The 115,343-nt window shown below is 62.4% G+C and carries 60 protein-coding genes and 1 pseudogene (1 of these 61 running past the window's edge); 43 read left to right on the forward strand and 18 right to left on the reverse strand.

The annotated features are described in order from the left end of the window. Positions 1-175: 175 nt before the first annotated feature. Positions 176-766, forward strand: a complete 591-nt coding sequence (locus ACFWAD_RS22470) for a DUF2567 domain-containing protein (RefSeq protein ID WP_378547856.1) — start codon at positions 176-178, stop codon at positions 764-766. An 11-nt stretch (positions 767-777) separates the two neighbouring features. On the opposite strand, the gene ACFWAD_RS22475 is transcribed toward ACFWAD_RS22470, so the two are convergent. After that, positions 778-1,608 carry an SDR family NAD(P)-dependent oxidoreductase gene (locus ACFWAD_RS22475; protein ID WP_378547859.1) on the reverse strand — a complete coding sequence of 277 codons (831 nt, stop codon included), beginning with the start codon at positions 1,606-1,608 and terminating at the stop codon, positions 778-780. Between the two features lie 83 nt (positions 1,609-1,691). Between ACFWAD_RS22475 and ACFWAD_RS22480 the strand changes: the two genes are divergently transcribed. Both ACFWAD_RS22480 and ACFWAD_RS22485 read left to right on the forward strand, forming a co-directional pair. Further along, positions 1,692-2,294 carry a TetR/AcrR family transcriptional regulator gene (locus tag ACFWAD_RS22480; protein WP_378547862.1) on the forward strand — a complete coding sequence of 201 codons (603 nt, stop codon included), beginning with the start codon at positions 1,692-1,694 and terminating at the stop codon, positions 2,292-2,294. A gap of 111 nt (positions 2,295-2,405) precedes the next feature. Further along, the gene (locus ACFWAD_RS22485) at positions 2,406-2,738 is read left to right on the forward strand and encodes a short-chain dehydrogenase (RefSeq protein ID WP_378449614.1); all 333 of its coding nucleotides are present in this window, start codon (positions 2,406-2,408) and stop codon (positions 2,736-2,738) included. Between the two features lie 14 nt (positions 2,739-2,752). Here the strand turns inward: ACFWAD_RS22485 and ACFWAD_RS22490 are convergent, their stop codons facing one another. Continuing rightward, positions 2,753-3,481, reverse strand: a complete 729-nt coding sequence (locus ACFWAD_RS22490; protein WP_378547865.1) for an NUDIX domain-containing protein — start codon at positions 3,479-3,481, stop codon at positions 2,753-2,755. A 102-nt stretch (positions 3,482-3,583) separates the two neighbouring features. Here ACFWAD_RS22490 and nadA point away from each other — a divergent pair, with 102 nt between their 5' ends. Genes nadA through nadC form a run of 3 tightly spaced genes read left to right on the forward strand, consistent with a single transcriptional unit; the run spans position 3,584 to position 7,061 of the window. Further along, positions 3,584-4,621 carry a quinolinate synthase NadA gene (gene nadA / locus ACFWAD_RS22495; protein WP_283304452.1) on the forward strand — a complete coding sequence of 346 codons (1,038 nt, stop codon included), beginning with the start codon at positions 3,584-3,586 and terminating at the stop codon, positions 4,619-4,621. After that, positions 4,618-6,189, forward strand: a complete 1,572-nt coding sequence (locus ACFWAD_RS22500; RefSeq protein ID WP_378547868.1) for an L-aspartate oxidase — start codon at positions 4,618-4,620, stop codon at positions 6,187-6,189. The genes nadA and ACFWAD_RS22500 overlap by 4 nt, the downstream gene beginning before the upstream one ends. Next, entirely contained in the window at positions 6,189-7,061 is an 873-nt protein-coding gene (gene nadC / locus ACFWAD_RS22505; protein ID WP_378538758.1) for a carboxylating nicotinate-nucleotide diphosphorylase, read from the forward strand. Before ACFWAD_RS22500 ends, nadC begins: the two co-directional genes overlap by 1 nt. Before the next feature lie 6 nt (positions 7,062-7,067). Here the strand turns inward: nadC and ACFWAD_RS22510 are convergent, their stop codons facing one another. Next, entirely contained in the window at positions 7,068-7,976 is a 909-nt protein-coding gene (locus tag ACFWAD_RS22510; RefSeq protein ID WP_378547871.1) for a LysR substrate-binding domain-containing protein, read from the reverse strand. 71 nt (positions 7,977-8,047) lie between these two features. On the opposite strand from ACFWAD_RS22510, the gene ACFWAD_RS22515 reads away from it, so the two are divergent. The 6 genes from ACFWAD_RS22515 to ACFWAD_RS22540 all read left to right on the forward strand — a co-directional run bounded on the left by ACFWAD_RS22515 (position 8,048) and on the right by ACFWAD_RS22540 (position 14,874). After that, positions 8,048-8,941, forward strand: coding sequence for a 4-hydroxy-tetrahydrodipicolinate synthase family protein (locus ACFWAD_RS22515; protein ID WP_378547874.1), 894 nt, complete (start codon positions 8,048-8,050; stop codon positions 8,939-8,941). A 48-nt stretch (positions 8,942-8,989) separates the two neighbouring features. After that, positions 8,990-10,288, forward strand: coding sequence for a DUF222 domain-containing protein (locus ACFWAD_RS22520; protein WP_378547877.1), 1,299 nt, complete (start codon positions 8,990-8,992; stop codon positions 10,286-10,288). A gap of 134 nt (positions 10,289-10,422) precedes the next feature. After that, on the forward strand, positions 10,423-10,935 hold the full coding sequence (locus tag ACFWAD_RS22525) for a GNAT family N-acetyltransferase (RefSeq protein ID WP_378547880.1): 513 nt from the start codon (positions 10,423-10,425) through the stop codon (positions 10,933-10,935). 93 nt (positions 10,936-11,028) lie between these two features. Continuing rightward, the gene (locus ACFWAD_RS22530; RefSeq protein ID WP_378547883.1) at positions 11,029-13,020 is read left to right on the forward strand and encodes an ArnT family glycosyltransferase; all 1,992 of its coding nucleotides are present in this window, start codon (positions 11,029-11,031) and stop codon (positions 13,018-13,020) included. 34 nt (positions 13,021-13,054) lie between these two features. Next, positions 13,055-14,293 (forward strand): hypothetical protein, encoded by a 1,239-nt coding sequence (locus ACFWAD_RS22535; RefSeq protein ID WP_378547886.1) that lies wholly within the window; start codon positions 13,055-13,057, stop codon positions 14,291-14,293. A gap of 77 nt (positions 14,294-14,370) precedes the next feature. Further along, on the forward strand, positions 14,371-14,874 hold the full coding sequence (locus ACFWAD_RS22540; RefSeq protein WP_317826419.1) for a MarR family transcriptional regulator: 504 nt from the start codon (positions 14,371-14,373) through the stop codon (positions 14,872-14,874). Between the two features lie 36 nt (positions 14,875-14,910). Here ACFWAD_RS22540 and ACFWAD_RS22545 read toward each other — a convergent pair whose 3' ends face one another. After that, entirely contained in the window at positions 14,911-15,942 is a 1,032-nt protein-coding gene (locus ACFWAD_RS22545) for an iron-siderophore ABC transporter substrate-binding protein (protein WP_378547890.1), read from the reverse strand. Between the two features lie 201 nt (positions 15,943-16,143). Then, the gene (locus ACFWAD_RS22550; protein WP_378547893.1) at positions 16,144-18,003 is read right to left on the reverse strand and encodes a DUF4012 domain-containing protein; all 1,860 of its coding nucleotides are present in this window, start codon (positions 18,001-18,003) and stop codon (positions 16,144-16,146) included. Positions 18,004-18,195: 192 nt separating this feature from the next. Here ACFWAD_RS22550 and ACFWAD_RS22555 point away from each other — a divergent pair, with 192 nt between their 5' ends. After that, positions 18,196-34,416, forward strand: a complete 16,221-nt coding sequence (locus tag ACFWAD_RS22555; protein ID WP_378547896.1) for an amino acid adenylation domain-containing protein — start codon at positions 18,196-18,198, stop codon at positions 34,414-34,416. A gap of 524 nt (positions 34,417-34,940) precedes the next feature. Here ACFWAD_RS22555 and ACFWAD_RS22560 read toward each other — a convergent pair. Then, positions 34,941-35,594 (reverse strand): GNAT family N-acetyltransferase, encoded by a 654-nt coding sequence (locus tag ACFWAD_RS22560; protein WP_378547899.1) that lies wholly within the window; start codon positions 35,592-35,594, stop codon positions 34,941-34,943. A gap of 123 nt (positions 35,595-35,717) precedes the next feature. Here ACFWAD_RS22560 and ACFWAD_RS22565 point away from each other — a divergent pair, with 123 nt between their 5' ends. From ACFWAD_RS22565 to ACFWAD_RS22585, 5 genes are all read left to right on the forward strand, one after another. Further along, positions 35,718-37,115, forward strand: coding sequence for an MFS transporter (locus ACFWAD_RS22565; protein ID WP_378547902.1), 1,398 nt, complete (start codon positions 35,718-35,720; stop codon positions 37,113-37,115). Next, on the forward strand, positions 37,112-38,674 hold the full coding sequence (locus tag ACFWAD_RS22570; protein ID WP_378547905.1) for a pyridoxal phosphate-dependent decarboxylase family protein: 1,563 nt from the start codon (positions 37,112-37,114) through the stop codon (positions 38,672-38,674). The genes ACFWAD_RS22565 and ACFWAD_RS22570 overlap by 4 nt, the downstream gene beginning before the upstream one ends. Positions 38,675-38,801: 127 nt before the next feature. Next, positions 38,802-40,133 (forward strand): class I SAM-dependent methyltransferase, encoded by a 1,332-nt coding sequence (locus tag ACFWAD_RS22575; protein ID WP_378547908.1) that lies wholly within the window; start codon positions 38,802-38,804, stop codon positions 40,131-40,133. Positions 40,134-40,153: 20 nt separating this feature from the next. Then, positions 40,154-41,473 carry a lipase family protein gene (locus ACFWAD_RS22580; protein WP_378547911.1) on the forward strand — a complete coding sequence of 440 codons (1,320 nt, stop codon included), beginning with the start codon at positions 40,154-40,156 and terminating at the stop codon, positions 41,471-41,473. 53 nt (positions 41,474-41,526) lie between these two features. Further along, positions 41,527-42,198 carry a DUF1345 domain-containing protein gene (locus ACFWAD_RS22585; RefSeq protein ID WP_378538706.1) on the forward strand — a complete coding sequence of 224 codons (672 nt, stop codon included), beginning with the start codon at positions 41,527-41,529 and terminating at the stop codon, positions 42,196-42,198. Between the two features lie 21 nt (positions 42,199-42,219). Here the strand turns inward: ACFWAD_RS22585 and ACFWAD_RS22590 are convergent, their stop codons facing one another. After that, on the reverse strand, positions 42,220-42,849 hold the full coding sequence (locus ACFWAD_RS22590) for a LysE family transporter (RefSeq protein ID WP_378449596.1): 630 nt from the start codon (positions 42,847-42,849) through the stop codon (positions 42,220-42,222). A gap of 112 nt (positions 42,850-42,961) precedes the next feature. Here ACFWAD_RS22590 and ACFWAD_RS22595 point away from each other — a divergent pair, with 112 nt between their 5' ends. Together ACFWAD_RS22595 and ACFWAD_RS22600 are read left to right on the forward strand one after the other, a co-directional pair. Further along, complete coding sequence (locus ACFWAD_RS22595; RefSeq protein ID WP_378547914.1) at positions 42,962-43,618, forward strand: nitroreductase family protein; 657 nt, start codon at positions 42,962-42,964, stop codon at positions 43,616-43,618. Further along, positions 43,612-44,217, forward strand: a complete 606-nt coding sequence (locus tag ACFWAD_RS22600) for a dihydrofolate reductase family protein (protein WP_378547917.1) — start codon at positions 43,612-43,614, stop codon at positions 44,215-44,217. Before ACFWAD_RS22595 ends, ACFWAD_RS22600 begins: the two co-directional genes overlap by 7 nt. On the opposite strand, the gene ACFWAD_RS22605 is transcribed toward ACFWAD_RS22600, so the two are convergent. Next, the gene (locus tag ACFWAD_RS22605; protein WP_378547920.1) at positions 44,214-45,017 is read right to left on the reverse strand and encodes a sulfite exporter TauE/SafE family protein; all 804 of its coding nucleotides are present in this window, start codon (positions 45,015-45,017) and stop codon (positions 44,214-44,216) included. The two genes, ACFWAD_RS22600 and ACFWAD_RS22605, sit on opposite strands and share 4 nt — an antisense overlap. Before the next feature lie 93 nt (positions 45,018-45,110). Here ACFWAD_RS22605 and ACFWAD_RS22610 point away from each other — a divergent pair, with 93 nt between their 5' ends. Continuing rightward, complete coding sequence (locus ACFWAD_RS22610; protein ID WP_378547923.1) at positions 45,111-45,914, forward strand: AraC family transcriptional regulator; 804 nt, start codon at positions 45,111-45,113, stop codon at positions 45,912-45,914. Here the strand turns inward: ACFWAD_RS22610 and ACFWAD_RS22615 are convergent. From ACFWAD_RS22615 to ACFWAD_RS22625, 3 genes are all read right to left on the reverse strand, one after another. Further along, positions 45,892-46,341: a hypothetical protein gene (locus ACFWAD_RS22615; RefSeq protein ID WP_378547926.1), complete on the reverse strand. Its 450-nt coding sequence runs from the start codon at positions 46,339-46,341 to the stop codon at positions 45,892-45,894. The genes ACFWAD_RS22610 and ACFWAD_RS22615 overlap by 23 nt on opposite strands. A 46-nt stretch (positions 46,342-46,387) precedes the next feature. Further along, positions 46,388-47,641, reverse strand: coding sequence for a glycoside hydrolase family 1 protein (locus tag ACFWAD_RS22620; protein WP_378548163.1), 1,254 nt, complete (start codon positions 47,639-47,641; stop codon positions 46,388-46,390). 127 nt (positions 47,642-47,768) lie between these two features. Further along, complete coding sequence (locus ACFWAD_RS22625) at positions 47,769-51,023, reverse strand: arabinosyltransferase domain-containing protein (protein WP_378548166.1); 3,255 nt, start codon at positions 51,021-51,023, stop codon at positions 47,769-47,771. A 132-nt stretch (positions 51,024-51,155) separates the two neighbouring features. Between ACFWAD_RS22625 and ACFWAD_RS22630 the strand changes: the two genes are divergently transcribed. From ACFWAD_RS22630 to hisF, 11 genes are all read left to right on the forward strand, one after another. Then, a complete protein-coding gene (locus ACFWAD_RS22630) occupies positions 51,156-51,638 on the forward strand; it encodes a hypothetical protein (RefSeq protein ID WP_378547928.1) in 483 nt (160 codons plus the stop codon). Positions 51,639-51,789: 151 nt separating this feature from the next. Further along, the gene (gene hisD / locus ACFWAD_RS22635; RefSeq protein WP_378547931.1) at positions 51,790-53,112 is read left to right on the forward strand and encodes a histidinol dehydrogenase; all 1,323 of its coding nucleotides are present in this window, start codon (positions 51,790-51,792) and stop codon (positions 53,110-53,112) included. 11 nt (positions 53,113-53,123) lie between these two features. Next, entirely contained in the window at positions 53,124-54,266 is a 1,143-nt protein-coding gene (locus ACFWAD_RS22640) for a histidinol-phosphate transaminase (protein WP_378547934.1), read from the forward strand. Next, the gene (gene hisB / locus ACFWAD_RS22645) at positions 54,263-54,877 is read left to right on the forward strand and encodes an imidazoleglycerol-phosphate dehydratase HisB (protein WP_003942383.1); all 615 of its coding nucleotides are present in this window, start codon (positions 54,263-54,265) and stop codon (positions 54,875-54,877) included. The genes ACFWAD_RS22640 and hisB overlap by 4 nt, the downstream gene beginning before the upstream one ends. After that, positions 54,874-55,023, forward strand: coding sequence for a hypothetical protein (locus ACFWAD_RS22650; protein ID WP_230813421.1), 150 nt, complete (start codon positions 54,874-54,876; stop codon positions 55,021-55,023). The genes hisB and ACFWAD_RS22650 overlap by 4 nt, the downstream gene beginning before the upstream one ends. 89 nt (positions 55,024-55,112) lie before the next feature. Further along, positions 55,113-56,234 (forward strand): MFS transporter, encoded by a 1,122-nt coding sequence (locus ACFWAD_RS22655; RefSeq protein ID WP_378449661.1) that lies wholly within the window; start codon positions 55,113-55,115, stop codon positions 56,232-56,234. Between the two features lie 9 nt (positions 56,235-56,243). Next, positions 56,244-56,879, forward strand: a complete 636-nt coding sequence (hisH, locus tag ACFWAD_RS22660; protein ID WP_003942389.1) for an imidazole glycerol phosphate synthase subunit HisH — start codon at positions 56,244-56,246, stop codon at positions 56,877-56,879. Next, positions 56,876-57,127, forward strand: coding sequence for a hypothetical protein (locus ACFWAD_RS22665; protein ID WP_042449550.1), 252 nt, complete (start codon positions 56,876-56,878; stop codon positions 57,125-57,127). Before hisH ends, ACFWAD_RS22665 begins: the two co-directional genes overlap by 4 nt. A 19-nt stretch (positions 57,128-57,146) precedes the next feature. Next, entirely contained in the window at positions 57,147-57,881 is a 735-nt protein-coding gene (priA, locus tag ACFWAD_RS22670) for a bifunctional 1-(5-phosphoribosyl)-5-((5-phosphoribosylamino)methylideneamino)imidazole-4-carboxamide isomerase/phosphoribosylanthranilate isomerase PriA (protein ID WP_003942371.1), read from the forward strand. Between the two features lie 9 nt (positions 57,882-57,890). Continuing rightward, the gene (locus tag ACFWAD_RS22675) at positions 57,891-58,724 is read left to right on the forward strand and encodes an inositol monophosphatase family protein (RefSeq protein ID WP_378547937.1); all 834 of its coding nucleotides are present in this window, start codon (positions 57,891-57,893) and stop codon (positions 58,722-58,724) included. Further along, a complete protein-coding gene (gene hisF / locus ACFWAD_RS22680; RefSeq protein WP_095969965.1) occupies positions 58,721-59,494 on the forward strand; it encodes an imidazole glycerol phosphate synthase subunit HisF in 774 nt (257 codons plus the stop codon). The genes ACFWAD_RS22675 and hisF overlap by 4 nt, the downstream gene beginning before the upstream one ends. Here hisF and ACFWAD_RS22685 read toward each other — a convergent pair. Then, positions 59,491-60,108: a TetR/AcrR family transcriptional regulator gene (locus ACFWAD_RS22685; RefSeq protein WP_378449660.1), complete on the reverse strand. Its 618-nt coding sequence runs from the start codon at positions 60,106-60,108 to the stop codon at positions 59,491-59,493. The genes hisF and ACFWAD_RS22685 overlap by 4 nt on opposite strands. Before the next feature lie 103 nt (positions 60,109-60,211). Here ACFWAD_RS22685 and ACFWAD_RS22690 point away from each other — a divergent pair, with 103 nt between their 5' ends. After that, a complete protein-coding gene (locus ACFWAD_RS22690; protein WP_378547940.1) occupies positions 60,212-61,693 on the forward strand; it encodes a flavin-containing monooxygenase in 1,482 nt (493 codons plus the stop codon). A 22-nt stretch (positions 61,694-61,715) separates the two neighbouring features. On the opposite strand, the gene ACFWAD_RS22695 is transcribed toward ACFWAD_RS22690, so the two are convergent. Beyond that, positions 61,716-62,237 (reverse strand): universal stress protein, encoded by a 522-nt coding sequence (locus tag ACFWAD_RS22695; protein WP_378547943.1) that lies wholly within the window; start codon positions 62,235-62,237, stop codon positions 61,716-61,718. Positions 62,238-62,337: 100 nt separating this feature from the next. On the opposite strand from ACFWAD_RS22695, the gene hisI reads away from it, so the two are divergent. The 4 genes from hisI to ACFWAD_RS22715 all read left to right on the forward strand — a co-directional run bounded on the left by hisI (position 62,338) and on the right by ACFWAD_RS22715 (position 64,116). Next, entirely contained in the window at positions 62,338-62,685 is a 348-nt protein-coding gene (hisI, locus tag ACFWAD_RS22700) for a phosphoribosyl-AMP cyclohydrolase (RefSeq protein ID WP_050655350.1), read from the forward strand. Between the two features lie 6 nt (positions 62,686-62,691). Then, complete coding sequence (locus ACFWAD_RS22705; protein ID WP_378547946.1) at positions 62,692-62,985, forward strand: DUF1905 domain-containing protein; 294 nt, start codon at positions 62,692-62,694, stop codon at positions 62,983-62,985. A 26-nt stretch (positions 62,986-63,011) separates the two neighbouring features. Continuing rightward, positions 63,012-63,656, forward strand: coding sequence for an SRPBCC family protein (locus ACFWAD_RS22710; RefSeq protein ID WP_378547949.1), 645 nt, complete (start codon positions 63,012-63,014; stop codon positions 63,654-63,656). Between the two features lie 73 nt (positions 63,657-63,729). Further along, positions 63,730-64,116 (forward strand): DUF2784 domain-containing protein, encoded by a 387-nt coding sequence (locus ACFWAD_RS22715; RefSeq protein WP_378538669.1) that lies wholly within the window; start codon positions 63,730-63,732, stop codon positions 64,114-64,116. Positions 64,117-64,178: 62 nt separating this feature from the next. Here ACFWAD_RS22715 and ACFWAD_RS22720 read toward each other — a convergent pair whose 3' ends face one another. Beyond that, a complete protein-coding gene (locus ACFWAD_RS22720) occupies positions 64,179-64,604 on the reverse strand; it encodes a nitroreductase/quinone reductase family protein (RefSeq protein ID WP_378547952.1) in 426 nt (141 codons plus the stop codon). Between the two features lie 111 nt (positions 64,605-64,715). On the opposite strand from ACFWAD_RS22720, the gene ACFWAD_RS22725 reads away from it, so the two are divergent. The 3 genes from ACFWAD_RS22725 (at position 64,716) to ACFWAD_RS22735 (ending at position 90,412) form a co-directional block, all read left to right on the forward strand. Then, complete coding sequence (locus ACFWAD_RS22725; protein WP_378547955.1) at positions 64,716-65,138, forward strand: ArsR/SmtB family transcription factor; 423 nt, start codon at positions 64,716-64,718, stop codon at positions 65,136-65,138. Then, on the forward strand, positions 65,135-66,184 hold the full coding sequence (locus ACFWAD_RS22730) for a cation diffusion facilitator family transporter (protein ID WP_378547958.1): 1,050 nt from the start codon (positions 65,135-65,137) through the stop codon (positions 66,182-66,184). The genes ACFWAD_RS22725 and ACFWAD_RS22730 overlap by 4 nt, the downstream gene beginning before the upstream one ends. Before the next feature lie 210 nt (positions 66,185-66,394). Further along, a complete protein-coding gene (locus ACFWAD_RS22735; protein ID WP_378547961.1) occupies positions 66,395-90,412 on the forward strand; it encodes a non-ribosomal peptide synthase/polyketide synthase in 24,018 nt (8,005 codons plus the stop codon). Between the two features lie 34 nt (positions 90,413-90,446). On the opposite strand, the gene ACFWAD_RS22740 is transcribed toward ACFWAD_RS22735, so the two are convergent. Then, positions 90,447-91,127, reverse strand: coding sequence for a glyoxalase (locus ACFWAD_RS22740; RefSeq protein ID WP_378547964.1), 681 nt, complete (start codon positions 91,125-91,127; stop codon positions 90,447-90,449). Positions 91,128-91,375: 248 nt separating this feature from the next. Here ACFWAD_RS22740 and ACFWAD_RS22745 point away from each other — a divergent pair, with 248 nt between their 5' ends. Both ACFWAD_RS22745 and ACFWAD_RS22750 read left to right on the forward strand, forming a co-directional pair. After that, complete coding sequence (locus tag ACFWAD_RS22745) at positions 91,376-94,480, forward strand: multicopper oxidase family protein (protein WP_378548169.1); 3,105 nt, start codon at positions 91,376-91,378, stop codon at positions 94,478-94,480. Positions 94,481-94,597: 117 nt separating this feature from the next. Beyond that, positions 94,598-95,836: a DUF222 domain-containing protein gene (locus tag ACFWAD_RS22750; RefSeq protein WP_378547967.1), complete on the forward strand. Its 1,239-nt coding sequence runs from the start codon at positions 94,598-94,600 to the stop codon at positions 95,834-95,836. An 86-nt stretch (positions 95,837-95,922) separates the two neighbouring features. On the opposite strand, the gene ACFWAD_RS22755 is transcribed toward ACFWAD_RS22750, so the two are convergent. From ACFWAD_RS22755 to ACFWAD_RS22765, 3 genes are read right to left on the reverse strand one after another with little or no spacing between them, the layout of a single operon-like run. Next, positions 95,923-96,894: an antibiotic biosynthesis monooxygenase gene (locus ACFWAD_RS22755; RefSeq protein ID WP_378547970.1), complete on the reverse strand. Its 972-nt coding sequence runs from the start codon at positions 96,892-96,894 to the stop codon at positions 95,923-95,925. Further along, positions 96,891-99,584, reverse strand: coding sequence for a molybdopterin-dependent oxidoreductase (locus ACFWAD_RS22760; protein WP_378547973.1), 2,694 nt, complete (start codon positions 99,582-99,584; stop codon positions 96,891-96,893). Before ACFWAD_RS22760 ends, ACFWAD_RS22755 begins: the two co-directional genes overlap by 4 nt. Then, a complete protein-coding gene (locus ACFWAD_RS22765) occupies positions 99,581-100,405 on the reverse strand; it encodes an FAD binding domain-containing protein (protein ID WP_378547976.1) in 825 nt (274 codons plus the stop codon). Before ACFWAD_RS22765 ends, ACFWAD_RS22760 begins: the two co-directional genes overlap by 4 nt. A 260-nt stretch (positions 100,406-100,665) precedes the next feature. Between ACFWAD_RS22765 and ACFWAD_RS22770 the strand changes: the two are divergent. Next, positions 100,666-115,343, forward strand: a pseudogene (locus tag ACFWAD_RS22770) (non-ribosomal peptide synthase/polyketide synthase); it runs 12,175 nt beyond the window's last position.

Raw genomic sequence — 115,343 nt, forward strand, 5'->3', positions numbered from 1 at the left:
GTGTCGACGATCCGACGCCGACTGCGGCGTCGATGGGGCTCGAGCCTCCTCGCTTCTGCGAGCAGTGCGGACGTCGCATGATCGTTCAGGTCAGTCCTGACGGATGGTGGGCGAAATGCTCCCGTCACGGTGTCGTCGACTCGATCGACGCCGCCCGCAGGTAGCGTCACTCTGTGTGATCTCTCTTCGGCAGACTCGTCTGCGCACCGCGATCGTGATCGCCGCAACCACTGCGGGCGTGAGCGTGCTCGTTGGTGTGCTGTGGGCGTTCTTGGCTCCGGCAGAGCACCTGTTGGTGGTGTCCGAGGGGCGCGGCGTCGCGTTGACGGGTGAGAGTCTTCACCAGTTCGACGCGAGCGCAGTATTCATCTGGCTGGCACTGATCGTCGGTGTGCTGTCGGCGGTGGCGGCCTGGCTGGCACGCCTGAGTCGAGGCCCGTATGCCCTGGGCGGGTTGATCGTCGGCTCAGCGGTGGGAGCAGGCCTGATGGCACTCGTGGGCTCGGGTGTGGCCAGACTGCGTTTCCCCACGGCCGACAATCCGGCGGTCGGGGAGATCATCGCGCGGGCGCCGAACATCGGCACCTTGCTCGTCCTTCTGTTTCAGCCGCTCGCGGCGTGCGTCGTGACTTTGGTTCTCGCAGTGCTCAATCCGTACGACGACCTCGGTGTGGGTGACCATCCGGAATCTGGGGATCCGGAATCCGGGGATCGGGCCACCGAGACCGAACAGACCGAAGACGAGATCCAGCCGAAGCTCCCGTAGCTGTCACGTCGCTACGCCGGCGACGTCGACGAGCGCTTCGCTTCGGACTTCATTCGCACGTCACCCAGCAGTCGGCCCGAAATCAGCGCCCCCAACCGGCGGGTTGCGAAGCGAGTGCTGATCGAGGACACCCAGTTCGGCAGTCCTGATACGACGGTCGGCGGCGCGTTGCGTCGATCCAGTGCTCGGAAAGCGGTGTCCACCACCTGAGTTGCCGTCTGCATTCGCCCGACCGCTGCGTCCTCGGAGCCGACTACGTCGAAGAACTCGGTGCGCGTCGGACCGGGGCATACTGCCAACACGGTCAATCCGCTACCGCGAGCTTCTGCCCAGAGCGCTTCGGTGAAGTTGAGTACGAATGCCTTTGATGCGCCGTAGACCGCCATGCCCGGTGTCGGCTGGAACGACGCGGTGCTGGCGATGTTGACCAGTGCTCCGCGGCCGGTGAGAAGGTCGGGCAGGAATGTGTGCGTCAGTTCGACGAGTGTGGCGATGTTGAGCTGAATTTCGGACGTGACGCGCTCGAGGTTTTCGTCCACGAATGCTCCGTGTGTTCCGAATCCGGCGTTGTTGATCAGGGACGTGACCGTGATATCGCGACTGGCGAGTTCTTGGTGCAGGGTCGCGCCGACGCCGGGTGCGGCCAGGTCGGCGGGCAGGACTGTCACGGTGATGCCGTGGGCGCCACGGAGTTCGGTGGCGAGTGCCTCGAGGCGGTCTGCCCGCCTGGCGACCAGAACGAGGTGTGCGCCGCGAGCGGCAAAGCGATGAGCGAATTCCACTCCGAGCCCAGCGCTGGCTCCGGTGATGAGGACGGTGCTTCCGGCTACGTCGATGGCCATGGTGGCTCCTTCGGTTCGGGTGATCCCAAATGTAGGCACTGACACCATAGTTGTCAATGACAACATTTTGATATGGTGCCACCATGCCCGCCCACGAACAGCCGTACCATCACGGCAGCCTGCGACAGGAACTCCTGGTGTCGGCCGAAGCAACACTCGAACGAGATGGCGTCGACAAGTTGTCGCTGAGGCAACTCGCGCGCGAGGCGGGCGTGAGCCACGCGGCTCCGGGCAAGCACTTTCGTGATCGCCAGGCTTTGCTCGATGCCTTGGCCGAAAGTGGATTCCATCGGATGACCGGTGCGCTCGAGCGGGCAGTCGCGGATGCTCCACCGACCGCGAGGGCCCGGTTCTCCTCGCTCGCGAATGCCTACGTGGATTTTGCGCTGGACCATCCCGGACTCTTGTCGTTGATGTACAGCAACAAGCATGCACCGGGCGCCGCCGAAACTGTCGTCAACGCGGGGCGCGCGACGATGGACCTGACCGTCCGGCTCGTATCGGAGGCTCAGGCCGCGGGTGATATTGCCGCCGGTGATCCGGAAAGTATTGCGCTGGTTGCCTTTGCGACGTTCCATGGCGTCGCGACGCTTGCTGCGGGCGGAATGTTGGGCGACGTACCGGTCGGCGATGTGGTGAACGCGGCCTCGACGGTCTTCTGGGCTGGGCTGTCTCGATCTGTCTGAGGTGGGGCGCGCGCAATTCCCCAGAGTTCTCACAGAACCAGCACAAGGGAAGCACAAGATTGCGGACTTACATAGGAGTCAAGAAGTTTGATTCCGACTGGAGGTTCCGCAATGAGTGTTTCAGAGATCGCCCCGAACAGGGGAGTTGTACTGGTCACGGACATCGGATTCGAGCACGGTGCGCGCACTGCCGCCGAGTTTCTCGACGCTGGTTGGAGCGTCGCAGTCACGGCTCGGACGGTCACCGAATTGGTGCGCGTCATGGCGGGAAAACCTGCCCATCGCTTCTTTGCGATCGTCGCCGATCCGACGGATCGTTGGCAGGCCGATCGGATTCTCGATCGGGTGACGACACGGTTCGGTGCAATCAACCGGGTCATCGATCCGGGCGGCGCCGTGACCTCGGTGTGGTTGCAACGCGGAAATCTCGAAGCCGTTGCCTGAGAATCTGATCGACGTCAGCTCGGGGGCCGTAGTGCGGCAAATTCGTCGGTGACCCGCAAGGTGGAGTCGGTGAAACGGTACAGCGCCGGTGGACGTCCACCCGACTTGCCGGACGGTGCGGTGTTGCCGGTGGGAGTCAGAACGCCTCGACGCCCCAGTACGCGTTGCAAGTTGGTGGCATCGACCTGGTAACCGAGTGCAGCGCAGTAGATTTCGCGAAGCGTCGACATCGCGAACTCTTCGGGCGCCAGCCCGAATGCGATGTTGGTATAGGAGAGTTTTGCAGCCAGTCGATTGCGCGCGTGCCGCACGACGGTTCCGTGGTCGAACGACATCTCCGGCAATTTCGAAACGGGGTGCCAGGCAGTGTCCGGTGGAAGTTGTGGATCGGCACTGATGGGAACGAGTCCGAGGAAGGTCGACGCGATGCGGCGCGGGCCCGGCACTCGTTGTGGATCACTGAAGACGGAGAGTTGTTCGAGGTGGGCGACCTTTCGTAGGTCGACCTTTTCGGCGAGGAGTCGTCGAGCGGAGGTCGTCAGGTCCTCGTCGTCGCGCAAAGTGCCCCCGGGCAGGGACCACGTGCCCTTCTGCGGGTTGAGTGCACGCTGCCACAGCAGCACGGCCAACTCTTCGCGTCCTTGTGGGCAGTGATCGCCGTCACCTGCGGCGATGCTTGCGGGGAAGGTGCGAACTTGGAACACCGCTGCAAGCACTTCGTGGGTGGTGTTACTATTGGGCACGTTTTCGATCCTAAGTCGAAAACCTCGAATACGGAAATCCGGGCCAGCCCGTCCGGATTTGAACTGGGTGACGAGCCCGGGTTCACGGTGAAGGAGAACGCCATGACGACCACGACGTTATGGGAGGGATCGGCCTCGCAGATTCACGACGGCCCCGGCGGATACAACGGAGTCGAAGCGACCCCCGAGTGGGCCGCTGAGATCAAACGTCTGGCTCGCGAACGCGGCGCGACGATTCTTGCGCACAACTACCAGCTGCCTGCGATTCAGGACGTCGCCGATCACGTCGGAGATTCCCTGGCTCTCTCGCGAATCGCAGCCGAGGCACCCGAGGACACGATTGTCTTTTGTGGTGTGCACTTCATGGCCGAGACCGCGAAGATTCTGTCGCCGTCCAAGACCGTGCTGATCCCGGACGAGCGGGCCGGCTGCTCGCTGGCCGACTCGATCAATGCCGAGCAGCTTCGTGAGTGGAAGGCCGACAACCCGAACGCGCTCGTGGTGTCGTACGTGAACACCACGGCAGAGGTGAAGGGACTCACCGACATCTGCTGCACCTCGTCCAATGCCGTCGACGTGGTCAACTCGATCGATGCCGACCGCGAGGTGCTGTTCCTGCCGGACCAGTTCCTGGGAGCTCACGTCAAGCGCGTGACCGGCCGTACCAACATGCAGATCTGGGCGGGCGAGTGCCACGTGCACGCCGGCATCAACGGTGACGAGCTGACGGCCAAGTCCAAGTCACACCCCGACGCCGAGCTGTTCGTTCACCCTGAATGTGGTTGCGCCACTTCGGCTCTGTACCTCGCCGGCGAAGGCGCGGTCCCCGCGGACAAGGTCAAGATTCTCTCCACCGGCGGAATGCTCGACGCTGCCCGCGTCACCAAGAGCAAGCAGGTTCTGGTCGCGACCGAGATCGGGATGCTGCACCAGTTGCGCAAGGCAGCGCCCGACGTCGATTTCCAGGCCGTCAACGACCGCGCATCGTGCCCGTACATGAAGATGATCACGCCTGCCGCGTTGCTTCGCTGCCTTCTCGAGGGCAAGGACGAGGTCCACGTCGATCTCGAGATGGCCAAGCGTGCGCAGAAATCGGTGCAGCGCATGATCGAGATCGGTAATCCGGGCGGCGGCGAGTGACCAGCCCTGCCGGGCGTTTCGCCTGGGAGGCCCATGCCGACCTGGTCGTCGTGGGAGGCGGTGTTGCCGGCCTCACCGCAGCGCGCACCGCTTCTCTGCGGGGACTGAAAGTACTCACTGTCAGCAAGGGTGGTCCGACGGACACCTCGACTCAGTACGCGCAGGGTGGCATCGCGGTCGTCGACGATCTGAATACGGATTCCGTCGAATCGCACGTTGCGGATACGTGTGAGGCCGGCGTCGGTTTGTGCGACGAGGAAGCCGTCTATTCCATCGTAGAAGCTGGTCACGACGCTGTTGCAGCGCTGGCCGCGTTGGGAGCGGTCTTCGATCGCGGGCGAGACGGCGAGGTGTCGCGCACCCGCGAGGGTGGGCACAGCACACGTCGGATCATCCACGCCGGCGGCGACGCCACGGGCGCGGAAGTGCAGCGGGCTCTCAATACTGCCGGCCTGCCCGTCCTGTTCGGTGCAGCGGCAGTTCAGGTGGTGACCAACCGCCGTGGGGTGTGTGGACTCGTCGTCTCCTCCCCGGAAGGGCTTGGGGTGATCCATGCACCAGCGGTCCTGCTCGCTACCGGCGGACTCGGTCAGCTGTATGCCTGCAGCACAAATCCGCCTGGCGCAACTGCGGACGGAATCGCGTTGGCACTCGAAGCTGGTGCGGCGATTGCGGACCTGGAGTTCGTTCAGTTCCATCCGACGGTGCTCTTCACTCCGGGTGGGGTAGGCCGCCGACCCCTGATCAGTGAGGCGGTCCGCGGCGAGGGTGCGATTCTTGTCGACACCAACGGTGATTCGGTGACTGCAGGTGTTCATCCGCTGGGTGATCTCGCCCCGCGTGATGTGGTTTCGCGGGCAATCGCAGCACGCCTACGAGATCTCGGCACCGATCACGTCTATCTCGACGCACGAAAGCTCGACGGTTTCGATTCGAGATTCCCGACCATCACCGCGTCCTGCCTCGAAGCCGGTATCGATCCACGCACCCAATTGATTCCGGTCGCTCCGGCTGCGCACTATTCGTGCGGGGGAGTCGCCACCGACGTCCATGGACGAACGGGAGTGCCTGGACTCTACGCAGCGGGTGAAGTGGCTCGCACGGGATTGCACGGCGCGAATCGCCTTGCGTCCAACAGCCTTCTCGAGGGTTTGGTAGTCGGGGAGCGTGCAGGAATCGCAGCTGCCGAGCGTCGCGATGTCCATGCCGAAGTGGTCAACGTGGTGCGCAAGCCGATGCCGATCCTGCCGCGAGAGACCGTGCAGTCCGTCATGACGGCACACGCGTCGGTGGTTCGCGACGGAGGCGGTCTCCAGATTGCGCGAGCTGCGCTTGCCGACGCCGAACAGACAGTGGCGGTGGCCGCTCCGGACCTCGAAGACGCGGCGCTCACACTGACCGCGACTGCACTGGTCGACGTGGCCGTGGCGCGAACCGAGAGCCGTGGCTGCCATACCCGCACCGACTATCCTGAGACAGATCCGAATCAGCGTCGCAGCACTCGGATCAAGATGGGCGCCGATGGAGCGCTCGAAATACCCGACATGTTGTTGACAGGAGTTCATTGATGACCGAGCAGAAGATCCTGCCCGCGCCGCTCGACCGTGACGAGCTGCTCACATTGGTCAGGCTCGCTCTCGACGAGGATCTGCGCTATGGCCCCGATATCACCTCTACCGCAACGGTTCCCGCTGATGCGGTCGCGAAGGCTTCGGTCGTGTCACGCTCATCGGGTACCGTCGCCGGCATCGACGTCGGACTGCTTGTTCTCGACGAGGTGATCGGCGCGGGAAACTACGAGGTAGTCGATCGGGTCTCCGACGGAACTCGGGTTGCCCCAGGTCAATCGGTGCTCACCGTTGTCGCGCCCACCCGCGGACTTCTCACGGCAGAGCGGACGATGCTCAACCTCGTCTGCCATCTCTCGGGGATCGCGACGGCGACATCACAGTGGGTCGACGCCATCGCCGGCACTCATGCCAAGGTGCGCGACAGTCGAAAGACGTTGCCAGGCCTGCGCTCTCTGCAGAAATATGCAGTTCACGTGGGCGGGGGAGTCAACCACCGCATGGGGTTGGGTGACGCCGCATTGATCAAGGACAACCACGTTGCTGCTGCCGGTTCGGTGGTTGCTGCACTGCGCGCTGTCCGCGAACTCGCGCCGGACATCGAGTGTGAAGTAGAGGTCGACAATCTCACTCAGCTCGATCAGGTGCTGGCGGAAAAGGTCGAACTTGTTCTGCTGGACAACTTCCCGCTGTGGCAGACGCAGATTGCGGTCCAGCGCCGCGACGCTGTTGCTCCCGAAACCAAGCTCGAGTCATCCGGTGGTCTCACCATCGACGTTGCCGCAGAGTACGCCCGAACCGGCGTCGACTACCTGGCCGTAGGTGCACTGACACACTCGGTGACGGTGCTCGACCTCGGGCTCGACATGTAAGTGCCGCTAGTGCTCGGCGTCCAGCAGTAGCGGGACTGCCGAGCGAAGCGCGCTTGTCACGGTTGTGACTGCCGGGTGTGCGTCGGAGCCGGCTCGGTGGGCGATCTTGGTCCGTCGCCGAATAGGCATCGGCGTGAGCTGCACTCCCGGTGGTGGATGACTTGCTCCGAGTTCCGGGACCAGTGAAACTCCCTGTCCCGCAGCAACGAGGGCGAGAACAGTGGCGAACTCGTCGATGTGATGACGCACTTTCGGTGTGAACCCGGCAGCTTGGCACGCGCGAATGGTCATTGCGTGGCAAGCGGTTCCGGGGATCGCGGTAATCCAGGGACGTTCTACGCAGTCGGTCAACGATGCGACAGCGTTACCGGGATCTGACTCGATGTCACTCGAAGCGAGGTACACGGCTTCGCTGCACAGCGGCAATGTCGTCAGGCCCGGTTCGGTGGGGCGAGGGACGAAGTCGTAGTCGTGAATCAAAGCCAAGTCCAAATTCCCGGCTCGTAGCGCGTCGGCGACGTCGGCTGGGTCGATTTCCGAGACCATCGGTTCCAATCCCGGGTGCTCGTGCGACAGTGCGATCAAGGCCGGAGGGAGGATCGCACGTGCGGCAGTCGGGAACGTACCAATGCGTAGCGGTCCGGCGAGGCCACGACGAGCGTCGACCAATTCACCCGATGCCTGTTCCAGGCGTTGCAGGATGACTTCGGCGTGACGTGCGAGGTTCTCGCCTGCCGGCGTGAGGCGCACCCGACGCCCCGTGCGTTCCAACAGAGGAACGCCGGCTTCACGTTCGAGAACGGCCAATTGCTGCGACACGGCAGAGGGACTGAACGACAACGCCTCGGCGACGGCAACGATCGTGCCGCGCAGCGCTAGTTCACGCAAGAGTTTCAGTCGACGAACATCAAGCATCAGCTCAGCTTACGCTCGACGGTGGAAACGCGAACTAGACCTACAAGGTTTGTTGGGTGAGGCTGAGTTCTATGACTACTGCTCGAATTGACCTCGCCGGAATCCATGTCCCTCTGATCACCCCGTTCGAGAGCGACGGTCGTATCGCAACCGACGCACTCGAACGGCTTGCGCACCAGGTTCTCTCCGATGGTGCGGTCGGACTCGTTGCGCTCGGGACGACGGCGGAGAGCGCAACGCTGACTGAGCAGGAGAGAGTGGTGGTTCTGGACATCTGCGCGAGCGTGTGCCGTGCGCGGCGCGCGACGTTGATCGTCGGCGCCGGTGGTAGCGACACGGTGGGCAGTGCGCGGGCGCTCGACAGTCTGAGTCGGTGGCCGGAGGTCTCGGCGGCTTTGGTTCCGGTTCCCTCATTCACGAGGCCGTCGAAAGCCGGTGTGGTGGCGCATTTTACGTACCTGCAGGAATCGAGCCCGGTACCCCTCATCGTCTATCACGTGCCGTACCGAACTGCGTGCGATTTGGACGGTCGCACACTGCGGGAGTTGGGAGCGTTGCCCGGGGTTGTTGCTGTGAAGTATGCCGCCGGCAGTATCGACGCAGCTGCCGTCGAACTCTTCGCGGATCTTCCGGACGACTTCGCCGTACTGGCCGGGGATGATCTGTTCCTCGCACCGCTCCTGGCCTTGGGTGCGTCCGGCGGAATTCTGGCGTCGGCTCATGTGTCGACTGGTGACTTCGTCCGCTTGGTAAAAGCTTGGGACAGTGGCGATGTGGACAGTGCTCGCGACCTTGGACGACGGTTGTCGAAGCTGTCCGGGGCCCTGTTTTCCGAACCGAACCCGACTGTGATCAAGGGTATGTTGCATGCGTTGGGGCAGATTCCGACGCCTCATGTTCGATTGCCGTTGCTACCGGCGAGCGATGAATCGGTGGGTCGAGCGATGGAGATCTATCGCTCTTGACTCGAACGCGTGTTCGAGTACTGTTGGGGGTAGGGATCGGGGGATTCAATGAGTGTCTTGTTGTCGGAAGTGGTGTCTGGTTCCGCGGTGGGGTTACGCGGACGCCTGTGGCGGTTGACTGCTGCCGAGTTACGCGCTGCCGCTGTCGAGGCGAGTGCGGAGATTCTTCGGCTCGAAGCGGTGCGGGTGGCGGTGGTGGACGAACTCTCGATGCGTCCGGATGATCAGGTGATTGCCAGCCGCGGGGTCGGTGCGTGGTTGGCGGCCAACACGATGCTGCAGGTTCGTGACGGGAAGAAGATCGCAGCCCTTGGTGCGGCGCTGCGGCCGTTTCCCGCGGTGGCAGCGAGTTTCGATTGTGGGGATTGCTCGTTCGATCATGCCGTGTTGATCGTGGCGTTTTGTGAGTCCCCGCCGAAGGGGATGCCGGAGGAAGCGCTACCGAAGTGCATCGATTTGTTGTTGGCTGCTGCGGCGGGGGTGGAAGCGACGACGACGAAGGTACGCCATGTCATCGCGACGTTGGAGCGCGTGTTCGAATCGGATGAGATTCCGTCAGCTGAAGACGTGGATCTCAATGAGTTGCGTATCGCGTCGACGCTCAATGGTCGGGTGGTGGTGCGCGGGGATTTCGACGCTCTCACCGGCGAAATGCTGTTATCGGCGTTGTCGAATCTGACGATGCCGACCCCAGCGCCCGACGGAACTCCCGACGCCCGGTCGGCAGCGAAGCGGACCGCAGACGGGTTCACCGAACTGATCCGCCGATACCTCGACTGCGCAAAAACCGGAACCGACGGCGGCCAACGCCCACACGTGAACGTGCACATCAACGCCCGCGACCTCGCTGAGCATCGGGACTGCGCCGCCGCGCCTTCTGTTGGTGAAGAGTCGCCGTCGGATCTTGATGTCGGGCACATGCCATGGCTCGGGCCGCTGTCGGTGTCGCAGACCAGGCTTCTCGGGTGCGACTGTTTCCTCTCGACCGTCCTACTCGACGACCACGGCGCACCCTTGGATGCGACACCCGGAAAACGATTGGTCAACGCCGAACAACGCGTCGCCCTGATCGCCCGAGACAGGGGTTGCGCGTTCCCGGGGTGTTCGTGCATACCGGCGTGGACCGATGCGCACCACATTAAGCACTGGGCAAACGGTGGTCCGACGGTGATGAACAAACTTGTCCTGCTGTGCCGTTCACACCACCGACTGATGCACCGAAAATCCGGGTTCGTCGGAAAATGGGAAATTCGGATCGGCCTCGACAACAAACCCTGGTTCATCCCGCCGCCCTCGATCGACCCGCAGCGGCACCCGCGGCCGGCGAACACCACCTTCAAAACCTGACCGAGTGGTGGGACCCGTTCAGAGACATAAGTTCACGCCGATAGGCTCCATCTCGCAGATACATCCGAGGCGGAGCCTAGAGGTCGTGCCGCTGTGGGCCGCACCTGTGGTTGGTCGTATCGGGGGGAGGGATCATGACCGTGGACGTTGTGCGGGCGATCGGAAGTGATGCGCCAGCGATCTTGGCGCTTCGGCATGGAGCGGAAGACTGGTTGGCGGAACGTGGAATCGCTCAGTGGCGTCCTCGCGAAGTGTCTCTCGAGCAGATCGAGGCCCAGATTTCGCGAGGGGAGTTCTATGTCGCGCGAGACCAGGTTCAGTCGAGGATCGCCGGTGCGCTGAGGTTGATCTGGTCAGACCCTCAGGTTTGGCCCGATTCGGATGAACCCGCAGGCTATGTGCACGGATTGGTTGTCGATCGAGCATTTTCGGGCGACTCGATGGGTGAACGCTTACTGCTCTGGGCGCGTCGACGGTCTGCAGAGGAGGGCGCGCAGTACCTGCGGCTCGATTGTGTGGAAACGAACGTGCGACTGCGTCGCTACTACTTGGACGCGGGTTTTACCGAGGTCGGGCGTCGTGACTTCGGAGATGATGCCGACAACGGTTGGTTCAGCGTCGTGCTGTTCGAGCGCACCCTGACCTGATCCATTCACAGCAACCTTCCAGCCGGGTCCCAGTGCCGCCAGGGTTGGAGACGCGATCGTTGACAGGACAGTAACTCGTGAAGGGACTTCCTGATGACCGCCGTTCTGCATCCGGCCCCACCTCAGCGGCCGGCACCAACTGCCCATCGAGCGGAGCCCTCGCCGTCGTGGTTCCGCACTCGCCGTACAGGATTGGCGCTGACGACCCTGTTGGCGGCAACGGCGGTCCTGTATCTGTGGAATCTGACCGCGAGTGGATACGCCAACACGTTCTACGCTGCGGCTGCGCAAGCCGGCTCACAAGATTGGAAAGCGTGGTTCTTCGGGTCCCTCGATACCTCGAATTTCATCACGGTCGACAAACCGCCCGCTTCGTTGTGGGTCATGGGTCTGTCCGGACGGATCTTCGGATTTTCGAGTGCCAGCCTTCTAGTTCCGCAGGCATTGATGGGCGTCGGATCGGTTGCGATCGTGTATGCGGCCGTCAAACGAGTGGCGTCGCCTGCTGCGGGTCTTGTGGCGGGAGCTGCGCTGGCCGCTACGCCGGCTGCCGCCTTGATGTTCAAGTTCGACAATCCTGATGCACTGTTGGTTCTGCTCATGACTCTCGCCGGCTACTTCGTGATTCGGGCAATGGGCACGGCGATGGGTCGACGAGCCGCGATGTGGGTAGCCCTCGCCGGTGTTGCGCTGGGGTTCGCTTTTCTCACCAAGATGTTGCAGGGGTTGATGGTATTACCTGCATTCGGAGGTGCGTATGTGATTGCCGGACAGGCACGTCTGCGAGCTCGCTTGGTCCACTTGGCGATCGGAGCCACGGCCGTTGTCGTATCGGCCGGGTGGTGGGTCTTGGCAGTGTGGCTGTGGCCTGCGGATTCTCGCCCGTACATCGGTGGGTCGACCAACAACAGCGTCATGGACTTGGTGCTGGGATACAACGGATTGGGTCGACTTTTCGGTAACACCGGTGGTGGTGGCGGAATGAACGGTGGCAGTGCAGGTTCGAGCTTCGGGGGGAGTACCGGACTGGAGCGGCTGTTCGGCAGCGAGATGGGTATACAGATTTCCTGGCTGATTCCTGCGGCACTGATCGCACTGGTATTCGGACTCCTCGCTCGGGGACGCGCACCGCGCACAGATATTCTCCGCGCGTCGTTGATCCTGTGGGGTGGTTGGTTTCTCGTTACCGGCCTGATCTTCAGCTATATGTCCGGCACGATCCACCCCTACTACACAGTTGCGCTTGCGCCCGCCGTCGCGGGGATGATCGGGACCGGTGGATACGCTCTGTGGTTGGTCCGTGCCCGTTGGATCGGACGTTGCGGCTTGGCTGCGATGATGCTGGCCGCAGGAATCTGGAGTTGGGTGTTGTTGCACCGCAATTCCGACTGGCTGCCGATGCTGAAGTGGATTCTGTTGGTAGGCACGATCGTCGGCGCGATTCTGGTTCTGGTGGGAGCCAAGGATCGATTCCGAAAGCTTGCTGTCGCTGGATTGATCATCGGCTCGTTGGCAGGGATAGCAGGTTCGGCGTCTTACGCGATTGCCACTGCCGCAGCCGCGCACGGCGGATCCATTCCGACAGCCGGACCAGCCGGTGCGGTGTCCGATTCCGGAATGAGCGGGGGAGGAGGTATGGGTGGGGGCCCGGAGCTGCGAAACGGTGACGCTCCGCCGAGTTCTTCTGACGCGACTGTAAATCCGGCGTCGAACGGGCAAGAACTGAGTAGCGGCAGCGAAAGTGCTTCAGAGTTGACGGCAATGCTGGTCAATGCGGGCACCACGTGGTCGGCCGCGACCAACGGTTCGCAAAGCGCAGCAACTTACGAGTTGGCCAGCAATACCGCGGTGATGGCGATCGGCGGTTGGAGTTCCGATCCCGCACCGACATTGGATCAAATCATCCAGTACGTGGCAGACGGAAAAATTCACTACTACATTGCCGGTGGCCAGGGCGGAAGCCAGAGAGAGGGCCAAAGCGGGGACAGCACGTCGAGTGCCATCCAGGAATGGGTCGAAGCCAATTTCGGATCGACGACAGTGGGAAATTCCACGGTGTACGACCTCACTGGGTATGTCGGATAGTGACGTAGTTGTTGCCGTAGGCAATGATCGAGAAATGTCTGGGCACACCGCACACGAGTCGAACCGTCGTCGCGAGCAATGGACCTGGCGCGACGGGCTGGTGATCGTCTCGATCGTCGCATTGGGAACTGTTGTCGCGGCGGTGACGAACGAGGACACAGGCACGTCGATTCCTGGCTGCGATTCGGTTGAATCGCCGGGTCCGCCGGTACGATTCAACTACGGTTCCGCGGGCGGGCCTGGCTATGACGATCCGGACTATCCATGGTTCTCGGGGCCGAAGGCCACCGCTATGAGCGATGCGTTACTCCAATCGTTGCCTTCCGATGTCGAGGTTGTATTTGCGAGTCCGTCGAAATCGTTCGAGTTTGCGCCGATCCAGAATTTCCGGGGTGCATCGTTTCCTGACGGGGTCGACCCGATCGAGTTCAGCGGTTCGACGAGGGCAAGCGGGGCGGTAAGTCGCGGCGGGCAGACGGCCGATGTCTCGGTTCAGGTTCGTGCATGGGATCAGCCGGTGCCGCCGTGCTTGGAGGGTCTTGTGGATCGGCGGGAGCATCTCGCGAACGGAACAGTGCTGGACATTGCGGATTTCGAGGACGAAGTCGCTTCGGATGTCGGGGGCGAGCGAGGTGTCGTCGCGTATCTCGGCGACGGATCCCGGGTTGTTGCCAGCATCGACACGTCGACGGAGACTTCGACGGGTACTGGTCCGCTTTTGACGATGGACGAACTGATCGGGCTCGCAACCGCGCCGGGGCTTGCGGTGACTGCGCCGGTTCCAGACTCGACGCCGCCGCCGATGGCATCCTGCTACACCGATTCTGTGAATGCCGGCCCACCTGCGACGCGCATGGATGTCGACCGACTGAATCAGTTGCTCGACACACGGTGGAAAGACCTCGGCGCGGCAGGCGTCACCTTGGAACGCCCGCTCGGTTCGTTGGTTCCAGATGATTACGGACAGGGTGGAGTGTGCGAGCGGATCGTCGCTTCGACAGCGGACGGCAGCAGCGATGTCGAAATATCGGTTGGTACCGCCGTGCCGGAACCGGGTGAGACACTCACGTTGCCAGGCTCCACCGCCGTGACTCGCCTGACTGATCCTTATGGCTCGGGCGACGACACGGTCCGGGTTGTCCACCCGTCGGGCGAAACCGTCGTGGTGACCCAGTTCGTGAAATCGGCTGGCTCCACCACAGCACCACCCTTGACAATCGAACAACTCGAGTTCATTGCAACCACTCCAGGACTGATGCTTTCGGCTCAGTGAGTGTGGTGCTGGCACAATAGTGACGAATTGTTCGGACCCAGTTTTGTTCGTACCCTGTAACCTCGGAGGCTCAACGAATGGGCGATGCCAGCCCTGCTCGCGGTGACGATTTCTCCACCTGGTTCATCGACCAGTTCTCCGTGTACTGGCAGTCCGGTGGTGGGGCTCGTATCGAAGGTCGGATTGCGGGCTATCTGTTGATCAGCGAGTCGCCAGGGGTCAGTGCCGAAGAGTTGGCGCAGGCACTCGGAGCAAGTCGCGGATCGGTGTCCACCTACATTCGCCGGTTGATCGACCGGGGCTTCGTCAAACGCACGCGCAAGCCTCGGGATCGGACTCACTACTACGTCATGGATTCCGACGTGTGGGGCGGATTCCTCGAAACAGAGCACGTGTATCTCGAGAATCAACGCAAGCTTGCGACCGAGGCGCTGCAATACGCAAACCCCAACGGCCCCGCGTACATTCGTGTGCTCAACATGCGCGATTACATGGGGTGGATCATCGACAATCGCATGCTGAGCAGTGAGTGGATGCGATTCAAGAGCGAACGTGACGGCAAGAAGCCCGCATCCGAATAGGACGCGGGCTTCTCGATCGCACGGTGCGTATCTACATCACTTGTTCAGCTTCGCGATTGCCTCGTCGATCATCGGTACGTAACGCTCGAGCGACCAGGGCACGGTCAGCGGGTTGATCATCGAGGAACCCGTGACGAAGGGCTGTTCGGTCGGAGCGATCACAGTTCCCCGAGCCACGGCGGGGATGGCTTGGTAGGCGGGCTGCGCTTCGATCTCGGCGCGATTGGCCGGGTCCGAGTAGAAGGTGAAGAGCACGTCGGACTTGTCGAGGAGGTTTGCGTTCTCCAGGCCGATGACTGCTGAGTCTGTGCCTTCCGATTCCGTCAAGGTGTAGACGACGGGATCCACCTGCAGGCCAAGTGCGCGGACCATGGCCACGCGCTGCTCTTCGGCGAAAAAGACGCCGAGGGTTCCTGGGCCCGTGTTGTAGATGAAGGAGAAGCTGACGTCGGCATAATTCGGATGTGCTGCAGTCGATTCCGCGAACTGCGACTTGATCTTGTCGATTTCGGCCGTTGCCTTCTCGGATTCACCCATGGCTTTGCCGATGACGTTGATCTGCTCTTCCCACGTGATGGTCCACGGGCTTTCGGCGTAGGCGACGGTCGGCGCGAATGCGTTGAGTGAGTCGAACTGCTGCTGAGTGATGCCGGACCAGGGGGCGAGGATCAGGTCTGGTTCGAGAGCGATGATCGCTTCGATGTTGAGATCGGTTCCGCCGGTGAACTGCTCGGGCAGTTCGCCACCTTGCTTCGTGACCGCTTCGTGGACCCACGGCAGATACCCGGTGTCGTCGCTGCCCCATGCGTACTTTTCGACGCCGACCGGGATCGTGCCGAGCGCGATCACAGTCTCAGCCGATCCCATGCCGAGGGTCACGATTCGCTCGGGCTTTTCCGTGATGACGGCGTTTCCGAGTGCACTTTCGATGGTGACGGTGTCGAAGTCGCTGTTGCCTGATTCGGTGTCAGTGTTGGTATTGCTGCATCCGCCGACCACTAGGGCGGCAATGACCAATCCGCTCAGCGCCACAGTTCGGCGAAGTGAGCGCACACGGGCGTATCGCATGAGGAACCTTCCGTTGTCGATGCGCCGAGGAGTGAGACTCCGACGGATCGCAGCCGACGGCCGGTTCCAGGCGCGTCAGGAAGCATAGGCTAGCCTTCGACAAAGTTTCAAATCTGTTGAAAGTTCATCGAGGGCTGTCGAAAGACGCTGATCGGCAAACGTCCGCGCGGAAGGGCAGCGATGGACGTTTGCCGATCACGTTCAGCAGGTAGGCACGTCGACCGTGATCCTCGGTTCGTCGACCAGCGGCTGGACCGGTACGCGGGCCTCGCCCTCGGCTGTGGGCTCGGTCAGATCGAACTTCAGTTCAACAGTCTGTCCTCGCGGAATGACGGCCCTCGTCATGAAGGCCGGGTGCCCCTGCTCTGATCCGTTGACGGCAAACGAAATCTGCCCGCCCACCGAGACCGCGTCAAGTTTTGCTCCGGTCGTTGCCAGCAAGGTGACTGCGGCCACGTTGGTGCCCTTGGGCAGTCGTCCGGGGTTGTCGACGATCCCGCTGACGTATTCGGTCAGGTCGGCGTCGGGTGCGTTGTTCGTCAGTCGAACGGTGACCGTTGTCTTTCGGGTGTCGCCGGTGCACGTCTGCGCTGTGTAGTCGATTTCTCTTGTGAGGTAGTAGTCGAGCTTGTTGCCGGCTTGGTTGTTGATCACCACACCGGCATACGGCGCCGAATCTCCGGGGATCGTATGACCGAGGACCGTGTCGGCGAGCACCGATTGTTCGTCGGGGTGCGAGCTCCACACCGCGATTCTGCCCTCGCTGACGCCCTTGCCCAGTGCTTCCAGCAGCGCGCTCGGGGACTTGATGTTCCCGGTCATCTTCTCGACGACGCGGGCCGCGATCGTCTGCAGATACTGCTTTCGTGCCTTGTTGTCAGAAGGGAAGCGTGCATACGCGGTCGACTCGGTCAGTTCCACGACGTTGTCGGCCGTCACCGACTCCCCGTCGGGCATCTTGATCGGCCCTACCGCTTTCAGAATGTAACTCAGGGCTATCGGATCGGTCGCTATCGCACCGTCGACCATTTCACCCCCGGACTCCTGTGACCACAGGGACTGCCAGATCTGTGCCGCGTAGGGAAAGTGCGAGCTGAGGTTGCTGTTGCGAGAATCGGTGGTCGGGCGACTTGTTCCGTACAGCTGGTTGAAGTCAGGACCAAGGTCTATCGGTTGATTGTCCAGTGTTAGTTCGGAGTTGGGGGAGAGTGTGTCCACCCGAGCGGCGCCGTCGTCGACTCGGACGATGCCGTATCCGCCCAAGAGGCCACCGGTTCCGCGGGCTTCCGCATTGGTCTGGAAACCGATGAAGTAATTGCGCGGTCCGTCGGTGCCGAGCATCGCCGGTGCGATGCGAGCCGCTGTGGCGGTGTTCGTCAAGAGGGTAGCCAGTTCGCTTGTCTGCGACTGCAATTCTGCTCGGGCATCGTTAACTCGGCCCAGGTACTTCGATTCGGGAACTTCCTGTGCCTGCGACGACAGCAATTCCGCGGCGATAGCTGTTTCGGCCAGTTTCGGTTCTGCTTCGCGTAACGGTGCGAGTGCCAAGCGTCCGCCGGGCTGCACCAATTCCGTTGGTGCGAGTGAAGTTCCGACAGTGACAGCAGGACCGAGAACGTCACGCGTGAGTCCCTGGACGACCTCGGTCATCTGGCGCGTCGAGTCGAAGGGCGACCCGATGACAGGAACAGCGGCGGCGATGTTCCAGGGAAGCGAATGGGTGTTGTCATAGGCGGTCGACGCCGCGAGATCGGCTTCCGCCGCGGCGGACTCTGCGACCCCCGTATCCCCGGCAAGTAGTGCACTCTTTGCCGATTGTGCATGGTCGCGAGCCGCTTCCAGGTTGCCCTGCGCCTCGTATGACGTGTAACCGAGCCAGGCCACAAAACCGCCCACGAGCAGTGTCGATGCCGTGATCGCGACCGCTGTTCGGTGGCTTCGGAGAAATGCAGCCGACCCCTTGGGTTCGCGCTCCTGACCGCTCGGTGGGATGTTGTCGGAGCCGATCGGTTCAGCCCCGGAATCGTCGTCGGACTTTGGTCCCACCGTGTCGTTGTTCATCCGCTGAAGCTCCTGACGTTTGAGTGCGTGAAAGCTGCGTCGACATGTCTAGCAGTGTTGGCCCGGTGGTGAAAACTTAGACGAGACAGTAGGGTTCGGTTCGGCCGTTCGTGGTGTTCGCTCCCATGGATTCACGTGATCAGCCACCGAATGTTCGTGAATAACAAGGCTGGTGAAATGTGAGGTGACGGGTTGAGTGCTTTTCCGTTGTCTCGGGCTCAGCTCGCGCTGTGGTTCGCGCAGCAACTGAGTCCGTCAACTCCGTTCGTGGTGGCTCAGTACGTCGAACTACGAGGACCGGTTGACGTCGACGCGCTGATCGAGGCAACGAACACGGCATGTCATGAAGTGGAGTCGGCGTTCGTTCGCCTCGTCGCTACTGATGCCGAGCCGCTTCAGGTCGTCGATCACTCCATCGTCGACGATCTCGAATACCTCGACCTCCGCAGCAATGACGATCCAGTTCAGCGCGCGAACGAGTGGATGACAGCGGAATACTCACGGCCACTTGACGTGATGTCGGATCGCTTGATCTCGGCGACCTTGCTGCACCTGGCAGACAATCACTATTTCTGGTATTCGCATGCCCATCACCTCGTGCTCGACGGGTATGCGGCGATGACACTCACCACGCGAGTGGCCGAGCGCTATTCGCATCTTGTTCACGGCAAGAAGCTGACTCCTTTCGGTGGTGCGGGGGTACGTGCGCTGCACGACCTCGATGTCGACTACCGATCCTCGGCGCGGTATCGATCGGACGAGCAGTACTGGACGGAGATGTCCGAGGGCCTGCCTCGCCCGGTTCGCCTCGCCGACGGCGCCGGGCTGACGTCCATGCCGCAGCGCATGATGGTGCAGACCTTGGATCCGACTCTTGCAAAACAGCTTTCGGATGTCGCGACGGAGTGGACTACGTCCGAGGTGGCGATCCTCGTCGGTGCGTTCGCGTCCTATCTCGGTCGGATGACTGATTCCGACGACGTCGTCCTCAGCCTGCCGGTGTCCGGCCGCACCACGGCAAGGTCGAGACGTTCGGGCGGAATGCTGTCCAACATCGTGCCTGTTCGTGCGCAACTTGATCGGGATCTGTCGCCACAAGAGTTGGTGCGTCAGATCTCGGTGCAGATGACCGGCGCATTGCGGCATCAGCGATTCCGTTACGAGGACATGGGTTTCCAGGGAGATCAGGGCGGATCCCGCGACTCGGCGGGCCCGGCAGTCAACGTCATGATGTTTCACGAAGCGATTCGGCTCGGTGACGTCGTCGGCGAATTTCACGTCCTCACATCCGGACCCACCGAAGATCTGTTCTTCAGCATTTATCCGTCGATCGCGGGGGAGAACGTTCGCCTGTCCTTCGAAGCCAATCCGCGCCTGTACAGCGAACGTGATCTGTCGATGCACCATCGTCAGTTCGTTCGGCTACTCGAGGGATTCCTCGACTCGGCCACCAGGGGGCTCGGTGACCTCCTTGTCCTCTCGGCGGACGAACTGAATGATCTGGTCCCCGCGCTGGGTGCGCGGACGGACGGATTCGCGACGCTCGATTCGGTCATCAGAGACGGGGCAGGGCGGGGGAGTGCCGTCGCGATCCGTGACCAAGGTGTGGACGTCACCTACGACCAACTCGGCGCTCGCGCGGATGCACTGTGCGCCTTGCTCGTAGAGAACGGCGTCGTCCGAGGTGACGTCGTCGGGATCCTCGCCCCGCGGTCGACCGATTCCGTAGTTGCATTTCATGCAGTGGCGCGGGCCGGTGCGGCTCTTCTTTTCGTGGATCCTCAAACACCCTCCGAGCGTGTCGCTTTCATTCTCGACGATGCCAACGTGTCCGTTGTGGTCGGTGACGATCCGGCAGGCGTGCCGGCTTGGGTCTGCGTCGTCAGTCCCAGGGGCGACGAAACTGTCGATGGGCCGATCGATCGAGGTTCGGAGGCCGGTTCATCTATCGCCGACGTGTCCCTGGACGATACCGCCTACGTGGTCTACACCTCGGGGTCGAGCGGACGGCCGAAGGGCGTCGCGGTCAGCCACCGTGGCATTTTGCCGTTGCTGCGTTCTCACGCACGGCGACTGAACATCGATAGTTCCTCCCGAGTCGCGCTCCTGGCATCCACGTCGTTCGACGTGGCGATCCTCGAGATTCTGCTTGCTCACGGCTGCGGTGCGACTGCCGTGGTCGTTCCTCCCGGACTGATCGGCGGAGTGGATCTCGAAGACTATGTGCGGCGCGAGGGTGTCACGCATTTGATCTCGACACCATCGGTTCCGCTGACGATGGATCCTCGGGAACTGCCGGATCTTCGAGTATTGAACGTGGGCGGAGAGCGACCGCCGGGGACGCTCGTCGATGCGTGGTCGAGTCACGTCGACATTGTGAATTCGTACGGCCCTAGTGAAGCAACCGTCGCGGCATTCATGAGCGAGCCGCTGGTGCCTGGCGGTGATACACCGATCGGGCGCCCCATCGACGGCGTTGCCGCTGTGGTGTTGGATTCGTGGTTGCGTCCTACTCCGGTCGGCGCCGCGGGTGAGCTGTACGTGATGGGACAAGGACTGGCGCGTGGGTACCTTTCGCCGACGCTGACGGCGGAGCGTTTTGTCGCGGCGCCAATAGGTACAGCCGACGCTGGTGCACGCATGTACCGCACCGGGGACGTGGTTCGGTGGAACGATGCCGGTCAACTCGAGTTCTTGGGCCGCACTGATCAACAGGTGAAGATCCGTGGAGTACGCGTCGAACTGGGCGAGATCGAAGCTGTGCTCCTGTCTACTCCTGGCGTCTCGCAGGCAGCAGTGGTGGAGCGATCCGGGTCGATTGCAGCGTATGTGACCGTGAGCGAAGACGGAGACGACCGACCTCGTCCGTTGAGTCAGGAGGCGGTGCGCGACCATCTAACTTCACTACTTCCGCGTTCCATGCTTCCGAGTTCGGTGACGATTCTGGCGGCGTTGCCCGTGACAAACCATGGAAAGACAGACCGTGCAGCGCTCCCTGAACCGACGACGGCCGCTGTCGCCGAGCAACGCTCGGCGGTAAGCCGCCCGATCGAATACGACGAGGAATTGATTGCCTCGGTGATGGCCGAGGTCCTCGGCGTCGGAGTTCTCGGACCGCACTCCGACTTGTTCGCCTGGGGCGGTAGTTCTCTCGACGCCGTGTACGTCGCCGCACGAGTGAGTTCCGCCCTCGGAAGGCGGGTGGGTGTCAGGGACGTGTTCGGTGCCCCGACGCCGGCGCAGCTGGCCCGGAAGATCCGCGAGGGTCGGGCAGAGTGGGTGGTGGAACCCCAGCGCATTTCGGACGACGTCTTCGTGAAAATCGCTCCGGCACAACAACGTCTGTGGCTGCTCAATCGTCTGGATCCGCAGTCGTCGGCGTACAACATTGCGTTCGAGGTCTCGTTCAGTGGAGTTCTGGATACCGAGGCGATGAGAGTGGCGGTAGGTGACCTGACCGATCGTCACCTCGTCTTGCGTACTGTTTTCTCGTTCGACCAGAACCGCGACACGTGGCCGGTCCAGGCCGCGACTGCGGCTCCGGTGACTCTGATCGAGGTTCCGTCTGAGGATTACGAGACTGCGTCAGCGGATTTGGTTGCGGCCGGGTTCGACCTGGCGACCGACGCACCTCTTCGCTTGATCCTCACCTCGGAGAGCGACGCCGACCATCGCATGACCGTGGTTGCCCATCACATCGCCCTGGACGGTCTTTCGTTCGCGACGATCGTCTCGGACCTTGTTGAGGCGTACGACGCCCGCGCCGCTGGGAGTTCGCCGATCTGGCCTTCGCCCTCGCTCGACTATCGCGACTATTCCGCTTGGCACAGAACCGTTCTCGGTGATCCTGCGGATCCGCAGAGCCTGGCTGGCCGTCAGTTGGAATTCTGGGAAACAGCTCTCGCCGGCGTTGATCCGACTCTGGCGCTTCCCGCGGACAGATCCCGCCGGCCGGACCAACCGTCGTCGGCGCGGGACGTGACGTTCGAACTGTCCTCGCCCGTCCACGCGGCGCTGAACGAAATTGCCAGAGCACACGACTGCACGACCTTCATGGTGCTGCACGCCTGCCTTGCGATCGCGCTGAGCAAGATCACCGGTGCGCCCGATATTGTCATCGGAACCCCGACGTCCGGTCGAACGCACCCCTCGTTCGACGGCTCCGTCGGTATGTTCGTCGGAACCGTGGCGCTGCGAACGCTCCTGCTCGAGGGAGACACCTTCGGTGAGTTCTTGACTCGAGTACGCGACGTCGACGTGGCGGCACTGTCCAATGCCGACGTCCCGTTCGACTGGGTAGTCGAGCGGGCGGTCGGTGGGGCCGCAGGCGAGAAGAATTCCTTCCTGCACGTGGTTCTTGCCGTCGATCCGGTAGCTTCGGTTCCCGAGATCGCCGTGGGAACGATGACGGCTCGAGGAATTCCGTTGCCTCCCGCGCACCCGCGGTTCGATCTCGAAGTGACTGTGCGCGAAGATCGTACGGTTGACGGAGGTGCGAGCGGCATTTGGGGCACCTTCCGATATGCCGCCGATCTGTTCGATGCGGCCACCGTGGGCGGTTGGGTCGAGCGACTACGTCGAGTGTGCGACTCGGTCACCGAGAACTCGTCAATTATGTTGCGTGACATCGATGTTCTCAGCGTCGACGAGCGCGAAAAACTGCAGGTGCACGTGCCGGCGCCCGCACTTGGTGCGAACTCACTGTCCGACCTGTTCGCCGGGGTCGCGACGAAGCGGTCGAACGCGATCGCGGTGACGAGTAGAAATTCTCGGGTCACCTACGCAGAGTTGCACGTTCGTTCGGAGGCGCTCGCAGCCGCCTTGATCGATCGAGGAATTCGAGTGGGGGATCGGGTGGCCGTCGGCCTCCCTCGCTCGATCGACCTGGTAGTTGCAATTCTCGCGGTCGTTCGGGCGGGCGCCGCGTACGTCCCGATCGACCTGCAGTATCCCGACGCTCGCATCCGATACGTACTCGCCGATGCGCGTCCGAAAGCGATTCTGTCGACGCCCAGCTACGCTCCGCGTTTCGGTGAGTACGAACATGCCGTCGTAGCCGTCGACGAGACGGCTGACGCGGCGCAATGCTGGCCACTTGCGCCCTTGGAGTCCGCCGCTTACGTGATCTACACCTCCGGATCAACCGGCGCCCCCAAAGGCGTGGTGGTATCTCAGGGCAACGTGTTGGCTCTGCTCGCCTCGACTCGAGAGATCTTCGACTTCGGGCCCGAAGATGTGTGGACGATGTTTCATTCGTACGCATTCGACTTCTCGGTATGGGAGATGTGGGGTGCGCTGACCACTGGCGGATCCCTGGTGATCGTGGACGGTGACGTCGCGCGCTCACCCGAAAGATTCTTGGATCTGATTGTGCGGGAACAAGTGACCGTTCTGAATCAGACCCCGGCTGCCTTCTATGCGTTGGCGGAAGTCACGCAGGAAATGCTGCTTCCGCTCCGGTCGATTGTTTTCGGCGGTGATCGCCTCGACGTGGGGCGCGTGGAGGCCTGGTTCGATCGGCACCCGGATGTGCGGGGCGTCAACATGTTCGGAATCACCGAAACTACCGTTCACGTCACCAGTGTCGAACTACCGGCCGGCAACGGAGCTGCCTCGCCGATCGGATCTCCGCTACCGGGCTTGCGCAGCTACGTACTGGACACCGCGCTCGCGCCTGTCCCTCCCGGATCTGTCGGCGAACTGTACGTTGCCGGTCCACAGGTGGCCGCAGGCTACTTGGGTCAACCCGGGATGACGTCTTCACGATTTGTGCCTGAACCGGGATTCGACGGATCGAGGATGTACCGCAGCGGCGATCTGGTCCGTTGGCGAGCCGGTCGACTCGAATATGTTCGCCGCGCCGACGGTCAGATGGCCCTGCGCGGTTACCGCGTCGAACCGGGCGAGGTCGAGACCGCGTTACTGGCTCACAGTTCGGTGGAGCAGGCCGCGGTGGTGGTGCGAGAACTCGACAGCGGGCCGACATTGGTCGGTTACATCACCCCGGAGAAGGGACACGACCTCGACGGCGTATTACGCACTGCCCGTTCGTTGTTGCCCGGGTACATGGTGCCGTCGGCTTTGATGTCGCTTGCGTCATTGCCGGTCACGATCAACGGCAAGATCGACCGCGCGTCGCTGCCGACCCCGGTGTCTCTCACGCAGCCCTCTCGGCAGTCACGAGACTTCTTCGAGCAGACAGTCGCAGCCATCCTGAGCGATTTGATGGACGTTCCGAATGTCGATCCGGTTCGGAATTTTTTCGATCAAGGGGCCAATTCCTTGATCGCCACTCGACTCTCGTCGCGACTGAACGCCGTCCTGGGCTGCAACCTCGACGTCCGCGACGTCTTCGAGCACCCATTCGTCGATCAGCTGGCCGGAATAGCTGCTGCCCGAATCGGTATGGGGCAAGCGTCTCCGGTTTCCTTGGAGCCTCTGTCTTTGGCTCCGCGTTCGGACAATACAGAAGTGCAGCTGTCAGCTTCGCAACACCGAATGTGGATTCTGAATCAGTTGGATACAGAGTCCGCCGGCTACAACATTCCGATCGTGTTGCGCCTGACGGGTGAATTGGATGTAGTTGCAGCCGAACTGGCAATTCGTGACCTGATCGATCACCATCGCACCCTGCGGACCGTGTACCCGGTTGTCGGTGAGCGCCCGGTTCAGAAGGTGCTCGACGTCAGGGAAGTAAGTCCGCCGCTTCAGCTCCAGGCCCTCGCGGGCGAGGACGCCGAGAATCGCGTCGCAGAACTGGTGGGTTCGGGCTTCGATGTCACCACGGATCCGCCTGTACGGGTGGCCCTCTTCCAGGTTTCACCCGACGAGCACGTCCTGGCCGTCGTGGTCCATCACATTGCCGCCGACGCTCGATCGCTGGAAGTGTTGGTACGTGACTTCACTGCCGCGTACATCGCTCGCGCGGAGCAGCAAGCTCCGCAGTGGACGCCGCTCGCGCTCGAGTACGCCGATTACACTGCATGGCAAAGAGAATCGGGGATTCCAGACACGGTATCCAACTACTGGAAGCAGGCTCTCGAAGGCCTTCCCGAGCAGGCGACGCTACCCCTGGACCGCCCACGCTCGACATCCGCTCGCGCGTCGAGCTGTCGAGTGGTGATCTCAGGTTCCGTACGGACGGGCCTGCAAGCGGTGGCACGATCGAACAACGCAACCATGTTCATGGTTGTCCACGCTGCTCTCGCGGCGCTGCTGGCGAGGCACACCGGCAGCAGTGACGTGGTTGTCGGCACTGTCGTGTCCGGACGCACCGCACCTGAACTCGATGAGCTCGTCGGTATGTTTGCCGGCACGATTGTTCTCCGAACCGAAGTCGATCCGTCGGAGTCCTTCGGCCAGTTGGTCGAGCAGGTTTGTCAGCGCGACGTATCGGCGTTCGCGCATGCAGAGATGCCCTTCGAATCGCTGGTTGATCTGATCGACCCACCGCGATCGCGCTCGCGGCACCCGTTGTTCCAGGTGGCGCTCTCGTTCCAAACAGTGCATCCCACCAACTGGTCCGTGCCGGGGTTGTCCGTCACACAGATTGCTCCTGATGTCAGGCACGCAAATTTCGATCTGCAGCTCAACGTCACGGATTCAGGGATCGGCGGCGGTCTCGCCCTCGAATTCGTCTACAACGCTGATCTATTCGACGATCTGACGGTATCGAGCTTTGCGGGCCGGTTCGAGCGCTTTCTGGGTCAAGTGTCGATCGACCCGCAGGTCGCCGTAGGGGAAATCGACCTGTTGGACAGTGCGGAACGAGCTCTTCTCGTCCCCGCACACGGCGCGGCCGACCGGTCTGGTCGATCTCGACGTTCCGGTACGACGCTTGCCTCGATGCTGCGCTTTGGCGTCGAATCCGCCCCGGATGCTGTGGCGGTCGAGGACGAGGGCAACGCACTGACTTATCGGGAAGTCGATGCCCAGTCGAATGTCGCAGCCGACGAGTTGCGCGCCCGGGGAATCGGAGTCGACCAGGTCGTTGCCTGGACTGCAGATCGGTCCGTTGCGTCGATCGTGCAATTGTGGGCAATCGCGAAGGTCGGGGCGGCTCCGGCGTTGGTGGATCCGGAACAGCCGCAGGCACGACTACGCGGTGTTCTCGAAACACTGGGCGAAGGAACGATCGGCGGCCGCAACGCTGGTGGTGAGAACGCTGTTGGTGAGAAGGTCACAGACTCGGCGCGCGAATATTCCGACAGCCTCGCGGCATACGTAGTCTTCACTTCGGGGACGAGCGGAACCCCGAAGGCTGTCATCGTGACCAACGGCGGGCTCGACGTCATCGCCGAAGACCTGCCGGGTAGGTTCTCGTCTGGACCAGGTTCTCGCGTATTCCATCGCGGAGCACCAGGATTCGACATGACGATGCTCGAGGTGCTCATCGCGAGTGCGTCCGGGGCGACGCTCGTCCTGGCGAAGAACGACGAACTGTTCGGTTCGGGACTCGCATCAGCGCTGAGGCGCGAGCGTATTACGCATCTCTGCGCCACACCTACCGTCGTCGCCTCGATCGGTACTCCGTCGCTGCCGGACCTTGCAACGGTGATGTTCGGAGGCGAGCGACTCAGCGGTGCGTTGGCGAAGCGTTGGCACGCCGGACGCAGAGTGATCAACGGATACGGACCCGCTGAGTCGACGATGTATTCGCTTGCTACCGAGCCCCTGTCGATTGAACAATTGTCGACCGACAGTCACGACGGGTCCGTCGGACATCCGCTGGCCGGTGTCGACGCGGTGGTGCTCGATGATCGACTCGAACCGGTGCCGCCGGGAGTTGCCGGAGAACTTTATCTCGCAGGTCGAATGCTCGCACGCGGGTACGCCGGCCAACCTGCGCGAACTGCGGAGCGATTCGTGGCAACCAGTTCAGGCGCCAGGATGTACCGGACCGGCGACCTGGTGATGTGGAAGCCTGAAATCTCCAAACCGGCAACCCAGAAGCCCGAAGGCAACACCTATCGCCTGCACTATCTCGGACGAACCGACGCGCAGGTGAAGGTCAACGGTGTCCGGATCGAGCCGGGTGAGATCGAAGCAGTCATTCAGTCTGTCGCTGACGTCGATTTCTGCGTCGCCGGGGTACGGACCCCCGAAGGTGGAAGTCCGCTGTTGGTCGCCTACGTGAGAAGTCCAGGCGCCGAGAGAGTTGACACGGGTCGGCTTCGCGCCGCCGTCGCAGAAGTTCTTCCGACGTACATGGTTCCGCATGTCATCGTCGAAATCGAGGGCGACATTCCGATGCGGAACGGCAAGGTCGACTTCGCCGGTCTACCGTTGCCGGCACTCGCTGCTTCCCGCACAGAGGGCCCAGAGACTGACACTGAGCACCTGGTTGCTGCGGCTTTTGTCGCCGTTCTGGGCGGAGACGGGGACGATCGTGATGCAGACTTCTTCTCGCTCGGGGGCAACTCGCTCTCGGCCGCGGAGGTCACGTCACTCTTGAGTGGTTCCCTGGGACAGGTTGTTCCGCTGAGGACCGTATTCGAGCATCCGACGGTTGCGGCGTTGGCAGCCCGGCTCGATTCGCTCGAGCAGAACGACTCGGTGACCGATCTTGTCCGACTGGAGCCGCGCCGCGATCCCACGCCCGCACCCCTGTCACGAAACCAGCGTGCGATGTGGGTACTCAATCAGCGGAACACAGCGAGCGGTGCGTACAACCTGCCGATCTGCATCGAGATCGACGGTGAACTCGACGTGTCCGCGCTGCGTCAAGCCGCGACCGATCTTGTCGGCCGGCATGAGGTCCTCAGAACCCGGTATCCGGGCACTCCACCGGTTCAGGTCGTAGATCTTCCGTCTTCGGTGGCAGTGGAAACGCGACTGGTCGGCGACGTCGAGGTCGAAGTGCTGCTGCGGGAGTTCGGCTCGCGCGGTTTCGACGTGGCCGCAGACCTGCCGGTGCGCTGGATGCTGCTCCAACTGTCGCCGGTCAGACATGTTCTGGCGGTAAGTTTTCACCACATCGCAGTCGACGGGGTGTCGATGCGAACTGTGGTCGGCGATCTCCTGACCGCTTACGGCAAGCGCCGAGCCGGACTGGATCCGCAGTGGCCTCCGCTGCCGATCCAGTACGGGGATTTTGCCGCGTGGGAGGCAGCGAGTGACGTTTCCCCTGTCGTCGAAGAGTTCTGGCGCCGAGCACTCGACGGCGTGACGTCTGTGTCACCGCTGACGGTGGATCACACTGACGACGGACCGGTTTCCGCGGCGCAGCGAGTGAACTTTTTGATACCAGCCGTCGTCACCTCGGCACTGCAGGCGCGAGCAGACCGGATGAAGGTCTCGCTGTTCGCGGTGGTTCATGCGGCACTGTCCGTGGTGCTTGCCAAGCTGAGCGGGAATCCCGACGTCGTGATCGCGACCGCGGTCGACGGACGGCGTACGCCCCAACTCGACGGCGTGGTCGGAATGTTCGTCGATACGGTGCCTCTGCGCCTGCGGATCGACGGGGACATGCCGATCGATCTTCTGTTGGCTACAGCTTTCGATGCTGACGTGGCAGCGTTCGAATACAGCTCTGTTCCTGCCGAATTGGTTGGTGAGTTACTCGGTGGACGAACTCCCCAAGTTGCGCTGGGTCTGCAGAATTTTGCGCTCCCTGCCGTGGAGGTGGCCGGTCTCACGATCGAGGCTCGTGAAATCGAGACCGCAACAACGAAGTTCCCCATGCATGTCTCGCTCGCACCCGCTGTCGACGGATCATTGACCGGCGCTGTCGTCTATGCCGCGAGCGCGTTCGATCCGTCGAGCGCCGACGCGGTTACTCGACATCTGTCGAGAGTGCTCACCTCGATTGCCGAGGATGTGCCAGTACACGTTTCGGATCTCGCGGTGGGCGCGGCGCCCAGTTGGACTGCTGTCGAGGTCGATTCGTCTCGGACGCTCACCGAGATCTTTGCCTCCACAGCGGCGCGATTCCCGAACAACATTGCTCTCGACGACGGACAGAGCACGGTGACGTATGCCGAACTCGACTCCGCCTCGGATGCTCAAGCCTGGGAACTGGTGGCTCGGGGAGCAGGGCCGGGCGCTGTGTACGAGATTCCGGCAGTGCGAACTATCGCTTACCTGGTCCGAATGTTGGCCATCACGAAAACGGGCGCGGCATTCGTGCCGATCGACCCTGACCTGCCGACGGCACGGTTGAAGCAGCTGCGCACAGTGCTCTCCGACCGCAGTCCTGTTCCCGGCCGGCAGTATCCGGATTCAGTTGCGTACGTCGTTCACACGTCCGGGTCGACCGGTGAACCGAAAGGCGTTGCAGTCACCCACCGAGGACTGGGCCTTCTGACCGAAGACGCAATCCGGAAGTACGGGGTGACTTCGGACTCGGTTGTGCTGCACGGATACAAACCGACGTTCGATGCAGCGATCCTCGAGATGATGCTGGCGATCGGCGCCGGGGCTACCTTGGCGGTCGCGCCTCGTGAGGCTTTCGGCGGAAGGGCACTCGAAGAGTTTGTCGCAGAACGCGGCGTCACTCACATGTTGTCGACTCCGGCCGTACTCGACACCATGGCACCGGAGCGGTTCGACTCGCTCGAGGTAGTGGCAGTCGGTGGCGATGTGCTCTCACCTTCCACCGCGCGCGCGTGGAGTCGCCGTGCACGAATGCTCAATGCGTACGGACCGACTGAATGCACCGTGGTCACGACTGTCGCTGAGGTGGATCATCGGGTCACCATCGGAGTTCCGCTCACCGGAATCGGTGCAGAGGTACTGGATACGCGACTGCATCCGGTGCCGTGGGCCGGGATCGGTGAGTTGTACGTCAGCGGACCCGGGCTGGCGATGGGCTACGCCGGAGATCCCGCCGGCACCGCCAGTTCGTTTGTCGCCGCACCAGGTGGGCGCCGCCGTTATCGGACCGGTGATCTGGTTCACCGCCGCACCGATGACACGCTCGGATTTGTCGGACGCTCCGACCGCCAGATGAGTGTGCGAGGAATCCGCGTCGAGCCTGCCGAGATCGAATCGGCCCTGCGTCGGTGCCTCGGCGTCGAGGCCGCTGCGGTTGTCCTCGTCGACGAGATCGCTGTGGCATGTGCGGTTGGTGAGTCATTGGAGTCGGATCAGCTGACAATCGAGTTGGCAGCGATGTTGCCTGCATACCTGATGCCCGGCCGAGTAGTCGTGTTGGAGTCGATCCCGCTCACGTCGAACGGAAAGCTGGACGCAGACGCGTTGCGGCGTCATGTGTTCGAGAGCCAGACACCCGACGCAGCAGTGACGGTTTCGGAGGAACTCGTCACCGCTGTCATGTCGGAACACGTGTCCGGAAGCTTCGGCGCTCTGCACAACCTGTTCGAATCGGGGGGTGATTCGTTGGCCGCGGCCGCGGTGGCAGGTCGGCTCGCCTCGATCTTCGCCCGGGACGTGCCTGTTCGAGCCGTCTTCGACAATCCGTCACCGCGAGCGATGTCTCAGTGGCTTTCGTCGAGCGCATCCGACGGCACACGCCGCGATTTGACTCGACGCGATCCCGGGATGCCCGCGCCGCTGGCGCCCTCTCAACAGCGACTCTGGCTGATCAATCAGCTTCAGCCGGAATCGACCGCGTACAACCTGACGTTTGCAGTAATCCTGGCAGAAGGCATCGATCGCTCGCTATTGAGCAGCGCACTCGGTGACGTCGTCGATCGCCACGCCGTACTGCGAACTGTGTTGGTTCCGGGTGAGTTCGGTACACAGCAGGTCGAAATAGATTCTGTTGCATTCGATCTCACTCCGGTGCCGGTCGACGATATTCGTGCGAGCGCTCGATCCTTCGCGAATGTGCAGTTCGATCTCGAACGAGAAGTTCCACTCCGAGTGCGTGTATTCACCGAGAATGCAGGGGTCGTCTCGGCAGGATCGACGGTCCTGGTCATCGTTGTTCACCACATCGCAATCGACGGTGCTTCGATGGGACCAATCCTGGCCGATTTCGCGGCAGCCTTCGAGGCCAGGGCAGTTGGAAAAGAATGGGATCGCTCCGCCGACGGGATCAGCTACGGCGATTACAGTCTGTGGGCGAGAGAGAGTTTGGGTGATCCCGAGGATTCTCTCAGCGTGGCCCACCGGCAACTCGACTACTGGTCGAGCGTCCTTCGTGGCGTCGAGGATGTGTTGGCTCTACCCGTCGACAAGCCCCGGAGTCCGCTGTCCTCACGATCCGACGAGATGGTGACGGAAGTCCTCGACGGCACCACCTACGACGCGTTGTCGGCGTTGGCCCGCTCGCACGGCGTCACGGTATTCATGGTCGTCCACAGCGTGATTGCCGTGCTGCTCGCTCGTGAGTGCGTCACGGATGATGTCGTTGTGGGAGCAGCGGTGAGTCTGCGCAACGATCCGGCGCTTCGCAATGTCGCCGGCATGATGGTGGGCACCGTCGCGTTGCGCACGAGGATCAACTCCGCCGAGCACTTCACAGCAGTCTTGGACGAGGTTCGCCGCGTCGATCTGGAAGCGATGGCGAACGCGGATGTTTCGTTCGACGATGTAGTCGCAAAAGTCGATCCGCCGCGCAGGATGAACGAGCATCCACTGTTCACGGTCATGCTGGCATATCGACGAGCGCTCGAGTTGCCGCAGATCGACGGGGTATCTGTCTTCGACCTCGACATCGCAGGGGCATCGACGGGCTACGACTTGACGTGGGATCTGGTCGACGCCGGTGACAGTCTGACCATTCGATTGTTGTACGCCACGGACAAGTTCCGGAAGTCGACCGCGGAACTGTTCATGCAGCGAGTGACACGCATCGTCGAATTGGTGACAGCCGAACCCGAGATTGTAGTCGGGGAGATCGAACTGTTGTCCGGACTCGAACGCTCGGCGTTGACCGTTGCGAATCCCCGCAGCGTCGAACCCCTGACGATTGCCGACATTTTCGAACGTGCACTGCGTCAGGCACCCGACGCAGTAGCGCTGGAAGAGAACGGCCGACTCTGGACTTACCGCGACCTGCACGAGGCGTCGTCGCACTGGACGCGCGAGTTGGTGGGCCGGGGAATCGGGCCTGACGGCGTCGTCGCCGTTGCGCTCGGTCGCGGATATCTGTGGATCGTTGCGTTGTGGGCAGTGGCGCGGGCAGGCGCAGCGTGGCTGTCGCTCGATCCGGCGTTGCCGACAGTGCGCCGGCAGACGATGGTCGAGGAGTGCGGTTCGGTTGTCGGCTTGACAGCAGAAGGAGCAGTCGAGAGTTTGCCCGATTGCGTCGAGTGGTTGTCGATGGATGAATCACGCACTGCGAGTGAGGCTACCGAGGTATCGGCAACGCCGGCTCGTCCCGACAACCTTGCCTATGTCATCTACACGTCGGGTTCGACGGGAAGACCCAAGGGCGTCGAGGTTTCACATCGCGGAATCATGAATGTCTACACCGCGCACGCCGAGATCGCCCAGCTCGATCGTGGCCCCCGTGTCCTGCAATTGGCGTCGTCGACCTTCGATGCGTCGGTGATCGAGATTCTTTTGGCGGCTGCGGGGTGTGGAACGTTGATTCTGGCTCCCGACTTCGTCTACGGGGGAGAGGAACTCACGAGTCTGCTGGTGGCTGCCGACGTCACGCATTTGATCGTGACGCCGACCGTCCTGGCGACAGTCGATCCGGATGCAGTGCAACCGTTGATCGTCGAATCGATGGGGGAGCCGCTCTCTGCGCGCCTTGCGTCGGCGTGGTCACCCCGACATCGCATCGTCAACGGATATGGGCCGACCGAATCAACGATCGCGGCATCGATTTCCGCGCGGATCACTGACGGGGACGTCACTGTCGGCACTCCAGTCCCTGGTACGACGGCACTTGTCCTCGATCAGAGGCTTCGACCGGTTCCGGATGGCGTTGCGGGAGAACTGTTCCTCGCCGGTGAGAATCTGGCACGGGGGTACGTCGCCTCCCCGGGTCTGACGTCCGAGCGCTTTGTTGCCAATCCTTATGCGGTGGGGACTCGGATGTACCGCACGGGTGACCTCGTTCGTCGTCGGCGTCACGACCGAGCGCTCGAGTATCTGGGCCGCAACGACGCACAGGTGAAGGTTCGGGGTGTTCGCGTGGAACCGGCGGAGGTCGACGCGGCTCTGTCAAGCCATGGAGCAGTGACCTTCTCGGTTACCGTTGTCTCCGACGATGAGCGCGGGTCTACTGAGCTTCGGTCGTATGTAACTCTGGCGGAGAACAATTCTGTGACGGAAAAGGAGCTGCGTGACTTTGTCTCCGGCTTGCTGCCGAAACACCTGCTGCCTTCCTCGGTAACGGTGGTGGTCCGGGTCCCGTTGCTCGCATCGGGGAAGATCGACGTCGCGGCTCTTCCTGCTCCTGCACCGCAGGTAGGGTCGAGTGTGGATCGACCCGTCTCGGCTACCGAACGTCAAGTGGCACAGGCATTCGAGAGTGTCACAGGCGCGGTATCGGTGGGCCGTCATGACGACTTCTTCGAACTCGGCGGTACGTCCATGGGAGCCGTTCAGGTGGCTTCGCGAGTGCGTGAGGCCCTGAACAGAGATTTTCCTGTTCAATGGATTTTCACCGATCGAACTGTGGCCGAACTTGCCTCTCGGTTGGACCTCGATCATGCCGATGACTTGGAGGGTGATTCGTCTCGTTCGGATCCGCTGGACACGATCGTCATGTTGGGCGGCAATCCTGACGACGTACGGCCGCCGTTGTTCTGCGTGCATCCGGTCAGTGGAATTGCCTGGTGCTACGCCGGACTCGTCGGTCGGCTCGAAGGTCGACGGGTGTACGGCATCCAGGCAACGGGAGCAGGTGAGCTACCCGGCACGGTGGCGGAGTTGGCGTCGGGGTATGTCGATGCCGTACGGATGGTGCAACCGTCGGGTGAATACCATCTGCTGGGGTGGTCTGCCGGCGGAACGATCGCGCTCGAGATGGCGAGCCAGCTCGAAGAGGCCGGCGACCTGGTCGGTTCGGTTGCAATGCTCGACGCACTGCTGCCGGAGATGATGCCGTCTGTACAAGCAGCCCCGGAGCCTTCCGAATTGTTCGCGCAGATCGGGCTGACTGAGGTTGAAACGGCTACCACAGCAGTGACTTTCGTAGACGTCGCAGCGGAAATCAGAAGGCAGACCGGTATGGATTTCCTCACCGATGCGGTTCTCGAATCGGTAGTCGGCCGGGTGGAAAAACTGTCGCGAATCGTCCGGGATCACAGGCCGAGGCCCTTTTCGGGGTCAGTGGAACTCTTTGTGGCGCAGCATGATCTGCCTGAACATCGTCACTTGGTCGAAAAGTGGTCTGAACTGGTGGGCCCGTTGCGAACGTATCTGGTCGACTGCTCTCACTCGGAAATGTCGAGCGTGGAGGTTTTGGCGAGCGTCGCGAAAGTCCTCGTCGACAATCGCCGAAGCATCGAATCCGAAGCGGGGGAGCGCAATCACACTGGGGTGCAGTAGATCTGCGGCGCCGGGACTTTGGTCCGGAGTTTTCACCCCCGGGGGTCCCCATGCTTCCGTTCCGCAAGTAGAACCCGTAGCATTTTCCTTGTGGCAGTAAGCCATTCAGAAACTATCTCCGGAGGATCGTATGTTGGGTTCCCTTTTTTCCATCAGCTCTGAAATCGGTGTCCCGTCCGTCGACGCGCTCTTCGAGGCTGCTCGGACCATCATCGGCGCGCTCTTCGGCCTGAGCTGACACGTCGCAGCGACCTTCCCCCGCGGTGAAGAAAGTCCCTGTTCTCCGACAAGGAGAACAGGGACTTTCGTGCAGCCTGCAGGTGAGCGTTTGCGTGGCGGTGAGTGGGTGACCTACCGGCCGTTCTGTTGATACGCGATCGCTGTCAGCGATCCGACTTCGACGTTCACGTCTGCGGTGCTGGTGAGCCCGATCTTGTGGGTCGACTGCCCGGGAGCTTTGCAGGCACCAGAAGGTCGGAACCGGGGGCCTCGACAAAAGTTGTCGCTGTGCGCGGGTAGCTCGCTCAGTCGATGCCGAGCATCTGCTTGAGCTCGTGCACGCCTGTCACTTCGACGGGATACGGCGGTGCGACAAAATCTTCGCGGCTGAGGGTGAAGAGACGCCGCACGGTCATTCGGCCGTCGGCAGCCAACTCCTCTATCGTGCCGTCTGCGCGGTACCCGACTTTGGTCGACACCGTGATCGAGGCGGGGTTGTCGGTGAACGCCGACGACGCGACGCTGCGTGCGCCCAAAGAGTCGAATGCGAATGCGCAGATAGCCTGTCGGGCGAGAGTACCGATACCCCGGCCTTGGAACTCACGCCCGATCCACGAGCCGGTTTCACCGGTACGACTGTTGGGGAAGTCCGTCGCGGCAAACGCCTGACAACCTACGATTTCCCCGTCGACAACGATGGCTGTTTCGAATTTCCAGTCGGCGACGCTCATCGCTCCGCGGACCGACCAGTGATATTGGATGAACCTTCGCGACACTTCGTCCGGCGTGCCCACAGTCCAGGGGACAAGAAAAGGCATCTGTTCGGCAGGGTGAATGCCGGCTCGAACCAGCGCATCGAGTTCGGGGAAATGGTCGTCGCGCACAGGGGTCAAGGTGACGGGCCCACACGTGATCGTTACTCCGTACGGAGGCCAGATCTCGTTCAGTGGATCAACCATCGTGCTCAGACTTTCGTTCGTGTGCGAATCGGGTCACAGTCTGGCATGCCAGGCCCGTCCGAGTGAGCGACTTCTGGTCATCGGGATTCTTTTGCCCTCGCGGTACGGAGTCGTGACATTAGTGTGTGGACGGTGACTACAGACAAACCGGTACGTCTTCGTGAAGGTAGATCGCCTGACAGGCTTTCGCGTGGTGTGGTGGCCGGATACGCAGCGGGAAGTGTCGGTACGGGTGGATTCGGTGTTCTGCCAGGTCTGGTACTGGCGTACTACCTGACCGACACGCTCGGCGTTGCCGCGGCGCTCGCGTCGCTCGTGGTCATCGTTCCGAAAATCGCCGATGTCCTGATCGACCCGCTGATCGGGTCGATCAGCGATCGTGGCTCTCACCGAACTGGTACGCGAGTGCCACTCATGCTCGCAGGTGCTCTGGCTTTGCCCTTGCTCTTCATTCTCACGTTCTCGGCTCCCGTGTCTGCCGGCCCTGGAGTCGGGGCGTTGTGGGTGCTCGTCTTCTTCCTGCTCGCGGCCAGTGCCTACAGTCTCTTTCAGGTTCCGTACATCGCGTTGCCGACCGAGTTGACCGGCGATTATCACGAGCGCACTCGCTTGGTATCGGTTCGAATTGCCGTGTTGGCCCTGACAATTCTGGTCATCGGTGCCGGCGGCCCCGAGCTCCGCGATGCCGCCGGGGGCGGCGCGCGCGGCTATCTCGTCATGGCGATCGGGGTGTCGGCGTTGATGTGCGGGGCAATGATCTGGGCAGTTCGCGGAGCAGCGCGCCACACGGTGACTCACGCGGATGCCCCGACCGGCTCGTTGCTTGTGCAGTATCGGGACGGGTTCGACGCGATACGACACACTCGCTCGTTCCGATTGCTGGTCATCGTGTTCGTGCTCCAAGCTCTTGCGACCGCGGTGATGTTGGCTGGTGCGCAATACCTGGCGACGTATGTGATGGGCAACGAAGGTGCACTCACCGGGCTGTTCGTCGCACTCGTCGGGCCGGCCCTCGTCGTGATGCCGCTGTGGTATCGGTTCTCTCATCGGTACGGAAAGCTTCGCGGCTACGTCGTCTCTTCGGTTCTGTTTGTCGTGGCGACGGCGTTGTTGACGCTCGCTGCGCTCGACGCCGGCCCGTGGATCTACGGCGCCGTCGCCCTTGCCGGCGTTGCCTATGCCGGGATGCAGGTGTTCCCGCTGGCGATGCTCCCGGACGTCATCGAAGACGACGCGCGAATCGGTGGTCGCCAGCGTGGTGGCTCGCTCAGTGGTATCTGGACCGCCTCGGAAACCGCAGGCCTGGCCCTCGGACCCGCCGTGTTCTTGGGTGTTCTCGCAGTTACCGGTTTTGTCTCGAAAACAGCGGGGGAGAGCGTCGTACAACCGGAATCGGCGCTCACCGGTATCGCCCTGGGGTTCTCGATCGTGCCGGCAATCCTGGTTGCGATAAGCCTGGTCGTATTACGGAATTACCACACCGATCAAGAATCCACTCACGAGAACGCAGGTGAACGATGAGTTCCACTCAGTCCGAGGCACTTCAGGGCAAAATCCTCGAGAGCTCGAACCTCGAGAGCCGAGCCGCTGACATCTTGGGCCGGTTGCGTTCGCTCCGTGAACAGGATGCTCCGACGCACGGCGGCCGTGTTCTGTCGTACGTGTACGACAGCGGTCTCGCAGCCCTCGACGAGTTGGCAGCGGACGCAGCTCGATTGGTTCAGCCCGTCAACGGTCTCGATCCGACGGTGTTTCCCTCCACTGCGGTCATGGAGCGTGAACTGGTGGCGTTCGCGCGCGAGTTTCTCCATGGAACTTCGGACACGGCGACGGATACAGACGCAGGAGCAGAAGGAGTGGTCGTCGGTAACGTCACCAGCGGCGGAACGGAGAGTTGTGTGTTGGCAGTCAAGGCCGCTCGCGACTTTCGCGGTCTCCCACCGGGGGAGGGCTCGCTGGTTCTTCCGACCACCGCGCATGCCGCTTTCCACAAGGCGGCGCACTTGCTCGGGCTGGAACTGATCCTGGTGCCGGTGGATCCCACGTCGGGGCGCGTCGACGCACAAGGTATTGCGGCAGCGGTGCGGGACGACACGGTATTGATCGTCGTCTCTGCGCCCAATTATCCGTTCGCGGCGCTCGATCCGATCGCCGAAGTCGCGGAAGTTGCTCGTGCACGGTCGATTCCATTGCATGTCGACGCCTGCATCGGCGGACTTGCGTTGCCGTGGTGGGGTGATCTGCCGCCCTGGGATTTCCGGGTGGCCGGTGTCACCAGCATGTCGGTCGACTTCCACAAGTACGGATACTCACCCAAAGGCGTCTCCGTGTTGCTGCACCGTGGGCGGGATCTGCATCGCAAGCAATATTTCGGACTCACGGACTGGCCGGGCTATCCGGTGGTCAATCCCACTCTTCTCGGTTCCAAATCCGTTGCTGCCCTGGCCGGGGCGTGGGCGATTTCGCAAGTCCTCGGTCAACCCGGGTATGCCGAATTGGTGTCCCGGGCGCAGCGGGCGACCCGTGCGCTCATCGACACGGTCCAGAGCGTCGACGGGCTTCGCGTCGTGGGCTCGCCGGTGGGACCGCTGTTCGCGGTCGCTGCCGACGATTTCGTGCCGCTCGAACGCCGAGTGGATCCGCATCGCTGGGTGAGCGCCGTCGGTGCCCGGGGTTTCGTCCTTCAAGGGCAGCCGGCGGCGACGCAATCCGACGGGACGACGTTGCCTCGAACAACCCACCTCACCGTCACCCCGGTAACGGAGTCTGTGCTCGGTGAGTTGACCAGCGCGCTCGTCCTCGGTGCCGACGACGTTCGCGGCCTGGCGGCAGCGCAGGCACCGCCGGCCCTGGCAGAGTTGGCCGGAGCATTCGAACGTGGCGATGTCACCGTCGCCGATGTACTCGCTTTGCCCAGTGACGCCGTTGCGGCAGCATTGACGTCGGCGGGGCTGGATCCGCGGGGCTCTTCTGATTCGCCGCTGGACATGGCTGCGGTGCTGGCGGCAGTGGAATCGCTGCCACGCGAGGTAACCAAGCGGTTGTTGGTGGAGTTTCTCGCCGGACTGGTGGAGCCCTGAACTCAGCGACGAATACCGAAACCGTGATGAACACTGCCTAAAACTCGGACAAATGGCGCGAAAGTTTCGCGCATCGGGCGTAAGTTTTCTGTCATCGGCTAACCATCTTTTGTCGGAGGGTTGATTTGTGACTGGCGCCGCGACCAAGATTCTGACAGTTTTCGAGGACATGATCGGGGTTCCGCTTCCGATTCGAGTGCGTTGTTGGGACGGTTCCGAGGCGGGCCCGCCGGACGCCGCTGCACAGGTGCATTTCCGGAATCGGCGTGCATTGCGGCGAGTCCTGTACTCTCCCAACGAGTTGGGGTTGGCGAGGGCGTACGTGTCCGGGGATCTTGACGTCGACGGCGATATCTTTGCGCTCCTCGACGTCCCGGACCTCGTCACGCGGCTCGGTGAGAATCGATTGTCGGCGTTGCCGTTGCGCTCGATCGTGCGCGCCGCCGGTACTTTTGCCGGCTTGGGGGCGCTGGGTCTACCGCCATCACCCCCGTCGATCGAGATGCGTCGTAAGCGAGGCAAACGGCACAGCAAATCGCGCGATTCTGCGACTGTCTCCCATCACTACGACGTCGGGAATCGCTTCTACGAACTGTTTCTCGGGTCGAGCATGGTCTATTCGTGCGGATACTGGCCGGAGGGGGTCGAATCCCTCGAAGCCGCTCAGTTCGCGAAGCTGGACCTGATTTGCCGCAAGCTCGATCTGAAGCCGGGAATGCGACTGCTCGACGTCGGCTGTGGTTGGGGATCGATGGCACTGCACGCTGCCCAGAACTACGGGGTCGATGTCGTCGGGGTGTCACTGAGTAACGAGCAGGTCGAGTACGCCAAAGGGCGAGTTGCCGATGCAGGTTTGACCGACCGCATCGAGATTCGGGTGCAGGACTACCGCGACGTCGATGACGGCCCGTACGACGCGATTTCGAGTATCGGGATGTCCGAGCATGTGGGCCTGGTCAATTTGCCGGTGTACACGGCAAAACTCTACGACCTTCTCGTGCCGCAGGGGCGTCTGCTCAATCACGCCATCGCAGCGGTGAAGTCGTTGTCGGACAAGGCCGAAGACGGACCCAGTTTCATCGACAGCTACATCTTCCCGGACGGCGAGATACTTCCGCTGAGTAAAACCATTGATGCGCTGGAACTTTCAGGTTTCGAGACACGTGACAGTGAAGCGTTGCGTGAGCATTACGCACTGACGCTGCGAGCGTGGGTGCAGAACCTTCGCGAGAACTGGGACGCGGCAGTCCTACAGGTCGGTGCTCCCCGAGTGCGAACCTGGTTGCTGTACCTCGCTGCCAGTGCGCTGGGTTTCGAGGAGCCACACAGGCTTACGATTCATCAGGTTCTGGCCGTGAAACCAGGGGATCGGGGGGCCAGCGGTATGGCCCGCTCGCGTAAGAGTTGGTACCGATCGATTGAAGTCCCGCAGATCGAAACCGGTCCGCGCATCGACTGAGGCCTATACGTTGGATTTCCATGAGCACCCGGAAGGTCGTCCTCGCGGCAGTGAAGATTTCGGCCGTGGCGATCTCGGCACTGTTGCCCACGTCGCTGCTGTTCACACCGATATCGAATGCCGAACCGGTGAGCGATTTCTACGACGCGAGTCCAGACGACGTCGGTGATCCGGGATCGGTGATCCGGACGGAACCACTTCCGCTTGCCGGCGCCGTCGGCGCAGTGCCTGGTGTGGGGACTCGGATCCTGTACGCGAGTACCGACACCCACGGATCCAAGGTGGCCGTGTCGGGCTCGTTCCTGGAACCGGCCGCCCCGTGGTCAGGGGCGGGGCCGCGCCCGACAGTCGTGATCGGTCCGGGCACGCAAGGCCAAGGTGATCAGTGCGCACCGTCGAGGATGTTCCCCACTGCCGGTCAGCTCCGCCTGGCGGAGCCTGGGAATCCGTCGAACTACGGTGCCGGCGTGGACAGTGTCGGTGTCAACTACGAGTCCGCCTTCGCATTCGCTTTCCTCGCCCAGGGCGTTCGCGTGTTTGTCACCGATTACATCGGACTCGGAACGCCAGGCGTCCACACTTACGTCAATCGCGCCGAGGAAGCCCACGCGATGTTGGACGGTGCACGCGCTGCCCGAACCCTGGCGAAGGCAGGGGCGGACGATCCGATAGCGCTCTGGGGGCATTCTCAGGGCGGCGGGGCCACTGCCGCAGCAACCGAACTGGCGCCCGAATACGCGCCTGAGGTGAATCTGGCCGGGAGCTACGCGAGCGCGCCCCCGGCCGACCTGGCAAGCGTTCTGCGTCATATCGACGGTACCGGTCTGATGGCCGCGATCGGCTACACGATCAACGGCGTCCTCGACCGCTATCCAGCCGCCCGAGAACCGATCGAATCTCGACTGAACGACTACGGTCGGTCCGTGCTCGCAGATGTAGCTGGGCAATGCCTCATCGATTCCCGAACCAAGTACGGGAAGCAGTCGACGGCGTCTTGGACCACGGACGGACGACCCCTTGCCGACGTGGTGGAGTCGGTACCGGAGATCCAGCAGGTGATCGAGGAACAACGCATCGGGCGTCGAACCCCGGCCTCGCCGATCCTTGTCAACGGAGCGCTCAACGACGATTTCATCCCGTACGAGCAAACCCGGCGCCTGGTTCAGGACTGGTGTGCGCGTGGGGCCGAGGCGACGTTGTTCACCGACACCCTGCCCGCGGTGAATCCGGGGAGCGGCAACAATCATCTCGCACCGGCGGTGGCGGATTTCGGCGTCGGATTGCAGTACGTGCTGGACAGATTCAACGGCAAGCCGATAGTCGGCGCGTGCAACGCCTGAGTCGCCGTGTCACGTAACCACCGTCTCACTTCTAACAGTGGTTGACTGAGCCCGTGAACGATCGACCGCACGACCTTCCTATCAAGCCGGTTCCGCGGAGCGCCCTGGGTGCCGGGCCGGCGCTGAGAGTGTCGACGGGTCTGCTGCTCGGTGTGGCCGCTGGTGTCGTCACGGCGTTGGTCGGCTATCCCCGGTTCGCGTTTCTGATCGGCTGGGATGTGGCGGCGATGGTGTTCACGGTGTGGACGTGGATTCTGGTCTGGCCCTTCGACGCGACGCTCACAGCAAGCCACGCAACGCGCGAAGAGCCGGCCCGCAATGTCGCACATCTGCTGATTCTCGGCGCCGCCGTCGCGAGCCTGGTCGGTATCGCGTTCCTGCTCCTGGCGGCACCCGACGGACATCACTACCAAGTCGTGGCGGCATCGGTTGCAGTCGGCAGCGTCGTGATCTCGTGGCTGGCGGTCCACACGCTCTTCGCCCTCGGATATGCACGGCTGTATTACTCCGGCCCCGACGGCGGAATCGATTTCAATCAGGAAGAACCGCCGCGGTACAGCGATTTCGCCTACGTGGCGTACACGGTCGGGATGAGCTTCGCGATTTCCGACACCAACTTGAAGTCGTCGGACATGCGTGCGATGGCGCTTGGGCACGCATTGCTGTCGTACCTGTTCGGTTCGGTGATCGTGGCGTCCGTCGTCAATTTGATCGCGGGCCTGTGATCGATCAAGCCGTGTGACCGATCAAGCCGCCGCGCGGCCGATGCTCGAGAGAAAGCCTGCAGCGCCGAAGAACAGACCGGCGAACACTCGATTGGTGGTTCGCTGCTGTTTGGGGGAGCGCATCAAGGTGAGCACCCGTGCGGCCAGCCCGGTGTACCCGGTCATCACGATCACGTCGACGGCGCACATCGTTGCAGCGATGATCAGATACTGCGGCAGCAGCGGCGCCGACGGATCGAGGAACTGCGGGAGCACTGCGAGCATGAAGACGACGGCTTTCGGGTTGCTCGCGTTCACGAGAAATCCGCGAAGCATCATCATCGGACCGGAACTGCTCGCGGCGGCTTCGTCGGTCTCCACCTCGGTGGGCGCCGATCGCCACTGCCTGATCCCCAGGTAGACGAGGTATGCGACACCGAACCACTTGATCAAGGAAAAGGCCACGGTCGAGCTGGCGAGAACGGCGCCGACGCCGGCCGCGACAATTCCGATCTGCAACAACAATCCCAACTGCAGCCCGAAAATGTTCCAATATCCGCGCCGCAGACCGTAGGCAAGCCCCGACGACATCGACGCAATGGCGCCGGCCCCTGGTGACAGGCTGATCACCCAACTTGCTCCGAAGAACGCCAACCAGACGTGCCAACTCATGTCGAAAGTCCTTTGATCCGTGAATGCTCCCGACACACCAGCCACGTACGGGATCAGAAAAGTGTAGACGGACTGCCCTGCTCACGGCTCGCGACAGTGCAATGATCGGGGGATGACGTCGTTTCCCGTGCTCGACCTGACACCCGACGAATTACTGACCACAACGCGAACGGTTCGAAAGCGTCTGGATCTGACCCGTCCGGTGCCCTTGGATCTGGTGAAGGAGTGTCTCCAGATCGCCCTGCAAGCGCCTTCCGGTTCGAATCGCCAGGGGTGGCAGTGGATGGTTGTGACAGATCCGGCACTGCGAGCAGCAGTTGGGCAGATCTACAAGGAAGTCACCGACGAGTACCTTGCTTCTCACGGTTCGGCGGCAAAGCTCTTCGCCGACGACCCCGATCGCGCGCCGATCCAACAGCGAGTAGGCACGAGCGTCGCGTGGCTCGGTCAGCACATGGGCGAGGTACCGGTTCTCCTCATTCCGTGCATCAAGGCGGGTAAGACGTTGCCGGAGGGGAACCAGGCGGGTCTGTGGGGTTCGCTACTGCCGGCCGCGTGGAGTTACGCGCTGGCAGCGCGGGCACGTGGACTCGGTACGGCCTGGACAACGTTGCACCTGCAGCGTGAGGCGGAAGTTGCCGAGCTGCTGGGCATTCCGGCCGGATTCCATCAGGCGGCTCTGATCCCGACGGCGTACTTCACAGGCGAGACGTTCAAACCTGCCGCGCGCGAACCCGTCGACAACGTGCTGCACGTGGACCGATGGTGAGCCTGATCTACTCGGCGATCTGCTCGATCGACGGGTACGTGGCGGACAGGGACGGGAACTTCGACTGGGCTGTTCCCGACGCGCAGGTCCATTCGTTTGTCAACGAGCTCGAGAGGGGAGTCGGCACATACCTGCTCGGGCGCCGGATGTACGAGACGATGATTCCCTGGGAAACAATGGCAGCCGAGGACCTCGGGCGTTCGTCAGTGCCAGGAGGTTCGTCGGTTCCGGACGAGTTTGCCGGTATCGAGGCGGCGACCGTCGAATTCGCTCAGATCTGGCGTGGAATCGACAAGATCGTGTACTCCACGACGCTGAACGAGGTGTCGACTGCGCGCACCAGGATCGTCCCGCGCTTCGATGAAGACTCCATCCGTTTGCTCAAGAGTGAAGCGGTACAAGATATCTCGATCGGTGGACCGACGGTTGCGGTTAGTGCTTTCGCGGCGGGTTTGGTCGATGAAGTGAGACTGTTTCTGTGTCCGGTCAATATCGGCGGCGGATTGCGAGCTCTCCCGGAAAGGCGGCTTGACCTGCAGCTGCTCGAGGAGAAAACCTTCGACTGCGGCGTGATCTACCTGCGGTACGCCGTTCGCTAGGCCGCCACCATCACTGCCGTGACGACGCAGAGTAGAGCGATGTAGGCGCCGGCATGGACGCGGTCCGGAATAGCACCGACTAGTCGCCGGCTCAGCACAATCGCAGGCAGAGAGCCGGCGAGAAGCGCGCAGACGGCCAGAAGGTCGACGGCGCCGACTCTGCCCGCCGACAGATCCGAAGCAGAGATGTGTCCGGATGCCGCCGCGTACACCGCAGTCGCGACGACGGCGACAGGCAGGCTCAACGGGTTGGCGCTCGCGGCGGCGTCGGCCATTTGAACTCCGCCGCGTCGCATCATCGGCACCGTCATGACGCTGCCGCCCACGCCGAGGAAACTTGAGACGGCACCGATTCCGATCCCGACTGTGCGGACCCCGTTGGGGCCGAGACGGTCGTCAGGTTCGGGAGGCGTCAGAAACCCTTGCCGCAGAAGGCTGTCGAGGATCGTCACGACGAGATAGAGGACAAACAGGATTCGGACGATGCTGTCGTCGACGTGGCCCGCCGCAACCGCTCCGAGCGCTGCTCCGACTGCGACGGGTGCGATCAGAGGTCGGATGTACTCCGTCCGAAGTCGTCCTGATTTCCTGAATGCCACTGTGGCACTGAGTGAATTTACCACCATCACGGCCGCTGAGGACGCGACGGCGACGTGCATCGGATCGGTGACCTCCGGCCGAAGTGCGGACGCAGCGTAAACGACTGGGACGGTGACGAACCCGCCACCGAATCCGAACAGAACAGTGGTGACTCCGGTCAGAGCGCCGAAAGCGAGCAGGATGATGGCGTAGTGAAGCACGTGATGAACGGTAGCGATTTCCCTGCTGGCTCACATTCGAAGGTTCGCCAGATTCCATTGTCAATCGGACACCGACTCGGTAGGTTCTCTCGGGTGCGCAACATTGCGATCAAGGCCGTCGATCGCTCACCTCGCAGTGTTCTCGCCATCGGAACCGACTACCCGCGCGGTCACGCGCTGGCTGCCCACGATCATCGGCGAGCCCAGTTCCTCTTCGCTGTGAACGGTGCGATGAACGTCGAAACCGACGACGGTGAGTGGACGGTTCTGCCGTCCAATGCGGTCATGATTCCCGCCGGTGTCGTTCATGCGGTGACGATGGACGGCGTCAGCACACGAAGCCTCTACATCGAACCGTCCGCAGTTCCCTGGTTTCCGGTCAGGTGCCGAGTGGTCGCGGTCTCGCCGCTACTACGCGAGCTACTTGTCGCTGCGGTCGACATGGATGTCGAATTGAACGTGGAGGACGACTTCTCTGCTCACGGACGTGAGACCGCAGTAGTTCAGCTGATCCTCCACGAACTTCGCGATCTTGCACCCCTACCTGTGGAACTCCCACTGCCTCGGCACCCGGGATTGCGGGCATTGTGCACGCGGTATCTCGCAGGCCCGTCGATTCACGACTCGCCCGCGCGGTGGGCCGGGCGACTCCACATCAGTGAACGAACGCTGCACCGCTTGCTGATCGCGGAAACGGGGATGAGCGCGTCGTCGTGGATGCAGCGTGCCTGCATTCTTCATGCGCTTCCGAAACTCTCCGCCGGCGTCAGTGTGACGTCCGTTGCGTCTGAACTCGGATACTCGACGCCGGCTGCTTTCGCGGCGATGTGCACCCGGGTCTCGGGTGCACCGCCCAGTAGCTATCGGGCGCGCGTCACGACACCGACACCGGGATGATGTCGGCGACGACGTCGTGGATGAGTCCGTCACGGACTTCGAAGGTTTCACGAATCTCCACGGTCATGAGGCGAGTGCCGCCGATTCCCGCGTCCAGCAGGTAGGTGGTCGAGACGATGTCCCCGGCTTCCGACATCTCGAGGTCGCGGACGCCCTGGATGACGCGGTACTGGATGCCGTTTTCGAGGTCGGCGGACATCTGCGGTCCGGAGAACCCCGTCTTGAGTCCGGCTTCGACGCGCGTCGCATCCGGGGCGAAATGCACATCGGAGACGTCATGGGAGACGAGGGCGTCAATGTAGGCACGTGCCTGCGCCTCACGGGGCGAATCGGCCGGGTTCGGGGCTGCCGTCGCAGCGCCTCCCGCAGCCAGGATCAGGGCAGCAGTGGCAGCAGCAGTTCCGGCGATCTTTTGCAGTGTTCGCATGGGGCATCCTAACGACGAGGAGTGGTAGAAATTCGGAAAACGGCTGTCATCGAGTCGCCGTGCAGCTGCGTGGAGGGTCGACGAGCGAGCAGAAAGCCGGGGCCATGACGGGCACGTAGTCGGCGCCGACGCCGTTGTCGCGAATGATCCGGCGGTAGGTGTCGACTCCGTCGGTCGGGATTCGGGCCGCGGTGGGATCGCCGAGAACATCTACGGTGTAGAGGCCGAATCGAGGTCGGTACGAACCCCATTCGTAGTTGTCGGTGATGGACCAGTAGTTGTAGCCGATCACGTCTGCGCCGTCTTCTCGGGCGCGTTCCATCCAATAGATGTGATCTCGTAGGTGATTCGAGCGTGTGTATCCGTCGGCGCGCGGCGCTCCGTTGTCGGTGGGCATGCCGTTCTCGACGATGTAGAGAGGGAGTTCGGGATACTTGCCCGAGTAACGCATCAACGCGTCGTACAGGCCTTCGGGTTGAGGTGTGACGTTGTAGAACTCGTCGAGTGCGGCGTACGCGGCAGTCGGATTGTTCAGGGCCACACCGTAGTAGTAGTCGATCCCGAGAAAGTCGAGCTTGTCGCGCACTCGATCCGTGAACACCGAATCTATCGCCTCGGACACGCCGGGAATGAAGGAGAAATTACTGCTCACACGAGCACCGGGATCGAGAACGTGTATGCGGTCGTAGATCGCCCGGTGAACCCGAACCAACGAGTCGAACATCGACGGTGCCTGGGTGAGAGCGATTCCGCCGTAGGTCAATTCGCGCTGAACATACACAGTCGGCTCATTGATCGTGATCCACAGCGCACCGATCCCGGAGTACCGCTCGACTACCATCTCTGCGTTGACCAGCCAGTCGGCTTCGGTCTTCGGATTTGTCCATCCGCCTTGATCGACAACCCATCCCGGATACACCCAGTGGTCGAGCGTGATCATCGGAGTCATGCCCCGCGCGCGGATGTGCGTCACCACGTCGTCGTAGTACGCGAATTCGGTCTCGTTCCAGCTCCCGGCGGCGGGCTGAACCCGAGCCCACTCGACGCCGAATCGGAAAACCTTCGACCCCAGATCGGCGGCCCGGTCGATGTCCTCGGCGTAGCGATGACGGAAGTCGACCGAATCGCCGATCTTGTCGTGGGTTCGTCCGGAGTCGGAGTATCGAGACCAGTTGCTGTCCGGCGACGATCCTTCCGATTGGAATCCGGAGGTGGCAACGCCCCAGAGGAAGTCATCCGGTACCTCAGCCGAGGCGGGGGCGGGAAAGGCGAGCGCCCCGAGCAGGCACGCCAGTGCCATCAGTGCAGGCGCGATAGACCGTGACAGGGCTCCCATGCCTGGGAGACTAAGTCATACAAGTGTCCAGTCGCAGGCGTTTCGTCCGATCCGCCCGCGACTGGACCGCATCACTCAGTCACCCTGCCGCTCAGAAAACCATGGTCATCGATCCCGGGTTCCACGTCCCGGAGCGCTGAACGGTCGCTTCGTCGATCTCGGCAGGCACTGCACTCGGATCGATCGGTGTGTACTTCTCGATCGAACCCCAGTCGCGAGCCCAGTCGTTGTCGAGATACGACGGAATGGTCTGAGCGCTCAGCAGCAGATCGATCCACCCCAACGGTCCACCGCCGTAGTGGTCCTGCCAGGCACTGGTCACGAGCGCGCCGGAATGGTCGGGAAGGATCCGGTACTCGGGGACCTCGGCGATTCCGACCCGATGATCGAAGGGGCGTTGGCACGGGAATGCCAGGCCGACAGCCCAATCCAGCATGACGGGCGCCTGCGATCCGACGACGTCGTTGAGCTTCCGGGTCTTCGGAACGCGCGGCGGGGTAACGGCCACCCATTGGTCGGCCTTGCTGTCGTAGTCACTGACGACAAGTCGAATGCTGTTGGCTTCGACGGGAATCTGATCCAGTGGCACTCGCAGGTTCCGCCATGACGGTGCCGGCCCGATGTCGAGGGGCGCGATTTTTCCGAGTGTCTCCACATCGTCTGCTTCCGCGTCGTCGACGCCGCGCGCTGTGCCGTACTCGACCTCGACGTTCTGGCCGTAGGTGACGATTCCGTCCTTGTCGACCGATCGGACACGACCAGCCGTTGCAATGGAGATGATGTCGCCACGGGTTGCGTCCTCACCCACGTCGGGGAGTTGGTACCAGTCGCTGATCAGAGTGCCTGGGGAGGGCTGACCGAAACTGCCCATGACCGGTGTTGTCGCCGGGTCGAGGCCGAACGGCAACGCGACCGAACTGCCGTTGACTCCGGTCTGTCCGGCGCCACCACCGGTTCCGGCCGAGTTACCGGCGGTGTCCTCGGAGGTGTCGACGGTGTTCGCGCCGCCGGTAGCCGTGGCTTCCTTGTCGGCTCGAAGGTCGGAGGCGACACCATTCGGATCGAATCCTGTCGCCCCACCTGCGGAGAGCGCCGTGGCAACGTTGCCGGAGAGTGGGGTCAGCATCGAGGAGTTCGGATCGGTTTCGAGCAGAACGTCGTTGGCGAGTCCGCAGTGTTGGCCGAGAACGGCGTCGACGTTCGCGCGGCCCACCGAATAGGCCGGGTATTGGGTGATCACGCCTTTGGACATGGACAGCACCTCGAAGAGGACCATGGCGCCCGCGGCGATCGTCAGTGGCGAGATGGCAAGCAGTCGAGCGTGCTTCGCGGACGGTTCCTTCCCGGCGGTGTACGGCTCACGGAAGAAGTACCACGCGGCGACGCCGAGCATCAGCACGGTCAATCCGAGGAGGACGGTGCTCGCACCGAGTCCGCCGATCGACACCGGCTTGTCCCACCACGGAACGCTGTAGCTGGACACGTAGTAATAGCTGTTGCTGCCGGTGAACGCGACCGCCAGCAGGAACAGGACAGCCGCCGCGAAGAGGGCCCGATTGCGCGGCGAGCGTAGGAGTTTCGTTCCCACGGCGACGGCCGTCATCATCGCCAGAACTGCGGTGAGTCCGGCAAAGATTCCGAAGTGGTGGGTCCACTTGGTCGGCGAGAACATCAGCAGTGGCAGTGCGCCGATCGTCAGCCCCACGACGCGGCGTGACGGACCGGCAGCCAAACCGGGAATCCGGCCGCCCTTGCGCAGCATCATCGCGGTGCAGACGCCAAGGCACAGAACCATGACGAACACACCGAATCTGCGGGTCAGGGAACCGTCGACGGAGATGTTGAAGAGGTACTGATAGCGGAGGTACTCGTCGAACCAGGGCTGATTCGGCGAGATCGAGTGGACACGTTGCATCTCGATGACGGCGGCCAGACTCTGATCGCCGAACGCGGGGATGAGGATCGAGAGTCCGGCAGCCAGCAGTGGCCCGACAGCTGCGACATAACCGGTGGTGCGCGCACGTTCGATGATGATGCGCATGATCGGGCGTATGCCGGCGATGAGTGCGGCGAAGCAGATGAGACCGGAAGGCCCGGCAGTCAAGGTGAATCCGGCGATCAGAATCGCGACAGCGACCGGTAGAAGGCGTCTCGTCGCGACGGCGCGTTCGATGGAGCACCACGTCAGCAGGACGCCGAGAGCAACGATCGGTTCGGGGCGAAGTCCGTTGTTGAAGGGAAGCCAGAATGCGAGGAAGACGAGCGCACCGGTCCAGAGGGCGAGCCGGTTTCCGCGGATTGCGGCGCCGAGTCGAGGCGCGACCTCCCGACTGATGACGAGCCAGGTGATGATGCCCGCCAGCAGAGCAGGCAGGCGGACCCAGGGGCTTGCAGTGCTGACGTGCGCCAGGAGTCCGAGGATGTTGTAGTACGGAGTCCCGAACGGGGTTTCAGGGACTGCGAACCACCGGAAGTAGTTGGACATGTAGCCGGATTGCTCGGAGGCCCTGGCCATCGTGAACTGGTAGCCGTCGTCGGTCGTGGTAGCGCCGATGAAATGCCACAGCACCAGAGTTCCGACCACGACGCCGTCGAGGACGGTGAACTTCCACCACCGGGCGGGCAGGAATTTGCGTGTGCCCCGGCCGTCGCGGTTGTCGAGACGGTGCAGAGCGAAGAGGGAAACGACAGCCGTGAGCGCCCCGAGAATCATGGCGAGGGTTTTGATCACCGACGGGCTCGACGTGAAGCGAGAGTCTGTCTCGATCGAGACGTTCAAACCGGCTGCTGCCGAATCGAGGTCACTGAAGACGCCGACCACCTGTGGCCGGCTGTCGCCCTCGATGACGCGCGGTTCGGGACCGGTGGCATCGAAGGTGGTTCGAGTCGGCTCGGCTGAAAGTGTGAGCGCGCATCCACTCGGCAGATCAGTGACCGGCGTCGAGAGCAACACTTGATCGCGCAGGACCACGTCCACCCGGGCGGGGGCGTCAGCGGATTCGGGGGAGACCGTGGCGACAAAGCCGTAGCGCCGCGCGTCGGCGGCACCCGGGGGAGAAGTCGAGACGAGTGTTCCGCCGGCGGCGGTCAACTCGTTGATCGACGCGCACGGAATCGATGCCTCCATACGCAGCGGTGTGTACGAGACCAATGGCGCCTCGACGCTCGCCGTCGATCCGGACTGCGGCCAGTTGACGGCGGCGGTGTCCTGTTCGATCGGCAGGAACGGAACCGATCCGCCTAAAACTATGCCGAGGATCGATGCGACAATCGCAACGATCCGCGCTCGGTTCGGTCCGCTGGATCGCTCGGGGGTCGGCAGGGCCGGAGGTGCGGTCGTGGCCACGTCACTGTCTGTCACGACTTTGGACCCTATCTGTGCGTGACGTATTTGTTATAAAAGCGGGAGTAATGGGATGGTCGTGTTCTCGGTGTCGTTCCTCGGGGTGGGGTTGTCGGCGATCGAGGCGGGGGTGCTGTGCACGAAGTTCACGAGTCCATTCCGCTGAGCCCACTACTGCGGCGGTCGACGGTCGCATTGTGCGTCGTTCTCGGAATTATCATGGTGATTGTCTGCGGGTTCGCGGTGATCGTGCAACGCGACCCGGCGGGCTACGTCGGGGCTGTGTTGTCCGCAACCCTTTGCTTCGGGTTGGCCACGTACATGTGGAAGGTGCGCGTGATCATCACCACAGACGCCGAACGGCTGACGATCGCGCTGTCTCCAGGGCTGCGTCAGGTGTTTCGGTGGGACGAAGTTGTGTCGGCAACTGCGGTCCATATCGGGATGGGCTCCGGGATCGGTTATCGGATGACCGGCCCCGGGATGCGGGTAATTCTCGCGTCTCCCGGCGACGGGGTCCGCTTTCGTCTGCTTGACGGTCGTGAAGTCTCGGTGGCAACACCTCGAAGGGACGAGCTGATCGAACTTGCCAGGCGGCGGGCGCCGGACCTGCAGTGAGCGTCGCAGGTGGACCGGTGAAAAATGGGGTGCGCCTATCCTGGATAATTGACGTCAGTTCTGTGTTTCGGGCCCGTTGTTCAGGCCTGTAATGCCGGACGGTTTGCGCCCGCTTGCACAGGCACCCCGTTTGCGTACGAGAGGAACTCTCATGCTTGCCCGCACCGACCTGCGTGGTCGTACCCCATCCACGGCCGAACTTCGCGCCGCGCTTCCCCGAGGTGGAGTGGATGTGGACGCGGTACTGCATCAGGTTCGCCCGATGGTCGAAGCCGTTCGTGATCGCGGTGCAGAAGCCGCGCTCGAATTCGGCGAGAAGTTCGACGGTGTTCGTCCGTCTTCGGTGCGGGTTCCGGCTGCAGAGCTCGAGCGCGCACTTCGTGAACTCGACCCGGCCGTCAAGGAAGCCCTCGAGGTTGCGATCGAGCGCACCCGCAAGGTGCACGCCGATCAGCGTCGTAGGGACACCGTCACTGAGGTGGTCCCCGGCGGCACGGTCACCGAGCGGTGGGTTCCGGTCGAGCGCGTCGGGCTGTACGTCCCCGGCGGCAATGCCGTGTACCCGTCGAGCGTTGTCATGAACGTCGTACCGGCTCAGACTGCCGGCGTCGGATCGCTCGTAGTCGCCTCGCCCCCTCAAGCTGATTTCGGTGGGTTGCCGCACCCCACGATCCTTGCCGCGGCAGCCATGCTCGGTGTCGACGAGGTGTGGGCTGTCGGCGGCGGCCAGGGCGTCGCCCTGCTGACCTACGGCGGCACCGATACCGATGGCTCCGAGTTGGTGCCGGTAGACCTGATCACCGGTCCCGGCAACATCTACGTCACCGCCGCCAAGCGTCTGTGCCGTGGCCTGGTCGGCATCGACGCCGAGGCCGGACCCACCGAAATCGCTATCCTCGCCGACCACACGGCTGATCCGGTTCACGTTGCCGCCGATCTCATCAGCCAGGCCGAGCACGATGTCATGGCTGCAAGCGTCCTCGTCACCACCAGCGTCGAATTGGCCGACGCCGTCGACAAGGCTCTGGCCGCGCAGCTCGAGATCACCAAGCACCGCGAGCGCGTCACCACCGCACTGACCGGCAGTCAGTCTGGCACCGTGCTGGTCTCCGACGTTTCCGCCGGTCTGCGCGTCGTCAACGCCTATGCGGCCGAGCACCTCGAGATCCAGACCGAGGACGCAACCGGTGTTGCAGCTCAGGTCACCAGTGCTGGTGCCGTCTTCGTCGGCCCATGGGCGCCGGTCAGCCTCGGCGACTACTGCGCCGGCTCCAACCATGTTCTGCCGACTGCTGGGTGTGCGCGTCACTCTTCCGGTCTGAGTGTGCAGACGTTCCTTCGTGGGATCCACGTGATCGACTACTCCGAGTCGGCTCTGAAAGATGTTGCCGGACATGTCATCACACTTGCCAATGCCGAAGACCTGCCCGCGCACGGTGAAGCTGTGCGCCTGCGATTCGAGGCCTTGCGATGAGTAGCTCTGCGATGAGTAGTGCTCCTGGAGGATCGATTTCGGTCGACGCACTTCCGATTCGCGAGAACCTGCGTGGCAAGTCGGCATACGGCGCGCCGCAGTTGACGGTTCCGGTTCAACTCAACACCAACGAAAACCCGCATCCGCCGACGCAGGCGCTCATCGACGACGTCGCCGAGTCCGTTCGCGAGGCCGCGAAGGAACTGCACCGCTACCCCGACCGCGATGCCGTGGCTCTGCGGACGGATCTCGCTGCGTACCTGTCGAAGCAGACGGGAGTGCCGGTCACCGTCGACAACCTCTGGGCGGCAAACGGATCGAACGAGATTCTGCAGCAGTTGTTGCAGGCGTTCGCAGGTCCGGGACGTAGCGCGATGGGATTTGTGCCCTCGTACTCCATGCACCCGATCATCGCCGACGGGACCGATACCGAGTGGGTCGAGGTTTTCCGTCGGGACGATTTCGCACTCGACGTGGATGCTGCCGTCACCGTAATCGGTGAACGTCGGCCCGATGTCGTGTTCGTGACCAGCCCCAACAACCCGACCGGACACAGCGTCGGCATCGCGGAACTACGACGCATCCTCGACGTGGCGCCGGGCATCGTGATCGTCGACGAGGCGTACGCGGAGTTCTCTGCTGCGCCGAGTGCGATGACGCTGATCGACGAGTTCCCGGCCAAGCTGGTTGTCACCCGCACCATGAGCAAGGCTTTCGCGTTTGCCGGTGGCCGGCTCGGCTACCTCGCCGCCGCGCCCGCGTTCATCGACGCACTGTTGTTGGTGCGCTTGCCATATCACCTGTCGGTGGTCACGCAGGCGGCGGCGCGCGCGGCCCTGCGTCACGCCGACGAGACCCTCGGCAGCGTCCATGCCCTGTCGGCCGAGCGTGATCGGGTGTCGAAGGCGCTGGCGGACACCGGTTTCAGAGTGATTCCCAGCGACGCGAACTTCATCTTGTTCGGTCAGTTCACCGACAGCGCGCAGGCGTGGAAGGAATACCTCGACCGCGGAGTTCTCATCCGCGACATCGGCATCCCCGGGTATCTGCGGGCCACCGTGGGGCTCGAGGCCGAGAACGACGCGTTCATCAAGGCCAGCGACGAGATCGCAGGCACCCAGCTGGTCGACACGAATTCAGGAGAGACGGCATGAGCGATCGCATTGCGCGGATCGAACGGACAACTCGGGAATCAAGCATCGTCGTCGAACTGAATCTGGACGGGACTGGCATCGTCGACGTCTCCACCGGCGTTCCGTTCTTCGACCACATGCTCAACGCGTTGGGTACGCACGCCAGCTTCGATCTCGACGTCAAGGCGAAGGGTGACGTCGAGATCGACGCTCACCACACCGTCGAAGACACCGCGATCGTGTTCGGCCAGGCGCTCGGCCAGGCTCTCGGCGACAAGAAGGGCATCCGTCGTTTCGGTGACGCCTTCATCCCGATGGACGAAACGCTGGCGCACGCGTCGGTCGACGTCTCCGGTCGCCCGTACTGCGTGCACACCGGCGAGCCCGACTACATGGTGCATTCCGTCATCGGCGGGTACCCGGGCGTGCCGTATCACGCGGTGATCAATCGCCACGTGTTCGAGTCGATCGCCTTGAATGCGCGTATCGCACTGCACGTTCGGGTTCTGTACGGTCGCGATCAGCACCACATCACCGAGGCCGAGTACAAGGCCGTTGCGCGCGCTCTGCGCGAGGCGGTCGAGCCGGATCCGCGCGTGAGCGGCGTGCCGTCGACGAAGGGCACACTGTGAGCGTCCTCTTCACCTATCTGCTGTTCATCGGTGCGGGAATTGCTGTGGGCGGCGCCTACTCGATGTTCAAGGTCAACAAGCTGGCGTCGGGAATCCTCCTCGCGATGGCGGTTCTGGCGGCGGTAGCGGGCGCACTGCGTCTGTGACGCGAAAAGTTACTGCGTCTGTGACGCGAAAAGTTACTGCGTCTGTGACGGGGAAAGAGGCGGGTCCGGGTTTGCTTCGTACTCCGGGCATGGTCGGTGTCCTGATCATGGCGGCAGCAGCTTTCGGTGGCTGGTCGTTGCTGTTGCCGGTGGTGCCGTTGCTGGTTGCGCAATCCGGTGGATCGGATGCGCTTGCCGGATCGGTGACCGGTGTCTTCATGGCGGCCACGGTCTTGACCCAACTGCTCGTGCCTCGGTTGTTGCGGACGCAGGGCTACCGGCGCGTACTTGCGGTCGGGTGTCTGCTCCTCGGTCCGCCGTCGTTGGTGCTGCTGATCTCGGCCGACGCCGGACCTGTCCTGGCCGTTTCGGCTGTGCGTGGCATCGGTTTCGGCATGCTGACGGTGGCCGGCAGTGCACTGGTGGCGGAGTTGGCGCCCAAGCGAATTCTCGGCCGTGCCACTGGCGCTCAGGGGATCGCGATCGCAGCGTCGCAGATGGCTGGGCTGCCGCTGGGGCTTGCGCTCATGGAGCGGTGGTCGGCGACACCGGTGTTCGTTCTCGGTGCGCTGATCCCGGCACTCGCACTGGTGGCCATTGCCCGGTTACCGAAGATCTTCGCCCAGCCCACCGGGGAATCCGCTCGGTTGAGCGTGTTCGCAGTCTTGGTTCCGGTGCTCGCTTTGGCGTGCGTGTCCGCGTCGTTCGGCGGATTGTCGTCGCTGCTGCCGATCGCAATTTCGGAGCGTGCGGCCGTTGCAGGTGTGGTGTTGGCGACGGCCAGTGGGTCGATGTTGGTCGGCCGGTACTCGGCGGGACTGATCGCCGATCGTCTCGGCAGTGGTCGGACACTCGCACCGGCATTGGCGTCGTCGACCATCGGATTGGTGCTGTTCGCGATCAACGTGGACGGCGGTTCGACGCCGGTCTTGTTCTGCGCGGCGGTCCTTTTCGGGCTCGGGTTCGGTGCGGTGCAGAACGAATCATTGGTCATGGCGTTTCAGGCTGCCGGCCCGAGGCAACTCGGATCCGCGAGCGCGATCTGGAACATCGGCTATGACGCCGGCACCGGAATCGGAGCGCTGGCGCTGGGATTCGTGGCTACTGCAGCCGGCTATGCCTGGGTGTTCGCGGTGTCCGCGGTAGTTGTCGCCCTCCTCCCGGCACTGGCCGCAGGCGGCAAAGTGATCGGCGCCAGGGTTGCCCGATAGAGTTGGGGCATGAGCGCTTCCACGATTGCTGTACTCGATTACGGCTCCGGCAACCTGCATTCGGCCACTCGCGCCTTGGCGCGCACCGGGGCGCAGGTGGAGGTGACCAACGACATGAAGGTGGCACTGGCGGCGGACGGTCTGGTGGTGCCCGGCGTCGGCGCGTTCGCGGCCTGCATGGAAGGTCTGCGTGCAGTCCAGGGTGACCGAATCATCGGCAGACGCCTGGCCGGTGGCCGACCGGTGCTGGGAATCTGCGTCGGCATGCAGATTCTGTTCGACCGGGGGGTCGAATTCGGTGTCGAGGCGGAGGGCTGCGGCGAATGGCCCGGCACCGTCGAGAGGCTGCAAGCAGAGGTCTTGCCGCACATGGGCTGGAACACCGTGGAGGCTCCGGAGTCCAGCACCCTGTTCAAGGGTATCGACGCCGATACCCGCTTCTACTTCGTCCACTCGTACGGCGTGCAGAGTTGGGAACTCGCGCCGTCCGAGCACATTGCGCCCCCGAAGCTGACGTGGGCCGATCACGGTGGAAAGTTCCTCGCTGCCGTCGAGAACGGTGCGTTGTCCGCGACGCAGTTCCACCCCGAGAAGTCCGGCGATGCAGGCGCCGAGTTGCTGAGCAATTGGGTGCAGAGTTTGTGACCGGGGGATCCGGACCGAACCGCGGCGACGATTTCTCCCTCGCTCGTCTGGCGTTGTTCTCGCTCGGCGCCGCGGTGGCTGCGCTGGCGGTCGCCACGGTCGTCATCGTTGTGCTCAAACCATCGCCGGGCGTCGGCCTCGTGATCGGTCTCGTGGGGGTCGTCGCCGCGATTGCGGCAATGGGCGTCGTATCCAAGCGGATGACCCGAAAAGCGTTCGGTGACCCGGAGGACGGTTCGAGGTCCTGACCTACTAGGGTTACCGCACGTGAGCCTGGTCCTTTTGCCTGCTGTAGATGTCGTCAACGGTGAAGCTGTTCGCCTCGTGCAAGGAGAGGCGGGAAGTGAGACCGGTTACGGGTCGCCCCGCGACGCCGCTCTTGCCTGGCAGAACGACGGTGCCGAATGGGTGCACCTCGTCGACCTCGACGCCGCTTTCGGGCGTGGATCGAACAGCGAACTGCTGGCCGGCGTCATCGGGGACCTGACGGTCAAGGTGGAACTCTCCGGAGGAATCCGCGACGACGCCTCCCTGGAAGCTGCGCTGGCCACCGGCTGTGCTCGCGTGAATCTCGGTACCGCCGCAATCGAAGATCCCGAGTGGTGTGCACGTGCCTTGGCCAAGTACGGCGACAAGATCGCCGTTGGCCTCGATGTTCGTCTCGTCGACGGCCAGTACCGCACCCGTGGTCGCGGCTGGGTCACCGACGGCGGGGATCTGTGGGAGACCCTCGCGCGTTTGGACCGTGACGGCTGCACCCGTTACGTCGTCACCGACGTCTCCAAGGACGGCACGCTCACCGGGCCCAATCTCGAACTTCTCAGCCAGGTCTGCGCGGTCACCGACGCGCACGTCGTCGCCTCCGGCGGTGTGTCGACCATCGAGGATCTCCTCGCTATTTCCAGCCTGGTAGATCAGGGTGTCGAAGGCGCGATCGTCGGCAAGGCGCTCTACGCGGGTCGCTTCACTCTCCCCGAAGCACTGGCAGCAGTTTCCGGATAGATTTTCCAGATGACTCCGACGCGTGACCTCGACGAACTTCTCGCGATTGCGGGTCGGCTTCTCGACGGCGTCCACGATCAGTTCGTCTCCGGTGTCGGTGCCCCGAGCGCGGTCCGCAAGGGTTGGGGCGATTTTGCCACCGAGGTCGATCTCGCGCTGGAGAAGCGGTTGAGCGCGGAGTTGTTCGAGCAGACCGGCATCGAGGTGCACGGCGAGGAATTCGGCGGTCCCGACGTCGGTTCCGGGCTCGTCTGGGTTCTCGACCCCGTTGACGGTACTTTCAACTACTCAGCCGGATTGCCCACTGCCGGAACGCTGTTGGCGCTTCTCGACGACGGTGTCCCGGTGCTCGGATTGACCTGGCTTCCATTGATCAATCACACGTACGCGACTCGCGCCGGCGGTCCGTTGTTGGTCAATGGAATCGCCGTACCGCCGCTGGAGCCAACCGATCTGGCGTCGTCGATCGTCGGCTTGGGTGCGCTCAACGTCAACAGTCGAGGGCGGATCCCCGGCAGTTTCCGTCTCGACCTCCTCGCCGAAATCAGCAAGGTGTCCTCGCGGATCCGGATACACGGTTCCACCGGAGTCGATCTGGCCTTCACCGCGGCCGGCATCCTGGGCGGTGCGATCGTCTACGGGCGCAACGCGTGGGACAACGCGGCCGGGGTCGCGCTTGTTCGCGGTGCGGGCGGGGTGGTCACCGATCTGGCCGGCAATCCGTGGACCGTAGAATCGGAGTCGGTGCTCGCCGCCGCTCCGGGCATCCACGGTGAGATTCTCGATATCCTCAACGCGCTCGGTGATCCGCGCGCTTCGTCCTCAGGAGGACCACAGTCATGACCCTCGCAGTTCGTGTGATTCCGTGCCTCGACGTCGACGCCGGACGAGTGGTCAAGGGTGTCAATTTCGAGAATCTTCGCGACGCCGGAGATCCCGTGGAACTCGCGGCAGCGTACGACGCTCAGGGTGCCGACGAACTGACGTTCCTGGACGTGACCGCATCCACGTCGGATCGCGGCACGATGCTCGACGTCGTAAGTCGTACTGCCGAGCAGGTTTTCATTCCCCTCACCGTCGGCGGCGGGGTGCGCACGGTCGCGGACGTCGATCGTCTGCTGCGTGCCGGTGCCGACAAGGTCAGCGTCAATACCGCGGCGATCGCGCGCCCGGAACTGCTCAAGGAACTGAGTGAGCGTTTCGGCTCGCAGTGCATCGTCCTCTCGGTCGATGCCCGCACCGTTCCCCAGGGGCAGCCGGATACTCCGTCGGGCTGGGAGGTCACCACGCACGGAGGCAAACGCGGCACCGGGATCGACGCGGTGGAGTGGGCCGAGCGTGGCGCGGAGTTGGGAGTGGGGGAGATCCTGCTGAACTCGATGGATGCCGACGGCACCAAGGCCGGCTTCGACCTGCTGATGATCCGCGCTGTCCGTGCAGCGGTCCACGTACCGGTGATCGCCAGTGGAGGCGCCGGCCTGGTCGAGCACTTCGCCCCGGCTGTCGAAGCGGGCGCGGACGCAGTTCTCGCAGCAAGCGTCTTCCACTTCGGCGATCTGAGCATCCCGCAGGTCAAGGATGCGATGCGTGCCGAGGGAATCGTCGTTCGCTAGGCGTTCTCGGCGCGGATTCCGTCGAACATGAGGCGGCTGATGGCCTGGTTCAATGCCGTGCAGTCGACGGACGAATCGGCTCGCAATCCTTGAATCGCGCTTGCCAGCATCATGCCGTTGACGGCCTGTGCAGTGTTGTCGACGTCGAGGTCGGCGCGTAGATAGCCACATTCGACGCCGTGATGCAGATACGCCGCTGTCAACGATGCCGACTGATCGAGTAGATCGAGCATCCGGCCGGTGAGATCGGCGTCGACGCCCGTCGTCTCGAAAAGCAGAACCCGCGGGATGCGTGGGTCGTCGAAGAAGATGCGGGGGAGCGCTTCGGCGATCCGTCCCACTTGAGCGCGGTACTCGTCCAGAGTGCTTGCCGCGTCAGGTGAATTCTCGGTGGCCAGTGCGCTGATGATCTTGGCGATCAGGTCGTCGATGACGTGGTCGATGATGTCGCGCTTGTTCTCGAAGTACCGGTAGAAGGTCCCGTGGCCGATTCCGAGAGTTGTTGCGATGTCGGCAATTCCGGTTGCGTGATAGCCGCGCTCGGCGAAGCACTCGAACGATGCGTCGATGATCTCGCGGCGTAATTCCGCCTTTTTTCGTTCCGCTCTGGTCATGGCCTTCGTCACGTCAGGAATGATACCGTTCTCCATAACGGAATGGCATGTCATTTTCTGATGTGCAGTTCATGAGTGCGTAGTTCATGAGAGGGATTCTCCGATGGCAGTGCAGTACGACGCAGTAGTGGTGGGGGCGGGCTTCGGCGGAATGGGTGCGGCCATTCAACTCAAGCGGCTGGGCCTGAACAAGCTGGCGATCCTCGAGCGCGAGGACGATTTGGGTGGAACGTGGCACGTCAACCGCTATCCCGGGTTGGCTGTCGACATCGCGTCGGTCACGTACTCGTATTCGTTCGAGCCCAATCCGAACTGGTCCAGGCTCTTTGCGTCGGGCGCCGAACTCAAGAAGTACGCCGATCACGTCGCAGACAAATACGACCTGCGCAAGCACATGACGTTCGGTGCCGTGGTGGACGGAGCCCGCTGGGACGAGGATTCCTCGCACTGGGTCGTATCCGTCGAGGGGGCGCCGGACATCACTACCAAGTACCTCCTGACTGCGACGGGTTTCCTGTCGCAACCGCATCGGCCGGACATCTCCGGTATCGACGACTTCGCCGGCAAGATCATTCACACCACTGCCTGGGACGATTCCTACGATCTGTCCGGCACCAAGACCGCAATCATCGGAACCGGTGCTACCGCTGTGCAGTTGATCCCCGAGGTCGCGCGTCAGGCCGCAGAGTTGACCGTCTACCAGCGCACGCCGATCTGGGTAGTTCCCAAGATCGACGTCCCCATCCCGAATGCAGTGCAGAAGCTGTTCTCGCGCATTCCGCTCACACAGCGAATCGCCCGCGCCGTCAGTTCGTCGATTCTCGAAATGATCATGGTCAGCGCAGTCCTGCATTACAAGCAGGTCAAACTGTTGAACAAGGGTGCGTCGGCCGCATCGCGCGCATTCCTGCGGTCCCAGGTCCGAGATGCGACCCTGCGCAAGCAACTCACACCGGACTACGACTTCGGGTGCAAGCGGCCCACGTTCTCCAACAGCTACTTCCGTACGTTCACCAAAGACAACGTGCATCTCGAAACGACGTCGATCGACCACATTGCTGCCGACGGAATCGTCACGGCTGACGGCCGCAAGACCGAGATCGACACCTTGCTGCTGGCAACAGGCTTCAACCTCTGGGACGTGAACTTTCCGGCCATCGAGGTTATCGGGCGCGAGGGCAGAAACCTCGGTAAGTGGTGGCGTGACAACCGTTTCCAGGCTTACGAAGGCGTCGCGGTTCCTTACTTCCCCAATTTCCTCACGCTCGCCAGTCCCTACTCGTACAGCGGTTTGTCCTACTTCACGACGATCGAATCCCAGATGCAGCACATGGATCGACTGTTCGGCGAGGTGAAACGGCGCGGCGCGGAAACATTCGAGGTCACCGAAACTGCCAACGCCGAGTTCCTCGACCGGATGACAGAGAACTTGGCGGACTCCGTCTTCTACGGCGGCAGTTGCCAGACCGCGCGAAGCTATTACTTCAATCAGCACGGTGAGGCTGCGATCCTGCGGCCCACATCGACACGCAACGCTTTCATCGAAGCGAAACGCTTTCCGCTCGACGACTATTCGATCGTCTAGGCGGCCATGTGCCGGTGTTCGGCTATCTGGCTGATCTGACGCCGGCGGGAACCGATATCACGGGATAGCGGTTCTGCCGGTTCAGCCGGGAAGAGACCGAACTGTGAATCAGTTGGCTCACCGCGGAGGCAGCGCCTTTTCGCGGTGAGCCGATCACGATGGTGAAGGCGTCGTACTTGTCCGCTGTCGCGAGGATGACACCGGCTGGATCTCCGTAGGTGCAGTCGTACGTCCAGACGTCGGTGTGTGAGGCGAGTGTCGAGGTTGTCTGCTCGCGTTGCGCCGCCATCTCGTCGTGCAGGCGTGTTTCGAATTGTGGTGAGTCGGTTTCGACAGGCAGGTCCTCGGACGTGATGCAGTGAACGACGTGGAGGGCTGAATCCTCCTTGGCGGCAAGCGTCAGTGCGTAGCTGAGTACATTCTTGCTGGTAGTACCTGGGCCGATGCCGAGAACGATGTGGCGGGTTCGGACGCGATCGGTACTCGGGTTCGCGAGATGGCAGGTGTACTCCGGGTGCGGACCGTCATGATGCTGATGGTTCATGTCGGATCTTCTTCCACGGTGACGGCGAAGGAACTTCCATTCTAGGGCGGCCGTGCAGGGGAATTCCACGGAAGTCACAGGTGGAAGGTATAAACGTCATATGAGCCTTGATCCCGCAATCGCGGCGAAGCTGAAGCGAAACGACGCCGGACTGTTCAGCGCGGTTGCGCAGGAGAAGTCGACCGGTGATGTGCTGATGGTCGCGTGGATGGACGACGAAGCGCTCGCGCGAACACTGGAAACCCGTAAGGGGACGTACTATTCGCGCTCGCGGCAGCAGTACTGGGTCAAGGGAGAGACCTCCGGGCACACCCAGTACGTACACGAGGTGCGCCTCGACTGTGACGGCGATTCCGTCTTGCTGATCGTCGATCAGGAGGGCGCCGCATGCCACACCGGCACTCACACGTGTTTCGATACCGACGTCCTGCTCGCCGCTCAGCAGTGACGCGACATGGCCGCTGACAGGACTCCACAACCGCTCGACTACTCGTTCACCTCACCCATCGAGAAGGACGGGGCGTTCGCGACGTTCTTGACCGTGCCCGGCTCGGCGGAACTTCTGGGAACCAGACGCGCTGTCAAAGTGGTCGGGACTCTCGATGGTGAGCATCCCTTCGAGGCGACGCTGATGCCCTCCGGCGACGGACCTCACTGGCTTCCACTGCGCGTGGCACTCTGCAAGGCGATCGGCAAGAGCGCCGCTGGAGAAGAAGTATCAGTACATCTACAGCAGCGACTGAGCTGAAAGTTTCGCTCGAACCGAGGAGCCTCATGGTCGACAAGGCAGTTGATTCGTTGCAGTTGGTGGCGCGAGAACTGAGCCCGTTCGGCGGTGACGAAGGGAAAACACGCACGCTCTGCATGTCGCGGTCGCTCGCGGCACCCATCGGCACCGTCTGGGCGGCGGTCACCGAGTTCGACCGCATCCCGCTGTGGTTCATGCCGGTGTCGGGCGAGGCTCGGATCGGCGGGCGCTACCAACTCGACGGCAACGCCGGCGGCGAAATTCTGGTGTGTGATGCTCCGCGAACCCTTCGCATCACCTGGGAATACGGCGGTGACGTGAGCTATGTGACGGTGAACCTCACCGAAAAAGACGGCAGTGCAACAAAAGACGGCAGTGCAACACTGTTCGACTTCGAACACGCCGCAGACGTCGAGCCGGATCGGTGGGCCGAGTACGGTCCTGGCGCCGTCGGCGTCGGCTGGGACATGGGATTGCTCGGGTTGGCTCGACACGTGGAACTCGGGATTGCGACGCCGCTCGAGACACCCGAATGGTCGGCGAGTGACGAGGCCAAGGCATTCATCGCGGGAAGCAGCGAATCATGGGCCGCTGCCGCAATCGCATCGGGCGACGACCAGGATGCCGCCCGCGCCGCCGCTGCCCGCACGACGGCTGCATACACCGGGTAGATCGCCGCTACGGGGACTAACATCGGAATAGTCTGGTTGTTGCGGGACTTCCGCGCCACGAGCGGAGACGACGATGGTGTATCGGCTCATCGAAGTAGTGACGGTGTTCGTTCACTTCGGGTTTGTTCTCTATGTGGTGCTGGGTGGATTCGTGGCGTGGAAGTGGCGTCGTACCATTGCATTCCATCTTGTTGCGGTTGTCTGGGGAGCCGGTTCGATAGCGGTCGGATATGACTGTCCGCTGACCAATCTCGAGAATTGGGCCCGCCGGATGGCCGGAATCGCGGAATTGCCGTCCACCGGATTCATCTCGCACTACATCACCGGGGTGTTCTATCCAGTGAGTATCGAAGGCCTTGTGCAAGCGTTCGCGGCGACGGTGGTTGTCGGATCCTGGGTGGGATACGTGCTGCTCGGACGGCATGCGAAGGCTGAGGTAAAAGCGTCGTCAGTGTCGTGATTCCGTCTCGAACGACCCCTGCCGTTTCGTGATGGAAACGGCAGGGTGGCGCATCGCAGGATTTACACGCGAGTCAGTGCCACAACCGGGATGGTGCGGATTCCGGCTGTCTTCTCCGCGTATTCGGCAAATCCGGGATATCGGCCGGCCTGTTCGTCGTAGATTCGGTCGCGCTTCTCGCCGGTTACTTCGCTGACGGAGACCGGATACGTTTCGGTACCGACCTCGACCTCGGCCTGGTCAGCGGCAACAAGGTTGTAGTACCAGTCGGGATTGGTCGGGGCGCCGGCCTTCGACGCGAAGACGTAAACGGTGGTCGGATCCTGCTCGTCTGCCAAATACATCATCGGGCTCACGAACTCGCGTCCCGACTTGCGTCCCGTGTGATGGACCAACACCATGGGCGCACCTTCGAAAGGTCCGCCAACTTTGCCTTCGTTCGCGCGGAATTCCGCAATGATGCCGGCGTTCCAGTCGTCAGGACTCATCTCTGTTGTCTTCCTGTCTGCGAGTGGAGAAGTGCTTTGCCGCCAAGCTTTGCACAACTGGTGAATCGAGGAGAGGTCATCTTCGAACCTCTGATGATCTACTATCTACGTATGAACGCAGATAGTGGTGTTTGTCGCCGAAAACTTCCCGATGATCAAGTCGACCTCGTGGTGGAGGTGTTCCGCATGCTGGCCGACGCAACCCGTGTGCAGGTGTTGTGGGCGTTGGTCGACCGAGAGTGCTCGGTGAACGAACTGGCAGAACGCGTCGGCAAGCCGGCGCCTTCGGTGTCGCAGCACCTGGCAAAGCTGCGCATGGCGAGGTTGGTCCGAACGCGCCGTGACGGTACGACGGTCTTCTATCGTCTCGAGAACGACCATGTGCGCCAACTGGTTACGGATGCGGTGTTCAATGCCGAGCATGCCGGTCCCGGGTTGCCGGGCCATCACCGTAGTGAGGGTGAGCTTCGGGAGATTCACCCGGAGCGCTCCCCGAAGGCTGAGCGGACCGATCGAGAAGAAGGTGCGTCATGACGCACGAGCCCAGAACATCCCATGGTCATGGTCATGGTCACGGTCACGGTCATGGACACGGATACGGGCCGAAGGGATTTCGATCGGCAGTCAGGGAAGTGTTCTCTCCGCACAGTCATGACGCCGCGGACAGCGTCGACGATGCACTGGAATCGAGTGAGATCGGCATCCGGGCGGTCAAGATCAGTCTTGTCGCTCTCGGTGTCACCGCGGTGGCTCAGGTTGCAATCGTGGCAATTTCGGGTTCGGTGGCCCTGCTGGCGGACACCATTCACAACTTCTCCGATGCGCTTACGGCAGTTCCACTCTGGATTGCGTTTGCACTCGGTCGGCGAGCTGCGACCAGGCGCTATACCTACGGTTTCGGGCGTGCAGAGGACCTGGCCGGATTGTTCGTGCTTGCGATGATCGCGCTGTCGGCGGTGATTGCCGGTGTGGAGGCGGTACGGCGATTGATCAATCCGGTAGAGATCGAGCATCTCGGTTGGGTAGCTGCGGCAGGGTTGATCGGATTCATCGGCAATGAACTCGTGGCGTTGTATCGGATCCGAGTCGGAAGGCAGATCGGCTCAGCTGCACTGGTCGCTGACGGACTGCATGCTCGGACAGATGGATTCACCTCGCTCGCAGTCCTTCTGGGAGCTGGGGGAGTCGCTCTGGGGTTCCCGTTGGCAGATCCGATCATCGGTCTTGTCATCACAGTGGCGATCGTGGCCGTGCTGCGGACCGCGGCACGAGACGTCTTCCGGCGGCTGATGGACGGTGTCGAACCGGAGTTGTTGGACGATGCCGAACATGCGCTACAGCGCGAGCCCGGGGTGCTCGGCGTACGTGATTTGAAGATGCGGTGGATCGGGCACCGACTGCATGCCGATGCAGAACTCGACATCGATCCCCGGGCAACCCTTGCCGAAGCCCATGCGATCGCGCATAGCGCCGAGCATTCGCTCACCCACGCGGTGCCCAAGCTTGCTACTGCCCTTGTTCACGCCTATCCGGGGCATGATTCGCCGAACCTCGAGGCGGCGCGCGGATTGCAGGCCTGAACGGCAAAAACAGACCCCGCGGAATCCTTTGCGGAATTTCTCGGGAACCTCGCGCTGCCATTTGACGGAATGGGTAGGTTATGCAACCCTATCTTTGATCAATCGGCGGACTGTGTCGAGTGGCAGCCGGTTCGGTCATTTCGCGCCGCAAGACCACAGCAATCGACGCAGGCCGTCGGTACTTTTTTCGGCAGATGAGAGAACGACGCTGTGCATGCTGATCGACGTTTCGAGCCCTTTCCGCTGACCAGCGCGCAACGCGGAATCTGGTTTGCCCAGCTACTGCGCAGTGATGTGCCGATCACGATCGCGCAGTACGTCGTCGTCGACGGGTCCCTCGACGCGGCGGTGCTCGAAAAGGCCTGCGTCACAGCAGCGCACGAGTTCGGCTCCGGAATGCTGAAACTGCTCGAGGTGGATGGCGAACCTTTTCAGCAGATCGATCCCGAGCTCAGCCAGAGCGTCGAGGTCGTCGATCTGCGCAGTGAGCTCGAGCCGGAAACTGCTGCACACGAGTGGATGCGGAACGAGTACACCCGCCCCTTTGACCTTCTCACCGACCGATTGGTGAAGTCTGCCGTCCTGCGCGTGGGCGTAAGCCGCCACTTCTGGTACTGCCGAATCCATCACCTGGTCCTCGACGGCTATGGCGCCATGAACTTCATGACACGCATCGCGGAGTTGTACTCAGCCGATGTCGCCGGCCTCGAGGCCCGAGAATCCTCGGCGCATGATTTGGGTGCCGTGTACGCGACCGAGGCCGCGTATCAGCGCTCGCCGCGATTCGTCAGGGATCGAGATTACTGGGCAGCCAAGACGGCAGAGCTTCCCGAATTGGGGAGCCTGGCCGGCAGGCGAATGGACGCTACGGCGGGTGCGGTCGTGGTCGGCCGACCAGTTGACGGCGCGAGTGCGGTGGTGAGCGCGGACGGATTCTCTTCCGCGGCAGCGGTGGCTGCCTTCGCGCTCTACTTCGCCCGGGTGACGGGTACCGAAGACGTCGTCCTGAGTTTGCCGGTGACCGCGCGAACGAACAAGGTTCTTCGTGGTTCGGGTGGAATGATCTCCAATGTCGTTCCGCTGCGAGTCTCGGTGACTGCGACGACCACGGTTGCCGAACTGAGCGCGGCAGTCCAGCTGGAATTGACCGGTGCGCTCAGGCATCAGCGATATCGCACCGAAGACATGAGACGTGATCGAGGCGTCGGCGCCGAGCGTGGATTCTTCGGTCCCGCGATCAACATCATGAACTTTCACCCCGAAGTGGTTCTTGGGTCGGTGACCGGTCGATTCCACGTGCTGTCGACGGGTCCGGTGGAAGACCTGTCGGTCAACATCTATCCGAGTGCTTCGGGCGAGGCACCGCGAATCGATTTCGAAGCCAATCCCCATCTGTACGACGCGGATGACCTGGGCGTGCATGTTCGCCGATACGTCGACCTGCTGACTCGGTACAACCAAGCGCTGCCAGGCACTCGCGTTCTCGATCTCGAGATCCTGAGCGAAGCAGAGCGGATGTCGCTCGTCCCGGCACGCGGATCGGCAGCGTTGAAGCCGATGACACTGCCCTCGATTCTCGCGCGCGGTGTCACGGCGTCGCCGGAGGGGATCGCACTGCGCTGCGGTACCCAGCAGCTCACTTACCGCGAACTCGATCGACGTTCCAATGTCCTTGCTCGAATACTCGTCCGACGCGGAGTCGGCCCCAGTGACGGTGTGGCGATCGCGCTACCCCGATCGATCGATGCCGTCATAGCGTGGTGGTCCGTTGCCAAGACCGGCGCCGCGTGTGTTCCGGTTGATCCGACGTACCCGATCGAACGAATCGCTCACATGGTGAGCGACAGTAATGCCGTTGTGGGACTCACTGATTCGACTGTCCGTCAGGCGCTGTCCGGTGATCTGGACTGGATCTCGATCGACGGTTTCAGCTATGTCGGTGACGAGTCCGTTGTCGACGATGCCGCCCGCACGGCGCCTCTGCGAAGTGATCACACCGCGTATCTGATCTACACGTCCGGTTCCACCGGTACGCCGAAAGGTGTTGCCGTCACGCACAATGCGTTGGTCGATTTCACTGCCTGGGGTCGTCCCGAACTCGGGGTCGGCGTGCATTCGCGCGTTCTGCGATTCTCCTCGGCGAGTTTCGACGCGTCCGTCTTCGAGATGGTCCAGGCGTTCAGTGCCGGGGCGACGATGGTCATCGCTCCGGCCGATGTCTACGGCGGCGACGAACTGACCGAACTGCTGCGCAGCGAGCGCGTCACCCACATCATCAGTGCACCGGCAATTTTGAGCACCGTGGACGCCACAGGTCTGCCGGATCTCGAAGCGGTGGTTGTCGGTGGCGACGTGTGCCCGCCGGATCTGGTTCGGCGCTTCGGCCCGATCTGCCGGTTCTACAACAGCTACGGCCCTACCGAGTCGACCATCGTCATCACCACGACGCCTCCGCTGTCGTCGGATGATGCAATCACGATCGGTTCACCCATTCAGGGCGCACATCTGATGGTTCTGGACCGCTGGTTGCGACCCGTGCCCGTCGGGGTGGCCGGTGAACTGTATCTCGGTGGCCCCGGATTGGCTCAGGGATACCACGCACGTTCGGCGCTGACCGCTGCGAGTTTTGTCGCCGATCCCCTCGGTGGTGGAACCCGGTTGTACCGTACCGGTGACGTAGTGCGCTGGAGCAGGGAGCTCACCCTCGCGTATGTCGGCCGCTCTGATTTTCAGGTGCAGGTCAACGGACTTCGGATCGAACTCGGTGAGATCGACGCAGTACTTGCACAACATGAATCCGTCGATTTCGTCGTGACGCTGGCCCGCGGCACCGTGTACTCGTACGTGAAGATCAAGCCGGGTTACAGCCTCGACGAAGAGGCTCTGACCGCACACGCCTCTCGATTCCTGCCCGCTCACATGGTTCCGTCCCAGCTGGTACCGCTTGCCGAAGTACCACTGACCCCGGCTGGAAAGGTCGATCGCCGAGCACTACCGGAGCCTGACCTTCGTTCGGCGGCTCAGCATTACCGGGCGCCGAGCGGCCCGGTTGAGCGCATCATCGCCGATGCCGCTGCGTCTGTCCTCGGCGTCGAGCGAGTCGGTGTCGACGATTCGTTCTTCGCGCTGGGCGGAGACAGCATCGTCGCGATCTCACTCGTCTCACGCGCAAAAGCTGCCGGAGTCGTCTTCACGCCGCGCGATGTGTTCGAACGCAAGACGGTGGCTCGATTGGCCGAAATTGCGCTCCCGGCAGATGAATCCGTTGTACTCGAGGAACTGCCGGGTGGGGGAGTGGGGTTTGTCCCCCTTACCCCGATCGCAACCAAGATGTTGAGCATGGCGGGCAGCATCGATGCCTTCTATCAGGCAGTGTCGGTCAGTATTCCTGCCGGACTTGATCTCTCGCGCCTCGCCGCGACTCTTCAAGTGGTTGTCGATCGACATGACGCTCTTCGCGCGCGCTTGCTGCCCGACAACTCCGGATTCGACATCGCCCCCAGTTGTGTCGTCGACACGTGGGTTCGGCGAACGGTCACCGAAGCGCAACCCGGTACCTCGGAGTTCGAGGAAGCTCTCACCCAGGCGACCGCAGACGCTGCCTCGCGGCTCGATCCGTACCGCGGCGTCACTGCGCAGATCGTCTGGCTCGATTCGGCGCACGATTCGGGCCGATTGGTCATCGTCATCCACCACCTTGTCGTCGACGGCGTCTCCTGGCGGATTCTGCTTCCCGACTTCGCCGCTGCGTGGCTACAGATCATTCACGGTGCCACTCCGGAATTGATGCCGGTCGGGACTTCGCTGCGGCGCTGGTCGCACGGACTCACCGACGTGGCACCGTCGGCGGAACTCGAATATTGGCGCGAGATCGTCGCCGCCGGTGTGTCACCCATCGGTTCACGTACTCTCGATTCGGACCGGGACCGGGGATCGTCCCTCCGTCGCGTGCGGGTCGACATCGACCATGACACGACGGATCACCTGTTGCGCTCGGTACCGTCGCACTATCGGGCCGGTGTCAACGACGGATTACTCAGCGCACTGGCCCTGGCATTTCGCACCTGGAGCGGATCGCAGCGAGTGCTCGTTTCGCTCGAAAGCCACGGACGAGACGAAGACGTGCTGCCCGGCTCGGACCTGTCCCGGACCGTCGGCTGGTTCACGGCGGCGTACCCGGTCCGCATGGATCTCACCGGACTTGGAGCGGACGCAGTTGCGGTCGTGAAATCCGTCAAGGAACAGTTGCGAGCCACACCGGGATCCGGGATCGGTTACGGGCTGCTCCGACGCGCAGGGTTGCTGACCGGTCCGGAGCCGCAGATCGGTTTCAACTATCTGGGCAAGATGTCCACCGCCGAGTTCAGCGACGAACTGAGGGCTGCCGGCTGGATTCCCGATGCCGGAATCGATCTCAACAACGGCAGTGGAAGCGATCTCGCGGTCAGCCACGCCATCGACATCAATGCCGCCGTCATGGACGGACCACAAGGAGAGTTCCTCTCGGCGACATTTGCCTTCCCCGAAGGCATCTTCGAACCCGGTGCAGTCGAGGAGCTTGCGCGGGCGTGGCGCGTCGAACTGGAGAAGATTGTCGCCTCCGTTGGAGATCATGCCGGTCTCACACCGTCCGACGTTCCCCTGGTCTCAGCGTCGCAGGACGAAATAGAACTGTGGGAGAAGCAGTTCGGCTACCTGGAGGACATCTGGTCGCTGTCACCGCTGCAAGCGGGATTCCAGTTTCACGCCAGCCTCACCGCCGATACCGTCGATGTCTACACCGGGCAAATCGTTCTTTCCCTGGGCGGGATCGTCGACAGCGAACGACTTCACCGGTCGCTCGCGAGATTGTTCGAGCGCCACGCCGCACTTCGGACCGCCTTCGTGTACGACTCGAACGGCGTTGCAGCACAGCTCGTTCTCGATTCCTTGACGACTCCATGGCGGGAGGTGCTCGGCGGTGATCCGCACGCCGTCGCGGAACTCGAGCGCACAACGCCGTTCGATCTGAGCGCGCCCCCGCTGCTTCGTGCAGTTCTGGTTCACGAGAGTGCGGACTCCGCGCACCTGATCGTCACCAATCACCACATTCTCTTCGACGGTTGGTCCATGCCGTTGTTGGTGCGCGACCTGCTTTCGCTCTACGCCGCCGACACATCGCTGTCGGTTCCCGCGCGCTCGTACCGCAGCTATCTGGACTGGCTCGCCGAACAGGACAAAGGCGAGGCAGTGGAAAGGTGGATCGGCGCGCTGTCGGGGGCAGACGAACCGACGGTGATTGCACCACAGCGCGCAGAGTCCTCCGTGCACGCAGTTCCCGTGGACGTCGACGTTCCGCTGGAAGCCTCGTCGACCGAGGCGATCGTCGCGTTGGCAAGGCGCACCGGGGCCACGGTCAACACCGTCGTCCAGACTGCATGGGGCCTGCTGCTGGGCGGAATGCTCGGGCGCGACGACGTCGTGTTCGGCGCCACCGTGTCCGGTCGACCCGCGTCGCTGACCGGGGTCGAAGACATTCTCGGGTTGTTCATCAACACTGTTCCGGTTCGAGTTCGAGTGAACCCGGATGATTCGGTATCCGAACTGCTCGAACAAGTTCAGTCCCAGCAGGTTCGGCTGCTCGACAGCCATCACGTCGGCCTTGCCGAGGTGCAGTCGGCGGTGGGTGCCGGCGCCATGTTCGACACGTTGACGGTGTTCGAGTCGTATCCAGTGGACCGTTCGGCGCTCGAATCCGCGACGGATATCGCAGGGATGCGTGTCACGGGCATCGAGGTCGCAGACGCGACTCACTACCCGCTCGCGCTGGTCACCGTCCTCGAACCGAGCCTTCGTCTCACCATCGAGTACGCACCCGATGCGATGGACCACGACTCCACCCAGCGTCTGGGCCGACGCCTCGCGTTGATTCTCGCTGCGATGACCGACGAGAGTATCCGCATCCGGGACATCGACTATCTCGACGATGCCGAGCGTCGGCTCGTACTCGACGAGTGGAACGACACATCCCACACCCTGGCTGACGCTACGCTGCTCGATCTACTCTTCGCCGACGCGGGCGTCGTCGAGATGTCTGATGGTGCACTGACGTTCGGAGACACGACAGTCAGCCACCGCGAATTCCGTTCGCAGGTCAACGCTCTCGCTCGTCACCTCGTCGACTGTGGGGTCGGACCCGAGTCTCTGGTCGCGATCGCACTGCAACGGAGTGCGCACTACGTGGTCGCGGTCCACGCCGTCATCGCAGCCGGCGGAGCCTATCTTCCGATCGATCCGAAGCATCCCGGCGAGCGGATCCGGCACGTGCTCGACATTGGAGCACCGTCGGTAGTCCTATCCACCAGAAAGGATGCGGCTTCTCTGCCTGCGGGGATCAAGCCGGTGCTCCTCGACGAAATCGATCTCTCGCGGTACTCCACCGGGCAGATCCAAGACGTCGAGCGCCTCGGCAGCGTATCCCCGGATCACATCGCCTACGTGATCTTCACGTCCGGGTCCACCGGGAAGCCCAAGGGCGTTGCAATATCGCACCGTGCGATAGTCAATCGTCTGCTGTGGATGCAACATCAATACCCGCTCGCGCCGCGCGATGTCGTGCTGCACAAGACACCGGCCACCTTCGACGTCTCGGTGTGGGAGTTGTTCTGGCCGTTCGTCACCAGTTCGAGACTGGTCGTGGCCGAACCCGACGGACACCGCGATGCTCGGTACCTGTCCGAGCTGATCGCTCGCGAAGGTGTCACCACCTTGCACTTCGTCCCGTCGATGCTCGACGTCTTCCTCGTCGACGGAGACCTCGAGCAGCTTCACTCCGTTCGTCAGGTGTTCGCCAGCGGCGAGGCACTTTCGCGTGCGACGGTCGTTCGTTTCCACGAGCGAATCGGTGCACGTCTGCACAATCTTTACGGTCCCACCGAAGCTGCCGTGGACGTGACGTTCCACGAGACGGATTCCGCCGCGGCAGGCCCGGTGCCGATCGGCGCTCCGGTCTGGAACACGCGGATCTACGTGCTGGATCGCCTTCTGGCGCCCAGCCCGATCGGCGTTCCGGGAGAGCTGTATCTCGCGGGAGTGCAGCTCGCTCGTGGCTATGTCGACCGTCCTGATCTGACAGCAGATCGCTTTGTGGCCAACCCTTTCGGTTCCGGGCGCTTGTACCGGACCGGCGATCTGGTCAAGTGGAATCCCATCGGCGAGATCGAGTATCTGGGCCGTACCGACTTTCAGGTGAAGCTTCGCGGACAGCGCTTGGAGCTCGGCGAAATCGACGCTGTCCTGTTGGAACTCTCGGGAGTTCTCTCCGCCGTCACCGTCGTACGTGAGGAACGCCTCGTCGCCTACATCACGGCTGATTCGGCGACCGACATAGCGCTTCTCGCCGGTCATTCGCAGGCGAAGCTGCCCGCCTACATGGTTCCTTCCGTCTTCGTGTTCCTGGATTCGATGCCACTCGGCCCCAACGGAAAACTCGACAGGCGAGCACTGCCGGAACCGGACGTGGCGGTGGGGGACTACGTTGCTCCGTCCACCGAATCCGAAAAGACGATCGCCGCAATCTTTTCCGAGCTGCTCGGAGTGGACAACATCGGCGTGACCGCCGATTACTTTGCGCTCGGTGGCAACTCGCTCACGGCTACGCGGGTCGTGGCGAGAATCAATGCGACGCTGGGATCCTCGCTGGGGGTTCGAGAACTGTTCGATGCTCCGACGGTCGGTGCGCTGGCTGAATTGGTCGCAGGCGGCGACCGACCCGGATTGCCCGGTCTCGGCCCGCGCCCGCGACCGGAGCGGATTCCGCTCTCCCCGGCTCAGCAGAGAATGTGGTTCCTCAACCGATTCGATCCGGATTCCGGTGCTTACAACATCGCGGCAGCGCTCTCGTTGGCCGGCGACGTGAACATCGATGTTCTGCGCCAGGCGATCAGTGACGTCGTCGACCGGCACGAGGTGCTGCGCACTCTCTACCCGGATTCTTCGAGCGGGCCGTACCAGCACATTCTCGCGCATGTGCCGGTGGTGCTCGAACCGGTTGATGTCAGCGACCCTGTTGCGGCGATCGGGGAATTGGTCGGCGCCGGGTTCGACGTCACCGCTGAAGTCCCCCTGCGGGTCGCGCTCCTGCGGACTGCTGCGTCGGAGCACATTCTTGTTCTTGTCGTCCACCACATCGGTGGCGACGGATGGTCGATGCAGCCACTGGCCGCGGACGTGATGGCGGCGTACGCATCAAGGCTCGCGGGCATTGCACCACAATGGTCGCCGTTGAGCGTCCACTACGCGGACTACACGCTCTGGAAGATCGATTCTCTCGGCGCCGAGGACGATCCGGATTCGGAGGCATCGCGCCAGATCGACTACTGGCGCGGTGCATTGGCGAACATGTCGACCCGCCTCGATTTCCCGACGGATCGGCCGCATCCCACGGTCGCATCCTATCGAGGTGCGACGGTGTCATCGGTCATTTCCGCGCAGACGTACAGCTCTGTCGAATCTCTGGCTCGTCGCACGCGGTCAACACCGTTCATGGTGTTGCACACTGCCCTGTCGGTGTTGCTGTCTCGGATGGCGGGGGAGACCGACATCGCGATCGGCACCCCGGTCAGCGGACGTGGGGATCAGGCCATCGACAACCTCGTCGGCATGTTCGTCGGGACCGTGGTTCTTCGGACACAGGTGGATCCCACTGCATCTTTCCGTGTTTTGCTCGAGGCGACCCGCAACGTAGACCTCTCGGCATTTGCCCACGCCGACATTCCCTTCGAGCGTCTGGTGGAGGTACTCGACCCATCTCGCTCGACGGCGCACCACCCATTCTTCCAGGTGGTACTCGCGACCGGCGATCTTCCGACTCCATCCGTGCAGCTTCCGGGCCTTGTCGTCTCGCAGGTTGAGCTGGACACGCCGATCTCGAAATTCGATCTCCAACTAGATGTTTCGTCGCCAAGCCTGGACGGTTCGGTGACCGCGACGTGGACCTATGCCGTCGACATCTTCGAAGAGCGGACTGTGCGCGAGCTCGCGGCTCGGTTTGCCGCCATTCTCGACACGGTTGTTGTCGAACCTGAATCAGTGGTCGGCGACCTCGATCTGCGGACGATGCCAGAGATCGAACGTCAGGGAGCTGCCTCTACGGTCGCGCTGACGGAACTGACGCTGCCCGAGATTCTTGCCGCCGGGGTTACCAAGTCGAACGGCGGTTCGGCCATGCTGTACGGCGACTTCGAACTCTCGTACGACGACGTCGACCGGCGAACCAATCGGTGGGCGCGGGCACTCCTCGCGCAAGGAATCGGCCCCGAATCTGTAGTGGCGATCGCCATTCCGCGATCAGCGACGTCCGTCCTCGCGACCTGGGCCGTCGCCAAGACCGGAGCCGCTTTTGTACCCGTCGACCCGAGCTATCCGGCCGAGCGGATCGATCACATGCTCACCGATTCGGGCGCGGCCCTGACGCTGACGGAAGAAGCGGCTGAGTCGTTGGATCGCGCCGACGTCAGCGACGCTGGAATTCTCGATTCCGATCGCACGTCACCGATTCGAATGGATCACACTGCGTACGTCATCTACACGTCGGGATCGACCGGCACCCCCAAGGGCGTGGCCGTCTCGCATGCGGGGCTGGCGGCGTTGGTCGACGAACAGATTCAGCGATACCAACTCGACAACTGCAGTCGCACGATGCATTTCGCTTCGCCCAGCTTCGACGCTTCGGTCCTCGAATTGGCCATGGCTGTCGGTGCTGGTGCCGCAATGCTTGTTGTCCCCACCGGCATCTACGGTGGCAGTGAGCTTGCAGATCTCATGCGGGCGTCGAAGATCACCCACGCGTTTGTGACCCCGGCAGCTCTGGCCACGGTCGAGCCGTCAGATGTTCCCGATCTCGGTGTCGTGATCGTCGGCGGCGAAGCCTGCGACGCCGCGTTGGTCGCGCTGTGGGCGCCGACGCGAAAGATGTTCAACGCGTACGGTCCCACCGAGTCCACCGTCATGGCAACCCTCGCTGGGCCCCTGTCGGCGACTGATCGGATCACCATCGGTACTCCCGTTCTCGGTACCGTCGCACATGTTCTCGACTCTCGCCTTCGTCCCGTTCCGGACGGTGTGACAGGTGAGCTGTATCTGAGCGGGCGTGGACTTGCCCGCGGTTACCACCATCGCGGCGACCTGACGGCTGCTCGGTTCGTTGCCGATCCCGCACGTTCGGGGCTGCGAATGTATCGCACCGGCGACCTGGTGCGACGACGTGGAACGGAACTCGAGTATCTCGGCCGCAGCGATTCACAGGTCAAGATTCGTGGATTCCGCATCGAACTCGGAGAGATCGACGCGGTGCTCGCCGCCCACGTGGGAGTGCGAACTGCGGTGACGACTGCAGACGACACCGTCGGGCTGAACTCGTACGTCGTCGGTGAGCATCTGGATCCGGAGGAGGTACGCACCTTCGTCTCCGGCCGACTTCCTGCACACATGGTTCCCGCCTCGGTGATCGTTCTCGAGGAAATCCCGCTGACGCCGGCCGGCAAAGTCGACTACCGCGCACTGCCGGCGCCGACGGTGCGCCGGAATGCGTTCGTCGCACCGATCACGAAGACTGAGACGGTGATCAGCCGGATCTTCGGTGACGTTCTGGCCGTCGACCGGGTGAGCGTGGTGGACGACTTTTTCGACATCGGTGGAAACTCTCTCAGTGCTACCCGAGTGATGGGACGGATCGGCACCGAACTTTCAGTTTCCCTCCCGGTTCGGGTCCTCTTCGACGCCAGGACGGTCGCGGCCCTCGCCGCGGCAGTCGACGGTGCGCAGAGTGGTACCCGGCCCGCTCTGACGGCCGGGCCTCGGCCAGAGCGTATCCCGCTCTCGCCGGCGCAATCGCGTATGTGGATTCTCAATCGATACGATCCAGGGTCACCTGCGTACAACATCCCGCTCGTCCTTCGTCTGCGAGGGCAGCTCGATTCCTCGGCTCTGCGAGAAGCATTGTCGGACATCGTTCTTCGTCACGAGTCCCTGCGAACCATCTTTCCCGAAGATACCGCTGGGCCGTACCAGTCCATTCTCGGAGCCGTAGACGTACCCTTCCAGCACACCGTGGTTTCTCCCGAACAGGTTGCCGAGCGGATTGTCGACGCTGTGCGTGAGGGCTTCGACGTCACCCGAGCAATTCCGTTGCGGGTAAACCTGTTCGAACTCTCGGCGGACGAGCACATCCTGGTCGCCGTGGTTCACCACATCGCCGCGGACGGTGCCTCAGTGGCGCCGCTCGCCCGGGATCTTGTTCTCGCCTACTCGGCACGGCGTTCGGGAACCGAGCCGTCACTGGCCCCGTTGGTTGTTCAGTATCCCGACTACAGCCTCTGGCAGCACCAGGTCCTCGGTTCGGAAAGTGACCGGACCAGTGTTGCTTCCGCGCAGGCCGAGTACTGGCGTGACCAGTTGGCCGGAGCGCCGGAACTTCTCGAACTGCCCACCGACTTCCCGCGCCCAGCGCTTGCGTCGCTGCGCGGAGCGAGCACCGAATTGGCGTTGACGCCCGAGATGGTCAGTGCTGTCCAGCAGGTGGGCCGCACACACGGCGCCACAACCTTCATGGTGCTCCATGCCGCCCTCGCGGTACTTCTGTCCAACCTCGGCGCGACCGATGACGTGGTGATCGGGACACCGATTTCCGGACGCGGCGAACCGGCGCTCGACGACGTGGTCGGAATGTTCGTCGGCACGGTGGCCCTGCGTAGCCGTCTCACGCCGGCGTCGTCGTTCCTGGATCTGTTGGCGCAGGTGCGAGCCACCGACCTCGCCGCATTCGAAAACGCGGACCTACCTTTCGAGCGGCTGATCGACATACTGCAGCCCGCTCGATCCCAGGCCCACGCGCCGATCTTTCAGGTGGCGCTTTCTCAGGAGCAGGAGGGAACCGCTGCGTTCGCACTGCCCGGTCTCGAGATCGAAGCTGTGGACACCGCAGTCGTTCCGGCAAAGTTCGACATCCAGATCACGATGGTCGAGCACGCTGATTCGATGAATCTCACCTGGACGTATGCCACAGATCTCTTCACCGGCGCGTCCGTGGACGGATTTGCACACCGGTTCCGACGGATTCTCGCGCAGATTGTCGCGGCCCCCGAAACGACAATCGCGGATATCGACCTACTGGACGAGGACGAATACACCAGACTGACTTCCGTATTCGGTCCGGCAGCCACGCCGATCCTCACTCTCGCGGATCTGTTGACCACACACTCGGAATCCGCAGATGTGGCAATCGTCTCCGAGTCGTGCGGTGAGATGACCTACAGCGAACTGGATTCGCGGTCCTCCCAGCTGGCGCGGATCCTCATCGAGCGCGGCGCCGGCCCCGAAACAGCCGTTGCTGTCTCTCTTGCGCGGTCGGCCGAATCCCTTCTCGCGCTGTGGGCCGTTGCCAAGAGCGGCGCAACCTACGTTCCAGTGGATCCGACGTACCCCGACGAGCGCATCGCTCACATGCTTCGAGACTCCGCCGCGCTGGTCGTCGTCACCGACTCGGAGACAGCACCAACACTTCCGAGCGGTATCGACACGATCGAGATCGACGACCTCGACCTTGATCGCTACTCCGCGGCGCAGGTCACCGATGCCGATCGGATCCGCACGCTACACACGGATCATGTTGCCTACCTGATCTACACGTCAGGCTCGACCGGTCTGCCCAAGGGCGTCGCTGTCACCCACCGAGGACTGTCTGTGTTCTCCGCTCGGACCCGCACCGATCTGGCGGCATCTCGACACTCACGGGTTCTGCGACTCTCGTCGTCGAGCTTCGACGCCTCCATGTTCGAGATGATCCTCGCGTTCACCGCCGGTGCGACGATGGTGATCACACCGCCATCGGTCATCGCCGGCGACGAACTCACCGACGTCATCCGCCGTCACCGCGTCACCCACGTGGTGACAGCGCCGGCGGCTATGACCACCGTCGAGGCTGGAACGCTCTCCGACCTCGAAACCGTCGTGCTCGGTGGCGACGTCTTCCCAGCACAGCTGCTCGGTCGCTTTCACAGCAAGACACGACTCTTCAACAGCTACGGGCCGACCGAGAGCACCATCGTCATCACCAAGACCGGGGCGCTTCTCGGTACCACGGCTCCGGTGGGTGACGGTGTGCAACACCATGACCGTTCACTCTCGACCGTCACGATTGGTACTCCGCTCGAAGGTGCCCACGTTCTGGTCCTCGATTCCGCCCTCGGACCCGTACCCGTCGGGGTCAGGGGCGAGCTGTATCTGTCGGGCCCCGGCTTGGCACGCGGGTACCACCGACGCGAGGGGCTGACCGCAGAACGCTTCGTTGCGAACCCCTTCGGTGCACCAGGCGCGCGGATGTACCGGACCGGCGACATGGTCACCTGGACCGACCAGGGCGAACTGGCGTACATCGGACGATCCGACGCCCAGGTTCAGCTTCGCGGACTCCGCATCGAACTGGGGGAGATCGAATCAGCGCTCGCCTCCGTCCGTGGAGTGAGTGCCGCCGCTGCCGCCGTTCATCGTCACGACACTCTCGGCGATCAACTCGTCGGATACGTGATCGTCGCGGACGCGGTGTCGGCAGAGTCCATCCTCGACGCCGTCGCAGCGATCCTGCCCGGTGCCACGGTGCCCACCGCTGTCATCGTGCTGGAATCGCTACCCCTGACTCCGGCCGGGAAGCTCGATCGCGCAGCACTTCCCGCTCCGGAGTTCATCGCCTCGGCGACGTTCCGGACGCCGACCACACATGCAGAGATTCGTGTCGCCAGCGCTTTTGCCGACGTTCTCGGAACCGACGCCGTCGGAGCAGAAGACAGTTTCTTCGAGCTGGGTGGAAATTCGCTCAGTGCCACTCGGGGGATTGCCCGCGTCAACACCTCGTTCGGGATCAAACTCGGCGTTCGAGCGCTGTTCGAGGCTCCCACTGTCGCAGAACTCGCTCTGCTGGCGGACTCGGCAGAACGCGATGATCAGCCTCGATTGGAAGCGCGACCGCGACCCGAACGTATTCCGCTCTCGCCGGCGCAGACTCGGATGTGGTTCCTCAATCGATTCGACACCGCGGCAGCCACGGACAACCTACCGCTCGCGCTTCGTCTGAGCGGAACCCTGGACGCGCCGGCATTGGCGCTCGCGCTTCTCGACGTCGTCGAACGCCACGAGTCCCTGCGCACCTACTATCCCGATACCGCGGACGGACCCCGTCAGGAGATCCTGACAACGCCTTCGGTGGATCTCGATCTGATACCGGAGGACGTCACCGAAGCCGAAGCGTTGGAACGGCTTTTCGCTCTTGCCGGCACCGGATTCGACGTGACGACTGCCGTACCACTGCGGACGGCTCTGTATCGAATCTCGGAGACCGAGCATGTTCTCGCCGTCGTGATGCATCACATCGCATCCGACGGATCGTCACTCGGACCCCTGGCCACCGACGTCATGGGTGCCTACGCCTCGCGTTCTCGGGGTGACGCGCCGCAGTGGGCGCCGCTGCCCGTGCAGTACGCGGATTACGCTCTCTGGCAACACGATCTGCTCGGGACCGAATCCGAACCCTCGGGTGATGCTCAGGCGCAAATTCAGTTCTGGACGTCCACGCTCGCCGGAATTCCGGACCTGCTGAATCTGCCGACGGACCGGCAGCGTCCGCCCCGTCAGAGCTATCGCGGCAAGGAGATTCACTTCACGATCGGCTCGGACACCGCCGATCGACTGCGTGATCTTGCCGTCGGATCAGGCTCGAGCCTGTTCATGGTCGTCCACGCCGCATTCGCCGTACTTCTCGCAAGGCTGGGAGACAGCGCCGACATCACCATCGGTTCGCCCATCGCGGGACGAGGACACGAGTCGTTCGACGCACTAGTGGGGATGTTCGTGAACACCTTGGCGCTTCGAACCCAGGTGAACACGGCTGCGCCGTTCACGGAACTTCTGAACCACACCCGCGATCAGGATCTCGCCGCCTTCGCACACGCGGACCTGCCGTTCGAGCGGCTCGTCGAGATCATCGATCCGGTCAGATCGACAGCCCGCCATCCGTTGTTCCAGGTGGCACTGTCCTTCCAGAACCTCACGCCGACAATGTTTGCACTACCCGGACTGCAGATCGCGGCAGTTGGCGCCCCAGTCGAGACGGCGAAGTTCGACCTCCACCTGACCGTCACCCCTGGGGACTCGGGTTCGATGTCGGCGTCGTTCACCTATGCAACAGATCTGTTCGACCAATCCACGGTGGCGACATTCGCCAACCGGCTGCTGCGCGTTCTCGATTCGATCGGGCGTGACCCGGGCGTTCCGGTGGGCGACATCGCTCTGCTCGGCGACGAAGAGGTCGCGGCCACCGTCGACACGTGGAACAACACCGACGCCGTCGTTCCGGAGACGACCCTCGCGGATCTGTTCGACGCCCAGGTACGCAGAACACCGAGCGCCGAAGCACTGGTTCTCGGTGACCGTCGTCTGACCTATGCCGAGTTCGATGCCGAATGCAACCGCCTGGCGCGGTATTTGATCGGAATCGGTGTCGGTCCGGAAGTGACTGTCGCGCTCAATCTTCGGCGCTCCGTCGAACTGGTCGTTGCCATGTACGCGGTGGTGAAGGCAGGCGGGGCCTACGTTCCGCTCGACCCGGATCAGCCGGCAGAACGCACGGCTCACATCCTCGAATCCGCAGCGCCCGCAGTTGTTCTGAACACTTCTCACGATTCGCTGGGCGGGCAGTACCACGTCGTGAACATCGATACTCTCGGGCTGGACGGTATCGACGGATCGCCGATTCGGGACTCGGAACGCCTCGCGGGCCTGAGCCCGGACAACATCGCGTATGCGATTTACACCTCCGGATCCACCGGAAAGCCCAAGGGCGTAGCGATCTCCCATCGAGCGATCACCAATCAACTCTTGTGGAAGCAGGATCAGTTCCCTCTCGATGCCGATGACCGTGTGCTCGTCAAAACCGCAGCCACCTTCGATCTGTCCGTCTGGGAGTACTGGTGGGCGTTGCAAACCGGTGCCTGCCTGATTCTCGCCGAGCCAGGAGCACAGCAGGACGGTGATTACCTCACGTTGCTGATGGAGCGCGAGCAGGTGACGACGCTGCATGCCGTTCCCTCGATGTTGTCACTGCTCAGTGCATCCGAGCGTCGGCTGCCGAGTTCTCTCACTCGGATTCTGTGCATCGGTGAGACCCTGCCGGTACAGACCGCCAAGCATGTGCGAGATCAGAGTTCGGCGCAGGTCTACAACCTGTACGGCCCCACGGAGGCTGCGGTCAGTGTCACGGCACACCGAACGAGCGATGTCGACGTGGCAACCGTTCCGATCGGAACTCCCGCGTGGAACACGAGACTGCATGTACTCGACGACCGCCTTCACCCGGTTCCGGTCGGTGTTGCAGGTGAGCTCTATCTCGCGGGAGTTCAGCTGGCCCGCGGGTACATCGGGGATCCGGGGCAGAACGCGACCCGTTTCGTCGCCGATCCGAACGGATCGGGTGAGCGCCTCTATCGAACCGGCGATCTGGTTCGGTGGAATGCCTCGGGCAGTCTCGAATACCTCGAGCGTGCAGACTTCCAGGTCAAGGTCCGAGGCTTCCGCATCGAACTCGGTGAGATCGAAACAGCGCTTCGTGCCGACCCCTCGATTCAGGATGCGGTAGTCACAGTCACGACATCTGACACCGGCGAACAACACCTGATCGGTTACGTCACTGCGGCCGCGGGCTCGGCCGTCGAGAAGTCGACCATCCTGACCAGACTGCGCGCCGCCCTGCCCGGCTACATGGTGCCGACAGTCCTGATGACACTCGACGCCCTGCCGCTGGGGAGTACGGGCAAGGTAGATCGACATGCGCTCCCGGAGCCTGTTTTCGAGGCACGTCGTTTCCGCGCACCGACCACACCGGCCGAACTGTCGGTAGCTGCCGCTTTTGCCGAGGTCCTCGGTGACGGAAAGACCGACGAAGTGGGTGTCGACGACGACTTCTTCGAACGCGGCGGCAATTCGCTCAGTGCAACTCGGTTGCTCGGGCGGATCAACGCCGTCGCAGGCACCGACTTGCCGGTGCGTGTGGTCTTCGAGTCGCCCACCGTCGCAGAGTTGGCAGCCGTGGTGGAAACCGCCGAGCTTTCGCGCCGACCCGCGCTGCGCTCACAGCCGAGGCCGACAAGGATTCCGCTCTCTCCAGCGCAGACTCGTATGTGGTTCCTCAACCGCTTCGATCCCGATTCGTCGGCGTACAACATCCCGGTGGTTCTTCGATTCGCCGGTCCGTTGGATGTCGAGGCGTTGCGCGCAAGTATCGCCGACGTGGTCGCTCGTCACGAGGTCTTGAGAACCGTGTACCCGGAGCATGACGGGACGGGATACCAGGAGGTTGTCGAAGCACCTGACGCTCTCGACGTTCTCGACATCATTGCGGTGGAGAAGGATTCGCTCCACGACGTGCTGGCCGGTGTACTGGGTGTGTCGTTCGACCTCACATCCGAGATTCCGGTTCGAGCGTCGCTGGTGCAGTTGGCGGAGTTCGAGTTCGTTCTGGCGATGACGGTGCATCACATTGCGGGTGACGGTTTCTCGATGGGGCCGTTGACGCGTGATGTGATGGTGGCGTACGAGGCGCGGTCCAGGGGTGCGGTGCCGTCGTGGGCGCCGCTGGAGGTGCAGTATGCGGATTACGCGTTGTGGCAGCTCGAGACGTTGGGTTCGGAAGAATCGTCGACCTCGCTGATCTCGCGACAACTCGCGTTCTGGTCGGACACACTCGACGGATTGCCGTCCGTCCTCGAACTCCCGTTGGATCGCCCCCGCCCCGCGGTGGCTTCCGGTCGTGGAGCGGTTCTGAACGCTCGTCTCGAACCTGCACTGCAACAAGCGATTTCCGAACTGGCCAGGCAGCACCGCGCTACGCCGTTCATGGTGTTGCATGCGGCTCTGGCTGTTGTACTGTCGCGGTTCACCGGCGATCTCGACTTTGCCGTCGGGACGCCGACGGCCGGCCGCGGAGAACGCGTGCTCGACGACCTGGTCGGCATGTTCGTGGGGACCGTCGTGTTGCGCACCACTGTCGACCCAGGTGAGCAGTTCACCGACTTGCTCTCCCGAGTCCGCGACGCCGATCTGCAGGCTTTTGCCCACAGTGACGTTCCGTTCGAGCGCTTGGTGGAGGCACTCGATCCGCTTCGTTCGCAGTCGTATTCACCGCTCTTCCAGGTCGGCCTCGCACTACAGAACCATCTCGATTCACAGTTGACTCTCAACGGGTTGCACATCGAGAGCATCGAACCTGCGGTGGTCAGCACTCAGTTCGACCTCGATTTTGTTGCGGCCGAACAGTTCGACAACGACGGTCGACCTTCCGGGCTCGTCGTTGCGCTGACGTACGCCACGGATCTGTTCGAGGAATCCACTGCCTCACGTCTCATGTTCGCGTTCGAGTCGGTTTTGACTACCGCTGTCGCAGAACCGGATCGGCGAGTGGAACTGTTTGCCGTGGAGTCTGTGGTTGAGCGTGGGTTGGTGTTGGGGGGTGTGAATGAGACGGATCGTTGTGTTGACGATGTGACGTTGGCGGGTTTGGTGGCGGCTGCGGTTGAGGTGTCGTCGGGTCGTGTTGCTGTGGTGTTCGGTGATGTGGTGTTGACGTATGCCGAGTTCGGTGTGCGGGTGAATCGGTTGGCGCGGTGGTTGATCGGGCGTGGTGTGGGTCCGGATGTTTTGGTGGGGCTTGCGGTGGAGCGTTCGGTGGAGATGATCGTGGCGATGCATGCGGTTGTTGCTGCGGGTGGTGCGTATGTGCCGATTGATCCGGAGTTGCCGGTGGAGCGGATCGGGTTTGTGGTTGAGTCGGCTGCGCCGCGGTTGGTGTTGACTGTTTCTGCGTTTGTGGGTGTGTTGCCGGCGGGTGTGGATGTTGTTGTTCTTGATGGTCTTGATGTGGGTGGGTTGTCGGGTGGTCCGGTTTCTGATGGTGATCGGGTGGCGCCGTTGCGGTCGGGTAATGCGGCGTATGTGATGTTCACGTCGGGGTCGACGGGTCGGCCGAAGGGTGTGTCGGTCAGTCATGGGGCGATTGTCAATCAGTTGGCGTGGTTGGCGGGGGAGTATGGGGTTGGTGCGGATGATCGGGTGATGGCGCGTGCTCCGTTCACGTTCGATGTGTCGGTGTGGGAGTCGTTTTTGCCGTTGACGGTGGGTGCGCGGTTGGTGGTGACGCGGCCGGGTGGGCATCGTGAGTTGGATTATCTTGCGGGTGTGATGGTCGAGCATGCGATTTCGGTGGCGGAGTTCGTTCCGTCGGTGCTTGCGGCGTTGGTGGCTGATGGTTTTGGTGGTGCGTTGGGGTCGTTGCGGCATTTGTTTGCCGGTGGTGAGGAGTTGACGCCGGAGCTTGCGGTGGCGTTGGGTTCGTTGACGTCGGCTGCGGTGCATAACACGTATGGTCCGACGGAGGCGGCGATTACGACGACGGCGCATCGGATTGTGGGTTCGGTGTCTGGGGTGGTGCCGATCGGGACGCCGGTGTGGAATACGCGTGGGTATGTGTTGGATTCGCGGTTGCGTCCGGTGCCGGTGGGTGTTGCGGGTGAGTTGTATCTCGATGGTGCGCAGTTGGCGCGTGGTTATCATCGGCGTCCGGATTTGACGTCGGATCGGTTTGTGGCGAATCCGTTTGTGGTGGGTGCTCGGATGTATCGCACGGGTGATCGTGCGTTGTGGAGTGCTGCTGGGTCGTTGGTGTATTTGGGTCGGACGGATTTTCAGGTGAAGATTCGTGGGGTGCGGATCGAGCTCGGTGAGGTCGAGTCGGCGTTGGCTGGGTTGCCGGGTGTTTCGGGTGCTGTGGTGGTGGTGCATGGGGGGAGTCGTCTGGTCGGGTATGTGACGGCTGGGTCCTCGGCCGATGCGGGTAGTTCTGTGGATTCGGTGGGGGCGCGGGCTGCGGTGGGGTTGGTGCTTCCGTCGTACATGGTTCCGGATGTGGTGGTTGTCGTTGATGAGTTCCCGTTGTCGAGTGCGGGGAAGTTGGATCGGAAGGCGTTGCCGGAGCCTGTTTTTGGTTCGCGGGTGTTTCGGGCGCCGGTTTCTGGTTCGGAGTTGGTGGTGGCTGCTGCGTTTGCGGTGGTGTTGGGGTGTGGGTCGCGGGTTGGGTTGGATGATGATTTCTTCGTGTTGGGTGGTAATTCGCTGAATGCGACCAGACTCATCAGCCGCATCAATCAACACGCCGGTAGCGCGTTACCGCTTCGCGCGTTGTTCGATCATCCATCCGTGGTGGAACTTGCTGCGGCACTCGATAATGCAGAGCGTGCCGATCGGCTCGCCCTCCTTGCGCACGCACGCCCAGAACCGATCCCGCTCTCGCTCGCGCAGAATCGGATGTGGTTCCTCAATCAATACGACGTCGCGTCTGCGGCCTACAACATTCCGTTGGCTATCCGACTCTCAGGTGCCGTCGACGTCCCTGCACTTCGTGGTGCGGTGGGCGACGTCCTGGCACGCCACGAGTCGCTGCGAACGATGTTCCCCGACAACGGCGACGGCCCCGTCCAGGTCATCCTGCCACCCGAAAACGTCGAGTTCGATCTGAATCCGATCGATGTCGACCGAGGCAATCTCGACACGCACGTACTCGGCATCCTTTCCGAGGGCTTCGACGTCACAGCCTCGGTCCCGATTCGGGTGAAGCTGTTCCGCGTCGAAGAATTCGAGCATGTGCTCGTGATGTCGGTCCATCACATCAGTGCGGACGGTGTGTCCATGGCGCCGTTGGCTCGAGACGTGATGGTTGCCTACTCGGCGCGGCTCACCGGCCAGCCGCCCTTCTGGGCGCCGCTGGAGATCCAGTATGCCGACTTTGCGCTGTGGCAGCGGGCGCTCCTCGGTGACGAGGCGGACCCGAACAGCATCGCATCGACTCAAATCGACTACTGGAAAACAACGTTGGACGGGATCCCGGACGTACTGGAATTGCCGACCGATCGACCACGCCCGGCGGTGGCCACCCAGAACGGTGCGATGGTTCGCTTCGACATCGCGCCCGAAGTCATGGAACGCGTACGTGAGATCGCCGATCTCCATCACGCAAGTGTGTTCATGGTGATCCACGCGGTGTATGCGGCGCTGCTGGCGCGATTGTCGGCGAGCACCGACATCGTCGTCGGCACACCGGTGTCCGGACGAGGTGAGGCCGCTGTCGAGGATTTGATCGGAATGTTTGTCGGCACAGTCGTTCTGCGAACAGATGTCGACTCCGCACTGACGTTCTCGGCGTTGCTCGATCAGGTGCGTGACCGAGATCTGAGCGCATTCGGCCACGTCGATGTGCCCTTCGAGAGGCTTGTCGATGTACTGAAACCTGTTCGCTCACAAGCTCACACACCGCTGTTCCAAGTTGCGCTGGCCTACGAGTACGTCGAGGACGCTGTCTTCGAGCTTCCTGACCTTCGTGTGTCGGCTCTCGAATTCGACGTCACTCCAGCTCAATTCGATCTGGCGTTGACGCTGTTCGAGACTACGGAATCCGAAGGCTCAGACTCCGAGTCGGTAACGGTGAGTGGATCGTTGACCTACGCAACCGATCTGTTCGACCGGTCCACGGTTGCATTGTTTGCCGAGCGATTCGTCATGCTGCTCGAGCAACTAACCGAAGACCCTGCCAGAGTTCTCGGTCATGTCGACATTCTGAATCGTGACGAGCAGAACCTGCTGGTGCCGGTGCGAGGCCTGGCGGCGGCGCATCCGGCGACGCTTTCCGAGCTGATTTTTGCTGCGGTCTCGTCGAATCCGACGGGGATCGCCTTCCTGTGGAATGACCGCGCCGTCACCTATGCAGAAGCCGACGAACTCTCGACCCGTCTGGCTCACGTTCTCTTGGAACGAGAAGTCTCGCCGGAAACATTTGTGGCTCTCGCTCTTCCGCGATCACTCGAGTCTGTGCTCGCAGTCTGGGCAGTGGCCAAGACCGGTGCCGCGTATCTGCCGGTCGACCCGAGCTATCCGGCCGAGCGCATCGAGCACATCCTCGGAGACTCTCGGGCAAAGCTCGGTGTGACGATTGCCGAGCATCGTCGGTTCCTGCCCGACGACGTCGAATGGCTGATTCTCGAGGACATCGCCGAAGAACTGGTGGCAGCCCCGGTGAGCCCTCTCGACACACCCGCACGAATCGACAATCCGGCATACATGATCTACACCTCGGGTTCGACGGGGAAGCCGAAGGGAGTCGTAGTCACCCACGGTGGTCTCGCGAACCTTGCCGCTGAACGTCGTGAGCACTATCGCGTCGACTCGCACTCACGATTCCTGCACAACACCTCACCGAGCTTCGACATGTCGGTCGGAGAGATGATGTCGGCGCTCTCCGCGGCGGCGACTCTGGTCGTCACACCACCCTCCATTCTCGGCGGCGACGAGTTGTCGCGGTTCATGATCGACCGCGAGGTCACCCACGCACTGATCACCCCGGCGATGTTGACGTCGATGGAACCGGAAGGGCTCGAGGAGCTTCGCGTTCTCGGTGTCGGCGGTGAAGCGGTTTCCTCCGAACTGGTCAATCGTTGGCAGCCTGGTCGAACCATGCTCAACGGGTACGGACCAACCGAGGCCACCGACATCTCCACCGTCGGTGATCTTGTCGCGGGCAAGCCGGTCACGATCGGATCGCCGGTACGCGGTTTCGGCACGGTGATCCTCGACGCTCGACTGCTACCGGTGCCGATCGGGACACCGGGTGAGCTGTACGTGTCGGGGCCGGCTCTAGCCCGGGGATACCACGATCAGCCCGTGCTCACGGCGACCCGATTTGTTCCCAATCCGCATGGGCAGCCGGGGGATCGTATGTATCGAACGGGTGACATCGCAGCGTGGACACCCGAACTCACCATCGAGTATCGGGGCAGGACCGACAGTCAGGTCAAGATTCGTGGTCACCGCATCGAACTCGGTGAGATAGATGCGGCACTGCACGCCCACCCGGACGTCGATGTGGCCATGGCCCTCGGCAAGCGGACACCGTCCGGGGACACGGCGCTGGTGGCGTACGTCGTGCCGGCACCGGGAACTGCGCCGGAGGCGGGCCACGTCATCGCATTCGTATCCGAGTTCTTACCGCGTCACATGATCCCGAGTGCCGTCGTCTTCATCGACAAGGTGCCGACAACACCGACAGGGAAGGTCGACGAGAAGGCATTGCCGACTCCTGATTTTGCGTCGAAGATCGTGTATCGGGAACCGAGCACACTTTCGGAAATCGCTGTGGCCAGGGCCTTCTCTGAGGTTCTCGAAATCGCTGACATCGGCGCCGACGACAACTTTTTCGAACTCGGTGGCAACTCACTGTCGGCGATTCGGGTGGTGACAAAGCTGCGGGCTTCCCTCGCCCGCGAGATACCGCTGCAGTGGTTGATGACCGAGCCGACTCCGGCGTCGATTGCGATGCGTATCGATTCCCGACAAGACACTGCCGGTGCGCTGGACGTAGTCTTCCCGATTCGAACCACCGGTGAACGGCCGCCCATGTTCTTCGTCCATCCGATCATCGGCCTGGCCTGGAGTTACACCGGCTTGGCGCCGTATATCGATTCGGCAACTCCGATGTACGGAATCCAAACTCCGGCAGTTTCGTCCGGGGACCCGTTGCCGGAGTCCATCGAACTCACCGCTGTCAGGTATATCGAGGAGGTGCGGCGAATCCAGCCTGAAGGCCCCTACCACCTCGCCGGTTGGTCGCTGGGCGGAGTGATCGCACATTCGATGGCGGTGCAATTGCAGGCAGCGGGCGAGTCGGTCGATTCGTTGGTGATGCTGGACAGCTTCGCCCGTGCCACTGAAGACAGTCAAGACAGTGAAGACAGTGAAGACACTGAAGGCACTGAAGATTCGGACGCAGAAGACGTCTCGGATATGGGACTCGAGTTCGCGCAAGCCATGGGTGAACTGACTACCGAAAACGTCGGCAGGCTTGTCTTTGCGGCCCAGCACAACGACACGTTGATGAAGACCTATCAGCCGGGGATCTTCGATGGTGACGTGCTGTACTTCACTGCAGCGCTGGATGATCCGTGGCTGAACCGTGGAGCCGATTCATGGCGTGCGTACGTGAGCGGGGATATCGTGAATCATCCCGTCGAGTGCACTCACTGGGACATCACCTCACCCGCTGCGCTCGAGACTGTTGGTCCGTTGATCGCGCACAGCTTGGAGAGGATTCGCGGGATGTCCTGAGTCGCTCGGGCTTGCCGGCAGGGCACCGTCCGGCTCAGGAATGGGCGCTCTCCCAGGCGAAACCGTCGGGATCCGCGAAGGGTTCGGAAGCGCCGGAGATGGCGATCCGGTGCGATCCGGTGCCTTCCGGAGCGAGCCCGGCATCCTTCGCCAAGGCGCGCCGACCATACAGCGCCAGTGTGACATTGTCTGCTGCACTGGTGAATTCGACGTACTTGCGGCCGAAGCTCTTGGACACCTCGAGTCCATGGTCGAGGTAGAACTGCTTGCTGGCCTTGACGTCTTCGGCGCCGAGCAGTAGCACGAGGTTGTCGATCGTGCGGGTGGCCGGCCCGTTGTTCTTCTTCGACGACGTGGCGATCTTCCAGATCGAACCGTCGGGAGCCTGAACAACTCCGCCGTATCCCCAGAGGGATTTCTTGACCGGCTTCAACTCGGTGGCACCGGCTGCGAGCGCTGCGCCGACGAATGCGTCGACGATGTTCGGTTGGGAGACGACGAGCGAAAGCGTATATCCACGAAACCCGGTTGTCGGTTCGTTGGATTCGCGTAGCTGGATTCGATCTCGGACGCCGAGAGCGTCGTGAAAGGCCTCGGCTGCCGCGAGGTCCGGGACGTCGAGGATCACGGACTGCGCGGTGGTCCTCTGGGCGCTCCCTGCCGATGTGTGGTTTGACGCCGTGTGGTTGGAAGTGGACTTCTGTGGTGTGTTCATGTGTTTCAAGGTAATTGCGGGTCCCTTGGCCGTGCTTCTCGATTCCTGATCGGTTTGGTGAGCCACCATGCGGCATGTATCTCGGAAGCGGGCACTGCGCGGGCAATTTGTCGTGAATATCCTGTTCAGCGGATGTTTTCTCGATAGGCTGATGAGCGCTGATCGGACGTATCTCACGCCACCATGGAACGGGGAAACCAGTGATCGCACTGCGAGGAAAGTCGTTGGCCGCGGTAGTAGTGGTGTCGATGACGGTGGCGTTGGGCGCGTGTACATCCGGTGAATCGGCGCCTGAGGCGGGCGCTCACTACGGCTCGGACGGTGCCCCTGTCGACTACCGGGAGCCGGTGAAACTGAGCAGTCGAGATGGTGTCCTCGAAGTGCGGTTGTCCGCTCATCAGGGAGTAATTCCGCTCGATACCGCGTCGGCGCCGGTGTCGAATTTCCTGCTGTTCGGGTACGAAGTCATTCGCGGTACGACCTCGGACGGGTCGACCTCGGCGAGTGACGTCTATCCGGCGCCGACTCTCCGGGTCAACCCCGGGGAGCGGTTGATCATTCATTACGACAACGATCTGCAGGATCTCACGGTCGAGGACTTCTACGATCCGGCGTTCACTCCGGCGGGCGGGGATGTGCCGATCTATCCGCCGGCGCTGTCGTCGGCTCCACTGAATCTGCACACGCACGGAGTTCACGTGAGTCCGGACGGTAATGCCGACAACGTGTTGCTCAACATCCCCGCCGGCCAGGGAAATGTTTACGACTACGCGATTCCGGGGACGATGCCGAACGGTCTGTACTGGTATCACAGTCACCGGCACACCCTCACTGCGCAGCAGACTTACATGGGTCTGGCCGGACTACTGGAAATCGGCCGGCCGGACGGAAATTTGCCTGTCGTGACGGCGAACGACATTCCGATCCGCGATATGGCACTGCAGTACAACTTCGTGTTCGACCGCAAGGGGAAGGGCCGGCAGCTCAACGACGCGAACTGGCCCCAATTCGTCAGTACCTTGACGCCGCCCACCGGCGCGGAATTAGCCGATGGTACCTACCGTCCGAGCTTGGCGCCCGTGAATTTCTCGGAAACCACGGAGGGAGCACAGTATTTCACCAACTGGTACAGCGGACCGCTGTCGCCGGCCAACCATCGTGGACAGAATCAATTCGTGCCAGGCAACCTTCAGAGCTTCGCGGGCGAATCGACGAGAGTCCCGGCTGACCCCTCCCTGCCCGACAACCAACGCGACGTGCAGTACACCGTGAACGGTCAATTTCAGCCGTCCCTGAGATTGAAGCCGGGTCAGACCGAGATCTGGGTCCTCGCGAACATCAGCGACTTTGCCTACATGCCGGTCACGTTGACGGAAACCGCAACCGGCGCTCATCCGAAGTTCGCGATCGTGGGCCAGGACGGAAATCCGTTCGACGAGGTCAGGCCACCTGTGGACGGCGACGGAACCAGGCTGGTGATTCCGCCGGCCTCGCGATACGCGATTGCGGTGACGATGCCGGAGGCCGGCGATCTGGTGCTGGAGATGCCACCGCTCGAAGGTGCAAAGCCGGTGAGCAATCCAGGCATTCTGTACACAAACAACGGCACCGACAATCCGCCGGCCGAACTCGGAACCGTCACTGTCGACCCGTCGGTGATCAGCTACGCGGACGGATTCTTCACGTTCCCGACTCAACAGTTGATCCGCGCGACACCAGACGAGGGCGAAGGAAAGACGACTCCATTCGACTTCGGACAAAAACTGGACACTTACACCTCGTTCGTGGATACCGCAGCGATGACGCCCGACGTGACCCGCAACCTCACAGTCTCGGGCGGATTCGGAAACGAGAAGGCCAGCAACAGTGATCCGAAAGCCTTCACCTACGAGTTCGCCGACAACACGTTCCCCAACATTCCGCTGATTCAACCGCGTTTGAATTCCGTTGAGGAATGGAAGATCACGAACCTCAACAACGACGAACATCCGATGCATATTCACGTCAACGACTTCCAGGTGACGGAAGTCGTGGATCCCGTCGCAGGTACCACGACGGGCGTTCAGCCGTGGGGAATCGACAACGTGAACGTGCCGGCGCCGGTGACGGACGAGAACGAGAATGCGCTGGAACCAGCATCGGTGACGTTGCGGACGAAGTTCACCGAGTACACCGGAACCTTTGTCATTCATTGCCACCGACTCAATCACGAGGACAACGGATTGATGGCGACTGTCAACGTGATTCCAGAGGTGTCGACATACGCAGTGGCGGTGCCCGGTTCGGCCGGAGTCCCCGCCAAAGTTCAGATATTCGATGCCAACGGCGACAAGCTGATCTCCACCGTCACTCCCTTCCCGTCGTTCGAAGGCACGCCGAGTGTTGCGATGGCCGACGTGAACGGAGACATGGTGCTTGATCTGGTGGCTGGAACAGGTGCAGGCTCGGCTCCGGAAGTGGTGGCGTACAACGCAGTCGGAGGCGTGCCGTTCACCGACGAGTTGGCAAGATTTGCACCTTTCGATTCGGGGTTCCGTGGTGGAGTGAACGTGGGCGGCGTCGACATCGACGGAAATGCTCTGGCGGACAACATCATCGTTGCGTCGGGCCCAGGAATGGAGTCGCAGGTCAAGATCTACTCCACCGACCTTCCAGCGGACAAGAAGTCCGCGCCGGCAGAATTCGGCTCCTTCTCTCCGTATCCGGGTTCGAGTAGCGGCGTCACTTTTGCAACTGGGATGGTCGACAGTCACTCCGGTCGGGCGAGCATCGTGACCGCGCCGGGTGCCGGCGACGAGCCTTTGGTCAAGACGTTCCGCTACGACCTGTACCAGACGACGGCAGCTGCGCAGGGTGACTCCGATGAACACGCAGGTCATGCGGATGGTCCGGTGACGACATCACAGTTCTTGGCCTTCGATCAGGGCTATCGCGACGGGGTGTCGCTCTCGACGGGATGGGTGGCCGGCGCTGAGGGCGGAGCCAAATCGATCGTGGCGGGCATGCTCGGAGGGGAGGGTTCAGTCCGTGTCTTCTCGAGTGGATCCAGGCTCGACGGCGCGCCCGAGATGTACCTCGAGAGCCCTGACCATCATTCGGCGGACGTAGAGTTTCGGGAAGTCGCAGCCTTCGATCCGTTCGCCGGTCCAGGATCGGGCGTCGAAGTAGCGACGACGAGCACGACGACCGGCGCGGATCTCCTTGTGAGTGGTAGCAACGGAACGGGTGCCGAAGTTCGGAAACTCACGCTGGGTCGCGCCGATCCGTCCGCGACTACATTGACACCGACGCTTGTGGGAACGCTTCCGCCCTATCCTGTCGGTGGGGGAGCCTTGCCGCTCGGTGGTCGATGATCGCGTGTGCTTCAGTTTCGAAAGTAGTTCGATTTCAACAGGTCTGAGTTGTGAGCGTTCTTGAAGTTGTCCGTTATGTCTCTGGTTCTCGAAAGTATGTTCGATTAGACTTTCGGTATGGACAGTCGGGAAGCGTGGCTGCTGGATGGTGAGGACCTCAAGAGTGAGGTTCTGGATCTGGTGCGTGTCCGGCATGAGTTGCAGTCGCGGATGGTGTTGTTGATCGTGGAGATGTTTTCCCGTGAGGTTCTCGGCGGGAAGGGTTTTCGGGCGATTGCGCAGTGGTTGCATGGTTCGACGAATGTGGAGATCGGTGAGTGCAGCCTGTTGGTCAGTCTGGCGCGGTTGCTGTTGCTCGAACCTGTTGTGGCGGATGCTTTTCACCGGGGCGATGTGGATGCGTTGAAGGCCCGTCAGGTGGCGTCGTTTTGTCAGCATCCGCCCAAGAACATGACCCCGGCGGATGTGGACAAGGCACGCGGGATCCTGCTCGGGTTGGCGTCGAAGAACATCGCCGATTGTGATGCGGTGCGGGCGGCGATCCGGCGGATCGAGAAGCAGTACGGCAAACGTGAGGACGGCGTTCCGGTGGGGGAGGATTCGGAGCGTAACGAGTTCTATGCCTCGAAAGGCTTGTACGGGCGTGTGTCGGTGAAGGGCGATCTGGATGCCGTGAACGGGGCCCGTTTGATCACGTTGTTGTCGAGTTTGTCGGCGCCGACGCCGGAGAAGGACGGCGTGAAGGACACGCGTACTGCGGCGTTGCGGCGGGCGGACGGGTTTTGCGAGTTGTTGCGCCGGTACGAGCGGGCGGGGTTGGGTCCGATCGAGGGCGGGGTGAAACCGCACATCACGGTGACTGCTTCGGCGAAGGACATGACGGACCTCAAAGCCTTGAAGGATCTACTGCCGTCGAGTCAGGAACTGGGGTTCGCGTGGACGGATTGGGTGGGCCCGGTCAGCATCGACACTGCACGGATGTTGGCGTGTGATTGCACGGTCACCCGGATTTTGTTGGACGAGAATGGTGTTCCGCTCGACTGCGGCAAGGAAGTACGGACCGCGACGGTGCCGCAGCGGCGGGCGTTGGCCGTCCGGGATGGTGGGTGCGCGTTTCCGGGGTGTGGGACACCGTCGGGGTGGTGCGATGCTCACCATATCGTTCACTGGAATGATGGTGGCCCAACGGATCTCGACAATCTGATCTTGTTGTGCGGTCATCATCATCGGACACTGCACCACACGGAATGGCGGGTCGAGATAGGCCCGGATCGGAAGGCGGTGTTCTATCCGCCGATGTCGATCGATCCGTTCCAGCATCCGATCGGCGGGAACAGCCCACCGACAGCGGCGTGAACCGACATAACTGAAAATGCCAGCGTGTGCACCAGGGAAGAATCATGCCCTGGTGCACACGCTGGCATTTTCGTGTTCCGTCGAGTTCAAGGCAGCGACCAGAACTGAGTAGTCACGAGGTAGAAGACGACAACCCAGAACAAGGTCACAGCGGCAACGATTGCCACTCCTTGCGCGTTCGTCTTCGCCACAGGAATCCCCGGAGGTGGACGCAGCCAACGGCGCAGGAGTCGATTCACGTAGTACGGCATCGTGAAGAAACTCATGATGAAACTCGACAGCAGATTGCCGATCAACAATCCCAGCCAGAGGGGCAGCTTCAGCGGCGACAGGGCCAGGGTGAGTAACACGACCGTCGGGTAGAGGCCGACCCAGACGGCGATCGAGGTTTTTGTCTCCGAAGGTGGCGGGGCCTCGTTTCCGTTCTCGTCGAAAGCAAACCAACTGCCGAACGAATTGTCGACGGTCCGGAGTTCGAAGTCGTGGAACTTGCGGCCCTCGGCGAGGAGTTGTTGTCGTTCAGGGGAAGTCAGCCACGTATCGAGATGGGCGGCGTTGTCGAAGCGATAGAGCAGCGTCCATTCATCCTGCACACCGTCGACGGGGCGAAACAGTTCGGTGCCGCGAAATCCGTCGAAAGCGCTCTCCACTTCGCGAAGACGGTCCTGCCAGGCGAGGAACTCGTCGATGCTGTCATCACCGACTCGGTGCGTCACCACGACGGTCAGCAACGGGTCCGGAGGTTTGATCCCGCCGCTCACGACCTGCTGCGTGGCCGGGCCGTCGAAGTACTGACGACCGTTCTCCAGGTGGTCCTGCCTCGTCGCGCTGTTGATCCACGCTTGAACATGTGCGATGGAGTCGAAGCGGTACACGATCACCCAATCAGGTTGGGTAGGCGTCGGAGCCGCAATTTCTGCTCCGAGGAAGCCCGCGTAATCTGCGGCTGCTCGGTTGAGATCTCTCTGCCAGACCTCGAACTCTTTCTCCAGTCCGGCGCGCACTCGCTGGCCGATGATTACTGTTGCCGCGCTGTCTGCCGAGGTGTTCGCGGTCATCGGTTCAGGCCCGTGTAGATGCGCTCGGGGGTGAGCGGTAGCGACCGGAATCGCGACCCGGTGGCATCCTGCAGTGCGTTCGCCAGTGCAGGAGCAACCGGATTGATGCAGCACTCTGCCATTCCCTTGGAGCGGAGCGGACCAACGGAGTCGGACGAATCGACGAGGATCACCTCGGTGCGAGGAACGTCTGCATAGGTCGGTATCCGGTAGTTACGCAGGTTCGGGTTCATCATCGCGCCATGCGCGTCTACGTGGAAGTTCTCGGTCAACGCGAAGCCGATGCCCTGGGCGACGCCACCTTCGATCTGTCCCCGCACCTGCGCCGGATTGATGATCACCCCAGCGTCGGTGGCTTGGACGCTGTAGAGAATGCGAATCTCACCGGTGATGCGGTGGACGGCAATCCTGAAGCCATGGGTGTTGGACACCACGCTGCGCGGAGACCCGTAGGCCTTCCGAGCCTCGGTGAATCGGATCCCGCGCGGGCGTGCTGCCTCGAGTAACTCTTGCAGCGTTACCCGAGTGCTGCCGCAGACGATCTTGTCGTCGTCCATCGAGCACTGGTCTATCGCGACGCCGGTGTGGTGTGCCGCGAAGGCCAGTAGCCGGTCACGTAGCGCGTTCGACGCGCGAAGGACGGCGTTGCCGGCAACAAACAGCCCGGCGCTGGCGAAAGCGCCTGTGTCGAAACCGGTTCGGTCGGTGTCCGATTGAATGATTCGCACACGCGACGGTGTGGTGCCCAGCTGATGTGCGGCGATCTGCACGTGGGCGGTAGAGGTTCCCTCGCCGAATTCGACTGTGCCGATGGCAAGTTCGTACACACAGTCCTCGCCGAGAGTGAGCCAGGCCTCGGAAATGTGCTCGGTGGGAGGCGCTGTCTCATGTAGAGAACTTGCGGTGCCGGTCCCGATAAGCCAATCGTCTCCGAGGGATGGGGTCTGATTTCGGTTCAACGCGGCGTCGATCAGATCGATGCATTGCCCCAGTCCGTCTTCGGTGAAGATCACGTCGTCGGGGCCGTCCTCGAGTGCGACCAGCGAATCGCCCGGTCGCACGATATTGCGTCGGCGCAGCTCTAGCGGGTCCATGTCCAGTGCGACGGCCAGCTCTGTCATCGCCGATTCGACGGCGAAAGCGGGCTGAGTCATCCCGTATCCGCGCAACGCACCACTCGGAACATTGTTCGTGTACACGGAATACGCATCGAATTTCTTGTTCGCACAGCGGTAGAGCGAGACTGCCGCGCCGCCGGCAAAGAGTGTCTCTCCGCCGTGGTTTCCGTACGCACCGGTGTTCGAGATGTTTCGGTACTGAAAGGCTGTGAGGGTGCCGTCCGACTTGGCACCAAGTTTGATTGTCAGCTTCATCGGATGACGTGGTGACGCGGTGGTGAACTCTTCTTCGCGGGTGAATTCCAGGCAGACGGGACGGCCGGTGTCCAGGGTGGCGAGCGCCACCAGATCTTCGCTGATCACTTCTTGTTTTCCGCCGAACCCGCCGCCCACGCGCTTGCAGAACACTCGTAGTTGATCCGGGCGGAGGTCGAAGAGGTGGGCAAGTTTGACCTTGGCGATCGAGGGAGACTGCGAACTTGTGCGAACGTGGAGGCGGCCATTTTCCATCCACGAGATCGATCCGTGCGTCTCGAGGTGTGCGTGCTGAACCCGCGGTGAGAAGTAGGTGCCTTCGTGGATGACGTCGGCCTCCGCGAAACCGGCGTCGACATCGCCGACGTGGCCGTGAATTTCGAGCAGGATGTTGCGTTCGGGATCTCTGACAAAGGGATCGTCGGACCCGTGCAGGGCCGGAGCGCCGTCGGCCATGGCCTCTTCCGGATCGAACACAGCAGGCAGGATCTCGTACTCGACTTTCACCTTCCGGCGGCCTTCTTCCGCGGCGACGACGGAGTCGGCGAGTACGGCGACGACACGCTGGCCCACGAAACGTACGACGTTGTCGAGGATGTACGTGTCGTCCGGGTCTACAAGGTGGTCGGTATGAATTGCCGTGGTGAAGAGCTTGCGCGGCACGTCTTTCCAGGTGTAAACGCGATGCACGCCAGGGACAGCGAGAGCGTCGGTGGTGTCGATGGAGGTGATGCGTGCATGGGCGTGAGGCGAGTGCAGCACTTTCAGGTGCAGCATGCCGTCGATTTCGGTGTCCATCGTGTACTCGGCGCGTCCGGTTACCACCTCGGTCGCCGCCGGCGCGCCTACGCTTGTTCCGACTGCTTGACCGGGGAGGGCAACCTCGATTGCGCTGACACCGCTGACAGCGTCTTCGATGGATCGGTAACCGGTGCAGCGGCACAGGTTTCCCTTGAGCGCTCGCGGCAAGTCTACTTTCTGCTCGTCGGTGAGTGCCGCCGAGGTCATGATCATCCCAGCGGTGCAGAACCCACACTGAAAACCGGGTGCGTCTCGGAACTGTTGCTGAATCGGATGGAGATCTTCGGGCGTGCCTAGTCCCTCGATCGTGGTCACGTCGTGACCGTCGGCGCGAAACGCGGGCGTGATGCAACTGTGGATCGGTGCGCCGTCGAGCCACACCGTGCAGGCCCCACAATCACCTCCGTCGCACCCCTTCTTCACTCCGTGGTGTCCCAGTTGCCGAAGGAATGTGCGCAGACACTGACCGGGGAACGGTTCCTCGTCGAACTTTCGTTCGTTCACCGTGTAGCTCATGACAGGCTCCCCGTCAGTTCGATTCGCAGCTCGTCGGCGTAGTGACGAGCGAGGTGAAGGCGGTGGTCGGGGGTTCCGTTGGGATCGTCGAACCAGCTCTCGGCGGGGATGGAGTCGACAGCTTGTCGCAGAGATTCTTCGTCTGGCATCGCGTCGAACGTCAGCCGGATCGGATGCGTTGTGCCCGCAGTGATGGTCAGGTGAAAGTCGTCCGTGCCAGGAGTCTGCACCGCGATCATGAAGATCGTCGATCGCCCGAGATGAGTGAGACTGAATCGGCGGTGGGCGTGCCGTTTGGTGAGTGCGTGCACCGGGAACTCGATGCTCCGAAGAACTTCGCCCGGCTCCAGGACGTTCTGGTGGTCGCCGGTCACGAAGTCGCAAGCGTCGACGGTTCTGACACCCCCGTCGGTAGCCCACAGTGTGAACGTGGCCTCGAGTGCTACCGCCAGCGTGATCATCGGTCCGGCGGGAAGTGACATACAGATGTTGCCGCCGACGGTGGCCGCATTCCACACCTTGAACGAGGAGAGGAAGTATTCGCAACTGACGCGAATAAGTGGACTTGCGCGCCAATTGTCCGGTGGTACAAACGCATACAGTTCGGCAACTGTGCACGTAGCTCCGACACTGAAGTGAGTCGCGCCGACGTCCAGTGGTGTCCAACCGAGTGCGGTGAGGTCGACGAGTCGACGTGTGTCGGGTTGTTCGGCGGAGAACAGCCAGGTTCCACCGGCAAGCCAGGCGTCGCCTGGACGCCACACTTCCCCTGGGCGATCCGGTGGTCGGCGTATCACGTCGGTAATGGTGGTGATGTCCATGCGCCTGCTCCCCTCGGGGGACGTGTCGTCCAGAAGTGGGACATTACCGAGGTGACGGGACACATTCACACTTTTAGTGCATATCGGGCACGTGAAACATGAGTGAAACGTATGCGACATCGGCCGGTGGATCGCTGCTTGTGCTGGCCGATTCTGGGTACGACTGCTTGAGAGGCGCGATCAGCCTCTTGCTCTCGCGCTGTTGATTCGGACGCGGCTACGCACTCGGCGGCCGCGGCGACCGTGCGGGGCGGGACACTGTGAAACCCTTCGAGGTCAAACGGACTGACACTTCTGATGAGACGCGCTTTCCGCTCTCGGCCGCGCAACGGGCAACCTGGTTCGCACAACAGCTCGATCCTGAGGTCCCGATTTTGATTGCGCATTACGTCGAGTTGCGCGGCGAATTGGACGTCGAGTTGTTGGATCGGGAAACGCGAGCGGTTGCACACGAGTTCCAATCTCCCTTGCTGAAAGTGATCGAGGTCGACGGTCAACCGATGCAGTACGTGGATGCGACTGCCGAAATCTCGGTCGGTTTTGTCGACTTCCGCGGGACCGAGGATCCGTTCGAGACTGCGCTCGAATGGATGCGCCGAGATTGCCGGACGCAAATCGACCTGGCAGTCGACGAAATCGTCGAGACGGCTGTGCTGTGTGTGGGTGACCTGCACTACCTGTGGTACAGCCGCATTCATCACGTAGCGCTCGACGGTTTCGGTGCCATGACCACGATGAACCGTATCGCGCACCGGTACTCGGCCGCGGTGGCGAAGAAGGACCCGAAACCTGCTCGTGCCGCGCCGCTGCGCACGCTGTACGACATCGACGTGCGATACAGAACGTCGGATCGATTCCTTGCCGACCGTGAGTACTGGGCCGGGCGGAACGCGGCCGTCGCCGGATCAACCACCCTGGCGGACGACTCTGGGCCCGCACTGCCCGAGAGCGCAATCGAGAGTGCTCTCCTCTCACGCCTCGGCGGTATCCGACTCGACGAATCCGAGAACCAAGCTGCAACAGTCATCGCTGCACTCGCGCTGTACCTCTCGCGGTTGACGGCGAAAGAGACTGTCCATATCCATGTTCCGATGTCCGGGCGGACAACGGCGCTGTTACGCAACTCGGGCGGAATGATGGTCAGCGTCGCACCGTTGGTGATCGCTACGGCCGGGGTCGATACCGTCGGGGAACTCGTCGCGCAGGTCCAGCGTGAGCTCATGGGTGCTTTGCGACATCAGCGCTGCAGCCTCGACGACATCCGTCGGGACGCGGGCGTGAAGAGCGTTGTGGAGGAAGAAGACTCGTTTGCCGGCCCCATGGTCAACGTCATGCTGTTCCGCCAGGAGGTTCGACTGTGCGAGATGGTGGGCGAGTACCACATAGTCACGTCCGGTCCGGTGGAGGATCTGCTGGTCAACGTCTACCCGAGTGGCGACAGGCTGCGTGTCGATTTTCGGGCGAACCCGAACCGGTACGAGGTTGCGGGTTTGCGCGATCACCACCGGAATTTCCTCGAGTTACTGGAAGAGCTGATCGCGGCCGATCCAGGTGCCGAACTCTCGGCAGTTCACGGCCTGACTGCGCGCGAGGGTGTGCGACGACGCCGCGAAGCTCGGCAACTCGCGTATTGGAGACATCAGCTCGCCGGGGCACCTGAACTGCTGCAACTTCCGTCCGATAGACCCCGGCCGGCAGCGCAATCGCTGCAAAGCGGACAGGTCGACGTTCGGGTCGGCGCCGACACTCACACTCGGATCACCGCCATGGCGAGTGATCTCGTGACAGACACACGTGCGGTCTTACACGCAGGCTTTGCGCTCCTGGTGAGCCGGTTGTCCGGAGCTTCGGACGTGGTGATCGGTGCGCCGACGGGATTCGGCGCGAACCTGGTGGCCGTCCGCAATCGCATCGATCTGGAGATGCCGTTCACGACGCTCCTGCACAGCGTCTCCGAGGCTCGCAGTAATGCGCTGCTGCACAGTGAGATACGGATAGAGCAGGTGGCGCAGGCGCTCGGCGTGGAAGATGTGCCCGCGTATGCACCGGTCGTTCAGGTGACGTTCGAGTGCATCGGCAGCACCGACGAGCGACCTCGTGACGTTGGCCGTTTCGACCTCGGCGTATGTGCGGTGGAAACTTTCGACACGGAGGGTGCACCGTCCGGAATAACGGTGGCGCTCGAGTTCGCTACCGATCTGTTCGAGCCCGAAACGGTACGTGGTTTTGGTTTACGGTTCGCGCATATCCTGGAATCCCTCACCACGGGTCCGTCAGTCGTGATCGGCGACATCGACATCCTGTCGGAGGACGAACGATCCGCGACACGGCCTGACCGCAGTGGCCGTCGCACTTCGCATCGCACCCTCGCCGAGTTGTTCGACGGTGCGGCGCGGCAACATCCCGACCGCGTAGCTCTCTCGTATCTCGGTGACGAGTTGTCGTATCGAGAAGTCGACGAGGATTCCAGTCGGATGGCCCGAATGTTGATTGCCCGCGGAATCGGTCCGGAAAACCTTGTGGCGCTGGGGTTGACGCGCTCGATCGAATCAGTTGTCGCCATGTTGGCGGTGGCGAAGACGGGTGCGGCATTCGTGCCCGTGGATCCGACTTATCCGTCTGAACGTGTTCGTTACATGCTGACCGATTCCGGCGCCACGCTGGGACTGACGGTCGTCTCGGAACTCCACCGGTTACCGGATTCGGTTCCGTGGATGGCGATGGATGACCCTGAGTTCCGTACCCACTGCGCACAGTTGTCCGGGCGTCCCGTCTCCGACATCGATCGGGTGTACTCACTCCGGCCCGACAATCCGGCGTACGTGATCTACACCTCGGGTTCGACCGGATTCCCCAAGGGAGTGATTGTCTCCCATCGTGGTCTGGAAGATCTTGCCGGCGAGCAGCGTTCGAGGTTCGGTGCGACCCAGAATTCCCGAACGCTGCACTTCTCGACGCCGAGTTTCGACGCCTCCATCTTCGAATATCTGCTGGCCTTCGGTGCCGGAGCGACCATGGTGATCGCCCCGAGCACCATCCTCGGTGGGGACGAGCTGTCCCGATTCCTCGGCTCCGAGCAGATCACGCACGGCTTTGTCACGACCGCGGCGCTCGGAACAGTGTCACCCGATGGTCTTTCGGACTTCGGCAATGTCGTGTTCGGTGGAGAGGCGTGCCCACCGGAACTCGTACAGCGGTGGGCTCCGGGACGGAGACTGTGCAACGCCTACGGTCCGACCGAGGCCACTGTGATGTCGAACATCAGCGAACCGTTGGCGTCGTCGGAGACAATCACCGTAGGTGGACCGCTCCGTGGATTCCACGAGATCGTGCTCGATCCGCGATTGCGCCCCGTTCCCGACGGTGTTGTGGGGGAGCTGTACATCTCGGGTGAGGCGCTCGCGCGTGGCTATCACCGAAAGCGCGCCTTGACGGCAGAACGATTCGTGGCCAACCCTTTCGGCCCCACCGGGCAGCGTATGTACCGAACGGGGGACTTGGTTCGCGTCCGGCGCGGCCGTGCGCTCGAGTATGTCGGTCGTAGCGACTTCCAGGTGAAGGTTCGTGGATTCCGGATCGAGCTCGGGGAAATCGACACCGTCCTACAGTCGTGCTCGCAGGTCGAGAATGCAGTTGCGGTGGCGAGTGAAGCTCCCTCCGGCGCTACGATGATCGTCGCGTACGTCGTGCCTGCCGGCGCGAGTGCGCTGTCGACGGCCGAGTTGACGCAGTACGTCGCGGACCGCATGCCGTCGTACATGGTGCCCGCAGCGTTTGTTCTTCTTGACGAGTTGCCGATCAGTCCGTCGGGAAAGATTGATCGTGGGGCATTACCTGCGCCGCAGTTGATCGGTCGATCGGACGAGTTCAGGCCACCTGTGAGCGCCGACGAGAACCTGCTGGCCGAGATCTTTGCTGACGTCCTGGGTGTTGCGAAGGTCGGTATCGGTGACAACTTCTTCGATCTTGGTGGGAACTCGTTGGTTGCGACGAGGCTGATCGCGCGTGTCAACTCGGGTGCAGCAGTCGATTTCGGGGTGCGAGCATTGTTCGAGGCACCGACAGTCGAATCGCTGGCGGTGAAAGTGCGTGATGCGAAGGCATCCGGCCTCGATCATTCTCGATCGAGGCGTCCTCTCTTGCAGAGACATTCGCGTCCGGACACAGTGCCGGTGTCCCTGGAGCAACAGCGCCTGTGGTTTGTCAACCAGTTCGACACGTCATCCCCGGCCTACAACATTCCCATGGCGGTTCGACTCTCAGGAGCATTGGATGCCGCTGCGCTGCGGGCCGCAGTGGGAGATGTCGTCGATCGTCATGAATCGCTTCGAACCGTCTACCCCGCCTCGGTGGACGGCCCACTGCAAGTCGTAGTTCCCCCGGAGCGCGTGATGTCGCAGATGGCGTGGGACGAGGAAGCAGCGGACGAGGAAGAACTGGACGAGCGGATTGCCGAACTCGCTCGACAAGGATTCGACGTGAGTGTGGAGGTGCCCCTTCGCGGCACTCTCTTTCGGATCGCTCCGGACGAACGTGTGCTCGTACTGGTTGTTCACCATATTTCGGCGGACGGAGCGTCCCTCGAGCCGCTCGCCCGTGACCTGGCCCGCGCCTACGAAGCGAGAGCAGCGAATCAGATACCAAGCTGGCCCCCGTTGCCCGTCCAGTACGCCGACTACAGCCAATGGCAGGTCGATCTTCTCGGAAGTGACGCCGATCCGGACACTCTCGCGTCGAAGCAGTTGGACTATTGGACGTCGACCCTGTCCGGTCTGACTGACGTGATCGACCTTCCGCTGGATCGACCGAGACCGGCCGAACGGTCCATGCGCGGTGATTCGGTCCGATTCTCGGTGCCCGCGGACGTGCACAGTGACCTTCTCGATCTCGCTCGACACGTCAACGCAACTCCCTTCATGGTGATGCACGCGGTGTTGGCGGTGCTGTTGGCGCGACTGAGCGACGCGGCCGACATAGCAATCGGCACTCCGGTGGGAGGGCGCGCTGAGCAAGCGCTCGACGATCTGGTCGGGATGTTCGTCAACACGGTGGTCCTGCGAACCGCCATTGATACTGCCGCGACTTTCGAGGACATTCTTGCCCGGACTCGCGAAGTGGATCTGGCAGCGTTCGGGCATACCGAGGTGCCGTTCGAGAGCGTTGTCGACGCGATTGCGCCGCAGCGTTCGACGTCGCATTCACCCCTCTTCCAAGTTCTGCTGGAGTTTCAGAACATCACCCACCCCCATCTCGAACTGCCAGGACTCGTTGTCGATGCGATCCCGGTGGATATCGGTGTCGCAAAATTCGACTTGCAGTTGGCGCTCTCCGAACGGCGCGGCCAGGACGGCATTCCCGCCGGCTTCGATGCAGCCTTCACCTATGCCTCGGACATCTTCGAGGCCGGCACGGTCACGGAGTTCGGGGAGCGGTTCGTTCGCCTACTGAGGTCGGTCGTGGCGAATCCTACTGCGCCGGTTGGTGATGCGGAGATCCTTGTTGCGGGTGAGCGTGGGTTGGTGGTGGGTGGTTGGGATGGTGTGGGGGTGGTGGTGGGGGGTTTGACGTTGGTGGATGTGTTGGATGGTCGTTTTGCTGGTGTGGGTGGTGGGGGGTTGGTGTGTGGTGGGGTGGTGTTGTCGTGGGGTGAGTTTGATGTTCGGGTGAATCGTTTTGCGCGGTTGTTGATTTCGTTGGGGGTGGGTCCGGAGTCGCGGGTGTGTGTGGCGTTGTCGCGGTCGGTGGAGTTGTTGGTGGCGGTGTTTGCGGTGGTGCGGGCTGGTGGGGTGTTTGTTCCGGTGGATGTGGGTGCGCCGGTGGAGCGGGTGGGGTTTGTGGTGGGGGTGGTGGATCCGGTGGTGGTGTTGTCGCGGGTTGGTGATGGTGGGTGTTTGCCGGTGGGGGTGGGGTTTGTTGATGTGGGTTGTGTTGATGTTTCGGGGTTTTCGGGTGATCCGGTGGGGGTGGGGGATCGGTTGGGGGTGTTGTTGCCTGAGCATGCGGTGTATGTGATGTTCACGTCGGGGTCGACGGGTCGTCCGAAGGGGGTGGTGGTTTCGCATGCGGGGGTGGTGAATCGGTTGTTGTGGATGCAGGGGGAGTTTCCGTTGGGTGTGGGGGATGTGGTGTTGCAGAAGACGCCGGTGTCGTTCGATGTGTCGGTGTGGGAGTTGTTTTGGCCGTTGATGGTGGGTGCTCGGTTGGTGGTGGCGGATCCGGGTGGGCATCGTGATCCGGTGTATTTGGTGGGTGTGATCGAGCGGTGGGGGGTGTCGGTGGTGCATTTTGTGCCGTCGATGTTGGAGGTGTTCGTGGGGGAGTTGGGGGTGGGGTGTTCGAGTTTGCGTCGGGTGTTTGTCTCGGGTGAGGGGTTGTCGTCGGTGTTGGCGGGGCGGTTTGCGGGGGTGTGTGGTGCGGAGTTGGTGAATTTGTACGGGCCGACGGAGGCGTCGGTGGATGTGACGTTTGATGTGGTGGAGGGTGTTGTGGGGGTGGGTGTTCCGATTGGTCGGGCGGTGTGGAATACGAGGGTGTTGGTGTTGGATTCGCGGTTGCGGCCGGTTCCGGTGGGGGTTGTGGGGGAGTTGTATGTGGGTGGGGTGCAGGTGGCGCGGGGGTATGAGGGTCGTGTGGATTTGACGGTGGGTCGGTTTGTGGCGGATCCGGTGTCGGGGGTGTCTGGTGGTCGGGTGTATCGGACGGGTGATGTGGTGCGGTGGGGGTGTGGTGGGGTGTTGGAGTTTGTGGGGCGTAGCGATTTTCAGGTGAAGGTGCGGGGGCAGCGGGTGGAGTTGGGTGAGGTGGAGGCGGTGTTGGTTGCTCAGGTGGGGGTGGCTGGTGCGGTGGTGGTGTTGCGGTCGGGTGTGGGTGGGGATTTTTTGGTGGGGTTTGTGGTGGGTGAGGTGGGGGTGGTGGTGGATGAGGTGGTGGTGTTGGAGGGGGTGCGGAGGTCTCTTCCGGGGTTCATGGTGCCGTCGGTGGTGGTGGTGTTGGATGGGTTGCCGGTGACGGTGCATGGGAAGTTGGACCGTAAAGCCCTACCGGATATCGACTTTGATCCTCCTCCGCTTCACTATGTTGCACCGCGTACGCCCTTCGAGGAGACCGTTGCCACCGTCTTCGGCGAGCTACTGGGAATATCGAGGGTCGGTGTGCGCGATGATTTCTTTGCTCTCGGTGGAAACTCTCTCGGTGCGACTAGGTTGGTTGCGCGGGTGAATTCGGTTCTCGGAGAACGGATCAGTATCCGCGACGTTTTCGACGCGTCCACCGTGGCAGCGCTGGCCGAGTTGGCGCAGTCACGCGGAGGGGACGCCGGTGGCGGCGTCGGAGTCAAGCCGCCGTTGAGACCGCGGGGTGCAACCACGGATATCCCGCTTTCACCTGCGCAGCAGAGGATGTGGTTTGCCAATCAGTTCGACCCTGATTCCGCCGCGTACAACATCGCGTGTGCGTTACGGCTGGACGGCACTTTGGATGTCAGTGCACTTCACGCGGCATTTGGCGACGTCGTCGACCGGCACGAGTCTCTACGCACGGTTTTCCCGCTCACTGACGCCGGCCCACGCCAAGTGATCGTGCCTTCCTCACAGGTCCTACCAAACCTCGTACCGACAATTGTGCCGGGCGAGGAGGAACTGCGCGAGAGGTGCCGCAGCCTTGTCTCGGAGGGCTTCGATGTCGCACAGCAGGTCCCGTTGCGCGCAACTCTGTTACGTGGGGGTGATCAAGTCCTGACGCATGTCCTGGTGATCGTGATACACCACATCGCCGCAGACGGCTTCTCCACGGCGCCGCTGGCTCGCGATCTCATGAGCGCCTACGCCTCCCGAGTGAAGGGAGAGGCGCCCGAGTGGGCGCCGCTGGCGATCCAGTACGCCGACTATGCGTTGTGGCAACGTGATTGGTTGGGCTCGGAATCCGACGAGCAGTCCGTGGTCTCGACACAACTCGGCTATTGGGTCGACAATCTTGCCGGCGCACCGGAGGTTCTCGACATTCCCACCGATCGACCGCGCGGTGATGTGCGCTCGCTTCGACGCGGGCGGGTTCGGTTCGTGGTGAATTCGGAGATTCATGCCGGTCTGATCGGCCTTGCCCGCCAGCACAACGCCACGATCTTCATGGTCGTGCACGCAGCCCTGGCCGTGATGTTGGCACGACTGAGTGATACCGCCGACGTCGCCGTCGGAACTCCGATCGCCGGGCGTGGGGAGCGAGAGCTCGACGAACTGGTGGGGATGTTCGTCAATACATTGGTCTTGCGCACTGCAGTAAACCGCGGGACGACTTTCGGGGAGTTCCTCGACCTGGTCCGAGGCATCGATCTGAGCGCCTTCACTCACGCCGACGTGCCGTTCGAACGTGTCGTCGAGAACGTGAATCCTTCACGTTCGACGGCATACTCGCCCCTGTTTCAAGTCATGCTGGAGTTCCAAGACATCGAGCGGCCCGGACTTGAACTCCCCAACCTGCAGGTGACCGACGTCGGCGTCGCGATCGACACCATCAACTTCGATCTGCAGTTGACGGTATCGCAGACCTTCGACGATACCGGCGAACCGGGCGGCATCCACGCTGAATTCGGATATGCCACAGATATTTTCGACGAGAGAACAGTAGGGTCCTTCGCCGGTCGCTTGCAGCGGATACTCGATAACGTGACCTCCGATCCGCACTCGCAGATCGGAGATATCGACATCCTCGACACCCGTGAGCACATCGAACTGGTTCCTGTTCGAGGTGAGGTTTCCGCCGCGGCACAGAGTTTATCGGCGTTGCTCACTGCAGCAACAGATATGGCAACCGCCCACGATCCCGACGCCGTCGCGCTGGTATTCGAGAAGCATGAAGTGACCTACCGCGATCTCGACGCGCAGTCGAACCGGTTGGCCCGCATGCTGATCGAATCCGGAGTGGGCCCCGAGTCGATGGTCGCGCTGTGCGTCCCACGTTCCGTCGAGTCCGTTCTGGCAGTGTGGTCCGTTGCCAAGACCGGTGCGGCATTCCTTCCCGTGGACCCGAGTCATCCTTCTGAACGTATCGAGTACATGTTGGGCGACTCCGGCGCAGCCTGGGGAATGACCATCAGGGCGCATCGCGGTGTGCTCGCCGACCGAGTGCCGTGGTTGGTTCTCGACGACGAGAGTGTGGCGGAACGGTTGTCGACGTACTCGCCGTCGAGAATCACCGACGCGGATCGGACGACACGGATTCGAACCGACAATCCGGCCTATGTGATCTACACGTCGGGATCTACAGGAACGCCGAAGGGTGTGACGGTCACGCATCGCGGGTTGAGCAACTTTGCTCGCGAGGAGCGCGAGACTTTTGTTGCCACGACTCGATCCAGAATCCTGCACTTCGCTTCGCCGAGTTTCGACGCCTCGGTTCTCGAACTCTTGTGGGCCGTTGGTGCCGGAGCCACCATGGTGGTCGTGCCCCCGACCGTCTACGGCGGGTCGGAGCTGGCGGAGTTACTGGAGCGCGAGCGCGTCACTCATTGTTTTGTCACTCCGGCGGCACTGGCGTCCGTCGATCCCGACGGCCTCACCACAGTCGGATGCGTCGTCACCGGCGGAGAGGCGTGTCCATCGGAATTGGTGACCCGCTGGGCGTCGGGCAGAAGAATGTTCAACGCCTACGGCCCGACCGAGGCAACGGTCGTGTCGAGTATCAGTGCAGCTCTGACGCCTGACGAAACGGTCACCATCGGTGCACCAACTCGGGGATTTGCCGAGGTAGTGCTGGATTCGCGGCTTCGCCCGGTGCCGGTGGGTGTCGCCGGGGAGTTGTATCTTGCCGGGCCGGCTTTGGCACGCGGCTATCACCAGCGTTCCGCACTGACGTCCACGCAGTTTGTCGCTGATCCGTTCGGTCTGCCGGGAACCCGGATCTATCGCACGGGCGATCGGGTGCGCTGGACTACTGACGGACAGCTGGAGTACCTCGGGCGTACGGATTCCCAGGTGAAGATCCGTGGGTACCGCATCGAACTCGGGGAAGTCGAAGCGGCATTGCAGTCGCACCCGCGCGTGACCCAGGCGGTGACGGACGTCTGGAACGCAGACGGTAGCGATCGGTTGATCGGCTACGTGGTACCTGATCGGGGAGCGAGTATCGATACGCGTGACGTCCTCTCGCATGCCGGCAAGCGGCTGCCGTCGTACATGGTGCCTGTGGCCCTGGTGATACTCGATGCGCTTCCACTGACGGTTCACGGAAAACTTGACCGCGCAGCGCTTCCCGCGCCCGATTTTTCGTCCGCCTCCTCACCTGATCGGCCACCCCGAACGGAAACCGAGAATCTACTCGCCGGCCTGTTCGCGCAGGTGCTCAGCGTGGAAACAGTAGGAGTGCACGATTCGTTCTTCGAGCTCGGTGGCGACAGCATCATGTCCATCCAATTGGTGGCCCGGGCTCGCGATGCAGGTGTGATCTTCTCGCCTCGAGATGTGTTCGTCCGTAAATCTGTTGCCGCGCTTGCCGAGTCGGCGAAATTCGAGCACGACGGATCGGAACTTCTCGCGGAGCTGGCAGGATCGGGCATCGGTACTGTTCCGTTGACGCCGGTGGCACAGTGGATGCTCGATCGCAGCGGCGGCTTGTTCGGCGAACTGAGCCGGTTCTCCCAGGCGCTCTTGCTGACAGCTCCCGGTGATCTCACCCAGAACGTCCTTGTCCGTATCGTCCAGGCGCTGCTGGACCGGCACGACATGCTCCGAGCACGCCTGGTCGAGCGTGAGCGGGTCATGGAAGTTCCACCGCCCGGCTCGATCTCGGCTGAAGGACTGAGTAGTCGTGTGAGGGTCGACGCGGTGGACGACGACGACTTCACCGCCTTGGTGTCGAGGGAACTCGAAGCCGCGGCCGAGCGCTTGGATCCTGCTTCCGCCGACGTGGTTCGCGTTGTCTGGTTCGACGTTGCTGACAATCCCGATGTGCCGAACAAGCGGGGCCGGCTACTGCTGGTGATTCATCACCTGGTTGTCGACGGCGTCTCCTGGCGCATTCTCGTCACAGACCTGGCGTCGATGACAGCGCAACTGCGGTCCGGTGTCACGCCCGAACTGCCACAGATCGGAACGTCGTTCCGGCGATGGGCGCATGGGCTTGTCGAGCACGTGGGGGACCGGAGCGTCGAACTGGACATGTGGAAAACGATCCTGGACGGCGATGACCCGTTGATCGGTTCGCGCCCACTCGATCCCACGATCGACGTCGACGACACGGTCGACACCGTCACTGCTGACATCACGTCTCACGTGACCAGGAGCCTTCTCACCACGGTTCCTGCGGCATTCCACGCCGGCGTGATCGACGGCCTCCTCACGGCTGTTGCGCTGGCAGCAATCGGGTGGCGACGACGCCGGGGTATCGATACCTCCGACGCGCTGATCAGTCTCGAAGGCCACGGACGTGAAGAAGATGCCGTTCCCGGCGCCGATCTCTCTCGCACCGTCGGTTGGTTCACCACGCTCTTCCCGGTGCGATTGGATCTTGGCGGGATCGATGTCGACGACGCACTGGCAGGTGGAGGCGAAGCGGGGCGCGCCGTCAAGGTCGTCAAGGAGCACGTGCGTTCGATCCCGGACCACGGAATCGGATACGGCATGCTGCGGTACCTGTCCGAAGACGCGGAGAACCTCAGCCGATACCGTGCTCCTCAAATCAGTTTCAATTATCTGGGTCGGGTGAGCACCTCCGACGGAGCGCAGGACTGGCTGCCGGTCGAAGGCAATCGAAAACTCGGTGGAACACAGAATCGTTCCATGCCGGTGGCGTCGGTGATCGACATCAACGCGGCCGTCGAGGACGGTCCCGACGGCCCGTGCTTGACAGCGTCGTTTGCATTTCCACGCGGGGTACTCGACGAGTCGGACGTCGCGGAGTTCGCGGACATCTGGCGCCTCGCGCTCGATGGTCTGGCCGCTCATGCGTCGCGACCCGGTGCGGGTGGTCTCACACCGTCGGACATCCCACTGGTCTCGGTCGACCAGCAACAGATCGAAGGTTGGGAGGGGGATTACCCGGCATTGAACGATGTCTGGTCGGTGTCGCCTCTTCAGGCGGGGTTGATGTTCCATGCTTCACTGGCGGCAACGTCCACCGATGTCTACACAGCTCAACTGTGTGTCGAACTCGAAGGAGTGGTTGATTCCGAGCGTGTGCGCGGCGCTGCTGCCGGACTGTTGGTCGACCACCCGAATCTGCGGGCGGCGTTCGTCTACGACAGTAACGGTGTACCAGCGCAGTTGATCGTCGACGACGCGGAGATTCCATGGAGCGAAGTAGACCTCACCGAACAAGGATCGGCTACCGAAGCAGAGCTACGGCGGTGCCTCGACGAGGATCGCAGAGCCCCCTTCGACCTGGCCTCGCCGCCACTCCTGCGGCTGACGTTGCTGCGAACCACCGCGACGCGGTGCGTACTGGCGGTGACAAACCATCACATTGTTCTCGACGGTTGGTCGATGCCACTGTTGGTACGGGAACTGCTGATGCGATACGCCGCCGACGGTCTCCCGGTCGACAGAGTTCCGCCCGATCTTCCCGAGTCCCCGTCGTACCGCACCTATCTGGAGTGGTTGGCGGACCGCGATCCCGACACCTCGCTCGCGGTATGGGAAGACGCCATGCGGGGCGTCGAGGAGCCGACCCTGTTGGCAGATCCAGCACCGAACGTGGAGCAGGGCGTGCCCGAGGAAGTAATCGTCGATCTGCCTGAACCGGTAGTCGACGGACTCAGTGCACTGGTCCAGCGCAGCGGGATCACGATGAACACGGTGGTCCAAGCCGCGTGGGGTGTTCTGTTGTCCCGATTGCTGTCCCGCGAAGACGTAGTCTTCGGCGCCACGGTCTCGGGACGCACACCCGAACTACCTGGTGTGGAAAACATGGTGGGACTGCTGATCAACACGTTACCCGTACGTGTGCAACTGGATCCGGACGAGACGTGGACCCAGTTGCTCGCTCGACTACAGGACGAGCAGGTATCACTGCTCGAGCATCACTATGTCGGGCTCGGCTCGATTCAGGCACGGGTGGGGATGGGCAACCTGTTCGACACGCTCTCGGTCTTCGAGTCTTATCCCGTCGACGCTTCGGGGATGGATGAGAACGCCGACATCGCCGGGATGCGAGTCACCACTGTGGACGCCCGCGATGCCACGCACTACCCGCTCACCCTGCTTTCGATCGCCGAGTCCGCTTTGCACCTGAGTCTGCGATACCAGCCTGCAGCCTTCGAACGCGCAGCGGTCGACACCTTCGCACAGCGTTTGGCGCGGATTCTCACCGCCATCGCAGAGGACGCGGACACAACGGTCGGCGAGGTCGACGTGTTTGTTGCGGGTGAGCGTGGGTTGGTGGTGGGTGGTTGGGATGGTGTGGGGGTGGTGGTGGGGGGTTTGACGTTGGTGGATGTGTTGGATGGTCGGTTTGCTGGTGTGGGTGGTGGGGGGTTGGTGTGTGGTGGGGTGGTGTTGTCGTGGGGTGAGTTTGATGTTCGGGTGAATCGTTTTGCGCGGTTGTTGATTTCGTTGGGGGTGGGTCCGGAGTCGCGGGTGTGTGTGGCGTTGTCGCGGTCGGTGGAGTTGTTGGTGGCGGTGTTTGCGGTGGTGCGGGCTGGTGGGGTGTTTGTTCCGGTGGATGTGGGTGCGCCGGTGGAGCGGGTGGGGTTTGTGGTGGGGGTGGTGGATCCGGTGGTGGTGTTGTCGCGGGTTGGTGATGGTGGGTGTTTGCCGGTGGGGGTGGGGTTTGTTGATGTGGGTTGTGTTGATGTTTCGGGGTTTTCGGGTGATCCGGTGGGGGTGGGGGATCGGTTGGGGGTGTTGTTGCCTGAGCATGCGGTGTATGTGATGTTCACGTCGGGGTCGACGGGTCGTCCGAAGGGGGTGGTGGTTTCGCATGCGGGGGTGGTGAATCGGTTGTTGTGGATGCAGGGGGAGTTTCCGTTGGGTGTGGGGGATGTGGTGTTGCAGAAGACGCCGGTGTCGTTCGATGTGTCGGTGTGGGAGTTGTTTTGGCCGTTGATGGTGGGTGCTCGGTTGGTGGTGGCGGATCCGGGTGGGCATCGTGATCCGGTGTATTTGGTGGGTGTGATCGAGCGGTGGGGGGTGTCGGTGGTGCATTTTGTGCCGTCGATGTTGGAGGTGTTCGTGGGGTAGTTGGGGGTGGGGTGTTCGAGTTTGCGTCGGGTGTTTGTCTCGGGTGAGGGGTTGTCGTCGGTGTTGGCGGGGCGGTTTGCGGGGGTGTGTGGTGCGGAGTTGGTGAATTTGTACGGGCCGACGGAGGCGTCGGTGGATGTGACGTTTCATGTGGTGGAGGGTGTTGTGGGGGTGGGTGTTCCGATTGGTCGGGCGGTGTGGAATACGAGGGTGTTGGTGTTGGATTCGCGGTTGCGGCCGGTTCCGGTGGGGGTTGTGGGGGAGTTGTATGTGGGTGGGGTGCAGGTGGCGCGGGGGTATGAGGGTCGTGTGGATTTGACGGTGGGTCGGTTTGTGGCGGATCCGGTGTCGGGGGTGTCTGGTGGTCGGGTGTATCGGACGGGTGATGTGGTGCGGTGGGGGTGTGGTGGGGTGTTGGAGTTTGTGGGGCGTAGCGATTTTCAGGTGAAGGTGCGGGGGCAGCGGGTGGAGTTGGGTGAGGTGGAGGCGGTGTTGGTTGCTCAGGTGGGGGTGGCTGGTGCGGTGGTGGTGTTGCGGTCGGGTGTGGGTGGGGATTTTTTGGTGGGGTTTGTGGTGGGTGAGGTGGGGGTGGTGGTGGATGAGGTGGTGGTGTTGGAGGGGGTGCGGAGGTCTCTTCCGGGGTTCATGGTGCCGTCGGTGGTGGTGGTGTTGGATGGGTTGCCGGTGACGGTGCATGGGAAGTTGGACCGTAAAGCCCTACCGGACACTACTTTCAACGCCGCAGAATATCGCGCGCCGATCACGCGAAA

Origin of the sequence: Rhodococcus sp. NPDC059969, from assembly GCF_042738325.1 — a bacterium.
Taxonomy (GTDB): Bacteria; Actinomycetota; Actinomycetes; order Mycobacteriales; family Mycobacteriaceae; genus Rhodococcus_F.

Excerpts from the sequence above, each read along its gene's own strand:
- ACFWAD_RS22475 (WP_378547859.1), bottom strand. The coding sequence starts at position 1,608 with ATGGCCATCGACGTAGCCGGAAGCACCGTCCTCATCACCGGAGCCAGC.
- ACFWAD_RS22480 (WP_378547862.1), top strand. The coding sequence starts at position 1,692 with ATGCCCGCCCACGAACAGCCGTACCATCACGGCAGCCTGCGACAGGAA.
- ACFWAD_RS22485 (WP_378449614.1), top strand. The coding sequence starts at position 2,406 with ATGAGTGTTTCAGAGATCGCCCCGAACAGGGGAGTTGTACTGGTCACG.
- nadA (WP_283304452.1), top strand. The coding sequence starts at position 3,584 with ATGACGACCACGACGTTATGGGAGGGATCGGCCTCGCAGATTCACGAC.
- nadC (WP_378538758.1), top strand. The coding sequence starts at position 6,189 with ATGACCGAGCAGAAGATCCTGCCCGCGCCGCTCGACCGTGACGAGCTG.
- ACFWAD_RS22510 (WP_378547871.1), bottom strand. The coding sequence starts at position 7,976 with ATGCTTGATGTTCGTCGACTGAAACTCTTGCGTGAACTAGCGCTGCGC.
- ACFWAD_RS22515 (WP_378547874.1), top strand. The coding sequence starts at position 8,048 with ATGACTACTGCTCGAATTGACCTCGCCGGAATCCATGTCCCTCTGATC.
- ACFWAD_RS22520 (WP_378547877.1), top strand. The coding sequence starts at position 8,990 with ATGAGTGTCTTGTTGTCGGAAGTGGTGTCTGGTTCCGCGGTGGGGTTA.
- ACFWAD_RS22525 (WP_378547880.1), top strand. The coding sequence starts at position 10,423 with ATGACCGTGGACGTTGTGCGGGCGATCGGAAGTGATGCGCCAGCGATC.
- ACFWAD_RS22530 (WP_378547883.1), top strand. The coding sequence starts at position 11,029 with ATGACCGCCGTTCTGCATCCGGCCCCACCTCAGCGGCCGGCACCAACT.
- ACFWAD_RS22535 (WP_378547886.1), top strand. The coding sequence starts at position 13,055 with ATGTCTGGGCACACCGCACACGAGTCGAACCGTCGTCGCGAGCAATGG.
- ACFWAD_RS22540 (WP_317826419.1), top strand. The coding sequence starts at position 14,371 with ATGGGCGATGCCAGCCCTGCTCGCGGTGACGATTTCTCCACCTGGTTC.
- ACFWAD_RS22545 (WP_378547890.1), bottom strand. The coding sequence starts at position 15,942 with ATGCGATACGCCCGTGTGCGCTCACTTCGCCGAACTGTGGCGCTGAGC.
- ACFWAD_RS22550 (WP_378547893.1), bottom strand. The coding sequence starts at position 18,003 with ATGAACAACGACACGGTGGGACCAAAGTCCGACGACGATTCCGGGGCT.
- ACFWAD_RS22560 (WP_378547899.1), bottom strand. The coding sequence starts at position 35,594 with ATGGTTGATCCACTGAACGAGATCTGGCCTCCGTACGGAGTAACGATC.
- ACFWAD_RS22570 (WP_378547905.1), top strand. The coding sequence starts at position 37,112 with ATGAGTTCCACTCAGTCCGAGGCACTTCAGGGCAAAATCCTCGAGAGC.
- ACFWAD_RS22580 (WP_378547911.1), top strand. The coding sequence starts at position 40,154 with ATGAGCACCCGGAAGGTCGTCCTCGCGGCAGTGAAGATTTCGGCCGTG.
- ACFWAD_RS22590 (WP_378449596.1), bottom strand. The coding sequence starts at position 42,849 with ATGAGTTGGCACGTCTGGTTGGCGTTCTTCGGAGCAAGTTGGGTGATC.
- ACFWAD_RS22595 (WP_378547914.1), top strand. The coding sequence starts at position 42,962 with ATGACGTCGTTTCCCGTGCTCGACCTGACACCCGACGAATTACTGACC.
- ACFWAD_RS22600 (WP_378547917.1), top strand. The coding sequence starts at position 43,612 with ATGGTGAGCCTGATCTACTCGGCGATCTGCTCGATCGACGGGTACGTG.
- ACFWAD_RS22615 (WP_378547926.1), bottom strand. The coding sequence starts at position 46,341 with ATGCGAACACTGCAAAAGATCGCCGGAACTGCTGCTGCCACTGCTGCC.
- ACFWAD_RS22620 (WP_378548163.1), bottom strand. The coding sequence starts at position 47,641 with ATGGCACTGGCGTGCCTGCTCGGGGCGCTCGCCTTTCCCGCCCCCGCC.
- hisD (WP_378547931.1), top strand. The coding sequence starts at position 51,790 with ATGCTTGCCCGCACCGACCTGCGTGGTCGTACCCCATCCACGGCCGAA.
- ACFWAD_RS22640 (WP_378547934.1), top strand. The coding sequence starts at position 53,124 with ATGAGTAGTGCTCCTGGAGGATCGATTTCGGTCGACGCACTTCCGATT.
- hisB (WP_003942383.1), top strand. The coding sequence starts at position 54,263 with ATGAGCGATCGCATTGCGCGGATCGAACGGACAACTCGGGAATCAAGC.
- ACFWAD_RS22655 (WP_378449661.1), top strand. The coding sequence starts at position 55,113 with ATGGTCGGTGTCCTGATCATGGCGGCAGCAGCTTTCGGTGGCTGGTCG.
- hisH (WP_003942389.1), top strand. The coding sequence starts at position 56,244 with ATGAGCGCTTCCACGATTGCTGTACTCGATTACGGCTCCGGCAACCTG.
- ACFWAD_RS22675 (WP_378547937.1), top strand. The coding sequence starts at position 57,891 with ATGACTCCGACGCGTGACCTCGACGAACTTCTCGCGATTGCGGGTCGG.
- hisF (WP_095969965.1), top strand. The coding sequence starts at position 58,721 with ATGACCCTCGCAGTTCGTGTGATTCCGTGCCTCGACGTCGACGCCGGA.
- ACFWAD_RS22685 (WP_378449660.1), bottom strand. The coding sequence starts at position 60,108 with ATGACCAGAGCGGAACGAAAAAAGGCGGAATTACGCCGCGAGATCATC.
- ACFWAD_RS22690 (WP_378547940.1), top strand. The coding sequence starts at position 60,212 with ATGGCAGTGCAGTACGACGCAGTAGTGGTGGGGGCGGGCTTCGGCGGA.
- ACFWAD_RS22695 (WP_378547943.1), bottom strand. The coding sequence starts at position 62,237 with ATGAACCATCAGCATCATGACGGTCCGCACCCGGAGTACACCTGCCAT.
- hisI (WP_050655350.1), top strand. The coding sequence starts at position 62,338 with ATGAGCCTTGATCCCGCAATCGCGGCGAAGCTGAAGCGAAACGACGCC.
- ACFWAD_RS22705 (WP_378547946.1), top strand. The coding sequence starts at position 62,692 with ATGGCCGCTGACAGGACTCCACAACCGCTCGACTACTCGTTCACCTCA.
- ACFWAD_RS22710 (WP_378547949.1), top strand. The coding sequence starts at position 63,012 with ATGGTCGACAAGGCAGTTGATTCGTTGCAGTTGGTGGCGCGAGAACTG.
- ACFWAD_RS22715 (WP_378538669.1), top strand. The coding sequence starts at position 63,730 with ATGGTGTATCGGCTCATCGAAGTAGTGACGGTGTTCGTTCACTTCGGG.
- ACFWAD_RS22720 (WP_378547952.1), bottom strand. The coding sequence starts at position 64,604 with ATGAGTCCTGACGACTGGAACGCCGGCATCATTGCGGAATTCCGCGCG.
- ACFWAD_RS22725 (WP_378547955.1), top strand. The coding sequence starts at position 64,716 with ATGAACGCAGATAGTGGTGTTTGTCGCCGAAAACTTCCCGATGATCAA.
- ACFWAD_RS22730 (WP_378547958.1), top strand. The coding sequence starts at position 65,135 with ATGACGCACGAGCCCAGAACATCCCATGGTCATGGTCATGGTCACGGT.
- ACFWAD_RS22740 (WP_378547964.1), bottom strand. The coding sequence starts at position 91,127 with ATGAACACACCACAGAAGTCCACTTCCAACCACACGGCGTCAAACCAC.
- ACFWAD_RS22745 (WP_378548169.1), top strand. The coding sequence starts at position 91,376 with ATGACGGTGGCGTTGGGCGCGTGTACATCCGGTGAATCGGCGCCTGAG.
- ACFWAD_RS22750 (WP_378547967.1), top strand. The coding sequence starts at position 94,598 with ATGGACAGTCGGGAAGCGTGGCTGCTGGATGGTGAGGACCTCAAGAGT.
- ACFWAD_RS22755 (WP_378547970.1), bottom strand. The coding sequence starts at position 96,894 with ATGACCGCGAACACCTCGGCAGACAGCGCGGCAACAGTAATCATCGGC.
- ACFWAD_RS22760 (WP_378547973.1), bottom strand. The coding sequence starts at position 99,584 with ATGAGCTACACGGTGAACGAACGAAAGTTCGACGAGGAACCGTTCCCC.
- ACFWAD_RS22765 (WP_378547976.1), bottom strand. The coding sequence starts at position 100,405 with ATGGACATCACCACCATTACCGACGTGATACGCCGACCACCGGATCGC.